Genomic DNA, 115,343 nt, shown 5'->3' with positions numbered 1-115,343 from the left:
CAGCTCGACAATTTTTTCTTCTGCCTCGGCATTTTTAATGGCTTCCATCGCTTGTTCATCCTGAAAAACATTCATCAGCCGCTGCAGCATGGCCAGCTGCTTTTTCGGATCAGAGATTGCCAGCATCAGTACAATATCGACACTAATTTGTGTGTCCGGGCTGCCCATCATATTGAATACAACCGGGTTTTGCAGGACACTGACCGCGATAGCCGGCTTTAACACATGCTCTGAGTCCGTGTGCGGAATGGCCACACCCATTTTTGAAAGCGGCAATCCGGTCGGGTAGATTTCCTCCCTCTTCAACACGGCTTCTAAAAAAGATTCCTTTACATACTGGTGTGTATGCAGTTTTTCAAACAAGTGCTCAATAACAGCTGAGCTTGAGCGGTGATTTGCTTGAAGTTCAATCAGCTGTTTCGTTAAGGTAATGTGACTGTCCATTTTGCTCACCCTTTTCTATACACATTTTAATTCTCCCGGCAGCGTCCGCTTTGCTTTTTGCTTTTGCTATTCGCTGAACTTCTTCGTGCTCAAGCGCCAGCTGTGAAAGCTGAAACAATGCTCGAATATGCTTTTCTTTGTCTTTTGCCGCGATCACGACCACTAAATGAATATGAAAATGGTCTGAAAATGGCACACCATCCTCGATGCACAGCAGGCCCATCGCTGTTTCGTGCACGCCTTTTTCCGGGCTCGCATGAGGGATAGCGACATGTTTTCCCAAAACCATATAAGGATTTTCGTAGTTGTGTTCTTTGATCATCGCTTCTGTGTATTCCGGCTCGATTTTCCCGGCTTGAACGAGCGGAGCTGCGGCCAGACGGATGGCTTCTTTCCAATCGGACACAGACGGGACAATGGTCAGCGTGCTTTCGTTGATAAAATGGGTCAAGTCCAGCCGCTCCTGTTTTTTCAGCGTTTGAATTCCTGCCCCTGCCTGCTTCGCCTCGAGCAGTGTCTGTAATTCTTTTTTTAGCTTTTTTTCGTCTTTGATCTGGCCATACTTGTGAATAATTGAAAAAATTTCTTCCACATTCAGGGCGGATGGCACATATCCATATAACTCCTGCATCACCCGTTTCCTAAGCTGCATTTTCTCTTCTTCCGTCGGCAGCTGCTTTACAATAAACAGGGGTTTATCCGTCAGCAGTACATGCGGGGCAAAAACCAATTCGTACTCGCGCGTATACTGCTGAAATTCTCTGATCGATAGAGAATCCCAAAATAAAAACTCCGGAAAAATGGTTTGAAGTGTTTGTCTCATCAGCTTTGAAACTGACAATCCGTTTGGACAAACCACGACCGCCCGTATTTTGCTGTCGATCCGGTCCCCCTGCCGTTCGAGCCATCCCCCTATAAACATCGTTAAGTAGACGATCTCACTTTCTGGAATGGGCTCTCCAATCAGTTCTTCTAACGGCGCGATAGACTGCTTAATTAAAAAATGAAGTTCTCCAAATTCTGCATCAATTTTTTCGGCGTACTGGTTAGAAGTGGTCAGATGATACTTGATCCGGTAATAAGCCGGCTTCATATGAATAAAAATAAGCCGGGTTAAGTTTTCTTTTTCCTTTAGCTCAATGCAGGCATTTTTTTCAAACAAGTGCAAGGTGGTTTCTACTGCTTTTACGAGTTCAGGAAGATCTGTATCTGTCAGGACCTCATAGGAAGAAACATTGGATGCCAGGAGGTTTAAGGCGATAAACAGCCGCTCTTCCCTTGGAATGGTTTTATCACCTTGCAAAAGCAGCTCGACCGCCTGATATTCTTTCGTATCTGACAGTTCCTCGTAATGAATACAAAATGCCGCATCAATTCGTTCAAATTGCTCAATTCTCTCCAGTGTAATCGCAAGGATGTAAGGAAGCTGCTTCATTTTTTCGTCGGTAAACGTTAAATTCAACTGCTGTTCTACTTGCTCAAGCCATTGCTGAATATCCGCTTTTCTTTGTTTATGAATTTCTTTGACACTTTCAAGAGCCCATTCCCCATGCTCTTTTTCAAGTATTCTTTGCACAAGATGAATCAGAAATTTTCTTTTTTGAATCTCACTTCCGATCATTTCGTACCCGCTCTGCCGGGAGTAACCTACTTCAAGACCGTGCGGCTGCAGCAGCGTTTGAGCCATTTTCAAATCATTTAAAATGGTATTCTTGCTTACACATAGAGCACTGGTAAAATGGATAAGCGACAATTCCTCCCTTTTGCTTAAAATCATAAGTAAGATGAGCTCTGACCGTTCATTCTCAGAAAAAATGTACGGCTGCCCGGCGGCCTCTGCTTGATGATCCATTTTAAAGTAAGAGCGGACTTCTGTTTGAATGATAAAAAATCCGTTTTTTGTCCTTTCAATAACAGGCAAATTATTTGAGGTCAGCCAGCTGTTAATTTTGTTAATACTGTAACCGACCTGGCGCCGGCTCAGCCCGTACTTTTCCTCTAAATCCTTGTTTTTAACATGAGGATTGAAAACGAGGTCTTTTAACAATAAGCTGCTTCTTTCGTCCAGATACATCAATATGACCTCCTTGCTTAATTACATGCTATCACGATTTTTTCTAAAAATGTATGCGTTTTCATCACAGTTTTTATCCTTCGCTTTGTACACAATTGTGCTGAAACAAAACAAATGAAAAAACTGCCAGAAACCTCCGGCAGCTTAAACGGCAATGATTTAGTTTAAAAGAGCTAATGCGGTTTGTTCATCGGTAATGAGCGTTTGTACGTAGCCGCCTTTCAGGGCTGCTTCGATGCTTTCCGCTTTGTAGGTTCCCTCGACAATGCCGATCACGTACGGAATGTTCTTTAAGTCTCTCAGCCGGAGACCGATAATCCGCTTGTTTAATTCATGTTCAATCGGGACACCATCCTGATCGAAAAAGCGGGAACCGATGTCTCCGATGGCTCCTGCTTTTTTCAAGCTTTGGATATCTGTTTCATGGATATAGCCGATGTCTTTCATCGTAGATCCCTTGTGCGGGTTCCCGATTCCAACAATCGCTACTTCTACATTTTTTCCTTCTTCGAGCACCTGGGCAATATCCTGCATTTGTACGAGCCGCTCAGTTAATTCGACTGATTCTACAATGGCAGGTGCGTACAAGTATGAGCAGGTGCCGTTCATTTTTTTCGCCAGCTCGTACGCCAGCTGGTTGGCATGAATCTCTACACTTTTTGTTCCCATGCCGCCGACAAGCGGCACAATATTCATATTCTCCCGCCGCTCAAATGGATATTCCTTTACAAATTCAGACAGTGTCGTCCCCCAGGAAATGCCGAGCCGCTCCACATCTGTTTTTAAATGACGTGACACATAATGAGCAGCAGCCTGCCCGACCGCACGGCGCACCATATCTGGTGTAAAACCGACCGATGGAACTACTACGGTATCTTGAAGACCGAACTTTTCTTCCAATCCTTTCTCCAGCTCTACCGTATGCACACTTTCGTCTTTTATGTACACTTCTACTATGCCGGCGTCCTTTGCCCGCTGCAGCATTTTAGAAATCACTGGACGGGACACCCCGACTTTTTTGGCAATCTGCTGCTGTGTCCAGCCTTCCGTATAATATAAATTCGCCACCTTCACAAGTTGACGGCGCTCTTCCCAGCTTAACATTGAAATCCCTCTTTTTGTTTATGTCATAAATAATGTGCAGGACGTAATACGTCTCTTTCTATTTTATTATAACAATTACACGCAAAAATGAGAGCGTTTTCTTTAAGAAAAGGAAGAAAAAGACACACCTTGTTTCAGATGTGTTCTTTTGTAAGCGCCTCAATCAATTGTTCAGAAGCGCCATGGCCAAGCCTTCATCAATGACTAATACATTGACGATTCCGCTTGCGAGAAGACCCTTCATGCTTCTTTGTTTATTCGTTCCATCTGCCACCGCCATGACGGATGGAATTTGTTTAAGCTGCTCAAGCGGAATGCCGACCACTCTGTTGTTAAAAGGGTGATCAATGGCGGAGCCGTGGTCATTAAAAAAACGAAATCCAACATCACCCGCTGCTCCTGCTTCTTTAAGAGATTCCGCTTCTTCTTTACGAAGGTAGCCTACTTTCTCAAGCGTCGAATCTTCGTGCGGATTGCCTACGCCGATAATCGCCATTTCCACACTGGCTCCTTCATGAAGTACACTTTTAATGTCAGCCATCTTCATAAAGTGATTTTTCATTTCTTCTGAATCCACAATCGCCGGTGCATATAAATACGAACAGGAGGCGCCGCTTTTTTTCGCCAGCTCATAAGCCAGGTGATTCGCGTGAATATCGATCGATGCCCTTCCCATCCCGCCTTCAAGCGGGACAATGTGCAAATCCGGACGCTTATCAAACGGAAAATGCTTCACGAGCTCCGCCACAGTGGTTCCCCAGGAAATACCGAGGCGGTTCACATTCCTGGTTTTTTTAGCGGCATAGTACGCACCGGCTGCTGCAACAGCACTTTTCATAGAATGGCCCTGCGCCCGGCTTTGAGGCACGACAACTGCTTCGTCAAGGCCGTATACTGCTTCAAGCCGCTGTTCCAAGGCAACTGTGTGAACCGTTTCATCCTTAATAAACACTTCGACAATTCCCGCATCCTTTGCCCGCTGAAGCAGCCGGGAGACAATGGGACGGGACATGCCGATTTGCTTGGAAATTTGCGCCTGTGTCCATTCATCGTGGTAGTAAAGCGAAGCAGTTTTCACCATCAGCTTTTGTTCGTCCCCTCCCATGTTCCTGCCTCCTTTTTTGGTTATGCTTGCTTCTTCAGCTTATTGACCGCGTGAACCGCTGCTTCAAAAAATGTTTCCGAGATCGTTGGGTGAGGATGAATCATTTTGGCTGCTTCATCCACTGTGCCTTCTAAATACATAAATGCAGAAGCCTCAGAGATCATTTCCGTTACGTGCGGGCCGGCCATCACCACACCGATGATTTCACCGTACTTCGCTTCGTACATGATCTTCGTAAATCCTTCCGGCTCGCCGGCTGCCAGCGCTTTTCCGCTTCCGGCAAAATCAAATTTCTCAACCCGTACGTCTATCCCCTGCGCTTTTGCTTCGTCTTCTGTTAAGCCAACCCCCGCAATTTCCGGCAATGTATAAATACAGCGCGGCATCACTTTGTAGTCGATCATATCTGGGACGCCGGCTGCATTGTTTGCCGCCACGACTCCTTCTGCACTTGCCGCGTGGGCCAGCTGCCAGCCGCCAATTACATCACCGACCGCGTAAACGTTCGGACTGCTCGTTTCCATTCGCTCGTTTACAGCGATAAACGGCCCATTCATGTTTAAGTTCAGCTCGCCGGTTGCAGATACATTCGGCCGTCTTCCTGTGCTGACAAGCAGTGTATCGGCTTCCACCTCAAACTCTTTTTCTTTCGCATCCACACAGGTGACGATTTTGATCCCGTTTTCTTCCCGTACCGACTGCACTTTCGCTTTTGTTTGAATCGCGACGCCTTTTTTCTTCAGCGCTTTTGCTAACAGCTTGGCAGCTTCCATGTCTTCTGTCGGTACAATTCGATCCGCTGCTTCAACGACCGTGACTTTTGACTTGAGAGAAGCGAAGATGCAGGCAAACTCTACACCGATCACCCCTCCGCCGATAATGACGACGGACTTTGGAATCTCTGGAATATCAAAAATCGTGTCACTCGTATCAAAGCGAACTGAGTCAAGGCCAGGAATCGGCGGTACAGCCGGTGTTGAACCGGTAGCGACGATCACTTTCGCCGCCTGAATCGTTTCTTCATCAGATTCCGTTTTGACCGCTACACGCCCGCCTTCTTTAACAGAGCCGAAGCCGTTATAGACATCGATTTTGCCCTGTTTCAGCAAAAACGCAATGCCGCCGCGCAGCCGTTCAATCACGTCATTTTTCCGCTTTTTCATTTTATCGAACGAAAGCGTCATTTCCCCGGTTTCAATGCCCCAGCTCTTCGCTTTTTCGATGGATTCTATGATTTCTGCATGCTTGAGCAGTGTTTTAGACGGAATGCAGCCGCGGTTTAAACACGTGCCGCCTAAAAAATCTGGTTCTACTAATGCTGTCCTTTTGCCAAGCTCTGCCGCGTGAAGCGCGGCGACATAGCCGCCTGGCCCGCCTCCTACAACGACGATATCGTATGATGTCATAAGTTACACTCCTTATACAAGCAGCTCATATGGATTTTCTAAAATGTCTTTAAGCTCCGTTAAAAAGGCGGCTGCCGGTGCCCCGTCAATCACACGGTGGTCAAATGACAAGCTGAGTGTCAGCATTGGCCGGATTTCAAGCGCTCCGTTTACCGCGACTGGCTTGTCCTGCATCCGTCCTACGCCCAAGATCGCGCTTTCTGGCTGATTAATGACCGGCGTAAACATATCAACGGCATACATCCCAACATTGCTGATCGTAAACGTAGACCCTTTCATTTGATCAGGGAGCAGCTTGTTTTCACGCGCCCGCTGGCTGATTTCTTTCGCATCCTGTGTCAGCTCCGCCAGCCCCTTAGCGAGCACATCTTTAATGACCGGCACCATTAAACCGTCCGCCACCGCTACGGCAAGGCCGAGGTGAACGTGGCCGTGCTGGACGATTTCATCGCCTTCAAGCGATACGTTGATTTCCGGATGCCTTGCCAGAGCAGCGGCTGTTGCTTTTATTAGAATTTCCGTGTATGACAAGCGGAAGCCCGTCTGCTTTTCCACAACTGGCAGAAGCGATGCACGCAGTTCTTTTACTTTTGTCATATCAATCTCGCTCGTCATCGTGACGTGAGGTGCTGTCTGCTTGCTTTGTACCATACGTTCAGCGATCACTTTGCGCATACCCGACATTTTTTTGCGCGTCGATGTATCCGCAGCAGGCGCTGTTGTGCGCTTGGCGGAAATCACATCTTGTTTCACGACTTTGCCATTGGCGCCGCTTCCCTGTACAGTGGACAAATCGACACCTTCTCCTGCTGCAACCTTGCGGGCAAGCGGTGTTGCTTTCGCCTCGACCGGACTGCCCTCTGCGTGAGCCGTTACATCTTTTTTATGCACGCGTCCATTTGGGCCGCTGCCCTGTACGTCACGAAGCTCGATTCCTTCTGTCCGGGCAAGATGCCGGGCGGCCGGTGTAGCCCGCGGCTTTTCGTCTGTGATCACTGCTTCTGCACTTCCCGCTGCAACAAGCTGCGGCTCTGGGTTTTCCGTTGGAGCGGCTTTTTCTGCTTCAGCACCCGATACACCTGGCGCTTCCTGTGGTACGTCTTCCCCTTCGGTTCCAATGTAGCCGATTACATGATTCACCGGCACCTGGTCGTCTTCTCCAAAGTATTTCTTTAATAAAACGCCTTCATCATATGACTCTACTTCAATATTGATTTTGTCGGTCATAATTTCAAAAAGCGGCTCGCCAATCTCGACGCTGTCTCCCTCTTCCTTAAACCATTGAAGGAGGGTTCCTGTTTCCATCGTGCTGCTCAGCTTTGGCATAAAGATTTCTTTCGCCATCGTTCTCCCTCCTTCTTACTTGTTTTTCACCGTTTCTTTTACTGCTGCCATAATATCCGGTACCTGAGGAATCGCTGCTTTTTCAAGTGTCGGATTGTACGGAATCGGCACTGCCAGTCCGCCCAGGCGCTTGATCGGCGCGTCTAAGTAGTCAAATGCTTCACTTTCCGCAATCATGCTGGCGATTTCTCCGCCGATGCCGCCGCGCTTCACCGCTTCATGTACCACAATGAGACGTCCCGTTTTCTTAACAGACTTAATAATGGTTTCTTCATCGAGCGGCACGATCGTACGCGGATCCACTACTTCTACACTAATGCCTTCTTTTTCGAGCTCCGCTGCTGCTTCAAGCGCTTTATGAACCATAATGGCTGTTGCGACAATCGTTACGTCTGTTCCTTCCCGCTTTACATCAGCTTTTCCGAGCGGAATAGAGTATTGTTCTTCTGGCACATGACCAGATGTTCTATATAGTAACTTATGTTCATAGAAAACAACCGGGTTGTCATCATCCATCGCTGCCTTTAAAAGTCCTTTTGCGTCGTAAGCCGTAGAAGGCTGAACCACTTTCAATCCTGGAATATGGGCCATCCACGCTTCTAAGCTTTGTGAATGCTGGGCAGCCGCGCCTGTTCCAGATCCGGCCGGTGTGCGAAGCACCATTGGCACTTTTCCTTTACCACCAAACATATAACGTGTTTTGGCGGCCTGGTTGACCATCTGATCCATGGCAATTGTAATAAAGTCCGAGAATTGCAGTTCTAAAATCGGGCGCATCCCTGTCAAAGCCGCCCCGACCGCTGCTCCAGAAATCGCTGCTTCTGAAATCGGTGTATTGCGCACACGCTCCGGACCGAACTCTTCAATCATGCCGCGCGTTACACCGAACGCACCTCCGTATACTCCTATGTCTTCCCCAAGAATAAATACATCGCTGTTTTGGCGCATTTCCTGGCTCATGGCTTCCCGAACGGCTTCTAGATACGTAATTTCTCTTCCTGTTGCTGGCGTGGCTGTTGTCATGGTCTCCATCCCTCCTGTTTTTACGCGTATACGTCTTCTTCTAAAGTATCAATAGACGGTTCTGGACTCGCTTCCGCAAATCGCACCGCTTCTTCAATTTCCTGATTGGCTTCTTCCTGCAAGGCTTTCGCTTCTTCTTCTGTTAAAACACCTGAGGCAATCAGTGCTTCCTTAAACCGCTTAATGCCGTCTTTCGCTCTCCACTCGTTTTCCTCCTCACGCGTACGGTATTTTTTCGCATCGCTTTTTGAGTGGCCTTTCCAGCGGTATGTTTTCATTTCAATTAACGTCGGCCCGCCGCCTTCACGCGCCCGGTGCACAGCGTTGTCTACGCTGTTCATAATGTCGATCATGTCACAGCCGTCTACAATCTCTCCCGGAATTCCATATGCTTTCGCGCGGTCTGCAATATGTTCAACGCGGGTCATGTCTTTGACCGGGCCTGACATGCCGTACTGGTTATTTTCGCAAATAAACACAACCGGCAAATCCCAAATAGCCGCAAGGTTGACCGATTCATGGAAACTTCCTTCATTGGACGCCCCGTCTCCAAAGAAGCAAAGCACTACATAGTCTTCATTTTTCATTTTGGAGGTCAGAGCTGCTCCAACTGCAAGCGGAATGCCGCCGCCTACGATCCCGTTTGCACCCAAGTTGCCTTTTTCTACGTCTGCAATGTGCATCGAGCCGCCTTTTCCTTTACAGTAACCGGTTTCACGACCGAACAGCTCAGCCATCATTTTATTAACATCGCCTTCTTTGGAAATACAGTGTCCGTGACCCCGGTGTGTAGAGACAATTTTGTCCCGAGGCTCGAGTACAGCGATCGAGCCGGCTGCTGATGCTTCCTGTCCGACACAAAGGTGCGTCGTTCCATGAATAAGCCCCTTCGCAAAAAACTGGTCTACTTTCTCGTCAAAATAACGGATCAGCCACATTTCTTTGTATAAGTCTCTTAGTTTTTCATCCGTGATTGAAGTGGGCAGGTTTAATTTAGTTACCATGATTGTTCCTCCCTTTACTTTTGTTCTCATGTGTTACATTTGTAAATAGCATATAACCTTCTCTTCTTTTCGTCAAGAGTTTAAGCAAAAATAAAGCGATTACTTTTCTGAAAATTAAAAGCGGTTACATAACGTTTCAATTGTTCGATTGACTTTCGTTTGCTAGTATATAAAGGGAAAATAAAACGCGAAGGGGATTTTTATGAGCCAAAAAATTATTTTTTTTGATATAGACGGCACATTATACGATCATGACAAAAAGCTGCCGGCTTCTACCCGGCAGGCTATCCGCGAGCTTCAAGAGCGCGGCCATGAAGTAGCGATTGCCACAGGGCGTGCGCCATTCATGTTCGAAGGTCTGCGCAAGGAGCTGGGTATTGAAACATTCGTCAGCTACAACGGTCAGTATGTTGTTTTCAAAGGAGAACCGCTCTATAAAAATCCGCTAAATAAAGAAGCTTTGCTCCGCTTAACAGATGTAGCCGTTGAACGAAAGCATCCTGTTGTGTTTATGGATCATGAAGATATGAAAGCCAACACTCCTGAACACGAGCATGTTACAACGGGTATTAACTCACTGAAAATCAATTACTTCCCTGAGCATGACCCGACCTACCATGAAGGGCGCGACCTGTATCAGTCTCTGTTGTTCTGCCAGGACCCGGAAGACAAAGAATATGAAAAAGCGTTTCCTGAGTTTGATTTTGTCCGCTGGCATCCTGTCTCTGTTGATATCGTGCCGGCTGGCGGATCAAAAGCAAAAGGAATTCAAAAAGTCATTGATAAACTTGGCATCTTACCAGAAGATATTTATGCATTTGGGGACGGCTTAAATGACGTAGAAATGCTGAAGATGGTGGTAAACAGTGTAGCGATGGGCGATGGACACGAAGAAGCGATCAATGCCGCCAAGCATGTGACGACCAATGTTGATGCAGACGGGATTTTAAACGGTTTAAAAATGGTTGGACTGCTTGATTAACATAAAAAACCACTCTCTTCATGAAGAGAGTGGTTTTTTATGTTATTTATCGGCCGGCACGGAGCTTCTCGACACATAAGCAATCCAATACACCATGGCAACAAAAACGAAACCGCCGACGGCATTTCCCAAGTATACCGGTACAAAGTTTCGCAGAAAGTCCATCCAGGTTAACTCTCCGGCAAAAATTGCTGCCGGAATCACAAACATGTTGGCGACAATATGCTGGAATCCGATCGCGACAAAGCCCATAATCGGAAACCAGATGGCCAGAATTTTCCCGCCAATATCGTCTGCGCCGTACGCGAGCCAGACAGCCAGCCCTACAAGCCAGTTGCAGCCGATGCCGGAAATGAAAGCCGGCCAAAAAGCTGTATCTACTTTTGCGTGGGCGGTTAAAACGGTTTTCTCCAAGTATGGACCGGTTTCTGTCAGTCCAACTACGTGGCCAAAAAAATATGCGACAAACAGGGCACCGATAAAGTTGCTGATCGTAATCCAAAACCAATTATGCAGCAATCTTGAAAGGGTCACTCTTTTAGCCAGAAATGCCATTGGAACGGCCATCATATTGCCGGTCAGCAGTTCTCCTCCGCCAATGATAATTAAAATAAGGCCAAGCGGAAAAACGGCTGCGCCTAAAAAAGAAGCAAACGATCCCCATTCATGCGGAACATCAGCTGATACCCGGATCGCTAACAAGTATCCAATTGAAATAAAAGCGCCTCCTAAAAATCCTAATACAAGCATTTGAGGAAGCGGGAGCTCTGTTTTTGTTTTACCTGCTTCTATGGCCACCTGGGCAATTTTCTTAGGGGGATAATAAGCCATCTGAAGCCCTCCTGGTCTGTAATAGAAAAGCAGTGCGTGCAACCCGTATTTTTAAACGCACTGCTTTTTCTTTTTACTGATGATGAACGACGTCGTACTCGGGAGATTCCGAATCTGTTTTATCCGACTGCTTTGATAAAAGAACGACGCTGGCAAGTGACAGGCCTGCGGCTAAAAGCCAGCTCTTTTTCCCTTTTTTCTTCTTTGGCACAGGCTGCGGCTTTGGCGCGCCTGCTCCCATTCCTTTAAGGAACGAAAGAAGAAATACGAGCGCTTCTTTTGTTTCCGGAGCGGCTAAGGTCCGGAGCATGGAACCGTAGCCGGCTTCTTTATTCTCTGAGCGGACAGCGTGATGTAAGCCGCCGTTGATTTTATCAATAAATGGATTCATGTCTTCAATGTTGATTTTTCCAAGCGAGCCAAGCAGAAGCAGGCTGTTTTTAATGATTTTCGCGACTTCAGGCTTGTCCGTTGCTTTAACCAGCACATCCAGTACCTCATCGCCTCTATCAAACAAGCCGGTCACCACATCCAGGCCGCTGCGGTCTTGAATTTTATTCAGCATATGCAGAAAATCTTTAATGACTTCTTTGTGTTCGATGAGCAATGTTCCCAATTCTTCAAGGTCTCGGCGGCGCTGTTCTTCTTCACTGATTTCTAAGCGGCGTATCGCCGTGATTGCTCTAGCCACGCTTCGACACTCCTTTCGTTACCAAGTCACCAGGGAACACATAATCCGGCCGCGCCCATTTTTTCTCGACTTGTACACCGATTTGCGGCTGCGGATTGCCGTTGCGGTGATTGATGCTTGGCAATGGGTTGTCTCCCTTGGCTGATAAGATTTCCATTTTCGCACTGATTTCTTTGTAAGCCGGCGTATCCGTATCTTTGTCAGCATAACTGCTCGTCAAATAGTTGATCGCGCCTTCTCCCTGGCTGTTCATCGGCAGGTACACTTCTTTGCCTTTCACTCGGTCTGTAACAAGACATGGAACTTTTACGCTTCCATACGGTGATGTCAGCCGGACAACGGTTCCGTCTTCAAGCCCCCGCTCGGCCGCAAGCTCCGGCGATACCTCCAGGAAGACGCTCGGTGTTTTCGAAGAAATACCAGCAGATTTATACGTCATGTTCCCTTCATGGAAGTGCTCCAGAAGCCGGCCATTGTTGACATGAAGATCATATTCTTCCTCGTATTGGAGCGGCTCGGTCCACTCGACCGGATAAAGCCGTGCTTTACCGTCCGGGAACGGGAACAGCGTTTTAAAGAGCAGCGGTGAATCGGTTCCGTCTTCCGCTACCGGCCATTGCAGACTGTTAAAGCCTTCAAGGCGGTCATATGTGACACCTGAATAAATCGGCATCAGGCTTGCTGCCTCAGCCATAATGTCGCCTGGGTGTGTGTATTCCCAGCCGGCGCCAAGACGGTTCGCTATTTCCATGATGATCTGCCAGTCTGGTTTTGAATCACCCATCGGCTCGAATACTTGATACAAGCGCTGAATACGGCGTTCCGTATTTGTAAATGTGCCCTCTTTTTCAAACGATGGGGAAGCTGGCAGAACGACGTCTGCAAACTGAGCGGTTTTAGATAAGAAAATATCCTGTACCACGAAGAAATCCAGTTTCTCAAAAGCAGAATGAACGTAGTTTAAATTTGAATCTACTAAGCCCATGTCTTCGCCTTTTAAGTACATAAGTTTCACGTTGCCTGCATGGATGCCGGACACCATTTCATGGTTGTTTAAGCCTGGCTCTGCCGGGATTTTTGTACCCCAGCTTTTTTCATATTTAGCGCGGACAGCGTCATCCTTCACGCTTTGGTAGCCCGGGAATCGGTCCGGCATACTTCCGAAATCACTTGCACCCTGCACGTTATTATGGCCGCGCAGCGGATAACTTCCGGCACCTGGTTTTCCGTAGTTGCCGGTAATGAGCAGCAGGTTCGAAATGGCTGTACTTGTGTCACTTCCGCCCACGTGCTGTGTAACACCCATTGCCCAAAGAATGCACGTTGATTTTGTGTTGTGAATCGTTTCGGCAATCGTAATCAGTTCCTGCTGTGAAATACCGGTTACTTGCTCGGCGTACTCGAGTGTATATGGCTGAATGCTGGCAATATATTCTTCAATGCCGTTGACCCGCTTTTGCAGGAATTCTTCATCAGCCCAGCCCTGGTCCACAATATATTTTGTGACTGCTGAGAGCCAGACAAGATCTGTACCGGCTTTTGGCTGAATAAACAAGTCAGCCCGGTCTGCCATTTCGTTTTTCCGAAGGTCTGCAACAATCAGCTTTTGGCCAAACAATTTATGGGACCGTTTAACCCGTGTAGCGAGTACAGGGTGAGACTCAGCACTGTTCGCACCGACAATCATCACAAGGCCGGCCTGTTCAATATCCGTGATAGAACCAGAGTCACCACCGTAGCCGACTGTCCGGAACAGCCCGACTGTTGCTGGTGTCTGGCAGTAGCGTGAGCAGTTATCGACGTTGTTTGTACCGATGACGCCGCGGGCAAGTTTTTGCATTAAGTATGATTCTTCATTTGTACATTTTGAAGAAGAAATGAAGGCCATTGATTCAGGGCCATATGTTTCTTTTATGTTTTTAAATTTCGATTCGATCAATGAAAGAGCTTCTTCCCATTCCGCTTCGCGGAATGTTTCGCCGTCTCGAATCAACGGTTTTGTCAGACGATCCTCGCTGTTGACAAAATCCCAGCCGAACTTTCCTTTTACACAGGTAGATACACCATTTGCCGGTGCTTCTACTGTCGGCTCCACTTTTAAAATATGCCGGTCTTTCGTCCATACTTCAAAGCTGCAGCCAACACCGCAATATGTGCAGACCGTTTTTGTTTTCTTAATGCGCGTCTGGCGCATCGCTGCTTCCACATCAGAAATTGGCATAATGGAACTAAAGCCCGTTTCTGCGTTTTTCGTCAGTTCAATCATGGATTTGAGCGTATCTTGTTTAATGCCTGTCAAAAAGCCGGCTTCCCCGACCATTCCTTTTTCCATCATGGCGTTACATGGGCAGACAGTAGAACAGTGTCCGCACGATACGCATGAAGATTCGTTAATCGGACGCCCATCATCCCACACAACACGCGGCCGTTCCAGGCTCCAGTCAATGGACAGCGTTTCAGTTACCTGCAAATCCTGACACGCTTCTACACAGCGGCCGCACAGGATGCACTGATCCGGATCATAACGGTAAAAAGGGTTTGTATTGTCAACTGCGTATGGCTTTTCTTCATAAGGTTCATTTTGATGCTCAATTTTCATTTGTTTAACGGTATTGTGCACTTCACAGCGTCCATTATTGTAATCACAGACCGTGCAATACAAGTCATGATTATGCAAAATCCGGTCCATCGCGATATTCTGAACCCGCTTTACTTCACCTGAAGCGGTGTCAATGACATCCCCATCTTCAATAGGAGTAGAACAAGAGCGGACAAATTCCCCATTCACTTCAATCAAACACGTGTCACACGTTTCGATGGCACCCAGCTGCGGATGATAACAAACATGCGGTACCTCTACCGCCTGCTCTTGAAGTGCCTGCAAAATAGATACGTCTCCTGGAATACTCATTTTCTGCCCATTAATCGTCACTTTCACGTAATCGGTCACAGCAAGAACTCCCCTCTTTTTCATGATCATTGTGCCTGCCCATTTTTAACGTTTTCTATCATTTCAAAAGACTTTGTAAAAATACCCTTTCGGGAATAGAAATAAACAAAAAAAGACAGCATGCTCCTGCGAGCATGCTGTCTGCTTCTTTCGTTTCCCGTCGAAAGAAATGCCATTACTATCATGATAAAAAAAACGAGGTGGCTCGTTTTCTATTTCCTTCATCACCGAAGGAAGCCTTTTCATGTAAGCGTTATCTATTATAGCAAAGGGCCCTTTTTAACGCAAGATGATTCGTTCAGGACCGGTATACACGTTCATAGAGCCGCCCCGGATAAAACCAACCGTAGTAATGCCTAGTTCTTCGGCTGCCTGCAGGGCCAATTCTGTTGGCGCTGATTTTGACAAAACCATTTCACAGCCGATCTTGGCTGCTTTAAGTAAGATCTCCGAGGAAATCCGGCCGCTGAACACAAGGATTTTCCCCCTCGTCGATACGCCATTACGCAGGCAATATCCATATAATTTATCGAGAGCGTTATGCCGGCCAATATCCATTCGATGCAGCAAAATACCCGATTCATCACAAAGCGCTGCGTTGTGAACACCGCCTGTTTCTTTAAACACATCCGCATTTTCCTGCATCTGCTTCATCAATGAAAAACAAAGATCCGGTGTTGCTTTCACATGAATATCATGCATTTTTTTCGCGGTAAGCGCGTCGTTGGCAAACACGAACCCCTGCCGGCTCATGCCGCAGCATGATGTGACATACCGCTTGTTTTGGAGCTGTTCAAAAAATGGATTGACACGCGCCAGCTCTATATGAACAAAGCCCGAATCGTCTATTCGCATTTGCTTCATATCCTCATAACGGCGAATAACGCCTTCTGACGCTAAATAACCAATAACCATATCTTCTATGTAAGACGGTGTACACACCATGGTAACAAACTCGTTCCCATTGATTTTGACCGTTACCGGCTGCTCGGTCACAATGCGGTCTTCCGTCTGCTCTGCCGTTCCTTTATGAAAACGGAGCACTACCCGTTTCGTTTGGACATCTTTCATTTTGTGCTCCTCCTTTTCTTATCTTTAGCATTTTACCACCTACAGTAAAATCTAAAACAACCGCCCGGTTTTTTTGATACAATAAAGAAGGAAGCAATTTTTGGAAGGAGTCGATTACATATGAGCAAAACGGTTGGATTTATCGGAACAGGTGTAATGGGAAAAAGCATGGCCGGACATTTAATGAAGGCAGGCTACCCGGTTGTCGTTTATAACCGGACAAAAGCACGGGCGCAGGAACTGCTCGACGCAGGCGCTGTCTGGAAAGATACACCGGCAGAAGTGGCGCAGACAGCGAATGTAATCATTACGATTGTCGGCTATCCGAGTGATGTAGAAGCCGTTTATCTTGGAGAGGATGGCATTTTATCAAACGCTAAACCAGGATCGTATGCCATTGATATGACGACTTCAAGCCCCCTTTTAGCTGAGAAACTGTATGAAGAAGGCAAAAAGAAAGACATTCACGTCTTGGATGCACCGGTATCGGGCGGGGATGTGGGCGCCAAAAACGGTACATTAACGATTATGGCCGGCGGGGATCAAGCTGATTTTGACGCAGTAAAACCCGTCCTCGAAGCAATGGGGCAAAATATTATTCTTCAAGGACCGGCCGGTGCAGGCCAGCATACGAAAATGTGCAACCAAATCGCCATTGCGTCGAATATGATGGGTGTCGCGGAAGCGATTGTGTATGCGGAAAAAGCAGGACTCGATCCAGAGCAGGTGCTTGGCAGCATCGGAAGCGGAGCCGCTGGCAGCTGGTCACTGGCAAATCTTGCACCGCGCATGATCAAAGGTGATTTTGAACCTGGCTTTTACATTAAGCACTTTATTAAAGATATGAACATTGCGATCGAATCAGCTGAGGCCATGGGCATGAATACACCAGGCCTTACACTCGCTAAATCGCTGTACGACAAACTGTCAGAGCAGGGCCATGACGATAAAGGGACGCAGGCTATTTATTTACTGCTGGCGGGCGAGCGAAAAACCCTGGTTTAAGCCGGAAACATAACAAATAGGCCGGATTTTAGCCGCTGATGGCCGGAAACTTCTTTTTCCGGCCATCGCAGATAGAAATCCGGCCTAAATTCTTTTTATCCGGCCTTACACAAGCACCAATTCACGAATTGCATGGGCCACGCCATGCTCGTTGTTGGATTTTGTTTGAAAATCAGCCGCTTCTTTTACCATCGGAATCGCATTTTCCATCGCTACGCCGCAGCCTGCAAACTGAATCATTGACAGGTCGTTTCCGTTGTCACCGATTGTCATGACTTCTTCCTGTTTAATGCCCAGCTTCTCAGACAAGCGTTTCACCGCATTTCCTTTGCTGACTTCGCGATGTAAAATCTCCAAATAAAACGGTGCACTTTTCACCATCATGTATTTATCATTGATTTCAGCAGGAATCGCCGCAATGGTCCGGTCTAGACGTTCCGGCTCATCAATATACATGACCTTTGGCATGGCAATGTCAGTCGGCACTTCTTCTACCGTTGTATGAAGAAATGGAATTTTCGTAATAAACGCTTCATGTACAGTATACGGGCTGATCAGTTTGTTCGTCGTGTATAAATACTCTGCATCAAAAAAGTGCATCGGCGTATCAAGCGTCAGGCTCAGATCATGCAGTGCGCGGAAATCTTCATAGCCAAGCGACTGCTTAAACACTACTTCATTTGTATGTGTGTTTTGCACGATAGCACCATTATAGGCAATCACATAATCCTCTTCATCCTCAAGACGAAGGTCCTTTAAGTAGCGGCGCACGCCGGCAAGCGGACGGCCTGTGCAAAGAACCACCTTCACACCGCGTTCCCGAGCTTCATCAAGGGCGCTGCGCACTTCATCGGTTACTTCATGGTGATCGTTTAAAAGCGTGCCATCCATATCAATCGCAATTAATTTGTACATTTCCCATACTCTCCTGTCTATGCAATCTACTTTTTATGATAAACGAGCGGCGGAACGGCGGCAAATCCATTTCTTTCTTTTTGGAAAAGATCGATCTCTCTTGAGAAAAGCCTACGCTCTTGGCCCAGGTTTTCTTTATGGCAAATTCACGCCGCGTGATGCGACATAAAGGGTATACCATTCATCCCGGCTCATTTCTACATCGACTGCTTTTGCCGAAGCCTGAATTCGTTTCGGGCTCGTTGTGCCGATCACCGGCTGAATCATGGCCGGATGCTTCATCAGCCAGGCAAGTACGATCGCTTCTGTAGTCGTGTTTTTTTCCTCCGCCATTCTCTTTACAAGTGCGGCTGTTTCCTGCACCGTCTCCGGTTTGTCTTCAAGTGGCGCCCCCGAGTACATTCCCTGTGCCAGCGGACCCCAGGCCTGGATTTGGATGTTTTCCATCCGGCAGTATTCAAGTGTGCCTTCTGGAAAAATTGTTTCACAAAATGCCGGCTGATTTACATGCACGCCGGATTCGAGCCAGCCGATTTTATGCAGACTCATTTCCAGCTGGTTCACAACAAGGCGGTCACTGATCGCACTTTGCAGCAGCTTAATTTGCCCGGCACTCATATTTGATACGCCAAAATAACGCACTTTTCCGGACGATTTCAGCTGATGAAACGCTTCTGCTACCTCTTCCGGCTCCATTAGCGCATCCGGCCGGTGCAGAAGCAGTGTGTCCAAGTACGTCGTATCCAGCCGCGAAAGGATACCATCGACACTGTTTAAAATGTATTCTTTTGAAAAGTTGTAGCGTGTCGGCAGCCCAGCTTCTTTATCCGGAAACGTAATTCCTGTTTTAGACTGAATTAAAATATCATCGCGCAGTGATGGACGCTCCTTTAAGACACGGCCAAATACTTCCTCCGCTTTTCCATATGCATAGATATCTGCATGGTCGAAGAAGTTAATACCGGACTCAAGTGCCGCATCCACTGCTTCATGTGCCTGCTTGACCTGCTCCTCAGTAATGGCATCACGGCTCCAGCCTCCGCCGAATCCCATACAGCCAAGTACAAGCCGGCTTGCGTTTACTCCGTGCTTTTGAATCGGTAACGTTTTCAAAAAACCATCTCCCTTATTCAGTATGTACACTCTCTTTCATTGAATCATAAAACTGCCCGGAATGCGATCCAGACCGTTTTTTTGGAAATACTATGTTCAAGCCGTGCATACGTTGTTTGAGTAAAGCATGAAAAGGTGATATAGAATGAGTAGAAGGCAAAACTTTGAAAAACGGGATGTGTTTGGAGAATGAACCAGGAAACAGAACAGCTGAAAGAACAGCAGCGTGTAAACGAAGTGATTGATCTGATCGACCGAAAGGAAGAAGACATCAAAGAAAAAACAGGCTCTTTGAAAGAAGGTATTATCGGTCTTCGCAAAAACTTTTGGGAAGATGTAACTGTCAATATGGACGAGCCAGATGATGTCATTGAAACACAAGCCGGCATTAAGCAGCAGGCCGAATTGCTTCAGGAAAGAGAAAGAAGCCACAGGCAGCTGTTTAACGAGCTGAAAAAGCTGGACCGGCTGCGTCGTTCCCCTTATTTTGGCCGCATTGATTTCCAGGAATCCGGCGAACCGAAGCCGGAACCTATTTACATTGGCATCGCTTCCTTAATGGATGAAGCACAGGAGAATTTTTTAATTTATGACTGGCGGGCCCCTATTTCAAGCATGTACTACGATTACACAACAGGGCCCGCTGCTTACGATACGATGGAAGGCCGGATTGAAGGAGAGATCTCTTTAAAACGGCAGTTTATCATTCAGCAGGGGGAGATTACCGGCCAATTCGATACAAGCTTAACGATCGGCGATCATATTTTGCAGGCGGTTTTGGGCGGAAAATCAAGCGCGCAAATGAAAAATATTGTGGCCACCATTCAAAGGGAGCAAAATCAAATTATCCGCAATCAAAAAAGCCAGACGCTGATCGTGCAGGGAGCAGCCGGCAGTGGAAAAACATCGGCCGCGCTGCAGCGCATTGCTTTTTTGCTGTACGCCAACCGCCGGACATTGCGGGCAGAAAATATGCTTTTATTTTCGCCCAACCCCCTTTTCAATAGCTATGTGTCTACGGTACTGCCTGAGCTCGGAGAGGAAAATATTCTCCAGACAACCTATAAAGAATATGTAGAGGACCGGATTGGTAATGCCTTCACCGTTCAAAGCCCGTTTGAACAGCTGGAACAGTTTTTGCTGGAGGGAACAGAGCAGGAGAATCCTGCTGAAGCAGCATCTGTTCAATTTAAAGCGAGTCTCGATTTTAAAAAGATTATTGATGATTATCTCACTTCTCTGTCGCAGAAAGGCCTCCTTTTTCACGACATTGTCTTTCGAGATAAAGTTCTCATTTCTTCGGAAGAAATAAGAGAGCACTTTTATACATTAGCCACTTCCATTTTGCTGCCGAACCGGTTAGAGCTTGTATCGGAATGGCTGCTGAAAAAGCTTCAAAAACTGGAGCGCCTTGAACAAAACGAAGAATGGGTGCGGGACGAAGTAGAGCTTTTAGATAAAGAAGATTTTTTAAACGCGTACCGCGCGCGCCAGAAAAAACAATCGAAGGAAGAAGATACCTTTAACGATGTAGACATGGAGTGGCGTATTTTAAGCAAAAGCGTCGTGCGCAAACAATTCCAGCCTTTAAGAAACAAGATAAAGCGGCTTGGCTTTGTGGATGAAAGAGCCAATTTCCGGCAGCTGTTCGAGACACGTACGCAGACGGCCCCGCCTATTTGGGCTTCTGTTTGTGCCAAGACACTCGAGACACTGGACCAGCACACCCTTGACTGGGAAGACGCAACCGCTTATTTGTATTTTCAAGACCAATTAAAAGGGAAAAAGTCTTTTTCCCATATCCGCCACGTTTTTATTGATGAAGCACAGGATTATTCACCCTTTCAGCTTGCGTATTTAAAAACACTGTTTCCATACAGCAAAATGACACTGCTGGGAGATGTAAACCAGTCCATCTTTGTGCAGGCCTTGAATGAATCATCCGTTTTAACAGACACACCGGACAACAAGGAATCGTATGAAAAAATTACACTAACGCGCAGTTACCGATCCACCCGGCCGATCGTCGAATTTACACAACAATTGATCGAAGGCGGCGAACAAATTGAAGCATTTAACCGGGAAGGGACAAAACCGACTTTAACATATGCGAATCATGAAGAAGACCTTCAGCAAAAGCTGTTAACGCGTATTCGCTCAATGCTTGAAGGAGACCAGCATCAGACGATCGCTGTGATCTGTAAAACGATGCAGGAGAGCCAGCGTGTACACGCGTGGCTGTCGTCTCACATTCCCGCTCAACTGCTCGACCAGGAAACGTACACGTTTGAGCAGGGGCTGGTCGTCATTCCTACTTATTTAGCGAAAGGAATCGAGTTTGATGCGGTTCTGCTTTTTAACATATCTGAAGATGTATACGGACGGGAATGGGAGAGAAACTTGTTTTATACTGCCTGCACCCGCGCCATGCATGAGCTTCACCTGTTTTCGTCAGGAAAAGAAACGCCGCTTATGCAGGCCGTCGAGCCCCAAACGTATACCATTATCGAAAATTAAAAAACGTGCTTCGGCCATTTTGGGCCGGAGCACGTTTTTTCTTATTGTTCACTATAGCTGATCTGCCAGTCAATGCCGAACGGATCGCGGACCTGCCCATACAGCTTGCTCCAGAACGTTTCCTGCAGCGGCATGGTCACCGTTCCGCCTACGGACAGTCCTTCAAAGTAAGAGCGAAGCTTGTCCATATCCGAGCCAACGAGTGCCAGGCTGATCGCGCTGCCCGGTGCATATGGCGTGCCCGGAAACGTATCGGAAAACATAAGCGTTGTACCCTCTACTTCTAAATTTGCATGCATAATGCGGCTTTTTGCTTCTTCCGGCAGCGGGTGATCTGGATGTGGCGGCGCTTCACCGAATGTCATTCGCTTTGCTTCTGTGCCGAATACATTTTCATAAAAAGAAAGAACACCCTCGCAGTTTCCATCAAACACTAAATATGGCTGAACCGCCATTCCAATCACTCCTGTTTCTCATATTGATTCTTCCAGCAATCGGTGGAAGGTAATGCTTCTATACATCATTCTTTTTCCACACAGACGTTCGAAAGTCCTTTATTTACAAGCCGTAAATTTTTTAAACTTTATAAGAGCCGGGATGCAAGAGGAAGAAGAATATGAACCATTGTCCCTTTTCCTTCCTCACTTTCAACCCGCATCATTCCTTTGTGCTCTTCGATGATTTTGTAACTGACCATTAGCCCTAGGCCCGTTCCTTTTTCTTTAGTAGAGTAAAAAGGTTCAAACAGATGCTTGATTCTTTCTGGTGAAATTCCTTCTCCCTGGTCTTGAAATTGGATATGAAGATGGGAATTCGTTTTTTTGCAGGTAATAGTCAATGTTCCTTTAGAAGCAGTGGCCTCAATCGCATTTTTTATCACATTAATAAACACCTGCTTCAGCTGATGTTTATCAGATTGAAATAAAGGAAGACTCTCTTCTATCACCGTAACAATCTCCACGTTATGCATAATCGCCTGGGCATTCATTAAATGAATGGTTTGCATAAGGATAAGTCCTATATCATTTCTTTGAAAGTTCAGCGCCTGCGGTTTAGCGAGGGCCAAGAATTCACTAATAATGCCTTCAATCCGCTCAAATTCTGATCTTATAATCGAGAAATATTCCGGTTCACGCTTGTCCGTTTCTTCCAATAATCGAATAAACCCTTGAATGCTCGTGAGTGGATTTCGAATTTCATGAGCCACTCCCGCTGCCAGTTGTCCGGCCATTTCTAATTTGGCTGATTTCAGCAAATATTCTTCTGCCATTTTCTTCTCTGAAATATCTCTAAAAGCAACAACGACTCCCCGAATTTCCCCGTTTTCCAAGATAGGGGAAGCGATATAGTCGACAGGGAAGCTGGTACCGTCTTTTCTAAAAAAGAGCTCATCTGTTACATGGCGATTCTTCCCATCAAGGAGTGTTTGATAGGACATACAACATTCAAGATCATATAGATGCTTGAATGTATCTTTTGGTGTTTTGCCTAACAGTTCCTGTATGTCATAACCAAGCATTTTTGCGCCCGCCGGGTTGATTAAAGTGATTTCCCAGTTTTCATTCATTGCGTAAATGCCGTCACCAATTGAATCCAATACCAGCTCCATTTGTTGTTTTAACGAAAGAATTTCCTGCTGCGCTTTCTTTTGTTCCGTTATGTCCTTTGCAATCCCGTAAACACCGACAATCTGACCGTCTACCATAATCGGCATATTCGTTGTATGAACCATTACTTCCTCGCCGTTTTGATGAACACCGACTGCCTCATAGCTTTGCGGCATTCCTTGTAATGCCCCCTCAAAATATTGCTTCGTTTCGTTGAGAGACTGTCCTCCTACAAACCGCTCCCAGCTCTTCCCTTTCACTTGCCCAGGCGTGTAGCCTAATGCTTGATGAAACGAAAGGTTTGTATTGAGCAGCGCACCATTCACATCCATACTGTAGACAAGATCTGGATTGTAGTAGAAGAGAGACTGGTAACGCTGCTTGTTTTCCTCCAGCTCTCGTTCTGTCCTTTTCTGCTCGCTAATGTCCCGGATGATGGCGGATGCCCCGGTTACCGTCCCATTTTTATCTTTAAGCGGAGATTGTGTTACACTGACCGGAATAACTCTTCCGTCTTTACTCAGCCGCTCCGTCTCAAACCGGCTTATCTTTTTTTCTAAAAAGGTAAGCTCGACAAGATGAGTGAATTCTTCCTTACAGTGGTCCGGCACATTCGAAATTTCTTTGCCCAGCAGCTCGTCTTCCCGCCAGCCAAACAAATCCACATATGCCTCATTCACATAGTTGATCTGGCCGTGATCGTTCACTGTCACGATTGCATCGGCTGTATTATTTACAAAAGACTCTAAAAGCTCCTTTGTCTCCCGCAGCTCTTCATGTGCTTTCTTCAGCTCGGTAATATCATTGCATGTAACAATGACTTCAACGACTTGTCCATCTTTAAAAACTGGATTCAACACCGCTCTATAGTGAATATCGTTGAACGCTACTTCATAGGCCGCTTTTTTTCCTTCCCAGCCCATTTGATAAAATGTCTCTTTTCGCGCGGCAAGCTCTGCCGGGAAAAAATCATACAGCGTTTTTCCAATTGCTTCTTCTATCTTTAAACCCATCCGCTTGAGCAGCTGCCCTTCCCCGAATGTATGGATAAACCGGTCATTTTCCCTTTTATATTTAAAAATAAGTCCAGAATGGTTTTTAAAAAGGTAGTCCATTTCTTGATGAGTTGTCATCAGTTCGTCTTCCAATTCCTTCTCGCGGGTAACATCACGGCCGATTCCGTATACACCTACAACCTCGCCATTCACCATAATCGGAACATTGGTCAAGCTTACAATTAACTGATTTCCTTTTCTATGTTCAACTCTACATTCATAATGCTGGACGATTCCTTTCTTTGCCTCATTAAAATGACCCCATACTCTTTCTCTATCTTGAGAGGCAATGAACGGAAGAAAGCTTTTCCCAAGCAGCTCCTCTTTTCTATAGCCGGATAGCGGCTCTGATTCTTGATTAAAATCTAGGAAATGACCTTCTAGTGAAAAAATATAAGCAGAGTCAGGATAGTAATCAAACAGCGATTTAAACCGCTGCTCACTTTCCTGCAGCTGCTTCTCCAGCTTGATCCGCCGGTCCCGCTCAATCGCAAGCCCTGCCAGGCTGGCACACGTTTCAAGCATTTCGATTTCATGCGCAGCAGGCGTGCAAACCTCTGAGTGGTAAACCGCAAATGTACCGACAACACGGTTTTCTACAAGAATCGGACTGGACCAGCAGGCTTTCAGTCCAAAACGGAGAGCATCCTCACAAAAATCTTCCCAAAGCGGATCATGCTCAATATCAGGAGAAATAACGGTTTCTTTCCGGCATACAGCAGCTCCACATGATCCGATTGTCGGACCTGCTTCAACAAGATGAATCGCCTGCTGATACTCCTCAGAGAGAGTTGGTGCATATTCAACAGTAAGTCTATTTTCTTCATTCACCATCAAAAGAGAACAGTGCGTTTTCCGTTGAAAATACTCCTCAAGCTTCGATGTCAGTGCTTGTATCGTTGTCTGCAGTGAATCGCCGCTGGCGAGTGTTTTAATCATCCATGTGTGTAAATTTATAATAGACGCCATTTCATCTGTCGAGACGTCGTTTGTACAACAGTTTTGATTAACAGGCTTCCCTTTGAATATCTCCATGATGCCCCTCCTGCTTCACATAATGGTCCTGTAAAGAAATGGATCCCTTATGTGCTTTTTTCTAAAAAAAAGATAACGCTTACACACTGATTTTTATGTTCCATATTAGGATGATTATAACATGATACAAGGCTGGAAATATGACTATTCAGACAGTTATTAAATGTAATAAATTAACATATACAATTATGAGAGAGACTTAGCTGTAGAAGGTGGAAATGGAAGAAAAACGGGGAAAGCTGTATAGGTAAACCAATTCAGCAACTTTTCTATTAAACTACCTTTTTTATCTTTTAATAAAGGCTACACAGACCTGGCCACAAATGTGGCATAGTCTGTGCTTTCTGTGTCGTACGGTTCCTTTATCTTATTCAACTTTATTTGCTCTTACCCTAACCGGTTCATTAGTTGAGTAATCGTAGGAATGTCGGCAGGGGCCCATTCTAAATCATTCAATCGATCACGTGAGACCCAGCGCAATTCCGCATGCTCCTCGGGAGTTGGAAGCCCGCTTAAAATACGAGAGCGATAGGTTAATAAATTCACGATCACTGCCTCATATTCATGCGTGACTTCTTCAATTTTCTCTCCCACTTCAATCTCGCAAGCTAACTCCTCTTGAATTTCACGCTTTAAGCTTTCTTCAGGTGTTTCGCCCGCTTCAATTTTCCCTCCCGGAAACTCCCATAAGTTTGGCAAGGCCATGTCTGGAGAACGTAATGCACATAAAATTTCACTTTTTTCATTTTCAATGACCGCTCCTACTACACGGACTGTTTTTTTCATTTTAACTAACTCCCTTACTATTAACATTTTCGGTTTATAAGGAAATATTACCCCTGAATAAGAATATACCTAAGCACTGTTAGGCCGGATTTTTTTATTTTGGGCCGGAATAGTGTTTGTTTAAGCCGGAAAAATCGTAATCCGGCCTTGAACAGGGATTTTCCGGCCCAAAAGTTGTTTTTCCGGCTCAGAGCAATCATTTTCCGGCCGAAAAATAAAAAAACAGCTCCCCGCCGCAGCAGGAAACTGGCTCTTTTGTTAAAGTCCATATTCTTTCATTTTGTTATAAAGCGTGCCTCTGGAAATACCGAGCAGGGTGGCGGCTGCGGACTTGTTGCCGTATGTTTTTTGCAGTGCCTGCTCGATGGCGGCCGCCTCATCTGTTTTAGCGGGGCGGGCCATATCCTCCGGCAGGTGCTTTTTGGTGAGTACCGGTCCGTCGCCAAGCAGGACGCAGCGCTCGATGACATTGCGGAGCTCGCGTACGTTGCCAGGCCAGTCATGCTCAGTGAACATAAGCGCCGCATCTGGACTGATCGTATCCATTGGTTTGTTGTATTTGGCGCTGAATTCTTTTAAGAAGGTTTCTACGAGCGGCAAAATATCTTCTTTCCGGTTTCGAAGCGGCGGAATGTCAATGGTGATCGCCATTGTTTGATCAAGTACAATGGGGCTGCTGGAGGCGGTAATGAGCCGGACGTGCTCTGTTGAAGCAAACAGCCGGTCCCGAAGCGGTGCTGGCAGCTTGTCGATGTCTCCAATGAACAATGTGCCGCCCCGCGCTTGATTCAGCTTACCCGTCTGGCTGTCGTTTCCGTAGCCGAACAGCTCCATTTCAAGCAATGATTCCGGCACCACACTGCAGTTCATCGCAACGAACGGCTCGGCCGCCTTGGAGCCGCTGAAATGAATCGCCTGAGCCATCATTTCTTTCCCGGAGCCTGGCTCGCCTGTTAAATGAACCGGCATGTTGGCGTGCGCTGCTTTTCGCGCAGCTTCCAAAGAAGCCGCAAGCTTTGGATCGCTGCCCGTAATAGAGGAAAAAGGATCTTTCGCCTGTATATGCATCGGCAGCGCTGAATCAAGCTCTTCATTCAGCTTCATCATATTGGTAATATCGTGCTCGGTCGAAATGCCGCCAGCTATATTCCCATCTACCACAACCGGAGAAGCGTTAATGAGCACGTGGTTGGTCTCATTCGGACGGTGGTATTCCCCGCGGACGATCTGGCCATGCTGCAGAACACTGTTAAGCACAAGCGACTCGGCCTGGAAATGGTCACCGATTTTTTGCCCGATAATTTTTTCCCGGGAAATGCCGAACGTTTCTTCAGCCGTTGTATTCCAGAAAAGAACGGTTCCTTCTCTGTCAACTGCCGTTACGGAATCATTAATGGTTTCCGCCAGTGTGTGAAAATAGCCCGTTAAAAGGCGGATCCGCATAGCCGGGGTGACAATCTGGTCAATGCCATTGTCCCGTACGTAAAGAACAGGCCGGCGCCAATCCCAATCGCCTTCTCCTTCGGCCTGAACCGCTGATGACGGAAGCCAGCCGCTTCTTTCCAGCCATTCACCAATAGTGCCCTCGCCTGAAAGCAGGCCCGCTTCGTGCTGTTCGATTGTATAATAATTCCCGCTTTTTTGAATGACGATACAATGGCAGTTTGCCAGCTGCTGCCCTGCATCGGCCGCTGCTGTGTCCGGATGAACCGTCTGAAAGGTGATGCGTTCCATAAAAAAACCCTTTCTTCCTTTTTATTTAACTTACCATAAAAGGAAGGGTCCTTTCTACCGGAGGTGCTGGCCCATAAACTGATTCATCTCCCAAATAGCAAGAAGAAGGCGGGCAGGCTGAGGGGGTTTCCCGTCTTTTATTTCGCTGCCATAGCTGAATGATTCGATCCAATCTGCCAGTTCTTCGTTCGATTCATGAAGCGGAACGACGTCTAGAAAGCGGCGCAGCGCAGCCAGCTTCTGCTCAGCCTGATCAAAATAAGCACAGAAGCTGTCATCCGAACGGCCAAAATGGTTTTCCTGCTCCCGAGCTGCCAATTTCTGCGCTTCTTTGATTAAATGGGCCGTATGGAAAAGATCCGCCTCTTTCCAGCAGGGGTTTCCGTCCCGCAGTGACAGAACAACGTCAATCAGCAGATGTTTAAAGCGTGCTTCAATTGTTTCTTTTTGAAGGGCGAGCTGGCGTTCAAGCCCCGGCATATACAAATTCACCAGAAGCGCCGCGCTAATACCAATCACCACGAGGCCGATTTCATTGAACACAACCGCTGCTGTCATATGGCCAAATGCGTAAATATGCAGAAGAATGACCGTACTCGTCACAATGCCTTCATTGATTTTCAGCATAACCGTCAATGGAATAAAAACCAGCAGCAGTGCGCCAATCACAGGCGGATGGTAGCCGAATCCTTCGAAAAAAACAAACGAAAACGGGATCGACAGCATGCAGGCAAAAAAGCGGTCACGGGCGCTTTGAAGCGACTTCTGACGTGAATGCTGCACACATAAGATCGTAATGATTGCGGACGACACATAAAACTCAAGCTGAAGAAATCCTGCGGCGGCAATCGCTGCCGACACAGCCACAGCTGTTTTCACCGTGCGAAAGCCTATTTTAAAAGACACCCCGTATCCCTTCCTTTCTCCTTTATCTATCTTTTTCAGTAGAAAAAAGGAGCACCCAAAGGGCGCTCCTTTATTAAACCCATCCACGGTACGTGCAAGCTTCAACCATTTTCTTCAGCCCCGCCATGTAAGCGGCAAGGCGCATATCTGTTTCGTGCTGCTGGGCTGTATTGTATACATTCGTAAAAGCAGCTGTTAAGATCGCTTCAAGCTTTTCATCTACTTCCTGTTCTGTCCAGTAGTAGCCTTGATTGTTCTGCACCCATTCAAAATAAGAGACGATCACGCCGCCGGCGCTTGCCAGTACATCCGGCACAAGAAGGATGCCTCGTTCGGTGAGGATTTTCGTTCCTTCCAGCGTCGTCGGACCATTGGCCGCCTCCACTACCACTTTTGCTTGAATGTGAGGCGCATTGGCTGCTGTCAGCTGATTTGAAATGGCTGCCGGCACAAGAATATCACATGGTTTTTGCAGCATCTCTTCATTTGTGATGCAGTTTTCTACTAAATTTGAAACCGTTCCAAACGAGTCGCGGCGGTCAAGCAAATACGGAATATCGAGTCCATCAGGGTCATAAAGAGCACCGTATGCATCGGATACACCGACGATAATCGCGCCTTCTTTATGAAGAAATTGAGCCAGATAACTGCCGGCATTTCCAAAGCCTTGAATGATCACCCGTGCTCCCTGCACAGAAAAACCAGCGAGACGAGCAGCTTCTTTCATTACGATGGTCACACCTTTAGCCGTTGAGGAATCCCGCCCAAGTGAACCGCCGAGCACAACCGGTTTACCGGTAATAAAGCCTGGTGAATCAAATTCGCGAATGTGGCTGTATTCATCCATCATCCAGGCCATAATTTGTGCATTGGTATACACATCTGGTGCCGGAATATCCTTTGTCGGCCCGACAATTTGGCTGATCGCCCGGACATATCCCCGGCTGAGGCGCTCGAGTTCACCCATCGACATGGCCCGCGGATCACATTGAATGCCGCCTTTTCCGCCTCCATATGGCAGGTTGGCCAAGCCGCATTTCATACTCATCCAGATCGACAACGCCTTCACTTCTTCTACGGTTACGTCCGGATGAAAACGAATGCCGCCTTTTGTTGGACCGACCGCATCATTGTGCTGGGCGCGCCAGCCGGTGAAAACAGTCGTAGTGCCGTCATCCATTCGAACTGGAATTCGGACCGTCAGTAAGCGCTGCGGTTCTTTTAACAATTCGTAGACGTCTTTTCCGTAGGACATTTTGTTCAGTGCCTGCTCCATCACAAGTTGTGTACGTTCAAGTACATTAAGCTGCTCTGTTTTTGCTGCCGCGATCATTGGATTCATCCTTTCTTTTATGCCGTTTCCTCGTATTTTTCATATGAGCGGGTTAGTTGTGCGCTTGGCGCAGGTGTCATCAGGCTGACTGCCCAGACAGCGACGGTGCTGACAAAGAAGCCTGGGATAATTTCATACAGCAGTCCTGCCAAAGACGGAATACTTGCCCAAACGATAACCGTTACAGCGCCGCCGATAATACCAGCCAGTGCTCCCCATTTGTTCATTCGTTTCCAATACAAACTCATTAAAATAACCGGGCCAAATGCAGCGCCGAACCCTGCCCATGCATAGCCGACAAGCGAAAGAATGGTACTGTTATTATTGAGTGCCAGGCCAACAGCCAGAACAGCAACCACCAACACAGCACCGCGGCTGATCAGCATCAATTCTTTGTCGGATGCAGACCTGCGGAAAAACGTTTTGTAAATGTCTTCTGTCAATGAGCTTGACGTCACAAGAAGCTGCGAAGAAATTGTACTCATGACAGCCGCCAGCAATGCCGCCAGCAAAAAGCCGCTTATAAATGGATGGAACAAAATTTCACTCAATGTAATAAAGACAGTTTCCGGATCGGCAAGCTCTCCCTGCTGCTGCGAGTAATAAGCGAGACCAAGGAACCCTGTCAGCATCGCGCCGCCGACTGAGAAAATCATCCAGCTCATGCCGATATTGCGTGCTTTTTTAATTTCTTTCACAGAGGTAATCGCCATAAAGCGGACGATAATATGGGGCTGCCCGAAATATCCCAGTCCCCATGCCATTAATGAAATGATGCCAAGAACGCTTGTCCCGGTAAAGATATTAAACAGATCTGGATTCATCGTATTCATTTCTGTGAAAACCGGGCCGATGCCGCCAATTTTCATAATGGTTACGACCGGCACCACAATGAGAGCGCTTACCATAATAAGTCCTTGAACAAAGTCCGTCCAGCTGACGGCTAAAAACCCACCAAATAATGTGTATGCGACGACAACACCGGCAATAATCCACAAACCGACTTTGTAATCGACCCCAAACGAGGTTTCAAACAGCACGCCGCCAGAAACAATGCCTGATGATACATAAAATGTAAAGAAGACGATAATGACAAGTCCGGATGTCAGCCGGAGCAAATTAGAGCGATCCCCAAATCTGTTTTCCAAAAAAGATGGAATGGTCATTGAATTGTTCGCAATCTCTGTGTACACACGTAAACGAGGTGCGACATACAGCCAGTTTAAAAAAGCGCCGATCGTCAAACCGATCGCAATCCAGGAAGCACTCAGCCCCTGTACATACATTGCCCCGGGAAGCCCCATTAACAGCCATCCGCTCATGTCAGAAGCGCCTGCACTAAGAGCTGTAACAGCCGGTCCAACCGAGCGGCCCCCAAGCATGTAATCTGATAAATTCGATGTTCGTTTGTACGCTGCGTATCCGATCAACAGCATCCCCACCATGTATATGCCAATTGGAATAAGTAATTGGATATCCATTTCTCCTTCTCCCCCTTTTAATAAAAGAAGAGCTGCCTTTCAAGACCTGAAAAGCCAGAAAGGCAGCTCGAGATTCACTCTTACAGCTTGCGTGCCAGCATTTTCCCTTGTGTGAAGAGAAGAAGGTAATCATACCCGCCCGCTTTTGAATCCGTGCCGGACATGTTAAATCCGCCAAACGGGTGCACGCCAACCAAAGCGCCTGTGCACTTTTTATTTAAATACAAGTTACCGCAATGCATGTTTTCAAGTGCATAGCTTAAACGATCTTCTTCTTTAGAGAAGAATCCGCCTGTTAAGCCGTATTCTGTGTCATTGTAAATTGCAATTGCTTCTTTCCAGTCCGCCGCTTTTGCTATTGCCAGTACAGGGCCGAAGATTTCTTCCTGCATAATACGGGCTTTTGGATCTACATCTGCGAAAATTGTTGGCTCGATATAATAGCCGTTTCCTTCCGCTTTTTGGCCTCCTGTTTTTAAAACGCCTTCTGATTTGCCGATTTCAATGTATCCCATAATTTTATCGAATGATTTTTGATCAATTACCGGTCCGATTGATGCATTTTCTTCCGGAAGGCCCACTTGAAGTTCTTTCGTAAGCGCGACTACTTTTTCAACCACTTCGTCATAAACAGATTCAACGATAATCGCACGGGAGCCCGCTGAGCACTTTTGACCCTGGAAGCCGTATGCTGAAGCAACAATCGCTGCTGCTGCCGCATCTAGATCAGCTGTTTCATCTACGACAACGCCGTCTTTTCCGCCCATTTCAGCTATGACACGCTTCAGCCATAGTTGGCCTGGCTGTACTTTTGAAGCACGCTCGTAAATACGGCAGCCAACAGCACGAGAGCCTGTGAAAGAAATGAATCTTGTTTTCGGATGCTCTACCAAGTATTCTCCTACTTCAATGCCATCGCCCGGTACAAAGTTCAACACGCCATCCGGCAGGCCGACTTCTTCCATCAGCTGAACGAATTTCGCCGCAACGATTGGAGCAGAATCTGCCGGCTTTAAGATCACTGTGTTGCCTGACACAATCGAAGCAACCGTTGTTCCAGCCATAATCGCCAGCGGGAAGTTAAATGGTGAAATCACGACACCAACACCAAGCGGAATATACGTTAACTCTGTTTTTTCCCCTTCTACTTGTGTTAGCGGCTGGTGCTTGCTCGTTTCGCTTAAACGGATCATTTCACGTGCGTAAAATTCCATGAAATCAATCGCTTCTGCTGTATCTGCATCTGCTTCTGCCCAGTTTTTCCCTACTTCGTATACAAGCGCTGCAGAGAATTCATGCTTGCGCTGGCGCATTAAGTCTGCCGCTTTGAACAAATACTCAGCGCGCTCTGCCGGTGCTGTGTGCTTCCACGATTCAAATGCTGCTAGTGCCGCCTGCATCGCTGCTTCCGCATGTTCTGATGTTCCTTTTGATGCGTAGCCAACAATTTCATCTGTGTTCCCTGGATTAATAGATGTTAGTACTTCTTCTGTTTCCACTCGTTTTCCGCCAATAACAAGCGGGAATGTGCCGCCAAGTTCACTTTTTACTTTTGCCAGTGCATCCTGCATTGCTTTTTTGTTTGCTTCATCCGCGAAGTTTGTGAATGGCTCGTTTTTAAATGGTGTGCGCTCGATTGTAGTTGTCATCTTTACCGTCTCCTTTTAATTAAAATAAGTTTTTTAGTACAAACCAGACGTTTGCCGGTCGTTCTGCCAGCCGTCTTGTAAAATATCCAAACCAGTCATTTCCGTATGGTACATATACACGGACTTTGTAGCCTTCTTCTACCAGCTTGTTTTGCAGATCCTCACAAATTCCGTACAGCATTTGAAATTCAAATTGCTCTTTCGGAATGTTATGTGTGCGGACAAGTTCTTTCGTGTAAGCGACAGCGTCCTCATCATGTGTCGCCACAGCCGCATAGTTTCCATTCAGCAGATGCTGCTTGATGATTTTTTTGAAATTGTCGTCTACATCTTTTTTCTCTGGAAACGCAACCTCCGGCGACTCTTTGTAAGCTCCTTTTACGAGGCGAAGATTGGCTCTTTGCTCGTTTAAGTCGGCAATGTCTTGCTCTGTACGATATAAATACGCTTGAATGACAATTCCAACGTTATCGTAATCAAGGCGAAGCTCTCTATAAATATCAAGAGAGATTTGGGCGTGTGCGTAATCTTCCATATCGATTCGGACAAAATTATTATGAAGTACGGCACGGTCTAAAATTTTTCGCATATTCCGCATGCACAGCTCTTTACTGATATCAAGACCAAGCGATGTCATCTTCAATGATAGATTCGATGTAACACCCGCTTCAGCAATGGCATCAAGTGTCTGGATACACATAGCGGTTGATTCGGCTGCTTCTTCTTCTGTAAAAACAAATTCACCTAAATGGTCCAGCGTGACCACTTTGCTCTCTGCATTTAATTTTCTTACCGCCTGAATGGCCGTGCTGATCGTTTCCCCGGCAACAAACCGGCCGGCACCGAAACGCAGTCCATATTTCTTTGCTAATTTATTAGCCGATTGATTCTGTCCAATGAATTGAAATACGTTACGCATCATTAGTTCCATTCTATGTACCTCCTTTTCTATTTATACATTGTTGTTCATTTATTATTTTTTGAACAACTTTGTTTATTTGTTGAATTTAATATACCATAAACTCTGCCTTAATGTTGCGAATTGTCAGATTTTCTAACAAAAATTTTAAAAAATATGAAAAAAGCAGGTATTGGGCAGTGTAAAACACTCCTAAATACCTGCTTTTCTCTTATCTTTTTTTAGATAAAGAACTTTTCTTCTCAGAAGATGCTGCTTTTCTTTTCGCCCGTCCGCTCTCTTCTCTCTTTTCACTCGATTTTTTTCCAGGACGGAAGTTAGGATCTTTTTTGCAACCGCATCGACGACAGCCGCATTTTTTCATCTGCTGCCACTCCTTTCGTTTACTCACACGGTATGAAAGAAAGAAGCGAACGACACGGCGGACGGCTTACATTGATTATGAGAATGACATTCATTTATAATAAAGAAAAAAAGGGGGCGGCCGGCGTGGACCGTGCTATGTTTGCGTTTGGAAATGAAGGCGAAGCAATGGGAACCGTAACAGAATGGACAGGTAATGTACAGCTGCTGATGGCTTCGGCGGAGCAGAACTTAAAAGTAACGTCTCTTCCAGCAGCGGCATCGATGTTTATGCGGCGGTATGGGCTGTTTCTTGCCGGCCACCTGGCCGTTTTTTCAAAAGAGCGGCGCATATGGGACGGTGATCCTGATGAAGTGGAGATCGTCATGGGAGGCGGAGACGGATGGCCTCTTTTATTTCGGCTGAAGCATGAAAACTGGATTTCCTGCGGCGACGAAGGAGCGGACTTTTTACTGAACCGGCTGGCCGAGCCGGTGATCCAAAAGATTGCGAAAGAAGCGAAGCTGCCGGCAGTTATTTCCCGGGAAAATATTTTCGGTTATGCGCTTTGGATGTATGTGCATATTTTAAAGGATACCCGCGACCTTGCGCTTCTGCCGCAATATGAACGATTTTTACGCAAGCAGCAACCGGAGGAGGCAATGGCAAACTTTAGCCGGCTGACGTGCTGCTTGTACAAGGAAGTGCCGGGGTGCGAGAAATGTCCGTACTGTCCGCTTTTGAAAAAGAAAAACTGTGAAACCGCGCAAACACTTTAAAAAAAGCCCGGCTTCCGCTTTAAAAACGGAAGCCGGGCTTTTTTGTTTATCTTACAGCGCGCCTGCGCCTGCGAATCATTTCTTCTAGTGCGCCTGATCCCATTAACACACCCGGCACAATCAGCAGCAGCCCGAGCCAGTGATAATAGTAAATCGGTTCACCCAGAATTACCGCAGATCCGACGATTGAGAAAAAAGTATTTAAGTTTAAAAAAATCGCCGCTTCGGCCGGGCCGATTTTTGTAATCGTGTTGTTGTACACTAAATGGCCGACCGCTGTCGCCCCGACTGCAGAGACAAGGAACACAATGACGGTTTGGAAATGGACGTTTTGAAGCGATGCGAGGCCATTCGGCTCTAAAAGAAAGCTTGTTACAAACAGCCCTAATGAACCGAACAGCTGCATATAACCGGTCAATAAAAGCGGATCGATATCACGCGCAGCGCGGCTCACTAAAATAAAGCTGAAGGCCTGGGCTGTAATCGAGAAGAAAATAAACAAATCGCCAAGCACAAATCCTCCTAATCCAGCTCCTCCGCCCAGTACTGTCACCAGCACACCGGCTGTTCCCGTTAAAAAGCCAAGCACCCGCAACGCGGACAATCCCCGCTGAAAAAAAAGAACGGACATGAAGGCCGTTAAAATCGGGCCCAGTCCCAATATAATGCCTGTATGAACAGAGCTTGTTCCAGCTGCACCAAGCCCTAAAAACAAGTGATGAAAAAAAACGTTAAACAAGCCGCCGCCTAAAATGTACTTCCAATGATAAATAGCGGGCCAATGAACTTTTCCCATTCTGGTCAAAATAATAAATACAACAAGTGATGCCGTGAAAATACGAAATGCGGTGATCGTTACCGGCTGGACTGTGCTGACTAATATTTTTATAAGCGGCACGTTAAATCCCCAAATCATCATCACTAAAATGAGCAGTAAATATGGTTTTATTTTTTGCAAAGTGCCCCTTCTTTCTATGCCTGCTTTTTTTCGGCAGGCGCTTTTTTCCTCAAAATCAGCTGGTAAAATACATCGGATAAGATCAGTCCGAGTGCAATAGAACCCGAAATCATAAATGCCTTTGCCGCCAGATTAATGCCGGCATTGTAATCGTTTTGTACAAACGAACGCATCGCCCGATACGCCGTGCCTCCAGGAACAAGCGGAATAATCCCGGCAATCGTAAAAATGATAACCGGCGTTTTGTACACCCTCGCGTATACATGGCCGATCAATGCGATGGTAAAGGAAGCAGCAATCGTTGCGGGCAGCGAATCAATGCTGTGCTCGGATAAAAAATAATACACCATCCAGCCGGCCATACCGACGGTGCCGCACTTGAACAGCAGGCTTTTCGGTACATTAAACATAATTCCGAAGCTTGCGGCTGCCACAAAACTAAAAAACATATTTGTTAAAACGGTCATGCCCGCATCCTCCTTAAATAAACGTCATGACAACAGCGATTCCTGTTCCAATGGCAAGAGCGGTTAACAGCGCTTCTGCTCCTTTGGCCAGTCCGGAAAGAAAGTGGCCAGCCATTAAGTCACGGACCGCATTTGTAATTAACAAGCCGGGAACAAGCGGAATCAGTGTACCGACAATAATTCGATCAAGATCACTGCCCAGCCCGAGCCGGAATAACACGTACGCAGCCGCGCCGCCGGCAAGAGCCGCAATAAATTCGGAGAAAAACATCGTCGGGACGATATCGGCTACTTTTAATAGAAGAAAATAAGCAAGTGCTCCAGACAGCATCGCCGGAATCATATTGTCCCATGATCCTTTCAATAAAATCACAAAACAGCCGCTCGTTGAAGCCGCCGCTGCAATCTGTACCAAAAAAGAAAAAAACATGGGCGCTCTCTGAATGCCTTTCAACTCCTTGTATGCTTCGGAAACGGTCAGCTCCCCCGCACTGATCCGCCGGGAAATAGCATTCACCGCGCTTACTTTATATAAATCCGTCGTTCGTTTTGAAATCCGTATTAATTTTGTTTTTGTCGGTTCGTCTGTTTCAATCGAAAACATGATGCCTGTCGGCGTTACAAAGCTGTGCGATTCTTCAATACCATATGACAGGGCAATCCGCATCATTGTATCCTCTACCCGGTACGTCTCGGCGCCGTTTTCCAGCATAATTTTTCCCGCCAGCAGGCTGACGTCCATGATGTCATATTGTTTCTCAAGCAAGGCGTCCAACCGAATCACCCCAATCGTGTTCAATGCCCCCATTATAGCCCTTTCACTTCATAAAAAAAAGCCCGCCGGCCAAATCGCCGACGGAACATCCTTTACCCTTTTTTAATGATGCCAAACGGCTTGCCAACCGGAAGAAACTCGCGTCCGAAATGCGTGTTCAGCACAGCTGCTCCTGCTCCGTAGAACGAGAACAGTGAAATAAGCAGCTCTGAGTAGGCAGCGAGCTGATGCGATGCATGCTCCATAATGCCAAATGAGCTAAGGGACAGCCCAATAAATAAGAAATCAATTAAAAAGAAAATGATAAACAGCACTTTATTTGTTTCCAGTGCGCCAATCGTCATAAAGACCGTAAAAATAAGATAACCGATAAATGCAAAACCAAGCTGGTGCATATCCGCATTTTCCTGCAGGACCTGGCCAAATACACCGAGATTCATCAGCCATGATAAGCTGACTCCCATCCAAAACAGGCCGTATGCTGCAAAAGCAGAGGCACCAAATGTGTTATTGTGTTTTGTGTCTAAAATAGATGCGTAAAACTGCGCAATACCGCCTAGAAAAATGGCCCACGGAATCACTAGAGACAATCCATCTGTCCAGCCCAGTTTTTGGGATGAAGCGACAAGGGTGACAATGGCCAATCCGAACAAGCCGATTGCTGACGGATCAGCTGTTACAATTTTTACTTGTTTTGTTTCGTTCATACTTTCCTCCAACATATATTTTAACCGACTAGTCGGTTTTTTCAGATAATTTCTCTCTACTTCTGAAAAACAACATCTTGTATTGTACACGAATCAGCTCCGCTCGCCTATAGCAAGGAATGGAAATTCGCCTGTTTTCGACAAAAAATTTTGGTATGATAAAGAAAGAGTTGAAATGGGACGGAGATGACCTCGTTTTGGAATTATTTATGATTGTACTGCCAGCATTCCTGATTTTTTTAACTGGATATCTGGGACAAAAATGGATCGGATTTGAAATCCGCTCAATTTCAATGGCTGCACTGTATTTAATGTCGCCTTTTCTTGCCTTTCGAACCTTTTATGCCAATAAATTAACGATGGACTACGTGTACATTACGGTTTTCTGCCTCGTTTTATCGCTTGTCCTCATTGTCGTTGTACTCATTACCGGCTTTTTTATGAAAGCCGGCCGCCAAAAAATGGCGGCGATGGTATTGGGCGGTGTTTTTATGAACAGCGGCAATTACGGAGCACCCGTTGTGCTGTTTGCTTTTGGCGCTGTAGGCTTTGAATACGCGGTTATTATTATGGTCTTTCAATCATTTCTAATGAATACAATCGGCTTGTTTGCGGCGTCTCTTGGCGGCGAAGAAGAAACGACCTTAAAGCAGTCGCTTCAGCGGGTGGTGCGGATGCCTGTTTTGTACGGAGCCTTTCTCGGCGTCTTGCTTCAGCTGCTGCATGTTTCGATTCCGCCATCGTTTATGGATGCGATCAGCTTAGTGGCAGATGCTTCGATTCCAACCGTGATGATTGTGCTGGGCATGCAGCTGGCAGTGATTGCGACAAAGCGGGTCGAATACAAATACGTAAACGCGGTCTCTGTGATCCGTATGGTTGTATCACCGCTTCTCGCTGCCGCCATCGTCTCTTTTATACCGGCCAACGATTTATTAAAGGACGTGATGATTCTTCTGGCAGCCATGCCGGCTGCGGCGAATACGACCATGTTTGCGATTCAATTCGGCACAGAACCCGACCTCGTTTCCTTTACAACATTGATCACAACGCTGTTGAGCATTCTCACTATTCCGATCATCCTGTTTTTTCTTGGCGGTTAACTGAAAGAACCCTCTTTCTATAGAAAGAGGGTTCTTTCCAGTTCAATCGTTTTTTGGAATGAACTCTGTTCTTCAGATGGATTGACCGATTCCCCTTTTTATGTGTTTAATAGAAGTCGGCTGTTCTTTACCCCCTGCAAAATTTTGCAGCCAAACGCAAAAAAGATTGTCTTTCAATCAATCGAATGGCACACACATTAGCATTCTTTGTCTTTTAACGGTTTTCGGAAAAATAGATGTAGTACTAAATTTGCACACAGCCATAAGAAGAACTACTTGGAAACGTTTCCAATTAAAGATGTAAGGAGGAGATCGTATGCAGCACCCTGGCAGCCAGGAGCTTCAGCGCACGATGAAAACACGGCATTTATTTATGATTTCGCTCGGGGGTGTGATTGGAACCGGCCTTTTTCTTGGATCAGGCTATACAATCAGCCAGGCTGGAGCCGGCGGAGCCATTTTATCTTTTTTAGTCGGCGGCTTTGTGATGTATTTAACGATGGCCTGCCTCGGGGAATTGGCGGTGGCTATGCCCGTATCAGGTTCTTTTCAAACGTATACCACTAAATTTATCGGACCGGCAACCGGCTTTACACTCGGATGGATTTACTGGCTCGGATGGGCTGTTACAGTGGCGCTGGAATTTCTATCAGCCGGTCAGCTGATGGGCAGGTGGTTCCCGGATGTGCCCACATGGATATGGTCTGCCGTATTTGCCGGTATACTTTTTATTTTAAACGCCTTGTCTGCAAAAGCGTTCGGAGAAGCAGAATTTTGGTTTTCGAGCATTAAAATTATGGCGATCGTGTTATTCATTATTTTAGGCGGCGCCGCCATGTTTGGCTTGATCGATATGAAAGGCGGTCAGGAGGCACCGTATTTCTCTCATTATATCGAGGACGGCCTGCTGCCGAATGGTCTTTCTGCTCTTATCATTACGATGATTGCGGTGAATTTCTCGTTTCAAGGCACCGAGCTGATCGGGATTGCGGCAGGGGAAAGTGAACATCCGGAAAAAACGATTCCCCGTTCAATTAAGCAGTCTGTCTGGCGTACGCTTCTGTTTTTTGTTTTATCGATTTTTGTTTTGGCCGGCATGATTCCGTCTGATCAGGCGGGCGTGCTTGAAAGCCCATTTGTTGTTGTGTTTGACCACATCGGCATTCCCTATGCAGCTGATATTATGAACTTTGTTATTTTAACTGCTCTGCTGTCCGTTGGAAATTCGGGATTATACGCGGCGTCCCGGATGCTGTACGCTCTTTCAAAAGAAGGAATGGCCACACCGGCACTTGCGAAAGTAAACAAAAAAGGCGTCCCGATGAATTCATTGCTTTTAACGCTCGGGATCGCCCTGCTGTCGCTTTTATCCGGCTTTTTCGCGGAAGAAACCGTGTTTGTATGGCTGCTTTCGATCGCAGGACTCGGGGCGCAGGTCGGCTGGATTGCCATTAGCGCGTCACAGCTTGCTTTCCGGAGAAAATATCTTCGTGAAGGCGGAAAAGTAGAGGATTTAAAATTCAAGGCGCCGCTTTATCCGTTTCTGCCGGTGCTTGGCCTCCTCCTGAACTGTACCGTTTTAATCAGTATGGCGTTTAACGCCGAGCAGCGTATGGCTCTTTATTGCGGCATTCCTTTTATACTGCTGTGTTACGCCGTTTATCATTTAAAAATCAAGAAAACAAAGCAGATGGAGCTGGAAAAACAGGAAATACAGCTGAATTTAAATAAAAAAATGCTGCTTTAAACAAAAACACGACAAGCCTATTGTCGTGTTTTTTATTTACAAAGCTTTCATAAAGGTAACGGTCCGCGCCGTCGAATCGTACAGCACCCATTCACGCGACTGCCAGACGGCGCCGGCGTTAATGCCATACCGCTTTTTCTTTAAAAGGATGGGCTTTCCATATTCGATCGGCAAGGATTTTCCTTTCCTGAACAGTCCGGCTGTGTGGCTGTGCCCGAAAAAAACGAGCGGTGGATTGGTTTTGGGCAGGACGGGCAGCCAGCCTTTTGTCCACTTCCACTGATGGCCATGCATTAACACGGCGCCGTCAATCGTTAATTTCTCCGGCAAATGAGCAAAATCGTGACAGCCGGTCACAAGCGTAATCCGCTCTTCCTGATTTCCCCGCACAGATGGAAAAGTGAGAAGCGGTTCAAACTTTTTCGGCATCTGCGCCGCTTTTTTCATTGAAATACCTCTTGTTGTCGCTGCTTTTCGCTTGCCGATGTTGCATTCATACAAATCACCAAGCCCCATAATTTCTGCATCTGGTGCACAGCATTCAATCTGCTTCAGCACTGCTTTTGTATCCTTTACGCTTGAGTGCAGGTCGCCCAGGATCGCATATCTCATGTTCTGTCTTCCTTTCCGAACGAGTTTAACATTGCAAGATTTCTTTTCTTTCTTCACACTAAAGAAAAGAGGTGATTTTGTGCATACACTTATTATCGGCGGCGGTATCGGCGGATTAACAGCAGCAGCCATTTTAGCCCGAACCGGGCATGATGTAACGGTGCTCGAAGCTTCCTCTGAATGGGGTGGATGCGCCGGAAAATTCCAGCGGCAGCATGCTCTTTTCCCAGTGGGCGCAACACTTGGCATGGGTTTTGAAAGGGGAGGTCTTCACGAGCGGGTGCTGCGCCTGCTTGGCAAACAAGTTTCCGTCCGCCTGCTTGATACGGTCATGATGCTTCATTTCCCGAATCAGTCCATTCCTTATTACCGGGACCGTATACAGTATCTTGAAGCTATTTGTGCCCAATTTCCACATGCGGCCAGCCAAATCTGCTCTTTTTACAAAGAATTATGGGAAACAGCGGCGTCCATCCGCCAGCTCATGAAACCCCTTCCTGCTCTTCCGCCTCAAACAGCCGGCGAATGGGCGTATTTGCTTTCGTCTCTCCGTCCCTGGCATGCAAAGCTTGCGCCATTTGCGCGCGCCACGCTTGAAAACCGGCTGCACAAGCATGGCCTCGGCGAAGAAGGTGCATTTGTTCATTTACTTGACGGCCAGTTAATCGACAGTATGCAGACAACCTCGAAATATGTTTCCTATTTAATGGCAGCGACGGCACTTGATATTTATCATGAAGGCGCGTACTACGTGGAAGGCGGCTTGTACCGTGTCGCTGAAACATTGGCAGAGGCGATTCGTGAAAACGGAGGTGCCCTGAAGAAAAACCGACGGATTGTATCCATGAAAAAAAACAGCGGATGGACCGCTGTTGACGAGCGCGGCAACGAATACCACGCCAAGCATATTGTCTTTAACGGCGCCATCCAGCAGCTGCCCTCCCTCGTAAGCGGTCTTTCGGGCCGGCACCGAAAGCTTGCCGGCAGGCGAACCTGGGTTACGCATACCCTCTATTTACTACTGGACGAGGCGCTGATCCCGGATTCCTTTCCGCTGTTTGGGCAAATTTCCTCGGATTCAATGAGTGAAGGCAGCCACCTGTTTATGTCTCTTTCTGCTAAAGACGACCGCCTGCGGGCACCGGAAGGCAAACGAACGATGACCGTTTCCACTCATTCCTCCCCAGATCATTGGCAGACGAAGCAGGATTATGATGCGTACAAAGAAAAGCTGACCGAGAAAATGCTGTCAATGATCGAATCCGTGTACCCGAATTTCCACAAAATGATCGTCCATATGGAAGCTGGTGCGCCAAAAGCATGGGAACGGTATACGAAGCGGCCAAACGGGTATGTAGGCGGCTTTCCGCAAACCACTGAGCACGCGCTGTTTGGCTCGCTGTCTCACCGCTCCGGTCTGCCGAATCTATGGCTGTGCGGCGATTCGATTTTTCCAGGCGGCGGCACAATCGGCGCCACCGCGAGCGGTATTCATTGCGCTCGCTCCATTGCGCCCGGCTTGTTTGAGATTTAAGCCTGCCGCTATCCTATAAAGGGCCAAAGCCGTTAGCGGCTTTGGCCTCTCCCTTCGTCTCACAAATGGCTGAGCGACGCTTTCTTATTCTCTTCCGTTATAGAAGTCTATTTTTCAGGCATTCAATCCTGGCTGCTTTCCCCATCTGTGCAGTCATCATCCTGGCACCATTCGGTTTTGCCTGCTGTTACTTCTTCATCAGCCGCTACCTGGTCAAGCACCTGCTTAAACGCCTCAACAGACTGCGCGCCGGAAACAGCATATTTATCATTGAAAATAAAAAATGGAACGCCTTCGATACCAATGTCGCGCGCTTCTTCTTGATCAGCGCGGACACGGTCGCTATATTTGCCGCTTTGCAGTACTTCTTTTGCTTCAGCTCGGTCCAGACCTGCCTCTTCTGCCCATCCAGCTAGCAAGTCTGCATCTGCGATATGTTCAGATTCAGTAAAGTAAGCCCTTAATACCCGCTCTGTAAATTCATTCATTTTTCCTTTTTCTTTGGCAAAATGGGACAGGCGGTGTGCATCATGCGTGTTTGCTAAAACGATAGTATCCATATTATAAACAAGGCCGGCTTCCTTTGCCTGCTCAGTCATTCTGTCATTCATTGCTTTGGCACTTTCCGCTGTCATACCGTACTTTTTCGCCAATGCGCTGTGCACACTTTCCTCTGACTTAACCGGTGCATGCGGGTCAAGTTCATAGCTGCGAAACTCTATCTCTATGTTGCCGTCAAATTGTGCCGCCGCTTCCTCAAACCGACGTTTGCCGATATAGCAAAACGGGCAGGCGAAATCAGACCAAATTTCTACTTTCATCTTTCTCCACTCCTTTTCTTTAGAGTAGGAGGAAAAAGAAGAAGCCGCAACTATTCTGCCTGCAATAGAGGGGTGGAGTGGGTATTCACCTTTCATATTCCATGCGGTACAGTTTATCGTCGCCAGCTGCCGGGTTTCCGCGCCCATCTGTATTGTTCGTCACAAAATAAAGATAATCCCCGTCAGAAAACACATCTCGAATACGGCCGTAGCCTTCAATCTCTTTTGACACCTTTCCTGTTTTGGGATCGATTTTCAGCACCGCTTCACCACGGAGTGAAGCCGCATAAAGCACTCCTTTATGCCAGGCCATCCCTGAAGGAGCCCATGTTTCATCCGTACCGGACACAGCAAGAGGCACTTGGAGTCCCTCGGCTTCTTCTGTTCCTTCAATGTCCGGCCAGCCGTAATTTCTTCCTCTTTGGATGAGGTTTATCTCATCGTTTGCAGACTGTCCGTGTTCCGAGGCATACATCGTCCCGCCTTCATCCCAGGCAAGGCCCTGCGGATTACGGTGGCCCATGCTGTATATCTCTGCCTCGCCTGATTCGTCAATCCGAATAATTTTTCCGTTCCATGAATCAGGATTTTGAGCGGTTTCTGGATTGGATGCATCTCCAATTGTTGCGTAAAGAGCACCATCCGGTCCGATTTCAAGCCGGCCGCCATGATGAAAGCTGCCGGACGGAATGCCGTCTAGGAGCGTATCCGCTTCGCTCCAGCGGGAATCATGCTGTTTAACGATCACAATCCGGTTATAGGGCTTTCCTTCCTTGTCATACGTGTAATAAGCATAGGCTTCTTTTGACTCGGCGAAATCCGGCGCCAGCACAAAACCGAGCAAACCGGCTTCCGCTGCGTCCGAAAGCGGTGCCTCCAGCTCGACCGGCTGATGCTCTACATCACCATCTTCCACTTTGGCAATGGTGCCGTTCCGCTCAGAAATATAAAACACGCCTTCGCTTTCGGTAATCGACCACGGAACATCCAGATGTTCCGCTTCGATCTCCAGTTCTTTACGTTCCGGGCCATCTGCCGGCTCCGTCTGCTCTGGTTCCTGTATGCCGCAGCCTGCTGCTAACAACACGCCTGCCAGCCATTTTTTCGTCATCGAATCAGTCCTTTCGCTTGTAGTGAATCGATACGATGTCTCCCAGCTTTTCTACACCAGCAAGTGAAAACGCAGCTTCTGTGCCGGGTGGAAACAGCGGAATGCCGCCGCCCAGCACTTTTGGTATCACAGCGATAAACAGCTCATCAAGCAAATCATGAGCCAGGCATTCCTTCACAACTTGTCCACCGCCAACCACCCAAACGGTCCCTTCTTCCCGTGCCAGCACGTCCGGCAGCGGCTCGTCTGTAAAAACTACATAATCTGTTTTTCCTTTCATCGTTCGTGACAGTACGCAGCATTTCTTGCCCGCATATGGAAAATCATCCGTCAGCTGGAGCACTTTCTCGTACGTGCCGCGCCCCATGAGAAGCGTATCAACGGTTTTATAAAAAGCCAGGTATCCGTTGTCTCCTCCGTCTCCCTTTACGTCATCAAGCCAATCCACTGACCCGCCCTCTCTTGCAATAAAGCCATCAAGACTTACGGCAATGTACAACACACTTCTGCCCATTTCTCCATCTCTCCTTTATAATAAAAATCAAAAAGGGGATTTTACATTGACGGTGACCTCTCTTTACGAACGCGAACTGCTGGCGGTTTTAAATGGCTTTTCTGATTATGTCGAGAAGCATGCGGACCCCGAACAGCTTGAACGGCTGTATCATACATGGATTCCGCTTCTCAGCACATACGTCACGCACGATGCCGTTGAATCTACCCTTGATGAATGGTACGCCATGATCGAGAACGATTTCTTATGGCTTCATTATATCGAAGAAAAGCAGGTTCTTACAGAAAAACCCATTATTCAGCACATATTGGAAATATGGAAGAAGCCATTTGCGTTTGCAGGCTCCCGGCTTCCAAATGGCAGATACGAGCACTGGGCAGACGGAATAAAATGGAACATAAGAACTGAATGTGCGGAGTATATCATCGGCATCGCGCTGCCGCTCGGAGAAAGCGAGGCACTGCTTGTTCATTGGTTTGAAACAGACGAGGCATTTCAAGAGCTGCTGGAGGACGGTTTTTCTGAAACAAAGGATTTAACCCGGCAGCAATACTTGAACGGCCATTATTTAACCTGTTTGTCTTTTCAAAGCGACAACACATAAAAAAGGAGCTCTGCCCAAAGAACTCCTTTCAGACTGTAGACAAATTATACGGATGACCGTGCACATGACTGGGATGGACCGGCGGCGTCCAGGCAGCTCCGCTTTCCATGGGGCAGGCGCTGAGCCCGACTTCGCCTGGCGGCTTCACCGGTCTCCGCTGCCCTCCCGCCGCCAAGTGGCTTGGGACAAGATTCCATAAAGCTAATAAGATAAGGTCGTATCTTTCTGTTTAAAAAAGAGAAAATGTCTAGTCAGTCCTTGCTTATGGATCTTCAATACCACTTAGTGAAGCCTGTCGGACGAAGACTCCTGCGGGAAGTACAGTGAGTCGGGAGACCCCACAGGCGCAGCCGAGGAGGCTCCCGCACTGCCCTAAGGGGCGCGAAGTCCGGCCGGCTTCACTTATCGGCTCTTTTTTAAAAACGAAAGACTTTGTGTACGCACTGAAAGGAGCTCTGTCCAAAGAGCTCCTTTTTATTGTTGTTCTTTTTCCGCATTAAAAAGACCGCCAAGCAAAATCACAACGGCCGTTAAATAAAACCAGAGGACAAGCACAATAATTCCCGACAGCTGCCCGTACAAGCGCGTATAGCTGACCGCCGCTGCATAGCTTTCAAACAGAAAAGACACGATCTGCCAGCCGAGTGCCGCGAACAGCGCGCCCGGCAGAACATATAAAACAGGTACTTGATCATTTGGGATAATTTTATAAAAAGCGATAAAAAACACTACCAAAAACAGGGTTCCAATCCCCCATTGGGCTGCCGGCCATATATCCAAAAGCATTGACAGCTGCTCAAGCGTGCCCGATTGCGATACAAGCCAGTGCAGCACTCTCTCCAGCAAAGGAATTACAAGCGACAGCGGCACGATGATCATAAAAATCAATGTAACACCAAAATCGCGCAGAAGTCCTTTCCAGAAAGGAAGGTCCCGTTCAATTTTGTAGGCGTCATTTAGTGAGCGGCCCAATGACTGGACCGCCATCGAAGACAGCCAAAACGTAGAAACTAGGCTGAGTGACAGCACCTGCCCTTGTTCAGCAGAGAGTACAGCTGCGACGTTTTCTTCAATTAAGGTGAACGATTCCCCTGGCGCATACGGACGGACAAAATCGAGAATCGCCTGCTGGTCTACTGGAAAAAAGCGAATTAATGAAAGCATAAAAATGATAAATGGAATCGCAGACAACAGCAGGTAGTAGGCCGTTTGCGCCGCCTGGTCGTAAAAGCGCTCAGCAAAAAAGCGGCTCAAGATCCTCTGAGCAGTATTCATCTATCCACCTCCTTTTTTTATTTTTCCCGTTTCCGTGCAGAAGTAAGCCCGCTCGAGCGTACCCGCCCCATTGTATTGGAAAATCAGTATGAACTTTTACCTTCCCTTTTATAACAATTTGATAACAAACTGGGACATACCCCTTATTTTTCTTTTCATTTCCGTAACAACTCTTTTATCCTTTCTTTCTCTCACTATAATAAGAACAGCAATTGTCGAGAGGGAGCTGTTCTATGGATCTATTGGTTTTCACGTTGTTTTGTCTCAGCATTTTGTTTCCCGTTTTACATGTATTCTGCAGCACGCCGTCCCAGCGCAGGCTGCCCGGTCAAAAGCCTCCTGCCCCGAAAGGCATCAGCGTGTTAATTCCTTGTTTTAATGAAGCGGCAATTATTCAAACGTCGATTGATCACATACAATCTCTTTCTTATCCGTCCTACGAGGTCATTTATATTAATGACGGTTCGAGCGATGAAACCTTTGCTCTTTTGAAGGAAAAGCTGAGTCTCGTTGAGTGTCAAAAACAAGCGCTCGGCCAGCTGGCCCATCAACCGATCCACGGTGTGTATCAATCCGGCTTCCTGCCGCATGTATTTGTCATCAACAAAGAAAATGGCGGCAAAGCTGATTCGCTCAATGCCGGTATTGAATATGCTTCTTATGATATTGTGGTGACGCTTGATGCAGACAGCATTTTAAGTGATGATGCCCTTCCTTTGGCAAACGAAGCGTTTCAAGAGCCTGATGTGGTTGCGGCCGGCGGCATGGTGCATGTGCTGCAAACAAAAGCGGGCGGCCATGTTGAGCGCTTGTCTTTAAAAAGTGCCAACTGGCTGATTCGGGCGCAAATGTTCGATTTAATGAAAGGCTTTTACATTACAAAAGTGTCTTTAGCCCGGTTCCGTGCTCTGTCGATTATTTCAGGGGCGTTCGGTATTTTCGATAAGCGGGTTCTGCTCGAAGTCGGCGGCTACCGCGCCACGCTGGGAGAAGATATTGATATTACCCTGCGGATCCAGCGGTACATTTCAGATCATCCGGCCAAACGCATTGTGTTTCTGCCGGAGGCTGTCTGCTATACCGAGCTGCCGGAAAACAACCTGGATGTTTTTAAGCAGCGGGTCCGCTGGCAAAAAGCGTTCGTTGACTGCATCATTCATTTTGCCCCTTTTTTCACTCGCACTCTTTTGCGAAAGCCTGTTTCGTTTTTTTGTGTGTTCGAAACGTTTATCGGCGGCACCGTTACCGCGTATGTTATGACGGCGATGCTGATTCAGCAGCTTACGCTCGGCTCAATGTCTATGATAGAGCACCTTGCTCTTTATGCTGCTGTAACCATGATGTTCGGCTCGTTTTGTGATATAGTCGCCATTACCCGCTCTCATCATTATGGCGTCTGCTTTAACAAAGGTGAAAGAGGGCGCCTCTTTACAGGCATCCTCTTTGACGTGACGATTTTTCGTTTTTTAAATTTGTTTTATGTGATGTACGGCACTATCGCTTACTTCTTTAACCGGACCGGCTGGAACAAAGTAGCCCGGACGGGACGGCGTTACAAAACGGCACCACCGGTACATAAAAGAGCAGTGTAAGAGCTGCCCGAACAAAAAAAGGTTTGATCCCGAAGAGGATCAAACCTTTTTTATGTAAACTTACGCCCAAATGTCGCCTGTAGCGCCTTGAGAGATAAAACCAGCATTCGCTTCATCTGTATCGATATGCATTTCAAGCGCATAGCTTTCAGATACGCGAATCACGACATTGCGGAACGCGATTGGACGGTCGCCGCCGACTTCTACAGTCACGATCTGGCCGTTTTCTACATTGTATTTTTCTGCATCTGCTGGTGTCATATGAACGTGCGCCTGGGCAATGATTAAGCCTTCTTCAAGCTCCACTGTACCTGCAGGACCCGTGATTGTCACAGCTTCAGATCCTTTAATATCGCCTGACTCACGAAGCGGCGGACGTACGCCAAGCTTCATGGCATCTGTCCAGCTTACTTCCACTTGTGTAGCAGGACGGCATGGGCCAAGAACACGAACGCGTGCAATTTCACTCTTTTTACCGGCAATGGTTACCGTTTCTTCTGCCGCGAATTGACCTGGCTGCGATAAGTCCGCGCGCTTTGTGAGCTCGTGGCCTTTTCCGAATAAAATTTCAAGGTGCTCCTGTGATAAGTGGATGTGGCGGGCAGAAACCGCTACAGGAATCGTTCCATGGTTTGTTAATGACATCTATCTTCCAGCCTTTCTGATCTTAAAAATTTTATACAGCACTTATTCTACACTATTTTCTTGTGAAAATACGAGCAATAAATGTTTACTGATGTTTTTTTTCCAGCAGCACCAGTTCCACACCCGGCTCTGGCAGCAGCGTATCCAGCTCTTCAAATCCAAATTTCTTATATAAATTGCAGGCAGGCTCATTTTTTGCGCCGGTTGTAACAAGAACCGTCCGCCCTGCTGATTCTTCCTGCAGAAAATATGTCAGGAGCTTTGAAGCAACCCCTTCATGAAAGTGTCCCGGATGAACAACCAGCCGTTGAATAAAGGCCGATCCATCTTCGTCTTTATAAGAAAGAAAACCGCACAGCTCCCCTTCTGTTAAAAATCCGATAAAAATTTCATCACTGTTTTTAATCATCTCTACCGTTTCATTTAAATGTGGAATGCCATCATACCCAATTAATGACGCTTCCACTTTATAAGCAGGTATTTGCAATGCCAGAATTTCCGCTGCTGTTGCTTCTTCCCCATGATGCAGCCGTTCAATCATCCCCGTAAACCCCTTTCATCGTTCTTTTATCCCTGATTATACACGCTTTTCCCTTTCATTTCAGAATTTACTCTTTTTTAACAGTTGAAAAAATGATTTGTGAAAAATGTCACAAATCATTCAAATTCTCCGCTGAAATCCTATATCTTTTGGAGGCAAAAGAGAGTAAATTATAAAGCAGATAGAGAATGTGAACTAATTCACAATATAATATATTATTACTGTGTAAATAGGAGAAAGGGGATTTACGGGATGGATGAACTATTTTTAGCCCGGCTTCAGTTCGGGTCCACCACCATTTTTCACTTTTTGTTTGTGCCGCTTTCAATCGGCCTTGTGTTTTTAGTCGCATTGTTTGAAACACATTATGTTTTAAAAGGCGACGAACGCTACAAAAAACTGGCTAAGTTCTGGGGACATTTGTTTTTAATTAACTTTGCAGTCGGTGTTGTCACGGGAATTATTCAGGAATTTCAATTTGGGATGAACTGGTCAGAGTATTCCCGGTTTGTCGGAGACGTGTTTGGTGCTCCGCTTGCTATTGAAGCACTGCTTGCCTTTTTTATGGAATCTACTTTTATTGGTTTGTGGATTTTTGGCTGGGACCGCCTGTCCAAAAAAGTACACCTTGCCTGCATTTGGCTCGTATCGCTGGGAACGATGATGTCCGCGCTTTGGATTTTAGCAGCCAACTCGTTTATGCAGGAGCCGGTCGGCTTTGCTATCAAAAACGGCCGGGCAGAAATGAATGACTTCTTTGCTCTGTTAACCAATCCGCAGCTCGCGGTAGAATTTCCGCACGTGATTTTCGGTGCGCTTGCTACAGGTGCTTTTTTCATTGGAGGCATCAGTGCTTATAAAATTATTAAAGGCTATGAAGTAGACTTGTTTAAACGGTCCTTTAACCTTGCTATGACCGTCGCCTTGATCTCTGGGCTTGCCATTGCGTTTACCGGCCACGCTCAGGCGAAGCACTTAATGGAATCACAGCCTATGAAAATGGCGGCCAGTGAAGCGCTTTGGGAAGACAGCGGTGATCCGGCTTCATGGACAGCATTTGCATTCATTGACTCTAAAAATCAAGAAAACTCATTTGAAATTAACATTCCGTTTGCGCTCAGCTACCTGGCATATGAAAAATTCCAGGGGGACGTGCCGGGGATGAAAACCCTGCAGGCAGAATATGAAGCAAAATACGGAGAAGGCAACTACATTCCGCCGGTCAAAACAACATTCTGGAGCTTCCGGATTATGGTGGGTGCCGGTATGGTTATGATTCTTGCATCAGTGCTGGGCCTTTATTTTAGCTATCGGGAAACACTTGTCCAGAAAAAATGGTTCCTGCGCGGCATGGTGGCGCTTATCTCGTTCCCATTCATCGCAAACTCTGCCGGCTGGATTATGACGGAAATTGGACGTCAGCCGTGGACAGTGTTTGGCCTGATGACAACGTCTGCATCTGTTTCACCAAACGTCAGCGCCCAGAGCCTGCTTCTGTCACTTATTGCTTTTTCTCTTGCTTATACGATTTTAGCGATTGTTCTCGTTTACTTGTTTGTCCGCGAAATTAAAAAAGGCGTTGAGCATCACGAGGCGGTGCCAGAAACGCAAACGATTGATCCGTTTGATCAGGAGGTGTACATGTAATGGGCTTGAATGAGTTATGGTTTTTATTGATCGCGGTCCTCTTTATTGGCTTTTTCTTTCTTGAAGGATTCGATTTCGGCGTGGGCATGTCGACGCGCTTTCTGGCGAAAAACGACTTGGAGCGCCGTATTATGATCAACACAATCGGTCCGTTCTGGGATGCGAATGAAGTGTGGCTTTTAACAGGGGGCGGTGCTATTTTCGCCGCTTTCCCTCACTGGTATGCGACGATGTTCAGCGGCTACTATGTTCCGTTCGTCTTCGTTCTGCTTGCGTTGATCGGCCGCGGCGTGGCGTTTGAATTCCGCGGTAAAGTCCACAGTGAAAAGTGGACCAAAACATGGGATTACGTTGTGTTTTTCGGCAGCATCCTGCCGCCATTTCTGTTCGGTGTCTTGTTCACAAGCATCCTTCGTGGTATGCCGATTGACGCGGACATGAACATGTATGCAGGCTTTAGCGATTTCGTGAACATCTACTCTGTAACAGGCGGGGTTACTGTCACAATTCTTTGCTTCCTGCATGGCTTATCCTTTTTAACACTGAAAACGGTCGGTGACCTGCAAAACCGTGCCCGCTCACTTGCGAAACGAGTGGTCTGGCTGGCGGTCGCCGCGCTCGCCCTGTTTGTTGGATTGTCTTATATCTACACAGATGTTTTTACGGTTCGGGCAGCTGTAACGATCCCGATGATCGGTGCGATTGTACTGGCTTACGTGCTGGCAGCCGTATTCCTCATGAAAAAACGGGACGGCCTTGCTTTTGTTTCAAGCGGCGCCGGTATTGTTTTAACCGTTGCGCTCATTTTTGCTTCGCTGTTCCCGCGGGTGATGATCAGCTCTATGTCTGCCGCTTATAACTTGACGGTATACAACGCAGCATCCGGCCCTTACTCGCTTAAAGTCATGACGATCGTGGCGGTGTCACTGCTTCCATTTGTAATCGGCTATCAAGTGTGGAGCTATTACGTGTTCCGGAAACGAGTCGACGGTAAGGATTTGACATACTGATGGGAAGGGATCTATTTCGCTATAAAGGTGTAGTTCCGGTGCTTGCCGGACTCACCTTTTTCACTATTATCCAGGCAGTGCTGATCATTCTTCAGGCAAAATGGCTTGCAGGCGCCCTTACCCGGCTTTTCAACGGTGAAACACCCAATGCGGTGTTTCCAATGATGATGCTGTTTTTCGGTGCCCTGGCCGGCCGCTACTTTATTGGCTTTTTAAAACAAAAAGTCGTTGAGCACTATTCAGAAAAAACGAGTACGGCACTCCGCCGTGATGTGCTGTCAAAACTGTTTGCACTCGGCCCCCGCTATTCAAAACAGGAAGGAACCGGGCGGCTTGTCACATTGATTATAGAAGGAACAAACCAGTTCCGTACGTATTTAGATTTGTTTTTACCGAAAATGATTAATATGATGATTCTTCCATTAGCGATTTGGCTGTTTGTTCTGTGGACCGATCGGACATCCGGCATCGTCTTGGCCATCACACTCCCTGTTTTACTCGTTTTCATGGTGCTATTAGGACTTGCAGCCCGGAAAAAAGCAGACAGCCAGTGGGAGGGCTACCAGCGGCTCGCCGGCCACTTCACAGACTCGCTTCGAGGGCTGGAAACATTGACGTTTTTAGGGCGCGCGCGCTCACACCGCAAACAGATCGAGCATGTAAGCGAACAGTACCGAAAATCAACGATGAGCACTTTAAAAGTTGCGTTTCTTTCTTCTTTTGCGCTCGACTTTTTCGCGATGCTGTCTGTCGCAACCGTTGCGGTGTTTCTCGGTCTTGGGCTTGTAGATGGAAAAATGACACTTCTGCCGGCGCTCACGGTGCTTATTTTGGCGCCTGAATACTTTCTTCCGGTTCGGGAGCTCGGCACCGACTATCACGCCACTTTAAATGGACAAGAAGCCGGCCGCGCCATGCAGGACATTTTGGATGCGCCTGCTTACACAGAGGCCGATGATTTTTCCCTTTCATCGTGGTCAGATCATGATGAACTGACGCTGTCAGGCGTGAATGCCGCTTCCCTGCAAAACATCTCTCTTTCTATTAAAGGGCGGGCAAAAGTTGGCATTATCGGAGCAAGCGGCGCGGGTAAATCTACTTTAATCGACGTACTGGGCGGTTTTTTAGGGGCTGATGCTGGAACCATTTCGGTGAACGGCCAGACTGTTTCCCATCTTCAGCAGCCGGCCTGGCAGAACCAGCTGACTTATATTCCGCAGCATCCGTATATTTTCAGCGGAACACTGGCAGATAATATCCGCTTTTACGAACCGGATGCATCAGACGAAGAAGTGATCGAAGCAGCCAAAAAAGCGGGTCTGTCTTCGCTTGAGGAGCTGCTGCATACAACGATCGGCGAAGGCGGACGCCGCCTGAGCGGCGGGCAGATGCAGCGTGTAGCAGCGGCCCGGGCTTATCTCAGCAATCGGCCGGTTGTACTGCTTGATGAACCGACTGCGCATCTGGATATCGAAACCGAAGCGGCTTTAAAAGAAACCATGCTTCCTCTTTTCGATCAAAAGCTTGTACTGCTGGCCACGCACCGGCTTCATTGGATGCGGGAAATGGACTGGATTATCGTGATGGAACGAGGACAAATTGCCGAAACAGGAACACATGATGAATTAATGAAGAAAAACGGCATGTACGCCTCCCTCGTACAAGCCGCACGAGGTGATACACATGGGGTGGCTGATTCCTTATATGAAAGAACATAAACGATTGCTCATCCTGGTTGTTCTGCTTGGCGGACTGACCATTTTTGCAGCCAGTGCGCTGCTGTTTGTATCCGGCTATCTGATTTCAAAAGCCGCTTCACGCCCCGAAAACCTGCTGATGATTTACGTACCGATCGTATTGGTACGCACCTTCGGCATTATGCGGTCCGTTTCTCGTTATGTAGAGCGGCTGGTGAGCCATAGCTTTATTTTAAAAATCGTCTCCCGCATGCGCGTCCGCCTGTATGAAGCACTCCGCCCGCAAATGGCACGTTTTAAAACCGGTGACGCGCTCAGCTTGTTTGCCGATGATATCGAGCATTTGCAGGATGTATATATTAAATTGATTTTTCCATGGCTGAGCGCCCTGCTTTTATATGTCGCTGCTGTGGTGGCGCTTGGCTTTTTCTCCATTCCGTTTGCTCTTGTGATGGCGCTGTACTTTTTCATTTTTACTGTGCTTGTTCCGCTTGTTTCGCTGCTGGTTATGAAAGCAAAGCAAGCGAAGCAAAAAAAACAGCGTGCTGCGCAGTATGGCCGGTTAACCGATGCGGTAATGGGCATGGGCGACTGGCTGTTCAGCGGACGCCAGCAAGCGTTTGTGGATGACTTTGAGCGTGCTGAACAAAAATGGACGGAGCTTGAATCGGCTAAACGGGCTTTTGCCCGCAGCCGCGACTTCGGTCTGCAGCTGCTTGTCGGAGCGGCGGTTGTCACTATGATGTCATGGGCAGGCGGCCAAAGCGTTAACGGTGAAATGGCGCCGATCTTAATTGCTGCTTTTACACTGGTGCTGTTTCCGATTACGGAAGCTTTCCTTCCCCTCTCTTCAGCAGCACAGGAGTGGACCGGCTACGCCCAGTCTCTCGGTCGTCTTGAAAAAGTCGAAGAAGGAAAAACGGAACCGAACATTATTCAGCCGGTTTTCGTAAAAGGAGTTCCGGCACTTTCTTTTGAAGATGTATCTTTTTCTTACAGCGAAACAGAACCGGTATTGAAGCATTTCCAATTCTCTGTGCCGGCAGGGGAAAAAGTGGCCATTCTCGGTCCGAGCGGCGCAGGGAAATCAACGATTATGCAGCTGGCAGAAGGATTCATTTCTCCGCAGTCAGGCACAGTATTGGTAAACGGAAATGAACCGGATGAATACATTTCCTGGGAAATAGCCGTGCTGAACCAGCAGCCGTACTTGTTTAACACAACAGTCATGAATAATATTCGGCTCGGCAGCCCGCAGGCAACAGACGAAGAAGTCATCGAAGCGGCCAAACGGGTGCATATGCATGACTATATTGAATCTCTTCCAAACGGATATGGAACGGTGATGCAGGAAACCGGGGCCCGCTTTTCCGGCGGAGAGCGTCAGCGGATTGCCCTGGCCCGCATTCTGCTGCAGCAGACCCCTATCGTTATATTGGATGAACCGACGATTGGACTTGATCCTGTGACGGAACGGCAGCTGATTGATACCGTACTTGAAGTGCTGGATGGAAAAACCGTTATCTGGATTACCCATCACTTGGCGGGTATGGAAAAAATGGACCGGATTGTCTTTTTAGATAACGGACAGATTCAAATGAACGGCACACACGAAGAGCTGTTCCAGCAGGAAAAGCGCTACAGACAGCTTTACGAGCTGGATATGGGAGTAGTATAAGAACAGCCTGGGCGGCTGTTCTTTTTTTTGGGAGAAAAATTAATTAACTTAAAAAATCAAAAATACGAATGGAATACATTCGTAAAAATTAGTCAATTTGCCGGCAAAACATCCGCTGTTTGGGTGCTTTTGTTTGCAGCATTCGCCTTTTCTCTTTTCGTGCAGTGCACATGGATTGTACCCTAAGGAAAACTCTTTAACCTGCCTTACGAAGACAAAAAAGCCATGGCTATTGAAGCCGGCATGCAAAATGCCGGACTCGGCGCTGCTCTTGCAGCCGCTCATTTCAGTCCTCTTGCTGCTGTGCCAAGTGCCATTTTTTGCTTCTGGCACAATATTTCCGGACCGCTCTTAGCCACCTGCCGGGCACGAAAAGCAGACCGGAAAGCGGAACGAAAAGCAATATAGAAATCGTATTTTTTATTAGATGAATGCTTTGCCCGACAAATAAAACAAGTCTCCCATATAAGAGAGACTTGTTTTATTTGGTCCATTTGGATAAGCAATGAAGCATCCCTGGTTAACACCTCATGTAAAAAACGCTTTGCAATAGTACTGGCAGGGGTCCAGTCTTTGCAAAGCGCTTTTTAGTTTAGGTGTTCAATTACGTATAAAAATCTTACCATGAACTTTTTAAAAAATCTTTTTCACTGTTATATTATCTTACAAAAAATTTCTGTCTAACAAATACACGTTTTTCTCTTTTTACCGACTGCATTTCGTTCTTCTATTTTTTGAATGTACGCTGTGGCAAGCGGAACTTTGCAGGCCGTATCCCCAACATCAACGTGCACGCTCCCTATACGTGCTGCCACTTCCTTCGCCCGCTCTGAAAGCGGCTTATAATAAGCACCCACGCAAATCACAAACTGATTCATCACGTACCGAACTCGGTTTTGCTCTGTATGAATGTTTTTTTCCACTCTGTTCAACAGTTTATGGATTTCTTCCCTGTCTACCTCGTCATCTGGGGCAATCGACAGGTAGTTGCTGTAGGTGCTCCATCCGGCAGTCATAATCATTTCTTCATCCGACTGCATCCACTCTCGCGCAAGCTCAAGTGCAAAAAGAGATTCCGCTGTAACTTGTGCGACTGTATATTCACTGATCATATACCAGTAAGCGCCCCGTACCCATTCGTTCAGTCTTTCTTTCGTCATTTCTTTCGGCTTCACTGTCAAACCCGCTAAATACATAGCATCGCTATTGCCGGATGCGTACAAGTCGTAGACGAGCTGTTGATCTTTTTTTACTTCCTTGACAAAATGTTTTTTTAAATCGCCGACTTTGACACCAAAAAACGGCTCTTTGGCTCCGTGACGGGCAAGTGTTTTTTTCGTTTGATCTGAACCGAACTGCTCAAGCTTTTCCATTACTTCTTCATACGTCATGTTCAAGCCCCCTTTTCTTTATTATAAAGAAAAGCCATTCTCAAAAAGAGAATGACTTGGATTATTTCACAATTAATACAGGGCAGTTTACACGCTTCGCCACTTTATGGCTGACGCTGCCAAGCACCATTTCCTGCAGACTGTTCAAGCCGCGGCTCCCGAGCACTACATAGGAAACAGCTTCCTTGTTCGCGTATTCTACAATCGCCGGTCCCGGCACGCCGTGAAGCAGTTGAATCGAATATGAGACGCCTGCTTCTCTTATTTTCTGTTCTGTGCTTTGAAGCTGTTTTCTTCGCTTTTGTTCCAGATCAATAGCGCCCGCACTGTGCAAGACGTCCCTTTTGGATTGATCAAAATCAACGACAAATACAATCACAATCTCTTTGTTCAGCACTTTGGCCAGCTTAATCGCTTCCTCCGCTGCCCGAAGCGCGTGGCTTGATCCGTCTGATGCCAGTAAAATATGACCGTTCATCAACATCCCCCTTTGTTAAAAAAAAGCGCACTGCTTTTACACAATGCGCTCATTTACATGTTAATGTCCAGACAGCTTTGCGTCCTGCTTATCGTGAACAGCCATCCGTTTCACCATGGATGAACTTGCTTCATTTAAGCCTGTAAGGATGGCTTTAATGCCATTATCACGGTATTTCAATACAATTTTATCCACCGCCGCCACGCCAGAATCATCCCAAATGTGCGCCTCAGAAAAATCAATATGCACATTCTTAATTCCTTCCGGCTGATAGTCGAATTCATTCACAAAATCCGTAACGGATGCGAAAAAGATTTGTCCTGCTGCTTTGTAGTGAAGCGTATCCCCCTTGTGGAAAGACGATACAGTCACCTTTGAAATTTTCGCTGTAAAGAAAATCGCACTGAGCAAAATGCCGGCGAACACTCCTTTTGAGAGGTCATGTGTGAGCACGACAGTTATGACCGTCACGACCATGACGATGCTGTCGGTAATCGGAATTTTCGTGACGGCTTTAAGAGACGACCAGTCAAATGTGCCAATTGAGACCATAATCATGACACCAACCAATGCCGCCATCGGAATTTTTACCACTACATCGCCGAGCACCATAATTAAAAACAGCAGAAACGCTCCTGCCACAAAGGTAGACAACCGTCCGCGGCCGCCGGATTTCACATTAATAACCGATTGGCCAATCATGGCACAGCCCGCCATGCCGCCAAAAAAGCCGGTTACAATGTTTGCGATTCCCTGTCCGCGTGCTTCCCGGTTTTTATCGCTTGTCGTATCTGTCATATCATCCACAATGGATGCGGTAAGCAGTGACTCTAAAAGGCCGACCATCGAAAGTGCTAAAGCCGTCGGGAAAATAATCGATAACGTCTCCATATTCAACGGTACATCTGGAATCAGAAATGATGGCAAAGACTGAGTAATGTTTCCAAGATCACCGACTGTCCGTAAATCGAAGCCGCCCACTAATGCAATGATTGTCATGACAACGATCGCAACAAGCGGAGAAGGAACGGATTTAACGAAGCGCGGAAGGATGTAAATAATAGCAAGCGTTGCCGCCACAAACACATACATAACCACTGAACTGCCTGCGAATTGGGGCAGCTGGGCAGTGAAAATTAAAATAGCGAGCGCATTGACGAATCCAACCATCACTGAACGCGGAACAAATTTCATCAAGCGCGCAATTTTCAGCCAGCCAAAAATCAGCTGCAGCACCCCGGTTAAAATGGTAGCCGCAAACAAGTACTGAAGCCCATGGTCTTTCACAAGTGTTACCATCACAAGCGCCATCGCTCCGGTCGCAGCAGAAATCATCGCCGGGCGTCCTCCCATAAAAGCAATCACAACCGCCATCGAAAATGATGCGTACAGACCCACCATCGGATCTACTCCCGCAATAATCGAAAAAGCGATCGCTTCCGGAATAAGCGCAAGCGCTACAACAATACCCGACAAAATATCCCCGCGGACATTGCCGAACCATTCTTTTTTCAGTTGTGTAAACATAAAAAAACACGTCACCTCTAGTCATTTATTTTTTTGACCCCCAACTCTCATGGAAGTCACTGTCCGTTTGAAGTTCTTTTATCATATCATGAAATCAGCTCGCTTGAAAACGTACGCTCGTTTTTCCCAGACTGGCAGTTCGGGCAGGAAAACGACAAAAAAGAAGCTGATGGAATCAGCTTCTTGTTAAATCCCTTTTTCCCGCATCGATTCGTATTGCTTCATAACTTCAGCAAAAAGCGGGTCTGACTCATCCAGCTGCGTAAACTTTTTCAGCGTGGATTCAATCCCCCTATGTTCAATTTCCCCTTGCATTTCTACCGCTTCTGGATCCTGTGCATAGTCATATAAAAGCGCCGCTGCAATACTTTTGGCCAAGTAAACCGGCGTTTCACCAAGCAGCTGCTCGTACTGCTTGGCCGGACTGAGGAGACGGTCATTTCCCCCGAGCTTACGAATCGGCGCACGGCCCACTCGAGTAATATGGTCGCGAATATGCGGGTTAGCAAACCGGCCAATGATTTTTTGGATATATTGGTCATGTTCAGACTGATCAAATCCATATTTCGTCACTAAAAGACGCCCGGTTTCGTTCAAGACTGCCTGGAGCGCATTTGTAACGTGCTTCATTCCGAGTGCTTCATCAATCGTTTGGGCACCGGTCTGCCAGCCAAAATAAGCTGCAGCTGCATGACCGGTATTAACCGTAAACAGCTTCCGTTCAATGTACGGCTTTAAGTCCGGCACCCAGGTGATGCCTTCCACTGCCGGCTTATCGCCAATCAGTTTGAGTTCTTCCACTACCCACTCGTAAAATGGTTCAACGACCACCGTCAATTTATCTTCATTTGACTGGTTAGGCACAATCCGGTCAACGGCCGCGTCCGGAAATCCAGTCCGTGATAAAATAGCATCGCGCTCTTCTTCTGGTATTTTCTCCAGTACCTTCTCTTTTAAGAGCGTGCTCCCTCCGATCATGTTTTCACACGCAATTATATTAACAGGTGATGTCCGCTTCCGAAGGCCTTCTGCTACAAGCCGCGAAATGTGCGGCAAAATCGCCGGGCCAACCGCGGCTGTAATCAGGTCTGCCTTAGCAACAGCTTGTATCACACGGTCTGCTTCCTCAGCACTGTTAATGGCCCGGACGTTTCTCACCATATGCTCCTCACGTGATTCATCCGCCATTACAACCCGATATTCCTTTTTTTCGTTCAGCAGGTCGACCACTTCACGATTTACATCTATAAAGCACAATTCATATCCTGATTGGTATAAAAGGCTTCCGATAAAGCCGCGGCCAATATTTCCTGCACCAAAATGAACAGCTTGCATATTCATTCACCTCTTCAACTATTCTCGTCATTTTTCTTGTAAGCAGCTCATTCTTCGGGCTGCTTACCAAGTGATGATGAAGCTTTTCTTCATTTATTTTATTTCTGGCTAAAAGCTTACCGATCTGATACTATCCCTTTTACATTATCTCCTTCTGCTTCAATCGTAAACCTGTTTACGACCTGCTCCTCGAACGAGAAGAACGGCTTCTTTTTAAGTTGTTTGTTTCTTCCCTTCTACTTGCAGCTGTTCGTCTCCCATAAAGTAAACCGCCATAAACGCAAGCGCAATCGGGATGAGTGACCATAAGAATGTTGCCGTAATCGAATGAGACATCGCATTGGTGATCACATTCAAAATATCCGCTGGAATTTGAGCACGCTGCTCGGACTGAAATATAGTCTGAAGGTTATCAATGCCGAATGTTCCTGTACCGCCTCCACCTAATTTATCCTCCAGCTCATTTGTTAACAGCTTCGTCTGGATAGAGCCGAAAACGGTAATACCCAGCGCCAGCCCAAGTGATCGGAAAAAGGAGTTGGTGGAGTTCGCCGAGCCGCGGTGCCGGTAATCCATTTTGTGTACACTCGCAGATGGCAGCAGCGAAAACGAAAAACCGACGCCAAGTCCAACTGTCACCATATAAACCGTCAGCAGCACACGGCTTGTCTCCGGAGAAATAGTTGCCATAAGAGCCATGCCAACCGCGTAAACAATCACAGAAATCCACATAATACGGCGGTAGGGCATTTTGGCCTGCGCGATCCCTGCAAAAGCACTTCCGGCAACGGATCCAAGCAGCATCGGCATTAAAATAATTCCGGCATTGGTTGCCGATCCCCCGTACACCGCCTGGACAAAAATCGGGATAAAAATCGTCAGCCCGACAAACGTAGCCCCGTACAAGAAAGCGAGTACCTGGGAGGATGCAAACAGCCGGCTGCGAAACATCCAAAACGAAATAATCGGCTCTTCCGCTTTTGTTTCGATCCATAAAAACAGCCCAATAAATACAGTAAACAAGCCAAACAGCAACATGCTCTGCCATGAAGTCCAGGCAAACTCTTTTCCGCCAAGCTCCAGCGCAAACATTAAGCTGACAATGGCTGTTACCAGTGTAACCGCGCCAGCCCAGTCAATTTTCTGCTTTGTATGCACCGGCGTTTCCTTGTAAAAGCGCCCAATCAGCAGCAGGGCTACCATACCGATCGGTACATTTACATAAAATACCCAGTGCCAGCTGATGGCGTCCGTAATAAACGCACCGAGCAGCGGGCCAATCACGCTCGAAGCGCCAAACACGGCACCAAGCATGCCGGTCATTTTTCCGCGCTGTTCGGCTGGAAACACATCAAATACAATCGTAAACGCAATCGGCATTAGTGCGCCGCCGCCAATTCCTTGAATGGCCCGGTACACGGCCAGCTGCGGAATCGACTGGGCAACGCCGCACAGGGCAGAACCGATTAAGAATACAAGCAGTCCAAATACAAAAAAACGTTTCCTTCCATACATATCCGACAGCTTTCCGAAAATCGGCATGCCGGCCAGCACCGCTACTGCATATGCGGAGGTAATCCATACATAGCTGTCTACGCCGCCTAAATCAGCCAGAATGGAGCCGAGCGCTGTTGCCACAATCGTGTTGTCCATCGCAGCCATTAAAATGGCCAGCAGCAGCCCCGCCAGGACAAGCCGTAAATTTGTTTGTTCCGTCGTCATTCCACTCTTCCTCTCTTTTTTTACCTGATTACTAGTATAGCAACGAACGACAGAGCCGAACATTAAAAAGCGGTTTTGGGCAAAGAAAGCGGAACTCTTTCAGCGGGCAAAATTCTTTGTCAGATAATCTAACCGGCTTGTTGTTCCGCTGCGCTCCCTTCTTTATACTGAGGGTGTCATCTTTACAGAAATATTGCCTCTAGGCAGAAAAAAAGCAGCCGGCTTACCGGCTGCTTTTTTATCCTGCGATCAGTCCTGAGCCTGTCTCTATAATGTAATAAAGACCGTACAAAACACTGATTAATGACGTGATCCGCATTAAAAAAAGCGGAATCGTTTTATGTGATGTAACTAAAAACGGAAGGCCCAGCAGAGTTGTAAAAAGCAGCATACCGACAACTGTTCCCGCTCCGAAAATCAAAATAAACTGAAAGGCTTCTGAGCTGCTGTCAGCTTGTGTCGCTGTTAACAGTACCATGGCCGCACTCCCGGCAAGTCCGTGGATCACGCCAATCGTAAATGATTTTTTGTGGGTATGCTCATAATCTGCTTCGCTCGCCTTCCAGCTTCCACGCATTCCGTTTACACCCAAATAAACGAGCATGACTCCGACAAAACATTCGAGCAGAGCTGCAAGATTCTCAGGAATCTGCCGGCCCAGTGCGATCGCGGTGACACCGATGATCAGCAGCGTTGCCGTATGCCCAAGCCCCCAAAACACACCCGTTAATGACGAGCGGTACAGCTTTTTTGTCCGGCTTGCAATAGTCGAAACTGCAATAATATGATCCGGTTCTGTTGCATGCTTAATCCCTAATGTAAATCCAAGCAATAAAATCGATAAAAGTCCGCCTTGAATCATAAATAGTTCCCTCTTTCAATACTTTCTAAGCTGCAGCGGCTCCTGGCCCAGTTTCCGGCGCAGCCAGTTGGTGCACTGCAGAATGATTTCTTCGATGACATGAGAGGCGCGGGCCAGGATCCGTACGGTGCAGCCCCCATTTTTCAGCGTAGAAAACCCAATTCGCGCTCCATCGTTATACGGAGCCAGAAGCGGCTCCAGTTCTTCCTGCCAGCCGGGCTCAAGCAGCGGCGAAACGATAAAAAGAGAGCCGACATGTGTATAATCCTCCATTTGCATAAGGGAAAATAAAGGCTGCTGGTCCGGTTTTAAAAAAAGGTGGTCATACACCTGCAGCTGGTCATTTTCATATATTTTGAGCTTCGACCGAATCCACTCATAGCGAAACGGCCGGCCGCTCTCAGACCAGCCCGGCGTTATGCTGTCGCTGTAAAGCAGCGTTGCCCCTTTTTCCATATGGATCGTGGTTGTCTGCTCAAAGCGTGCCTGCTCATATGCAATGAGCGGGTCCGGCATATACATAAACACACTGCCCGCCGCGAGAGATACGTTCATCGACTGAAAAACCGGATCATGCGGTGTTTTATACACTTTTGCGGCAGACTGCGTCGTCAATATCATTCTCGCATCCGGTTCGAGAATCACCTCTGTGTAATAGCGGTCGCCTCCTACGTATCCGCCGCCGACATGAAGGCTGTACACCGTTGGCTCGCTTTCATTAAAATAGATCGGGCGCGCTACTTTAAACGCGCCGTCAAAATACGTATCAGCTATCACCGTTTTATCGCCCCGGCAGACTGCTTTCATCCGCAGCGTGCCGGTCATGCTCATGCTTCCAGCCCCATCAAAAGCGCATTTTCTTTAATCCATCTCACCACGTCTTGAAGTCCCGTTTCCTCTTTTAAGTTCGTAAAGAAAAACGGCTTGTCTGCTCCACGTGATTTTTTCGTATCTTCCGCCATCACATCCAAATCGGCTCCTACATAGGGGGCGAGATCCGTTTTATTGATAATAAACAAATCTGATTTAATCATGCCCTGGCCGCCCTTACGCGGAATTTTCTCACCCTGCGCCACATCGATAATGTAAATCGAAAAATCCACAAGCTCCGGGCTGAATGTGGCCGCCAGGTTGTCCCCTCCGCTTTCTACAAAAATAATATCCAAATCCGGATGTGCCTCTTTTAATTCATCAATTGCTGCAAAGTTCATGGAGGCATCTTCCCGAATCGCTGTGTGTGGACAGCCTCCGGTTTCCACTCCAATAATGCGGTTTTCCGGCAGAACCCCGTTTTTAATAAGAAATTGGGCATCTTCTTTCGTATAAATGTCGTTCGTCACAACGGCCATGCTGAATTCATCGTTCATCGCACGTGTGAGCTTTTCTACAAGCATTGTTTTGCCGGCACCAACGGGTCCTCCAACACCGATGCGTACTGGTTCCATTCTGCACCACTCCTTTTGTTTTTCACGACATAAAAAGCCGAACAGGCAGCTGTTCATGGCGCATTTGTGCGATTTCAAGCCCCGGCATATTCATACCGAGCTCTTCTTCCGTCATCCCTTCTGTTTGGTCTGCAATCTCTCTCATCAACGGCTGCAGCGCCAGCAGGATCCGCTGGCCGTCTGTCTGCCCGAGCGGAATCGCCCGGACAGCATTTTGAATCAAAGACTGAACACCTGAAAAAAGGTGTGCAGCGATGGCATCTTTTTTGCCAGCCTGAAGATAATGGGCCGCCAGGGCAAACACAATAGACGGATGGCCGACCGCTTTCTTTTGGCGGATTTGTTTGTAGTACATATTGATCAACGGACTTTCATATAAGTCCACACATAGCTTGGCCATTCGTTCACCAATCCTCCGCGTGCCTTCCCGTGTTTCTTTTGGCAGTGCCAGCGCGGAAAGCATGTGGTCAAGCTCCGTTAAATGATCAAAGCGGCCGGCTGCCACATCCTCATAAGCAAGCCGGCAGGCGAGAGCATCCGTATAAGCCATTTGATTGGCTATATAGATTCGCATGGCGGATTCGAATGTTTCAGCATTATGAATGCTGCCTTCGTAAATGTATGTTTCCAGTCCAAACGAGTGTGAAAACGCACCTGAAGGAAAATTGGAATCACACAGCTGCATAAAGGACAGCATTGGATTAATCATGGCTGTGGCCGATATGGCGGAATGCTTTTTTCACCCGGCGCTCTTCGCGGCGAAAAGGAATGCCGAGCTGCTCGAGAAGCTGTTCGACTAAATAGTCATACTGCACAATCATTTCATCGCCTTCAAACTGAGCCGGCAGATGCCGGTTGCCAAGCTGATGGGCAATGTCTCCCATTTGGCCGATTGACTCTGGCATAATGGTTAGAACATCATCTGCCAGCACCTGGATGACAATCATGTTTTTATCATCGCAGTATAAAATATCACCGTTCTGCAAGTCTTTCGGCTCCCGCAGCCGAATACCGAGCTCGCGTCCATGATCTGTTTTTACACGCTGAATGCGTTTAACAAGCTCGTCACTCGACAGGAAAACCCGTTCTGTGTGTGGTGCACGAATATCATCTGTTTCCACATTTCCAATTACTTTTTCAACAATCACTTCGATCCCACCTTAAAATAAGAAATAGCGCTGCGCCATTGGCACGGTTTCTGCCGGTTCACACGTTATCAGATCACCGTTTACTTTTACTTCATATGTCTGCGGGTCCACTTCGATCTTGGGTGTTTCACCGTTGTATTTCATATCGCTTTTTTGCAAAGTGCGGATGCCGCCGACAGGACGGATCATTTTCTCTAAACCGAGTTTTTGCGGAACACCGCGCTCGATCGCCGCTTTAGACATAAAGGTTATCGATGTTTTGAAAAGGGCCCTGCCAAAGCTTGCAAACATTGGACGATACAAAGCCGGCTGCGGTGTTGGGATGGACGCGTTTGGATCGCCCATGACACTGTGGGCAATCAAGCCGCCTTTTAAGACAAGCTCTGGTTTTACGCCAAAAAAAGCGGGCTCCCATAGGACGAGATCTGCAAGCTTGCCTGTTTCAATAGAACCAACGTAGTCGGAAATACCATGTGTTAAAGCAGGATTGATCGTATATTTCGCGACGTACCTTTTCGCCCGGAAATTATCGCCTTCTCCTGTTTCTTCACTCATTTTCCCTCGCTGCTTTTTCATTTTGTCTGCCGTCTGCCACGTACGCAGAATCACCTCGCCAATCCGTCCCATCGCCTGAGAATCAGAGCTGATCATACTGAACACACCTAAATCATGCAAAATATCTTCTGCCGCAATCGTTTCTTTCCGAATGCGCGAGTCGGCAAACGCAATATCTTCTGGAACCGATGGATCAAGGTGGTGGCAGACCATCAGCATATCCAAATGCTCGTCCAATGTATTGACCGTGTAAGGACGGGTTGGGTTTGTAGAAGAAGGAAGAACATTTGGATAGCCGGCAGCTTTGATAATATCCGGCGCATGCCCGCCTCCTGCTCCTTCTGTATGGTATGTATGAATCACCCGTCCATCGATCGCCGCAATTGTATCTTCCACAAAGCCGCCTTCATTTAATGTATCGGTATGAATAGCAACCTGAATATCGTACTTGTCCGCTGTTCTTAACGCCGTATCAATTGTGGCAGCCGTTGTGCCCCAGTCTTCATGCAGCTTTAAACCAATGACGCCTGCTTGAATTTGTTCTTCAAGCGGCTCAACTCCAGACGCATTTCCTTTGCCAAGAAAGCCAATATTCATTGGAAACGCTTCGGCCGCTTCAAGCATACGGAAGATATTCCACTCACCCGGGGTGCATGTGGTCGCATTTGTTCCGGTAGCCGGTCCTGTTCCACCGCCAATCATCGTTGTGACACCGGAGGCAAGTGCTGTTTCAATTTGCTGCGGGCAAATAAAATGAATGTGCGCATCGATGCCGCCGGCTGTGACAATTTTTCCTTCTGCGGCAATCACTTCGGTAGAAGCGCCGATTACAATGTCTACTTTGTCCATCAAAAGGGGATTGCCCGCTTTGCCGATGGCAGCAATCATTCCGTCCTTTACACCAATATCCGCTTTATAAATACCTGTGTAATCAAGGATAATGGCATTGGTCAGCACAAGGTCAACAGCTTCTGCGCGAGTAGCAAGGGGGTGCTGACCCATCCCGTCACGGATCACTTTCCCCCCGCCGAATTTCACTTCATCCCCATACACCGTGTAATCTTTTTCAATTTCGATAAAGAGATCTGTATCTGCCAGACGGATACAGTCACCGGTTGTGGGCCCGAACATATCCGCATACTGTCGGCGTGACATTTGAAAACTCATGCCTCTTCCTCCCCATCAAGCGCACCATTCACGCGATTGTTTAACCCGTATACGCGCCGCTCGCCGGAAAACGGAACGAGCGCAACCGGCTTGCCGTCTCCCGGTTCAAAACGGACTGCCGTGCCTGCGGGAATGTTCAGCCGTTTACCAAGCGCTTTCTCGCGTTCAAATTCGAGTGCCTGATTCACTTCTGCAAAATGAAAGTGGGAACCCACCTGCACGGGCCGGTCCCCCCGGTTTGTCACAAAAACCTTCGTTTCTTCTTTTCCTTCATTGCATACAATCGCGGTACTTTGAAGCTTATATTCACCAGGAATCATGTGCGCTCCTCCTTAACGTATCGGGTCGTGGACAGTGACTAGTTTCGTGCCGTCCGGAAAGGTTGCTTCCACTTGAATATCATGAATCATCTCCGGAACACCTTCCATTACATCATCTCTTGATAAAATCGTTGTGCCAAACTGCATCAGCTCCGGCACGGATTTTCCATCGCGTGCCCCTTCCATTACTTCATACGTAATAAGCGCAATCGATTCCGGATAATTCAGCTTTAACCCTCTGTCTTTGCGGCGGCGTGCCAAATCAGCTGCCACAACAATCATTAACTTTTCCTGCTCGCGTGCCGTCAGTTTCACGAAAGCCCCTTCTTTCCAAGAAATAGATTTTAATTTCCTGCCATCTCTTATGTAACTTTTTGTAACATCATATATTTTCATTATATATTGAATTTTCATTAAAATAAATCTTTCTTTTCCAAAAGTATGTAAAACAAAAAAGAAGCAGCTTCTGCTGCTTCTTATGCCCGCTCTAATTTTAAATTGTAACGGTAGGTTTCTTCGGCTGATGTCAGCTTGTAACCCATCGCCGGGTTAAAGTCGAGTGCAATATGGTCATGGAGATTTTCCTGGCTTTCTTTTGAAACAAGAAACGGAATGCCTGAGACGGTAAACAAATCATCGCCTTCTTTTTTACGATCGATTCGTAGATGATATTCGGATGCAATCGAACAGCTGCCGATAAAAATCGATTCAATCCGGACTCCTTCGTTTTCTCCAAACTCATACTTTTTCAGTTCTGCTACAGCGGCCGGCTTTACATTAATATTCATATCCATCACCTCCCTTTTCTTTTCCCCAGAACGCAAAAAAAAAATCATCGATGGCGGGGCAAGAGCCGATTATTATTCCCAGTGAATGATAAAGCGCCCGCCCGGCCCTACAAACGAAAGCAGCGGCAGGTCTTCCGCCACGATTCTGCCAATCACGTTTACTTTTTCATCGGCCGGCAGGTCATTCAGCGTAATTTGCATTTCCCCGGCATAGCGTAAATACCGTTTGTTGTCGACGGTAATCGTTCCTTTCGGCCGCTCAACCGTTTGAAAAGGCTCTACTGTTTTGTCGCCGGTTTGGGCAAATCCCCTTGATTCAACGGAACGAATACAATCTCTTGCCGGGTCCGGTCGGTTCGTTTGAACGTCCGCATAAAGAGTGACATCCGCAAATGGTTTTGCCCGCAGCGGAATACATTCGTCCTCCTCGAAGCACTTAAACTGCCGGAAGGCTTCATCTGACAAGTCCGGATCACCAATCAATACTTTTTGCGTATGCAGCTGACGGATCAGCTCAAGCGCCGCCCCAAAAGGCGCCCGGTTCCGGTGCTTCTCTAATGTAGGCAGTCCCTGAAACAGCGGGCCCCGCTTATGGCGGTCCCCCGGAACAAACGCCATGGTACTCAAACCGAGCGAAAGGAGCCATTTATTTTTTTCTTCTATGTAGGCTTCTCCAAGTCCTGTTTCCGAACGCGGATAAAAATTATGCCACGCTTCGATGCGGCTGATATCCGCTCCAGCCGAAAGAATGTCTTCGTATTCACGCCGGGTCAGCGTACTGGCATTGAGTACTATGTTCATCCTTTTAGAAAGATCCGCAATCGTCTTTCCGGCCATACCGTAATCTACGCGCAGCCCGGTAACACCCCACTCAAGCAGCTCTTCGGCCCGGTCCATAGACAAGCCAATTTTCTCAAGCGATGCGGGAGAAACATCCGCAAAAAGCGCCATCCCTGTTTCCCGGGCGAGCCTGGCAAGCTGGCGGAACCGGCCGTGAAGCTGTGAGGCATCATCTTCAGGAATATGCAGCGATGTAAATACCCACTGAAAGCCATGCTGCTTTGCTTTCTTCACATATTGCTCTTGCTTTTCTCCTATGTCTTCATTTAAATAAACCGAAATTCCAAACATACGCATCCTCCTTATGTAAAAAGCGCAGAAGAGACTCTCTGCGCTTTGCTTTCTTCATTCATCAAACTCTTTGGCCATTTCATCTTTAAAGCCGAACAAATACGTAAATGCAAAACCGGCCGCATACGCAATAATAAGTCCGGCTAAATACAATAAAATTTGATGCGGAAGAACAATAAACGAAAGCGGCAGGCCGGAAACCCCAATCGCACTTGTGGCGACGTTGAAGTATGCTTGAAACGCGCCGCCAATACCTGCACCGAGGCAGGCGGTCAAAAACGGCCTTCCGAGCGGCAGCGTTACGCCGAAAATAAGCGGCTCGCCGATGCCGAGCATACCGGAAGGAAGAGATCCCCCTATTGCCCGCTTTAATCGTTTTTTCTTTGTTTTCATATAAATCGCAAAGGCAGCGCCCACCTGGCCGGCTCCACCCATGGCCAAAATAGGAAGAAGCGGATCATCGCCGATGGAATTGAGCAGTTCCAGGTGAATCGGTGTCAGGCCTTGATGAAGGCCGGTTACCACGAGCGGCAGAAATGTTGCGCCAAGTACAAAGCCAGCGACAATTCCGCCTATATCTAAAACAGCCAGCAGACCGTTTGTAATCGCGTCAGAAATAAAACCGCCGATCGGCATAAAAATCACATACGTGACAATACCAGTAATTAGCAGCGCAACCGTTGGCGTCACGATAATATCGAGCGACTGCGGCACCCCTTTACGAATCCAGCGCTCTACATAAGCGATGAAAATAGCCGCAAACAAAATTCCAATCAAGCCGCCGCGCCCCGGTACCAATGCTTCTCCAAACAATGTAACGCCTTCAATCGCCGGATTGATGACCAAAATGCCGGCCAGCGCACCAAGGGCAGGTGATCCGCCAAACTCTTTTGCTGCATTTAAGCCGACTAAAATGCCAAGGTAAGCAAACAAGCCGCTGCCAATCGCTGTTAAAAGAAGGGCGGTTTGTGAATCAGCCGCCAGCCAGCCTGCTTGAATAATTGCTTTCGATATACCTGTAATCAATCCGGATGCCACGAGTGCCGGAATGAGCGGAATAAAGATACTCGATATTTTACGCAAAAACAGCTTAAACGGCGTGGCGTTTTTTTCTTTTAATTCTGCTTTTACGGCCGCTGCACGGTCTCTCAGCATCTTTCCATCTGACGCATCCATGATCTTGCTAAACTCTTCTGCGACTTTATTGACTTTTCCCGGTCCTAGAATCACTTGAATCGTTTCTTCTTCGACCACTCCGAAAACCCCGTCAATTTTTTTAATCGCCTCTGTATTTACACGCTCATGATCTACTGGTGTTACTCTCAGCCGTGTCATGCAGTGGGTAAAAGATTCGACATTATCCGGCCCGCCTAAACAGTCGGAAATTTGCTGTGCAATCATTTTATTTTCGTTTGTCATCCCCGCTCACCCTTTCCCCGTATTTCAACCCTTTGTTTCCCCTTTTTTATTTTGATTCTTTTAAAAAGCTGATCGCTTCTCTTGAACGATCAATATACTGTACTGTTTGATCAAATTCTTTTGTTGCCACACCCATAAATAACACATCAATCACAAACAATTGAGCAAAGCGTGAAGCGGTTGCAGCGCTTCTAAGCGGTGCTTCGCTTGATGCAGATGTAAATAAGTTGATATCTGCCAGAGACGCAGCGGCAGACGATCCGTACTTGGTTAAGCTGATCGTTTTGACTCCCCGCTTTTGGGCGAGAGACAGGAGACGTGCGACTTCCTGCGTTTCTCCTGAAAACGAAATGCCCAAAAGCACATCATCCGCTTCCGCATTGGCAATCAGGGACGCCACTAAATGTGTATCGGTAAAAGCCGTTGCGTTTTTGTGAATACGCAGCAGTTTTTGCTGGGCATCCATCGCAATTAAGCTCGAAGCGCCGATGCCAAAACAGTGAACCGTTTTCGCACCCGCCAGCGCCTCGACTGCCGCCTCCATTTGCCCGTAATCCATCAATTCGGCTGTATCCGTTAAGCTTTGAATTCCATTGCTCAATGTTTTCTGTGTAATACCAGCAAGCGTTTCGCCGCTTTCAATGTCCCGGTACCCTGTTTCCGGTACTTTCACTAAATCACCGGCGACCCGGACTTTTAACTCCTGAAACCCTTTAACCCCCATTGATTTGCATAAGCGAATCACTGCCGCGCTGCTTGAGCCAGCCATTTGGCTGATTTCGCTTGCTGTAGCATGGAGTAGTTTTTCTGGCTGCTCCAAAATAAACTGGGCGACTTTTTTTTCTGAAGGAGGCAGCTGGGGCAAAATGCTCCGCAGCCTGTTTAATCCCCCGGTAGTCATTGGCTGCTTCCTCCGCGTGCGCCCCCCATTTTAACGGCTCGGCGCACATATCCTTCCGCTTTTGTTAACAGCTCTTTAGCTTCTTTGAACGGCACGCCGCATTCGAGCATCACAATCGCTGTTTTCACTTCGTTTCCGGCTTCATCGAGTGTTTCTTCTGCCCGCTTTCTTGAAACGCCTGTTACCCGGACAATTGTGTGAACCGCTCTTTGTCTCAGCTTTACATTACTCACGCGCACATCAACCATTAAATTTTCAAACGCTTTGCCCATTTGCAGCATGGAAGCCGTCGAAATCATATTTAAAATCATTTTTTGTGCTGTGGCTGCTTTTAAGCGTGTAGATCCCGTTAACACTTCCGGTCCGACCACGACTTCGATTGGCTGATCAGCATACGCGCTGATTTGGGCGTTTTTATTGCAGGAAATGGCAGCCGTTTTGGCACCGATTTCCCGGGCATACGCGAGTCCGCCCTTTACGTAAGGGGTCCTGCCGCTTGCCGCTAATCCAACGACTGTATCCCTTTCTGTTAATCCGCGGCTTTTGAGGTCCTGCCGGCCGGCGGCTTCATCATCTTCTGCTCCTTCAACCGCTTTTACAAAGGCGTGCTCACCTCCCGCGATAAGGCCCTGTACCATTTCAGGCGGTGTGCTGAACGTTGGCGGGCACTCAACCGCATCGAGCACACCGAGACGGCCGCTCGTTCCAGCGCCCATATAAAAAAGACGGCCTCCTTTTTGAAACGAGTGAAGCACAAAGCCAACGACCTGCTCGATGGCGGGAAGCACTTCCTTGACAGCTTCTGCCACGCCATAGTCTTCCTCGTTCATCATCGTTAAGATTGTTTTTGTATCTGCAGTGTCTATCTGCATGGTACGGCTGTTTCTTGACTCGGTCGTCAGCTGCATCAGCTTTTCTTCCAACCAAATCCCTCCTCTTAAATAATGCCATCATTGTAACCGCTTTGATTTTAAATTTCAATATTTTTTAATAACTATGAAATAATATTTTAAAAAAGACATAAAACCTTTGAGAATATCCACAAAGGTTTTATGTCTTTTTGATGAAAGCTTTCGCTGGTGAAGATAGGCAGGCGGATTCAGCGTCTGTCCTATAGAAAAGTCCGCCGGCTCATCGGCTGTCCAGCTTGAGCCTTTACTGCATTAAAAAATCGATCGCTTCTCCAATGCCGTTTTCATCATTTGAAGCGGTTACGTGCTGTGCTGCAGCCCTAACGGCTGCCGGCGCGTTGCCCATGGCAATACCGATCCCGGCACATTGAAACATCGAAATGTCATTGAAGTTATCACCGATGGCGGCTGTTTGGGAAAGCGGCACGCCAAGCCGCAGAGCAAGCTCCTTTAAAGCACTGCCTTTCGTTGCACCGCGGGGCGAAATTTCTAAATTCACATAATTGGAGCTGCTGGCTGCTTCCACATCCGGCAGACTCGTTTTGATTTTTTGTTCAATCTCCCGAAAATCGCCCGTTTCACTGAAAATGGCCATTTTCGATATATCCGGATGGTTCTCAAGCCACTGGCCGATGTCCGGTGTCACCCGTACCCGGCATTCCTCTAAATATGCATTTCGCCGTTCCTGCAAGCCGCCTGTTTGAACGAGCGGAAGAACATTTTGATCTATCCATTTCTCATTCCAGCGGTTCTTCTCTGGTACAATCAAGTCGTTTCCTTCATATAAATGAACGCATATGTTTTCCTTTTCGCAAAATGAAACAAATTGCTTTAAACCTGCATAAGAGAAGGTTTTTTGATTGAGCAATTCGCCCCTTTCATCGTGAAGCACTGCACCATTCAATGAAATAATAGGTGTTTTCAGACCGAGCGTCTCACCAATCCAGCGCGTGGCCAGCGGCGTCCGTCCGCTGCAAATGACGACCTGGCCGCCCCGCTCTTCAAAGGAACGAATCGCCTGGATTGACCGCTGATCAATTTCTTTTTCTTCATTTAAAAGTGTCCCATCCAAATCAATCGCAATCAGTGAGTAAGCCATTTCATTTCCTCCACATTTCGATTTTTATGTATGAAAAAACGGAAAGAAGGGACTCTTCTTTCCGTTTTAAGAGAAGACTTGGGCAAAAATTATTCGCCAAGACCTTGAGTTTTAATTGTTTCGCCTACAGCTTCGATTGCTTGATCTTCGTCAGCACCAGCAGCTGTTACTGTGATTGACGCGCCTTTTGGAATACCAAGGGACATAACGCCCATGATTGATTTTAGGTTTACTGTTTTGCCGTTGTACTCAAGGTTTACATCTGAGCTGAATTTTGAAGCTGTTTGAACAAGTACTGTAGCCGGACGAGCGTGGATACCTGTTTCATCTGTAATTGTAAATGTTTTTTGTGCCATGTTAAGAAAACTCCTTTGTCGTTAAAATTGTACGCTGTTCCTATTATAAAATAAACTGCACACAAATACCACTAAAGTGCTGTCGCATTTTAGCGTAAAACAAAAATCCCTGCTTTTTCTTGTCTCATTGAAAAAAACAGAGAATTAAAAGGAAATTTCTTTTAACTCGTATTCGAGAATATAAGTTGACGCTGCCTGTGACACAAGACGGATAAACAGGCTTTGCAGCCATACCCGCCCGAAGGCGATTGAATGTTGATCCAAATCCAGCTTTATATTGATATTGGCCGGCATTTTCTCCTCTGGTTCTTGACCAATCAGAATACTTGCTGTCATCGCACCGCTTTTCCGTGCGTATCTTAAGCTGCTCTCCGTATAAGAGGGTGCCTCGGCCGCAAAGCAAATGACCATATCACGAGGCCCCACCTGAAGCTCGTTTAAATCCATTCGTGCTAAAAGCTCATTTCCGCCCGATTTTGGGCAGTATTTTTTTCCAACAATATAGTTTTGCAGTCTCAATGGTCCGTTTAAATCGGTTATATGAATACGCTCGCTTGCCCGAGGCGTCAGATAAATTAATCGTCCGTTTTTTTGAATCGTTTGAATGGCCGCGATCACCAATTTTTGAATCGAACCCATTTCTTCTTTTATGCTTTTGAACATGGTGGAATCGTTTATTTGACCTGAGTGTAACAGTTCGTTGATGTGACGGAAACAGTCAAATGTGTCTTCATCTGCCACTTGCTTAACATCTTGTACGGTTTGCATTTTATCACTCATTTCTCTTGAAGCGTCCCAACTTCTATTATACGCCTGAGAAATAAAAATACAATTTTTTCAGCACATTTTATGAAATTTTATTTTTTATTATTTTTTTAGTTTTGAAACAGCCTCAGATGCTTTTGCATAGGGCTCCTCTACATAAGAACCAATTTGATGAAAAACCGCTACGTAAAGAGCATCAATCATATTCATCTGAACGGTTCTAGAAGCAATGCTCCCAATCCGCTTTTCATGCTCCACCATTGGTGTTCCAAGAATAATATCGGCTTCTTTGTACAAAACCGATTTGCCGACAGTCGTAATGGCGATGACGGTGGCGCCTCTTGATTGGGCAAAACGGGCGAGCTCAATAACGTCTTTTGTTTTGCCTGATGTGCTGATTGCGATCAACACATCTCCCTTCTGCATATGGGCAGCCATCGAAAGTGAAAAATGAAAATCTGGCGTCATGACCGCATGGAAGCCAAGCTTCGCAAATTTATAGTGTCCGTCAACGGCCGCAGCAGCAGAACCGCCTACTCCATAAAATAGGATCATTTTCGATTGAAGCAGTGCCTGGACAGCTTTAAGCAGCTCCCGCTTATCCAACGCTGAAAGGGCAGCGTCAAGCGCACCCCGGTTCACGTGGGTGACTTTGTTAAACAGCTCATAGGGCGAATCTTTAGACTGCAGCAATGAAAAGTCATTAACACTCATGGATGTATTCGACAATTCTTTGACGAGTGTTAATTTAAACGTTTTGTAGCTTCCAACCCCAATCGTTTTGCAAAACCGGATGACCGTTGCTTCACTGACTTCTGCCCTTTTCGATAACTCCCCTGTTGTCATGTTCGGTACAAGGTGGGCATTGTTTAAAATAAAGGACGCTACTTTTTGTTCTGCCGCGCTCATTTCACTGCTTTGAATTTTTATTTTTTCCAGCATCGATGTTCCGCTCATTCGGCCCCTCCTGAATGTGTTGTTCTTATCTTATCGGACAGGCTTAAAAAGCGTCAATTGGTGCTGGCACAATTGGTTCTATTTTCAGAAAAAAAACAGGACTGTCTGGATAACAGCCCTGCTTTTTCACTATGCGTTTACGTGGCTCATATGAAGAGGCGGCACGACAAGCCAGCCTTTTTCTTTTAAAAGCCTTAAGTTGGTCTGGCCAAGTTTCGCTTTTGCTGTGTGAAACTCTCCGAACATCATCGCAATGTCTTCACGAATACACTGTGCCATTGCCTGGCTGTGCGCTGTTAAGCCCATGCCGATATCCTTTCCGATCATCGACGCAATTTCCGGGTCTTGAATACGCGCCCCCGGCGGAATGCTTTCAAGATCCGCATGCGGACGTTCAGGAGGCTCCGGCGGGATCGCTACGCCATTTTCTCTTAAGATTTCATCCAAGCCTGCCATTTCCGCGCGTGCCAACATTAAACCTTCCTCGATCACTCTTTTTAAATCGCCATCACCGGCATGGTTTAACATCGTGCTGTAAAAAGCGGCTGCGCTTTTAGCGGCCAGGGAGCCTGCCCAGACAGCAGCTACTTCACCGTAATGCAGCGGCTCATCTTTTGGATTTCCACTTAAAATACCCATCGTATCCCTCCATCAAAGTAAGTAGTGTGTGCTTGTCTGCACACGACTAGTATTTTGAAGTGGAAGCCATCCTATTCAGAAAGTTCAGGTCTGTTCCTTACAGCGTTACGCCTGTTTTAAAAATAGCGAGCTCGCGGAAATTATTCCTTTCATTATTCACCCATTCACCGCTTGCTACCCGGATAATATATTGAATAAAATCCTCAAGGACCAGGTCTGCTAATACGTCTTCAATCAGCGCTCCGGCATTGTAGTCAATCCAATGACGCTTTTTCTCGTAAAGCGGCGTGTTTGTAGCGATTTTTACCGTCGGCACAAATGAGCCAAATGGGGTACCGCGCCCTGTTGTAAAAAGAACCATCTGACAGCCGGATGCCGCTAAAGCGGAAGACGCCACCAAGTCATTTCCAGGAGCGCTTAATAAATTCAGCCCCTGCTTTTTCAAGCGGCCTCCATACGGAAGCACATCCACGATTGTCGATGTGCCGGCTTTTTGCGTGCAGCCGAGTGACTTATCTTCAAGCGTTGTGATGCCGCCTGCTTTATTGCCCGGCGATGGATTTTCATATACCGGCTGGTTGTGATCAATAAAATACTGCTTAAAATCGTTGATCAGCCCGACAATCTTCTTGAACACTTTCTCATTTTCGGCACGCTCCATCAGAATGGTTTCAGCTCCGAACATTTCTGGCACTTCTGTTAGTACGGTCGTGCCGCCCTGGGCAGTGAGAAAGTCAGAAAACCGGCCCAGGAGCGGGTTGGCGGTAATACCGGAAAACCCGTCTGACCCTCCGCACTTTAAGCCAATTTTAAGCTCAGAAAGCGGTACTTCCTCCCGGTGATCATGGGTTGCGGCTTTCCAGATAGCGTGCAGGCATTTCACCCCTGCCTCCACTTCATTTTCTACGTCCTGTGAAAGCAGAAATTGAACACGGCTTCCATCATATTCACCGAGTGAATCACGCAGCTCATTAATATTGTTGTTTTCGCAGCCAAGCCCAAGCACCAGCACTCCGCCTGCATTTGGATGAACAATGGCATCCGCTAATATTTGTTTTGTCTGGGCATGGTCATCCCCAAGCTGAGAACACCCGTAATTATGTTTTAAAACGAGCACATTTTCAAAAGGCGTAATATCTCCGTCTCGTTCCTGCTTAAACTGCTCAATGATCAGGTCGGCAATACCGTTTACACAGCCAACCGTCGGGACAATCCAGAGCTCGTTACGAATACCAACACTTCCATTGGCACGCTTGTAGCCTTTAAAAACCGCTGTTGATCGTTTAAATGGATTATCGTTTAATTTTTGCGTAAAGATATAGGTCTGAATATCGTTTAAATTGGTTTTCACGTTATGCGTATGAACAATGCTTCCCCTTTTAATGGGCTTTGTGGCATGCCCAATTGGAAACCCGTATTTAACAACGTTGTTATTTTCTTCGATATCCTGCAGCGCAATTTTATGCCCTCGGGCTGCATCCTCTGAGAGCTCTACATCCGATTCGATGCGTGTTCCTTTCGGCAAATCCCGAAGCGCTACAGCGACATTATCACGACCGTTGATGATCAGCGTATCTTTCACCGTGTGCACCTGCTTTCTTTAACGTATCGATGATGCCGTTGCGTTCAATGTGAATCGCAAAACGGGCTGTCTGGTCTGTCAGGCCGGAGATACGGTTTAAATCCTGGCCCCACAGCGCTTCATATCCGAGTACATTTCGCACAAGCTCTTCAATGGCTTCATCTGTACCATTACATGCACGCCATTGATCACGGAAAAAATCGACGATATATGCTTCATCCGTTTCGCTTTTTTTGTATACATGAATCCAGGCAGCAAGGGCAAGCACCATCCGCTGAGGCACTTCGCCAAATGCTTCTGCATACTTGATCAGTACCGGCACATTCCTCGTTTTAAATTTCGGTATCGCATTCAAGGCAATGCTTTTCACATAATGTTGAACAAACGGATTGGCAAACCGGCTTAATACTTCATGTGCAAAAGCGGTCGTTTCTTTCTCTGGCAGCCCAATCGCCGGGATAATCTCCTCGAAAATAAGCTCTTCAACAAAAGCATTTGTATCGCTGTTCGTCACGGTTTCTTTTACCGTTTCGATCCCTGAAAGCAGCGCAATCGGCGTTAACGCAGTGTGTGCCCCGTTCAAGATAAACACTTTGCTTAACCGGTACGGAGCCAGTTCCTCTACCACTTTCACATTCAATCCGGCCGTATGAGCCGGAAACTCTTCAGCCAGCCAGCCAGGTCCTTCGATCGCCCATAAATGATAATGCTCACCGACAGTCATCAACTGGTCTGCAAAGCCAAGCTCCCTTTCCAGCTCTTCTCCATCCTCTTTCGGATAGCCCGGTACAATCCGGTCGACCAAGCTGTTGCAAAATGTATTCGCTGTCTCCACCCATTCCGCGAAGATCTCGCCGAGCTGCCATGCTTTTGCGTAACGCAGCACCATTTCTTTTAACACTACACCATTTCGGTCAATCAGTTCACACGGAATGATAACAAGCCCTTTACCCGAGTCTCCATTAAAATGGGTAAACCGTTTCCATAACAACGCTGTTAATTTACCTGGAAAACTGTTTTGCGGGCGGCTCTCCAGCTCGTCTTCCTCGTCAAACGCGATGCCGGCTTCGGTTGTGTTAGAGACGATAAACCGGAGATCCGGGCTCGCTGCCAGCGCCATATACTCGTCGTATTGGTCGTATACATTCAGCGCCCGGCTGATCGATTCGATTATTTCATGCCGGCGCACGGCTTTGCCGTCCATCATCCCCTGAAGAAAAAGGCTGTACAGCCCGTCCTGCTCATTGATCACATCAGCGGCACCGCGTTTAGTGGATTGGACAACTACCACACTGCCGTTAAAATCTGTTTCTTTATTCATCCGGTGAATTATCCAGTCGGTAAATGCTCTTAAAAAATTGCCTGTGCCAAATTGAAGCACTCGTTCCGGATATTCTGTTTTACCGTGCGCTGTTTTGGTTAGACGCTGCAAGAAGTCCGCCCCCTTTTTCATCTAAGCCGAAGTTAAAATAAGCGGCCGCGTTTTCAAAGCAAATCCCTTTGACAATTCCGCCAAGAAGGTCCATATCATTCGGGACTTCTCCCTGCTCGACCCACGTGCCGATTAAATCGCAGACAAGACGGCGGAAGTATTCGTGGCGTGTGTAGGACAAAAAGCTGCGCGAATCCGTCAGCATGCCGATAAACTGGCTGAACAAGCCCAGATTGGCCAGTGCTTTCATTTGATCAAGCATTCCGTCCTTCTGGTCATTAAACCACCAGGCCGTCCCAAACTGAATTTTGCCCGGTACGCCGCCTCCCTGGAAGCTGCCTGTTACACTGGCAATTGTGTAGTTGTCTTTCGGATTTAAAGAATACAGTACCGTTTTTGGCAGGCTGCCCTTCCTCTCAAGAGCGTCCAGCAGCCCGACAAGCGGCTTTGCAAGCGGCTCATCATTCATGCTGTCATAGCCCGTATCAGGACCGAGGCGCCCGAACATACGCTCATTGTTATTGCGGTGGGCATGCATATGATACTGCATCACCCAGCTCCGTTTGGCGTACTGCTCACCGAGGAATGTCAGCGTGTATGTTTTGTACTTTGCTTCTTCTTCAACGGATACCTTTTCGCCATTTAACGCTTTTTTGAAAATGGCACCGGCTTCTTCCTGTGTAGTCTCAGCGAACATCACCTGGTCGAGTGCGTGGTCGGATACTCGTCCGCCCGTTTGGTGGAAAAAGTCAATTCTGGCTTCGAGCGCTTTTAAAAATGCGTCGTAGCTGTCGATGTGTATACCTGCTGATTCTGAAAGTGCCGCCGTCCAATCCTTAAAACTGTCACGGTTAAGTTCAAGGCCTTTATCCGGACGGAATCCCGGCACGACCTTTACCTCAAAATCACCTTCTTCTAACAGCTTTTGATGGTACTCGAGTGAATCAGCTGGATCATCTGTTGTACAAACGACTTTTACGTTGGAATTCCGGATCAAGTCACGCGCACCCATGCGCCCGCTTGCCAGCTGCTCGTTTACCTTTTCCCAAATGGCCGGTGCGCTTTTTTCATTTAACAGCTCGTGAATGCCAAAGAACCGCTGCAGTTCAAGATGTGTCCAGTTGTAAAGCGGGTTGCCGATTGTCATGGGAACCGTCTTTGCCCAGGCAAGAAACTTATTGTAGTCATCAGCGTCTCCCGTGATATGCGACTCCTCTACCCCATTTGCCCGCATAAGCCGCCATTTGTAATGGTCCCCATACAGCCACGCTTCCGTTATATTGGCAAACTGCTTGTTTTCATAAATTTCTTTCGGGCTTAAATGGCAGTGATAATCGATAATCGGCATTGCTTTAGCCCAATCTTCGTATAATGTAACCGCTATCTTGTTGGTCAACAAAAATTGATCATCCATAAATGCTTTCACATTTCCCATCTCCCTTTTTCTTAATAACAACGTTGTTATTATCATACTGCATTGTTTTATTTCATGCAATCCTTTATTGATAACAACGTTTTTTTAGAGTAACATGAAGAAAAAACAACTCAGGTGATCGATATGGCCATTACAATAAAAGATATTGCAAAAGCGGCTGGTGTCAGCTATTCAACGGTCTCGAAAGCATTAAATGACAGCCCGCTCGTTCAGCCGAAAACAAAAGAAAAGATTCATCAGGTAGCACGCGAAATGGGGTATGAGCCTAATTTTGCGGCAAAGCAGCTGGTCACCAAGCAGTCCAAAACCATTGGCTTGATTTGGCCGACGCTGGATCGTGCAGCTCATTCCACTCTTGTGACCGAGCTGAACGCCGAAATTCAAAGAAGGGGATTTTCGATGATTTTATCCGTTAATCCTGTCCAGGCTTCTCTTGATTTGTTTAAACGGTTTCATGTAGATGGGGTGCTGATTTTTGATGAAGAAAACAATCTTTCTTCTGATGTTACCGCTCCGTTTCCCGTTGTTTCGTACGGAGCCGGGCCGCAAAATTCTTTTTCCTTTGTGGACCTTCATTATCAAGAAGCGATGTTTCAGGCAGTCGAATATTTGAAAGAGCTCGGCCACCGGGATATTTCTTTTATTGGCGATTTTTCTCCCCTTAATTTGCGCCAGCAGGAAAAGTACCGCGGCTTCGAACGGGCGATGCAGCATTTTAACCTGCCGGTTCATAAACAGTCGTTTATTAATTCAGCCGGCCTTGAATGGTATGACGGCTATCAGGCAACCAAAAGAATGCTGCGATCTTCTTTTCTTCCTTCTGCTGTGATTGGTGCAAGCTATGATATTAGCGCGGGCATTGTGCGGGCTATCCGCGAAACGAGTCTCGTGATTCCAAAAGATATGTCGATTATCGGCTATGACAACATTCCTCAGATGGCTACACTTGAAGTGCCGCTGACCAGTGTCGGTGTTCCCGTTCAAGCTGTTGCCGAGCAAATGACGTCGCTTCTTTTTGAACAGCTGGAAACCGGGTCAACGGAGCAGCTCACCCGCACGATGAACTCCGTTTTAATCGAGCGGCATTCCTGCGCCCGCGTAAACGGACGGTAACCTTCTTCTTTGGGCCGGAAAAAGAAAAATCGAGCCGGTTTTTCCCGCTGCCGGGCCGGAATAGAATAAAATCCGGCCGAACAGCTTTAGAATCCGGCCCGAATTTACCAATTCCGGCCCAGCCAATAAAAAAGAGGCGCGTAAAGCGCCTCTTTTACAATTTTACATATAAATATTCAACTAAGCATAAAATCGCCATCGACTGGCCGTACGGCATGGCTGTGACGGGAATCTGCTTGTAAAAATCAAGTGTTTCTCCCATGGCCGTCCCGGCAGATACGTGCTTTAGTTCGCCTGTTTCATCAATGTTTTCGATTACTGCTTCTACTGCTTTCAAGCCCATTTCTTTGTACTTTTTTCCAACGTAGCGCTTGCGCACAGCTTTTAATGTACCAAAGCCAAAGCCTGCCGTACAGGAGGCTTCCACGTAAGAAGACGGGTCTAAAAGCAGCGTATGCCAAAGACCATTTTCATTCTGGCACGCCTGCAGCGCTTCAAGCTGGCGTTCGAGCGTATCGATCAGCACCTGGCGGACTGGGTCGCCTGCCGGTAGTTCCACCAGGTCCAAAAATTCCGGAATCGCAATTGTAATCCAGGAGTTGCCGCGTCCCCACAATGCTTCCGCAAAGTTATGGTTACCCTCAAATGTCCAGCCGTGGAACCAAAGGCCGGTTTTTTTATCAAATAAATACTTAATGTGTACAAGGAATTGTTTTTTGGCTTCTTCTACATATTCCGGCTTACCTAAAAGCAGGCCGATTTTCGCCAGCGGCAGCACGCTCATCATCAGCGTGTCATCCCAAAGCTGATGATGATTCTCTGAGCCGAACACAACGTGCTGGATGCCGCCGTCTTTCGTACGCGGCATATCGTGATACAGCCAGTCTCCCCATGACTCCAGGTATGGCAAATACGTTGGGTTGCCTGTTTCTTCGTACAAATAAGCCATCGTTAACATTTGCACCATCGTATTAACGTTTTTCTCAACAGGCTGCTCTTTAAACTGGTCTTCAAACCATTTCACAATAATATCGAGAACGGCCTGCTTTTTCGTCAGCTTGTAATATTTCATCATGCCGTACAAGCCGACGCCTGCTGTCCATTCCCAATAATTAAAGCTTTTATTGTCGATCTTCCGTCCGTCCGCAAGCGGAATCGCATACGTTCCGTCCGGGTCGTTTAAGTTCACAAGGTTATCAATCAATAAATCAATGGTTTGTTCAATATCATGACGATGCATACGCGTTGCGATCACGAACAAAACCTCCTCCAACATGTGATTTTGTGTTTTGAATCATTTCATCAAATAGTGCTTCGGCCTGCCCAAAACCGAGTGGCGCTACAAGCGGGTCGTTGATAAACGCGTTAAGCGCAAGCTCTCTGTTTTCAGTTAACGCTGCCTGCAGTACCGCTTCTTGATTGGCGGCATGCCGTCCAATAATGCCAAGCAAATCAGCCGGCAGGCTTCCGGCTAAAACCGGCTGCACGCTGTCACGGCGTAAAACGGCGTTTGTTTCTACAACAGCTCCTTGCGGCAGGTTAGCAATCTGGCCCCCGTTCGGCATATTCACGTTTGTCACAAGCTCATCGAGTCCAAGAAGGGCAGCAATGATGGCTACTCCTTCTTCTCCAGACGGTGCGAGTTCAAAATCTGCTTCGCCGGCGGCCACTTTTTGATTTTGCTCTATTTTGCTTTTGTGGTCTTTTTTCCGGAAATCAACCGGTGTTAAGTGAAACTTCCATTTCGCCACTGTTTCCGGGCTCTCCAGATAAACCGGCGGCATAAATTCTGCTAAATGGCGGTCGCCTGCTGCGGCGATGAGACCGTACCGGCGAAACAGGTCAAACTTCACCCGGTTCGCAGATGAAAAAACGCTTTTCTCCCAGTCTCCCGGATTTTTCTCGTAGCCTGATTTGGCATGCTTCTCGACAAACTCCTTGTACATCGGCAGCAGGTCCATCTGTTGGCAGCTTGCCCGGTCAATCCACGTAAAATGGTTAATGCCGATTACATTAACCTGTATATCCTGGTGCTGCTTCACTGCTGTGCCGGTCATTTCTTCCACCATATCGGCCAGTAGATGCTGCACTTCAAACACTTCATGGCAGCAGCCGAACGCTTTTACTTCTGGAAATACTTCATACAGCGTGCGCGTGCAAAGAGTCATCGGGTTTGTGTAATTAATGACCCATGCATCCGGTGCGTACGCTTTAATATTCTCCGCAATTTCTTTGTAGATCGGAATGGTCCGCAGGCTGCGAATGATACCGCCCGGCCCGACTGTATCGCCAACAGATTGATAAATCCCGTATTTCTCCGGCGTATGGACGTCAGACGCCATTTCATCAAACGATCCCGGCAGGATAGAAATAATCACAAAATCAGCATCCGTCAGGGCTTCCTTTATATCTCCGGCTGCTTCGTATACCCACTTGCCGACTGCTTCCTCGCGCGCAGACACACTGTTGCCAATGACAGCATTTTGCCGGGCGGCTTCCGGATAAATATCATAAAGCGAAACGGTCCCGCTGATTCTTGGCTCAAGCGCAAGGTCGTTCATCAGCCGTTTGGCCCAGCCTTGAGATCCGCCGCCAATGTAAGCAATTTTCACATTTTCTACTTTCCGATTCATAAAGAAGCACCTTCTTTTCTAAATTCGATAATTCTATATTCGTATGGCTGTATCGTAAGTTTTCCTGCTTCTACCGGCTCCGCCTTCAACTCGTCCTGCCCGCCTGCTGGCAGGGTTACCATGCCGCCGTGACCATCCATATTGACAATCACCCACATCGCACGCCCATCCTCCGTTTCGCGCGGCACGACAATCGTACCTGGCGTCACATCTGTTTGTACTGCTGCGCCGGCTTCTTTTGCATAATGCTGAAAGATTTCTGCGATCAGTTTCTTTCCTGCCGCTCCAGATGGCATAGAGCCAAGCATGACAACTTTTCCTTTGCCAACATGATGCTCGGTTAAAAACGCTTTGTCCGGTGTAACTCCTTTTGTAACGGTTCCAACCACACGGGCACCGGCCGGTTCAAATACAGCACTCCATAGTCCAAGCGGCGCTTCACAACCAAATGCTTCTCCGGCTGAGGTGTGCTCATCCATCGGGAAGGTAAAAAGGGTTCTGACGCCTGCCCATTCCTCCAGCCGGCCTAATGCCCGGTCTGTATGAATGGTGTGATTTTTTGTCCGGCCGCCTGTCATCGGTCCGGCAATCCAAATGCCGCCCGCTTCCACAAAAGCCTTCGCTCGTTCCAAATACTCATCAGATACGTATGGAAGCAGCGGTGTAAACAGCAGTTTATACCCTGTAAGATCGCCTCCTTCAGGCAATACATCGCGGTGAAACCCTTCTTGCAAAATGATGTTGTATAAGTCGGTCATGAGATCTTTGTAATGAATGCCGTTGTGCGGTTCCGTAAGGTGAAACATGCGCGCCCGGTCTGAATACGTCATCGCAATATCCGCTTGAACCGGTTTGGCCGCAAGCATGGCCGATTCGATTTTTTTGCGTGCTTCTTCAACCTGGAGCACATTTTCATACCCGACAGATGGCTCACCCCACGCACTGATCACAGCGCTGTGCGGCAGTTCAGAGCCGGTGCGCTGCTGGCGCCAGAGCCAGTAGCAAAAGCCCTGGCCGCCGAGCGCATAAGCGGCAACGGCCTCTGATCTTAAATAACCGTTTTGGTGCGGATTTGCATAGCTTTCAAGCGATGCAGCATAGGAGATACTCGTTTCCATTACCCAAAAAGGCGTGTTTTTCTTTAACCCTCTCCATACGTCGCAGTTCAACAAGTAAGACCCCATTTTTTCCTGAGGGGCATACGTATCAAAGGAAGCAAAATCAAGATGTTTAAACAGACGTTCATTATCAACCGAAAAAAAGAGTGTGCTGTTATGGGTAATGGGTGCTTCGGAATACCGGCGGATAATAGACGCCTGTTCATCCGCAAACTCGGCAATTTTTTCTGATTCAAACAGCCGGTACATCGTCTGCAGCGATGAATGATGAAGAAACGGGGTAGCGGCCGGCTGGGGAATTTGCTCGAATGACTGGTAATATTCACTCCAAATGTGAGTGCCCCAATCCTCATTCAACTGCTCAATTGTGCCGTATCGTGCTTCGAGCCATTGGTGCCACTGACTTTTACACGAAGCGCACATACACTCGGCGACGTGGCACTTAAATTCATTATCAAGCTGCCAGGCAATTACCCCCGGCAGCCGGCCAGCTTCTTTAGCGAGTGCTTCTGTAATGATGGCCGCTTTCTTGCGGAAGTGCGTGTTGTTCGTACAAGCGTGCTGTCTGGACCCATGAGTCATCGTGCGGCCGGCCTGATCCACATGCATCCGTTCCGGGTGCCCGTGTGAAAACCAGATCGGCGGCGTTGGGGTCGGTGTACAAAGAACCGTATCAATGCCGTTTTCGTACAGACGATTAATGATATTTGTAAAAAAGCTTACATCAATCTTTCCTTCTTCCGGCTCCATTTTCGACCAGGCGAACTCTCCGATACGCACAACGTTAATGCCAGTTCGTTTCATTTGTTCAATGTCTTTGGCGATTGTTTTGTCATCCCACAGCTCCGGGTAAAAACAAGCGCCGTGGTAAAGCTTTTCAGCCATTGCGAATGGCCTCCTTTATATACGCCTTGAGCGGCAGATTTAATTCCTGAATGCCTTCTGCAACGAGCGCGGCAACTTTGCGGGCGCCGGTTTCGCAAAAATGGGTATTATCCTGGATGCCTTCGGGGTAATTGTTGTTTTCTCCAGGGGCAAACCAGGTAAACAGCTCTGTGGAGCGATCCGGCCCGTATGACTCGTAAAGCCGTTTTGTTTTTGCCCACATATCAATAAGCGGCACATCTTTTTTATCTGCCAGCTCTCTCATAGAAGCCGGGTAGTCACCAAGCGAGTTTTGGATCGTGCCATCTTCTCCAAATGTACGGCGCTGAACCGAAGTGAGGAGAACAGGCAGGGCTCCCCGTTCCCTGGCTCCATCAATGTACTGGCTTAAATACTGAGGGTATGTGGTCCACGGCTTTGTGCCAAAATCTTTTTGATCGTTGTGGCCGAACTGAATAAACAAGTAATCACCCGGCGAAATGCTGTCCCATATGCCATCCAGCAGTCCTTCCTCAATGAAGCTGTTTGAGCTTCGCCCGCCTTTAGCGGCGTTTACGACTTTTACCTTATCGGTGAAACACTCAGCGGCTACCTGTCCCCATCCCATCATGGGAGCTTCATGAGGGGGACAGTTCGCTGCAGTAGAATCACCGGCAATAAACAAACACAGTTTCTTTCCCATAGAGCCGCTCCTTTTCGTTTCTTATTTCAGTCCGCTTGTGCTGATTCCTTCTACGATATATCTCTGGAATAAGAAGAAAATTAAGACAACCGGCAGAAGTGAAACAACCGACATGGCGAACATCGCTCCCCAGTTAGAAGCCGTCTCAGAATCAAGGAACAGCTTCAATGCCAGTGAAACCGGATATTTTTCCGGGCTGTTTAAGTACAGCACCGGGTTGATTAAGTCCTCCCACTTCCAGTAAAACGAGAAGATCGCGGCCGTTGCCATAGCTGGCACGATCAGCGGCAAAATCACTTTGTAGAAAATGCCGAAACGGCCGCAGCCATCAATTCGCGCTGCTTCATCAAGCTCAATTGGAATGTTGCGGATAAATTGCACCATCAGGAAAATGAAAAACGCATGGCCGAAAAACTGCGGGACAATAATCGGCAAAAACGAGTTCAGCCAGCCGATTTTTGCGAAAATGATGTACTGTGGAATCATTACGACTTCGTGTGGAAGCATCATCGATACCATCATGCAGCCAAACCAGAATGCTTTCCCTTTAAAGGAAATGCGGGCAAATCCATAAGCAATCAGTGAAGAAGAAATAACGGCGCCAATTGTGGAAAATCCAACAATAATCAGCGAGTTTTTAATAAAGGTGCCGAACGACTGGCCGGCGATGCCTTCCCATCCCTGCGCATAGTTGCTGATAATGAATGGGTCCGGAATCAGGGAGTGCGCCGTAACAAACACTTGCGAACTTTCTTTAAAGGAACTCATTAACAGCCAAATAATCGGATAAAGCATTAACAGGGCAAATGCGCCTGTGACAAGATGATAGACCCATTTTTTCCAATTAAATTTCGGTTTATCGATACGCAGCTGGCGCGGTTCTGCCTGCGGTGTTTCTTGTAGTGCTTTCATTCCTTATCCCTCCTTCGATTCGTAATGCACCCAGTACTTGGATGTTTTAAATAAAATGAATGTTAAAAGTCCGACGATCAACAACATCACCCACGCCATCGCGGATGCATAGCCCATCTGGAAGAAGTTGAATGCTTTTTGGAATAAATAAAGCGAGTAAAGAAGTGTTCCATCAAGCGGCCCGCCTTCTCCTTTGGAAATGATGTAAGCCGGCGTAAACGTCATAAATGCGGAAATCGTCTGCATGACTAGGTTAAAGAAAATAATAGGACTGAGGAGCGGCAGTGTAATTTTGAAAAACTTCTGGAACGGGTTCGCACCGTCTACGCTTGCAGCTTCGTAATATTCCGGCGAAATATTTTTCAAGCCGGCCAGGAAAATGAGCATTGAAGAGCCGAACTGCCATACAGACAGCATGATTAATGTCCAAAGAGCCGACGTTGGATCCTGGTACCAGTAAATTTTTTGATCAATTCCCATAAAGAACAGCAGCTGGTTAATGGTCCCTTCATTCCCGAAAATGTTGCGCCACATAATCGCTACCGCAACACTTCCGCCAATGATGGACGGCAGGTAAAATAGTGTCCGGTATATTCCTACCATGCGGGAAGCTCGGTTTAACAGCATCGCGACAATCAGAGCAAAGGTTAAGCGAAGCGGTACTCCAGCGAGAACATATGTGAAGGTTACTTTAATCGTTGTCCAGTACTTTTCATCTCCGGTAAACATTTCAATGTAGTTGGCAAGCCCAACCCACTTTGGAGTTGAAAATAGGTCATAGTTTGTGAAAGACAAGTAAAGTGAAATAACCATCGGGATAATGGTGAAGGCAAGAAATCCAATAATGAATGGAGAGATAAAAGCATAGCCTGCGAGATTATCTCCTGCCGGGCGTAGTTTCATTTGGGGTCACGTCCTTTCTTATTTTAGAAAAGCAGGAATATGATCTGCCTGTCATACTCCTGCTCTGTCATTAGGCATTTCTGCTTAAAATTTCATCTGCCTGCTCACGGAATTTCTTCGCCCCTTCTTCAGGTGAGATTTTCTCAAACAGGATTTGGTCGGAAATGTCTTTTAAGGCTTTCATTACTTCAGCGCTGCCAAGTGGATCTGGCGGGTCAGCAGGGCTGGCTGTTTCAGAGGCGCTTTCAACATATTCAAAGATTTTCAATTCATCTTCTGTCAATTCAGGCTTTAAGGCATCGATGATTTCGGATGAAACCGGTACGCCGCGGTCGCCTTTGATCAATTTGTTGGCTTCAACGTCATTTGTAAAGAAATCGATAAATTTCGCTGCTTCTTCTTTGTGCTGAGAGCTTTTCGGCACGGAGAAGAACATACTTGGACGAAGGAACAGTGCTTTGTTTTCAGCTTGCTCCGGCGGCAGGTTAAGTGTTAACGGCGCATCTGTCAGCTGCGCGAAACCAAGATATTGGTTGGAGTAGTTCCATGTCATGGCGGCGTTGCCTTTTACGATAAAGTCATCCTCAAGTCCTTTAACCTGAGCAGAAACATCTGGCGTTGGGAACGCTTCCGCTTTAATTAAACGAACCTGGCGTTCAAAGAAATCGACGAACAGCTGGTCATCCTTGTAGGCAAGGCCTGTACCATCTTCCTTATAAAAGCGTTCGCCTTGTGTGCGCAGGTAGTACGGGAAAAAGACATCCGGTGGATTCATCGGGTTTGTGCCGTATTTGCCGGTTGCTTTTTGTACGTCAATGGCCGCTTTTTCGAAATCATCCCATGTCCAATTTTCACTATTTAATTCAACGCCTGCCTGCTTCAGCATGTCATCGTTTGTAATGACTGACAGTACGTTTGAACCCATATTAAATCCGTACATTTTGTCTCCAATATTGCCGCCCTTTAAAGTTGTTTCATCAATATTTTCAACGTTGATCGTGCCGTCTTTTGTATATGGTGTTAAATCTTCTAATTGGCCTTTTTCACCGTATTGTGATAAGTAAGCTGTATCCATTTGAATAATGTCAGGAAGCTGGTTGGCTGCTGCCATCGGCGCTAGCTTTTTCCAGTAGTCATCCCAGTTCGCAAACTCCGCTTCGATGTTTACGTTTGGATGTTCTTTTTCATACATTTCGATAACTTTCATTGTATAATCATGACGCGGCTGGCCGCCCCACCATGCAACACGAAGTGTAATCTCTTCATTTGAACTGCCTTCTTTTGTTTCACCGCTCGTCCCGCTGCTGCTGTCATTGCCACACCCGGCAAGTCCGGCAGCCAGCATGAGGCTGCTTAGCGACAATACTACTTTCTTCATCCCAGTCCCCCGCTTTCGTTTCTTTTTTTGAAAGTGCTTACAATCCTTATTTTATGGATTTTCTGAATTATTTAAATGGAAAAACCCGACAACAATGTTTAAAAAACAGTGATCGATGAAAAGTCAAAAAAAAAGACCCCGACTTCGGTCAGGACCCATCTGTTCATATGGCTTTACGGTATTCCGTCGGCGTAACACCTGTGTACTTTTTAAATACCTGGCTGAAATACTGGGGATTGTCCCCAAAGCCGGTCCGCTCCGCCAAGTCGGCGACTCGCACATCCTCTGTCTGTCCAATTTGCTTGATCGCTTCTTCAATACGGACTTTCGTTAAGTAAACGGAAAAGCGCTCATTTGTTTCCTGCTTAAACAGCTTCCCGAGATAGTCAGCATTCATGTAAAGCATTTGACCGGCTACCCATTTTAAGGACAAATGCTTGTCGCTGAAATGAGTGTAAATAATGTCGACTACTTCGTTAATCACCGGCGAATAATCCCGGCACGGCTGCCATGTTTCGGCTGCCGGCTGCTTCGGCTGCATTTCTTCAAACTGCTGCCGCTGCTGTTCCTTCTGCTTAATGTTTTTCACCGCGTCCGTGACCGTTTCAATAATATCAGCTTCATTGCACGGCTTGAGCAAATAGTTTTTTACCCCGTGCTGCATGGCGCACCGGGCATATTCAAACTCACTGAAGCCAGACAGAACAATAAATTGAATATCAGGAAAATCAGCCCGCACTTTGCCGGCAAGCTCAAGGCCATCCATACCCGGCATTTTAATATCGCTGATCACAATGTGCGGATGATGCTCGGCAATTTTTTCGTAGGCTTCAATTCCATTTCGTGCGGTTGCAACCAGTTCCGTATCAAGCGACTGCCAGTCAATCACGTTTGAAATCCCTTCCAAAATGATGCGTTCATCATCCGCCAGCAACACTTTGTACATGATTTTCATCCCCCGTTTCAAAAGGTAAAAAAACCGTCACAGCCGTTCCTCTTCCAGATGCACTGTGAATGGTGATTCCGTATTTCTCCCCAAAAAACAGCTTCGTCCGTTCATCAATATTTTTCAGGCCAATGCCTGTCCCCCGTGTTTTGACCTCCCCTTTGTACAGCTTTTCCAGAAACTGTGCATCCATGCCAGGTCCATTATCTTCGACTATCACAAAAACAGCATCGCGCTTTTTGTGCGCCCTGATCGTGATCGTACACGGTTCAATCATTTTCTCAAGCGCATAATGAATCGCGTTTTCAATCAGCGGCTGAATGGTCAGCTTTGGAATACGGCATTCCAGTACTTCCGGCTCTACTTCAAGGTGAAAATCAAGCCGGTCTTCAAAGCGATATTTTTGAATGGTCACATAATGGCTGACTAAATCAACTTCCTGCTCAATCGTAACGATATCTTCTTTTAAGTTAACGGAGTTCCGCAGCAAATAAGCAAGGGACTCTACCATTTTAGAAATCTGCGTCTGCTTGTTTGCCTTCGCCAGCCAGTTGACGGATTCAAGCGTGTTATACAAAAAGTGCGGATTCATCTGTGCTTGCAGCGCTTTAAATTCCGTTTCCTTTAAGAGCAGCTGTTTTTCATAGTTTTCTTTGATAAGTTCATTAATGCGCTGAACCATAAATGTAAAATCGCGGTGGAGCATCCCAATCTCATCCTGATGACGAGGAGGCGGCGGCATCGTTTCCGCGATTGCAAAATCCCCTTTCTGTATGTGGTGCATCGTTTGGACCAGTTCTTCAATCGGTGTAGTAATTTTTCGTGTGAAATGAACCACTGTCATAATGACAATAAGCAGTAAAACAATAAAAGCGGCAATAATCGAATACTTCACTTTGGTGATGTTTGAAAATACCGCGTCAAACGGAATAAAGTGCCAATACGTCCAGTCTGCAAATGATGTTTTTACGTAGGTGACAAAATAACGGTTGCCATTGATTTCCTTAATCGTGTACCCTTGCGCTGTCTGTTCGGAAAAATCAAAAGAGCGAAACGGACGTATATCTTCCTCCGAAAAAAACACGTGATCCCCATTTGAAATCATCGTGTTGCCCTGAGTGTCTTCCCATTCTTCAGGCAGTGACGCGACGATTTTGGCTAAATCCACACGAATAACAATCGTGCCCAGATTCTCCATACTTAAATTCTCGTAGGAACGGATCTGACGGGCAGCGGTTAGGAACCGGTTCATGCCATCTGCCGTTACCCATACATTCGATCCGTGCGCCTGCTCTGCCCGTTCAATCAGCATCGCTTTTTCTTCTTCCGCTGCCGGGGCGAGCGAATTGCCTGCTGAATACATTTTGCCATTTGTATCAATCAAGTAAATGGAATGAATATATTTTTCAGAGCTGATATAGTCGCTTAACCGGTTGCTGATGGCTGTTTGAATGCCATACTGCTCATATCGGTTTGCCGCTTTCTTTGTATGGGCTGTCTGCTGAATAAGAGAAGGGTCGGTGACAATTTCAAATGAAATATCCTGAATACGCTGCAGCTCATTTTCCACACTGTCAGATGACATGCTGAGCACCTGAGAGGATTTTCGATAGATTTGCTGATCGTACGTTGTAAAGGCATACTGCAGGCCGGCAATGGTAAAAAGTAAAAACACACACATAATGGCGGAAACAAACACAATAAACTTATACTTAATTTTTAAATTTTCAAATGTGATAACAAGGTATTTCCATAACGCCTTCAATCACACGCATCCTCCTCCGGCGCATTTTTTACGTTTGCTGCAGAGAGGCTTCTTCCTGCTTTTCCGCTATCTTGTGAAATGCCTTCATCGCAAACCACATAAGCACAAACCCGAAAGCGCTTCCACTAAAGAATAACATAAACGTAATATGCTGCATCATAACATATGCCATTCCAATCAGACTCGCAATCATCAGCACGGTATGAACAGGGCGCAGCAGCCCGATCAAAAGTGAATACTTGACCGTTTGTTTGAGCGGAACGTTATAGTGAACATACACCGGAAAAACAAATAATGCAACCACACTATACAATAAGAAAAAGCTTGTTAACAGAAACGGCATAAATGGAAGCGGCGCTCCATACTGCTCAAAGATCATGAAGTTCGCACCAAATAAAACAGCGGGCAGCGCCAGCGTAAGGCCAAGCCGGTTGGACCGCCAAAATAATTCCTTATACGTACGCCAAAATGTCCGGAAAACAGGTATATCCGTTTCTCCCATGGCCCATTTGCGTGTGACTGCAAACAGGGCAGCCGTCGCAGGAAAAAAGCCAAGAACGAGCAGACCCGCCAGTGAAAACGCTATCCATAAAACGTTTAAATAAGCAAGGCGGGTCACCCATTCACAAAACCGGTACACACCATTCGTCATCATTTGTACCATTATACCATCCCCTTTTTATCCAGTTTATCGAAATCAGGAAAAATTTCGATATCACTTTTCCGGGGAGTTTGTTTAAAAATCAGTGATATTGAGCAGCAAGAAATTGACGGCTTTCTTCAATAAACGGGTCACGCACATCTTCCAGCAAAACCGGGATCGATCGGCCTGTTTCTCTGATCAGCCGAAAAACAGTTTCGTAATCAATTAAGCCTTTCCCTACCGGCACGGCTTGAAGTAAACCGTTTTTCAGCTCGACGTCTTTGGCATGCAGCACGGCAATTTTATCACCAAACAGATGAAACGCCTCTTGGAATATAGCTGCTTGATTCTCCCACGTTTCGGCCGTCAGTAAATTAACTGGATCGAAAATAACACGCACATGATCGGACTGGACAAGGTCAAGCAGCCGCTTCATCGTTTCCGGTGAGTAGATCGGATGGTTCACACCGGCCTCTACTCCAATGATCGCATTCTGCACTTCTGCTTCAGCAGCCAGTTCTTTCATGCTTTCTACAACGGCTAGAAACGGCTCTTCCTTGAAATTGTCCGTTGTGTACGCGATTTCTGCATGAACATTTCCAGTCTCTGTCCCGACCAGCAGGCAGCCAAAATCATTTGCAGCAGCCAGGTGCTCTTTGAAACGATCCAGCTCACGCCGGCGGATAGCGGTGTCCGGATGAATCATTTGAATATAGCAGCCGAGCACCGCAATTTGCACATCATGCCGGCGGAACGTCTCGCCAATTTCCCGGGAAATCTCTTTCGTTAAGCTGCCGGGCTCCGTATAAAAATCAAATGATTTTCCGACCGCCAGCTGCACCACATCGAATCCTTTATCAGAAATGGTCCGTGCCAGCTCTTCTGCCGGCATTTTTCCCAGGTCATGTCCACGAATGCCTAGTTTCATATTTGCTTCCCTCCTGTTTTTCTGCAGGCCGAAAAAAACGCAAGGGAGCCGGAATTAGTGAGCCTATGGCCGGAATGATAAAGAATCCGGCTATAGGCAGAAAATTCCGGCCTGTTTTCCTCGTATTTCGGCCATACGGCGTTTTACCCTGCAACTTTATGGATCGTTACAGCTTGAATCCACTTTTCCGTTTCTTTCTTTAACCCTTCCCAGTCATTAGAAGCAATCAAGTCTTTTTTCAACAAAGCGCTGCCTGTTCCGACTGCCGCGGCTCCTGCTTTAATGTAGTCAGCGGCTGTTTGGAGCGTAATGCCTCCGGTCGTCATAATGGGAATATGGCTGAGCGGCCCTTTTACATCTTTGATAAAAGCAGGACCGAGCACGGATGCCGGAAATAGCTTAATCGCTTCTGCCCCCAGCTTCATTGCCCGCATCATCTCTGCCGGCGTAAATACACCTGGAATGATCGGAACGTTTTGCTCGACTGCATATGCCGTCACTTCTTCATCCAATGCCGGCGTCACAATAAATTGGGCACCGGCTTCAATGGCCCGGCGGCAGTCCTCAATATTCAGCACCGTTCCGGCACCCACCAGCACACGATTGCCGTGCGTCTGAATGGCTTCCGCTATGATCTCCTCGGCCCGGTCACTTTCCATGGTTACTTCAATTGAGGTTACACCGCCGTCAACAAGCGCTTTTACAATAGCAGCGCTTTTGTCATACGGCACTTTTCGTAAAATGGGCACAAGAGGCGCCTCGATTAACTGTTCAATTACCATGCTGTTTCCCTACCTTTCTATCGTTTCACGCTGACCTAAAAACCCTTCCACCTCTTCCAAGTACGGAAGGCCTTCGTTATCGCCGTTCACCTGTACAACCATCGCGCCAATGGCATTTGCAAATTCAAGTGACCGTTCCACCGGCCAGCCCTGCAGCAAACCGTATAGAAAACCGGCATCAAACCCATCGCCGGCTCCAACTGTGTCTACTACTTTCGCAACCGGAAAGCCAGCCACATGCTGCCACGAGCCATTTTGAAGAACAGCCGCTCCTTTTTCGCCGTCTTTCATAATCACCTGCTCAAATGAAAATCCGCCGAGTGCGCGGCGCAGAAAGCTGTCATCCGTTGAATCAAAGATGATTTCCAGCTCTTCGCGGCCCGTCAATAAATAATCGACATATGGCAAATAGGATAAAATCGTTTCACGCGCTTCTGTCTTTGACCAAAGACGAAGCCGGATATTTGGATCAAAGGACACTTTCACACCATTTTCTTTCGCAATTTGAAGCGCCCGCAGAATCACCTGGCGGTTTTGCGGCTGAATCGCCGGAAATACGCCGGTAACATGAAGAATTTTGGCTCCTTTGATGTATTCCTCCGGCAATGCCTCCGGTGTCAGTGTTTCAGTCGGTGAAGGCAGGCGGTAATAAAAGGTCCGTCCCGCACCGGATTCCTGTACTTCTTTGAAATTCAGCGACGTCGCGTATCCTTCCTCCAGCTTTACCTCGGAAACATCCACTCCTTCTCCGCGGACGGTGTTTATAATATGCCGGCCAAATTCATCCTTGCCAAGGCGGCTGATCCAGCCCGAGCGAAGACCAAGGCGGGCACAGCCCAGCATCACGTTTAATTCAGCCCCGCCAATTTTCCGCTGGAATTGATTGACGAAGCGAAGCGGCCCTTTTGAAGCGGGGTCAAAGGTGATCATGCCATCGCCGATTGTTATCACATCCATCTCTTTCGCCTCCTTATCTTCCCATCCAGCCGCCATCGACAACAAGTACGTGGCCGTTCACGTAATCCGCTGCTTTGGAAGCAAGAAACACAGCTGCACCGGCAATATCATCCGCCTCTCCCCATCTTCCAGCAGGGATCCGGTCCAAAATAGATTTGCTCCGGTCTGGATCGTTACGAAGTGCTTCTGTATTGTTCGTTTCAATGTAGCCAGGTGCAATGGCGTTCACCTGGACGCCTTTAGCGGCCCATTCATTCGCAAGCGCTTTCGTTAAACCGGCTACCGCATGCTTGCTTGCCGTGTAAGCAGGAACGAAGACGCCGCCCTGGAAAGAAAGAAGCGAAGCAATATTAATGATTTTTCCAGAGCCCCGCTCAATCATGAACCGCCCTGCTTCCTGCGATAAAATAAACACGGCATTTATATTTACATCCATGACACGGTTCCATTCTGATTCATCAAATTCGGCTGCCGGCTCGCGGTAAATGACGCCGGCATTGTTGACTAAAATGTCAATTTGATGCTTTTGGAGCACCGGCTTAATCTGCTCCCGAATGCTGCCGGTTTGACTTAAATCAATCAATACCGTTTCACATGTTCCACCTGCTTCGGCAATCTGCGCTTTTGTTTCTTCTAAATTATCGCGGTGCCCAAGCAATAAAACATGTGCACCAGACGCGGCAAGACCAACAGAAATTGCCTGCCCTATTCCTGTTCTTGCTCCTGTGACGAGCGCTGTTTTCCCTTTTAGTGAAAAGAACTCCTGTTGAAAAGCCATCCTGTTCCGCCTCCTTAGCGCAAGTCCTTCATATCGACAAACTGCATATCATCAAAGTCAATGTTCTCGCCGCACATGCCCCAAATAAACGTATAGTTGTTCGTGCCGGCACCTGCATGAATCGACCAGCTTGGCGACAGCACCGCCTGCTCATTCGCCATGACAATATGACGTGTTTCCTGCGGCTGTCCCATCATATGAAACACGCGTGTGTCCTCTTCCATGTCAAAGTAAAAATAAACTTCCATACGGCGCTCATGTGTATGGCACGGCATCGTGTTCCAGCCGCTTCCTTTTTCAAGCATGGTCATCCCCATGCTCAGCTGGCACGACTCTAATACATCTGGATGGATAAACTGGTAAATCGTCCGCTTATTCATTGATTCGTCTGCTCCCATCGGACGCGCAATGGCATTATCAAGACCGACTTTAACCGTTGGATAGGAGTGATGGGCTGGACATGAATTGATATAAAACTTAGCCGGGTTCCCTGCATCTTTTGATTCGAACACGATATCCTTCGTTCCTTTGCCAATATAAAGGCCGTCACGGCTATTGATCTCATATTCTTTGCCATCGAGTGTGACTTTCCCGTCACCGCCGACGTTGATGACGCCCATTTCGCGGCGCTCAAGAAAATATTCTGCGGCTAATTCCTTTCCCGCTTCCATTGTGAGCGCTTTCCCAACTGGCATGGCACCGCCATAAATAATCCGGTCGACGTGGCTGTACGTTAACTGAATGCTGTCTTCGATAAACACCTTTTCCATTAAAAACTGTTCACGCAGCTTGTCAGTCGTGTAGTTTTTTACATCATCCGGATGATGAGCATAGATCGTTTTCATATATCCAACACTCCTTTTATCTTGTTCCGTATTGTGGAACGTTGTTTCATTATTTATACTTTTATTATAAAGGCGTTTTCACCGTTTGCAAGTAATTTTCTGAAAAAAGAAAAAAAACAGGCTCGTATAAGTTAAATTAAACTTTTTACATCCGCCGTTTATTATCATGTAAGAATTCCTTTTAGAAAAGCGGCGTAATGGGCTGCGGGCTGGCGGCTGCGCTTTCCTGCGGAGCGAACGCTGAACCAGCCGCCGCTTCGCGCTGCCTGTTTCAGCCTGTCCGCTCGTCCCGCGGGAGTCTTCGCCGCCATCCCTCCGCCCGTTGCTTTTTAGGAAAGAAGCGATCACCAATGAATAGACACCGCAAGCATGTTTAACACTTGCTGTTTTTCCTCCCCACAAAGGCGGCAGGCGCGGGGCGGAGACTCCTATGGGACTAGCGGGCAGATAAGATCGACGGAGCCGCAGAGCGGTGAAGGTGAGCTTATCGCCTGCCCCATGGAACGCGCAGCCCTGCGAATGCCGCTGTTCCATTGCCTGGGCTAAGCGCTGTTCTCATACGTCTTTTCTGAAAAATAGTATGTAAAATCATTTGTTCTATTTATATATTTACAAAAAAACAACGATTCCCTATGATAAATGGAACAGCTCTTTGAAGGAGGACACTTTTATGTCCAATGTTCAGTCACTTGAACGCGCACTGACGCTTCTTAATATCATGTCGGACTATCCAGACGGCATTCAAATCAGCCGGCTTGCTGAGAAAGCTGGCTTATCCAAAAGTACGATTCACCGCCTGCTCGGCACACTGCTGAATATGAAGTATGTGACGCAGGATCCGAAAACGGAAAGGTACCGGCTCGGCTATCAAGTTTTGTACTTGTCACGCAATATGACGGCTAACAACGGTCTTATTTCCGCTGCCCGGCCCTTTCTTGAAGCTTTATGCGAGGATATTAACGAAACGATTCATTTGTGTGTTGAGGATAACGCAGAAGTGGTGTATATCGATAAAATTGAAAGCAGCCAGACGATCCGCATGTATTCCCGAATTGGCAGCCGTAATCCGATGTACTGCACCGGAGTAGGAAAAATCCTGCTGTCCGGGATGGATGAAGCCGAATTTGAACAGGCAACAGCGCCAATCGATTTTGTGAAAAGAACAGCCAAAACGATTGATTCACTTGAGGAACTCAAGAAAGAAATTAATCTCGTCAAACAGCAGAACTATGCATTGGATAATATTGAAAATGAAGAAGGCATTCGCTGTATCGCCGCGCCGATTCGTGATTTCAGCGGCCGTATCGTTGCCAGTTTCAGTGTATCCGGCCCTGTTCACCGCATTACGATGGAACGTATTCACGATGAACTGATCCGTAAAATGCGCGAAACATCCAAAAATATTTCACGGCAGCTTGGCTGTCAAATATAAAAAGCACTTTCCGGGCCGTCTTCGGTTCAGAAAGTGCTTTTTTTCTTAATTAAAACAGTAAAGTATAAAATATTAATAAATAGGCGTTTTTAGTGTTTGTCCTATAACGCCGGCAACCACGTTTTCGGCCGCAAGCATCGCCATTTTTTTACGTGTTTCTTCGGTTGCCGAGCCGATATGCGGCAGCGTAACAACGTTGTCCATTTGTAAAAGCGGGTTGTCGGAGCGGACCGGCTCCTGCTCGAATACATCGAGTCCTGCAGCCCGGATTTGCTTGGACTGTAAGGCATGGATCAGTGCTTTTTCATCTACGACTGGGCCGCGTGATGCATTGATAAAAACAGCTGTTTCCTTCATTTTCTCAAACGCTTCCCGGCCGATCATTCCCCTCGTTTGTTCGGTCAGCGGTGTCATCACACAAACAAAATCCGACTGTTCAAGCAGCTCATCCATCGTACAATAAACAGCGTCGTATGTATGCTCTTCTTCTTCCTGGCGTGAGCGGTTATGATAGAGAATGTTCATATCAAAGCCAAAATGTGCCCGCTTGGCAACGGTCCGCCCGATCCCCCCCATGCCGATAATACCAAGTGTTTTATGGTGCACATCCACACCGAATTGGTCCTCATGAAATCCCTTTTCAGCCCAGTCGCCTGTTTTAACGAACCGGTCCAATTCGGTTACCCGCCGTGCAGCGGCCAGCACGAGCGCCATAATGGTATCTGCGACTGTGTCGTCTAAAACACCCGGCGTATTCGCTGCTTGTATGCCACGCTTTTTTAAAAGCCCAATATCGAGATTATCGTAGCCTACTGATTTGTTGGCGATTACTTTTAGATTTGGCGCTTTATCCAAGAGTGCCTCATCCACTTTTAAACCTGAACCGATCAAGCCGTCCGCACGGCCGAGCGCTTCCACGAAAGCTGGATCGGTTCGTTCATATCCCGGGAAATATTCAACCTGGCATAGGGACTGAATATACTGGAGCGCTTCCTCATACAAAGGCTTGTACACCACAACAACTGGCTTCAATTAAATCATCCTTTCTTTACATTTTCTTCTAGTGTAGCATGAAACGATCGGAAAGCCTTCTTCTATCCTGTATTGAAACATGTTTACGGCGCTTCACAGCTGTACTATACTAAAAAGTAATTTAAACAAAGGAAAGAGTGTTTCGATTGAACCATTTACAGATACCGGCAAGACAGAAATCCATTGTATTGATCGGTTTTATGGGCGTCGGCAAAACGACGATCGGCGAACTGGTTGCAAAAAAACTCTACCGAACATTTATTGACGTAGATCAGGAAATTGAAAAAGATTTTGGCATGACCATTCCCCAAATTTTTGCCGAGCAAGGCGAGCCGTTTTTTCGGGAATATGAACAGAAGAAAACATGCTCTCTTGCCCAGGAAAAGCTAAAAGTTCTGTCTATCGGCGGTGGTGCTTTTTTAAACCCTGAAATCCGAAAAGCATGCCTGGATCATTGCATCGTTTTTTATCTGGATGTAGATTGGGAAGAATGGAAAGAACGCCTTGATCTTTTGGTCGATACCCGTCCTGTTCTTCAAAGCAAAAGCATAGATGAAATTAAAGAGCTGTTTTACAAACGGCAGAGCGCGTACGCCATTCACCATTCTACACTGCCGGTTCGTCATCGTTCCGCAGAAGAAGTAGCCGACTTTATTGTTGATTCTCTTAAATACACATGGGAATTATACGAACCGAATCATAAGTAAAAAAGCTGCACGATAAGAAGCAAGACTCCTTATCGTGCAGCTTTTATTTCATGGAGTGAGGATCCGGATCCCCCATTACATACTGGTTCTTTCCGGCACCCATACCGGCGATAAAAAGGCCGATCACAGCCGCTATTAATAGCAGAAGAGGCACCGTCCATCCATTTAATATATCATGAATCGCACCAAACAAGGCTGGCCCCAATGCAGCAAACAAATAGCCGGCTGATTGCGCCATTCCCGACAGGTCAGCCGCTTCCAGCGATGTTCTCGTCCGGAGTGTAAAAAACATCATGGCAAGGCTAAAAGAAATCCCTCCAGCAATCCCAATCAAGATAACCCAAAGAACGATCCATTCTGTCCAGGCGAATAAAATACCACTCAAGCCGGCGGCCATAAAGAAGGCGGCCGCGATCACAAGCGGCTGCTGATTCTGCACTCGATCGGCGATGATCGGAACAATGAACGTAAACGGCAGCTGTGTGAATTGAATGGCGGACAGCATCCACCCTGCTGATTCCACACTCAGCCCCTGTTCATGCAGAATGTCAGGCAGCCAGGCTACAAGTGAATAAAACAGAAGAGACTGAATGCCCATAAAAGCGGTGATTTTCCAGGCCAGTACCGAGCGCTTAAGGGATGTTTTTTGGCCTGTGCGCCGTCCTGCTTTTAACGGATGCCGAATGTAGCGCCACTGCGTCATCCAAACAAGGATAGCCGCACCTGCCGGTATGATCCAAACCCCTAATGAAGCCCGCCAGCCAAAAGAACTGAATGCCGCCATTGGAATACTGAATCCAGACGCAAAGGCTCCTGATAAATTCATAGACATTGCATAAAAGCCTGTCATAACACCGATTTTATGAGGAAAATTCAGCTTTACAACAGCCGGTGTAAGCACATTGCAAAGAGCAATCGCCAGCCCGATCAGCATCGTACCGGAAAACAATCCCGTTACACTTCCCGCCGGCCTCAGCATCAAGCCGATTGTTAAAAGCAGCAATGCGCTAAACAGCACTCGCTCTATGCCAAATGCACGCGCTAACGTTGACGCAAACGGTGATAATACGGCAAAAGCGAGCAGCGGAATCGTTGTCAGCGCCCCTGCTGCGGCACTTGATAGCTGCAGGTCATTTTGAATCATTGTTGTGAGCGGTCCGACCGAGGTGATCGGTGACCGCATATTTAACGCCAGCAGGATAATACTGAACAGCAACAAAAGCTGTCCGGTCCTTGACCGCTGTTGTTCTATCTCATTTCTTAGACTGCTCATTTTCTGTTTCCTTTCTCCTTTTCTTATCTCCATAAAGAAAACCCTGCCGCTAATTGACAGGGTTTCTTCGAAAAATATGAACAACGAATGTTCCTACAAACGCCATCGCTAAAACCACAAAGAAAATGGTATGGCTTATTTCTATATATGCAATACTCAGCATCATTTTAATGGAGATGATCCCAATTAAAATATAAGCAGTCGTCTCAAGCTCCGGCACCCGGTCAATCAGCTTCATAAACAGGCCTGCTACTGTCCGCATCATCAGAACACCGAACATACCGCCCAAAAGCAGGATCCATACTTCTTTGCTGATCCCAAACGCCGCCAGAACGCTGTCGACAGAAAAAGCAATATCCATCAGTTCTACCGCTGCAACCGTTCCCCAAAACGGGCCAAACATCCGAATCAGTACGCCGGTTTTCGTCGTTTCAACAGGCTGTTCTTCTTTATTGGGCTCTTTTAAATGATCCCAAACGAGCCATGCTAAATAAATAGCGCCCAGAATTTTGACCCATCGAATTTCCATCAGCCAGACACCAAGCCCAATCGCCACAAACCGAAATGTATATGCGCCTAAAAGTCCGTAAAACAGTGCTTTTTTCCGCTTATTTTCAGGCAGGTGACGAACCATTACGGCCAGCACCAAGGCGTTATCCGCTGAAAGAAGCCCTTCCATCACGACAAGTGTCCCAATCAATCCCCAGCTGACTGGGTCTGTCAGGACATGAACCCACATGTCCCAGTCAAAAAAGGAGGCGTACGTCTGAACGATACGTTCGATTGCATTCAAATAGAAGGCCTTCTTTCAATTAGTTTCCTTTTAAAAAGGTCACACAGACTCCTTCGGGTACAGTCACTTCTGAATGTGCGGGCGTCAGCCGGCCGGTTTTCGCTTCACGCTTAAACAGGACTACATTATGTGTTTTCTCGTGTGCTACGATTAAAAACATTTCAGTTGGGTCTAAATCAAAATCACGAGGCCAATCGCCTTTTGTGGACACGATCTCTACCAGCTGAAGACGGCGTCCATTTTCAGTTGTTTCAAATACCGCGATACTGTTGTGGCCGCGGTTGCCTGCATAAACAAAACGGCCGTCTGATGAAATACGGATGGCACTGCCCTGGCTGTTTGCTGTAAAATCAGCCGGGATTGTTTTGTGGGCGTACAATTGTTCAAACGTCCCATCCTGCTCGTTAAGTTCCAGAACAAGTACTTCGTTGCTCAGCTCTGTCATCACATAAGCTACGCACTCCGTCGGGTGAAACACGATATGGCGCGGACCTGCTCCCGGCTCTGTTTTGAAAACCGCTTTTTTCAATAGGTCTTCTCCAGCCACTTCATAGGTGATAATTTCATCCGTTCCAAGATCCACCGCCACAACAAAACGCTCATCTTTTGTCGTACCGAAAAAGTGAGTATGCGCTTTTTCCTGGCGATCTGGATTCGGGCCTGTCCCTTCATGAGTCGCCACATCAAGCAAATCAATTAATTCGCCTGTTTCTGCATTGATGCTGTACATTTCCGCTGTCCCCGTATGGTACTGAGCTGTGAAAGCACGCGTGCCATTTTTATTCAGGGATACGTGACAAGGCACGCCTTCGCTGTCGAGTACGTCATTCAGTTTGTGAAGCTTTCCATTCTGAATTGAAAAAGCTGCAAGGCCGCCGCCTTTTCCGCCTTTCTCTACCGCGTATAAAAATTGTTCGTTTTCACTAATCGTGATGTATGTTGAATTGTTTACTTCTGCTGCCACCGCAGCATGTAAGAGTTCGGCTTTTTCTGTATCAAGCTCGAACGTATGAATTCCTTTTCCGTCCTGCTTTGTGTACGTTCCTACAAACCCTGTATAGATCGTCATGAAAGTGCCTCCGTTTCGTAAGTCGCTCCTCTTGTCTATGTATACGACACTTCTATTATATACTATGAACCGTAAATAAGTCTTCATGCTAATTTGTCCAAAAAATCTAAAAACGATGGATAACAAAAAAGCACCTCCAGCTGTGGAGGTGCTTTTGTTTATACATCGGCTGTTTGCTTAGCCAGGTCTTCGTTAAATATCCCTTTGTCCAGCTCTCCTGTTACGCGTGCAGTTGTGACACCTGCTGTAATCGCGCCGTTTACGTTAAGAGCTGTCCGTCCCATATCGATAAGCGGTTCAACTGAAATGAGCACACCAGCAAGCGCGACAGGAAGGTTCATCGCAGATAGAACCAAAATAGCCGCAAATGTGGCACCGCCGCCTACACCTGCTACACCGAATGAGCTGATCACGACAACCGCGATTAACGTCACGATAAAACCAGGATCAAGCGGGTTAATGCCTGCTGAAGGAGCAATCATTACGGCAAGCATTGCTGGGTAAATACCAGCGCAGCCATTTTGTCCAATGGACAAACCAAATGAGCCGGCAAAATTGGCTACTCCTTCCGGCACGCCAAGGCGCGTCGTTTGCGTGTTTAATGTCATTGGCAGTGTTCCTGCACTTGAACGTGACGTAAAAGCAAAGCTGAGTGTTTCCCCTACTTTTTTCACGTAAGTAGCCGGGCTCAAGCCGGATAAAGTCAAAATCAACAAGTGAATAATAAACATCACAATCAGCGCTACATAAGAAGCGATGACGAACTTGCCAAGATTATAAATAGCCCCAAAGTCAGACAATGCAACCGTACGGGCCATAATAGCCAAAATGCCATATGGCGTCAAACGGAGCACGATCTTCACCACATTGATCACGAGCGAATAAAGAGCATCAATGCCTCGTTTTAGTAAAGCGGCATGCTCAGGCTCTTTCCGGGCTACCGTTAAGTATGCAAAGCCCAAAAAGGCAGCGAAAATGACAACGGCAATCGTCGAAGTCGGACGCGCGCCTGTAAAATCCAAAAATGGATTTTGCGGAAGCAGGTCTACAATTTGAGACGGCAGCGGTTTATCTGCCACTTCAGTCGATTGATCCGCAATAGACTGGCCGCGTTCTGTTTCTGCCGTTCCCTGGACAATTTGAGATGCATCCAGGTTAAAGCCGATAGCAGATGCAATTCCAACCGCTGCTGCTACAGCCGTTGTGCCAAGAAGAATACCAAGAATAAGCGTCGCCATCTTGGCAAAGTTCTTTCCGATCGTAATTTTTGTGAACGCTCCTAAAATTGAAATAAATACGAGCGGCATCACGATCATCTGAAGCAAACGTACATAGCCTGTTCCAATTAAATCAAACCAGGCTGTAGAACTTGCCAGCGTTTCTGATTCTGTTCCATATGCAAAGTGCAAAATAAGTCCATACACGATACCGAGACCAAGTCCGGTAAATACCCGTTTCGAAAACGAAACGTGGCGGCGCTGCATGAAAAACAAAAGAGCAACGAGAATCAGAAGGCCGATGATATTTAAAAGGATAAACCCGTTTTCCATAAAAAAGCCCCCTAATAACTAAAATGTAGATTCTTACTTTAACTCCTTAATTCCGATAAGTCAAGTCGGGAATATTGTCAGAATTTTTAAATCAAATAGCTGTACATATTTTCTTTTTGAATGGACAGAAGAAATAAAGGGCAGTCTACGGACTGTACTGCTCGAGACTTCAAAGGAGGAATATACATGACACGCAACAACCGTCCAAAACCAGATAACCGTTCCGACAACGTTCAAAAGCTTCAGGAAATGGTGCAAAACACAATTGGAAACATCGAGGCAGCGGAAGAAACAATGGTTTTTGCAAACGGGAAAGAGCGGGCGGCCATCAAAGCGAAAAATGAACGCCGCGAAGAAAGCATTGAAGGAATGCGCGAAGAAATCCAAGACGAAGCGGCTGCACGCAGAAAAGACTAAACAGAATAGGTTAAAAAGAGGAGCGGTCTTGTGCAAGACCGCTCCTCTTTTTAATCGGGTTGTTTTTATCTTCCTTAAAACCTTAATCGGGTCTGGTGAATCATTTTCAACAAGTTCTTATGGCAGCAGCTGCCTTGCTGTTTCATCCGTAAATCCGGCAGAATATTTCAACATTCATTTTCTTCGCCGATAAAAAACAATCCGGCTGTTGACCAGCCAGATCGTTTTTTTTATATAAATGAAATGGTGTAGTTGGCTTCGAATCGGCCGCCTGGTTCAAGCTCGTTTATGCCCAGCTTTTCATCCAGCTTGCCGCTGGCATCAACTGTATCAGCGATGCCGTACCATGGTTCGATACACACAAACGGTGCCATCGTGCCGTTTTTTTTGTTGTAGCTGGACCAAATGCCGACGAAGGGAAATCCAGCCAGGTCCACTTCTACCCCGTGGCCGGTCCGGTTTGAGCGAAGTGAAACGCGGTCAATATGGCTGTATATAAAGGCGTCCTGTTCAAACAAGGAGGACTGAATGGGGATCGGCTCGATGGTTTGAACCGTCTTTTTTTCCTTTGCCATTGAATTTACCAGCTCATATTGCGTTACCTGTCTGCCTGCGGCCGGTGTAAAATTCAAAGTATAGTCTTCCGCTTTTTCTTCCGCTTGAAGCGGTACGTTAAAAGCTGGGTGGGCCCCGATCGAGAAATACATCTTTTCTTGATGCTCGTTTTTAATTTCCCAGCGGACATTTAAAGAGTCCTCTTTTAACGTGTAATAAATCACCACTTGAAATCGAAACGGGTAAATATCTAAAAATGAATCAAGCGGGTCAAAACAAAAAGCCGCATACTCTTTTTCCTGATCCTGCACGGTAAACTCCACATCCCGCAGAAAACCATGCTGCGGCATTCTGTAAGATCTGCTATCAAGCGCATACCGGTCTCGTTTCAGACGGCCGACAATTGGAAACAGAACCGGTGACACACGTCCCCAATACTGGCTGTCTCCGCTCCACATATAATCCAGACCTGTTTTTTTGTGAAACACCTTCCGCACTTCCGCTCCAGATGGAGAAATGTGCACGGTCAGCAGTTCATTTTCGAGAACAATCATTTCAAGGCTCCTTTCCTTATTGCGGCTGCCCATCCGCTTCCCATTGAGCGATTTCTTCACGTACAACCGGCGCCACTTCTCTGCCAAGCAGTTCGATCGCATTCATTACTAAATCATGCGGCATTGTGCCAACCGGAACATGCAGCATAAAGCGGGTAATTCCGACTTTTTTGCGAAGATGAATGATTTTTTGGGCGACTGTTTTCGGATCTCCTACATACAAAGCACCCTCAAAGCTGCGGGCGGCATCAAAGCTTGCCCGATTGTATGGCCCCCATCCGCGCTCCCTGCCCAGTTTATTCATCGCTGCCTGTGTAGACGGGAAAAATAAATCAGCCGCCTCCTTTGTGCTTTGGGCTAAAAAGCCGTGCGAATGCGACGCTACTGGCAGAACAGCCGGATCATGCCCGGCATGCACCGCCGCCTTTTTATACAGCTCTACAAGCGGAGCAAATTGAACCGGGCTGCCGCCGATAATGGCGAGCACAAGCGGCAGGCCGAGAAGCCCGGCGCGAACGACCGATTCAGAATTGCCGCCGCTGCCGATCCAGACTGGAAGCGGGTTTTGCACCGGGCGCGGGTATATGCCGAGATTTTGAATCGCCGGCCGGTGTTTTCCCTGCCACGTTACTTTTTCAGCACTCCGAATGTTCAGCAGCAGATCCAGCTTTTCATCAAATAGTTCGTTGTAATCCTTTAAATCATATCCAAACAAAGGAAAAGACTCAATAAATGACCCCCGCCCGGCCATAATTTCTGCCCGTCCGTTTGACAGGGCGTCAAGCGTAGCAAAGTCCTGAAATACGCGTACCGGATCGGCCGAAGACAACACCGTCACCGCACTCGTCAGCCGGATTTTTTGGGTCTGGGGTGCCGCTGCAGCCAGGACCACAGCCGGAGAAGACGCCGCGTAATCTTCACGATGATGTTCCCCTACACCAAACACATCAAGACCGACCTGATCGGCTAACACAATTTCCTCTACTACCTGGCGCAGCCGCTCAGCGTGACTGATGACACTGCCTGTCTCCACATCCGGTGTGGTTTCAACAAATGTGCTGATTCCAATTTCCATAAAAAACCTTCCTTCCGCTGCATCTAGCTCTCTCCTTTTAAAGTACCATGATCGGTTTGAGCAAGGAAATGATATGGTCTTTTTACATTAAAAAAACCGGGCAGACAGCCAGATTCTCCTTTTCCTGCTGTCTGCCCGGTTTTTTTAACCGCTGCATTGTATTTATGAATAAAAGCCATGCCGGCAAGTTTCTTCTAAAATTTCCCGTTGAATTACTGGAATCAAAGCGTAACCGCCGCCAAATGTAATGGGTGACAGCTTAAAAAAGGTTAGAAAAATATCGAATAACTGCTTCACCTTATCACCCCTGTTCTATTTTACCACTGCTTTATTCCAAATTACCGGTTTTCTTCCGCCGTGTTAGGGAAAAGAAAAACCAGATCTTATGGAGAAAGGACTGTTTGGATGAGTGAGACCATTTACGGAAATACGCCTTGTTTTTTAGGGTCACAAAATTTAACAGCTAAAAACCTTTTGGGTGAAGTTGACGCTGTTGTGTACGGCGTGCCGTGGGAAGGCGCTGTAACATGGGGCGATTACACGGGGTGTGAACTTGGGCCAAAAGTAATGCGGTTAAGTTCGGGCCGCTATAGCGGCTATTTGCCTGAACTTGATCATATAGATGTGTTTGAACATGTGAAGCTCGGAGATATAGGAGATGTAGATGTTGTACCAGCCGATGTAGAAGAAACGATGAACCGGATCACGCAGTTTACCGATCCGCTATGGAAAAGCGGCAAGTTTTTAATCGGGCTTGGCGGTGATCATGGCGTCACATTTCCAATTGTACGGTCCCTGACGAATCAAGGAAAAAAAGTAGGCATTATTCATTTAGACGCCCATTATGATAACCTGCCGTCTCATGAAGGCGATCCATATGCACGGTGCAGTCCGTTTATGCGGCTGTATGAACAGGAAGGTGTACGAAACGAAAGCATCATTCATACCGGTATTCACGGTCCCCGCAACAAGCCTGAAAGCGGCCGGAATGCCCGCGATGCAGGGGCCCTCACCATTACGATTAACGATATTCGGGAGCATCCAGACTTAAGGGCACTGGCACGCCGTCTGCATGAGCTTGCATCTAGAGAAGTGGACTGTGTTTATTTGAGCATTTGCAGCGATGTTCTGGATTATGCGTTTAATCCAGGCGGTCCGGTTGATGGAAACGGGCTGACATCCTATGAATTGTTAACGCTTGTTCATGAAATTGCCAAACAGGGCATTGCCGGCATGGATTTTGTAGAAGTATACCCACAGCAAGACCCTTCACAGCTTTCTGCTCATTTGTCTTCAACTATTGTGTTATATGCGCTCGCCGGCCACATTTTAAACAAGCAGCAATCTGAGGGAGATGGCGCTGTTGGCGAAAACGCTCAAGGCCAGGCTTAAATAAATCAGTTTGGGCTCGGAGGCAGACGCTTTCTTTGGCTGTCTGCACAGCAATGATGCTTTTACGCTCCTTTGTCCGTGCAAAATCCATTTTTAGCGATACCACTCACTTTACTTAAAATATGCGTTTATGTTATTCGTCATTCTTTCTACAATGATCGGTGTCTCTGCGCCCATTGTTAATGGTTTTCTTCGTGCTTTGATCTTCATTTCTGCTTTAGCCATTGTTTATTTTATTATGCTGGCCGCACTCATTTTTAAAGGCACTGGCTTGCTCATGACGCGGTCTGCTCCTTTTAAATGCTTAGACTGCATGCATGCAAAAAGGAAGCCCCATATACAAGGGCTTCCTTTTTATTTTATCTTGACCGTCATCACAGGCGTTTCGCCGGCGACGGCTTTTACATGTTCATGCTTTTCCATTTGCTTTACAAGATCTCCATTGGAGATGATCAGCGGGGTGATGGTGCTCGCTGCTTTTTCACGAACGAGTTCCAGGCTGTATGTAAGCAGCACATCCCCCTTCTTTACTTGGTCTCCTTCCGACACTTTTACATCGAACCCTTCACCTTTCATGTTAACCGTATCAAGCCCAACATGAATAAGAAGCTCGAGGCCTCCTGCTGTTTCCAGGCCAATTGCATGCTTTGTCGGAAACACATTCAGTACTTTTGCGTCAGCCGGCGCCACTACTTTTCCTTCCGATGGATTCACCGCTATGCCGTCACCCATCATTTTTTGTGAGAATACCGGGTCTGGTACTTCTTCCAAACTGATCACATCCCCGCTCATCGGAGAGACAAGAATGATTTCACCCGTATTTTGTGCTGTATTGCCTTCTTCTTTACCGCCAAAAAGCTTGCTTAAAAAACCCATACAGAACCCTCCTTTTTTGTTTGTATTCCCTAAAACACCGTCTTTAAAAACGCTTTTATTTCTTTACTAGATGGCATAGACACAGCAGTGCCTGCTTTCGTAACAGAAAGAGCCGCAGCAGCCTGTCCAAATTGAACGGCTTCTTCGATATTCATACCGCTGGTGATGGCATGCGCAAATCCGCCGTTAAAAGCGTCGCCTGCGCCAGTTGTATCGACCGCTTTAACCGAAAACCCTTCCATTTGCCGGCCTTTACCCGTTCCCTGCGATAAAAACACCCCTTTTTTGCCCATGGTAATCATGACCACGCTGGCGCCTTTTTCATGCAGGATATCGGCTGCGCGCTGGGCGGATGCTTCATCTTCTACAGCAATTCCCGTTAAACCGCGGGCTTCTGTTTCATTTGGTGTTACGTATGTAACATGCTGAAGCCACTCCATTGGAAAAGCCGTATAGGGAGCAGGATTTAATAGAATGGGCACACCGCAGCGGGCGGCTTTTTGAATGGCCGCCCCAATCGCCTCAAAATGAATTTCAAGCTGAAGCACCAAAAGATCCGCCCGTTCGATTGCTTCTTCTGCCCTTTCTACATCTGCACCGCTCATCGCTCCACATGCGCCCGGTGCGATGACAATATTATTTTCCCCTGCGTCATCAACGGAAATAAGAGCCGTTCCTGTTGCTTCTTTTTCGCTTCTCTGGATAAACCGAATATCAAGCCCTTCCCGCTCGAAGTGCTGGACCGCTTCCTGTCCAAAGATGTCTGTGCCAATTTTGGTTACAAACATCACATTTGACCCGCTTCTCGCCGCTGCTGTTGCTTGATTGCCCCCCTTGCCGCCAGGACCGATTTGAAAAGGACCTCCCAGAACGGTTTCCCCCGGTGCCGGCAGATGCGGCGTCCGGATCATGACATCTGTTACGTAACTGCCTACTACGGTTACTCGCCCCATTTTATTCACCTCTATGTAAGCATAAAAGAAAGCGGCCTCAAATGCCACAAGGAGGCAGACGAGACCACTTGTTTAAGCTGGAAGCTCTTTATGGAACGCTTTCATTTTTTGAAGAAAAAAGTTCTCCTGTTCCCTTCTTTTCCCCTCTAAAAATGTATCCCGGCTAATTTCTTTCACAGACGCAACCCCATTATGCTTCACACCCGGCATATGAGCAGCCTGATCCATAACCAGCACCGGTGTATAGTGAGCTTCTGTTAATAAATATCGTGCTACACTAACCTCATTTCGCTTGCCTACATGACCATAGCGTAAAACCACCTTCCAATATTTCCATCTCATGTAAATCCCTCCGATTTTATATATTATGTGCTCTATACCCATTTCAGTCCAAAAAATAAAGATTTCACTGATAAAAACAAGATTAAGATCAAAGAGGGACCGACAAGATCATTAAAAAAAATGGAACTGATAGGTACAATAGACCTACAAAAAGTAGCGAGTGAAAGGATTGGAGTCCATTGTTAAACCATTTGCATGATTTTTCGTCAATCGTCCGGGCTCTAGACCAGCACTTTTCCATTTCCGTTACCGGTCGAGACAGCATTATTTTGTATGTGAATGACCGTTTTTGCACGCTTTGTAAATACGAGCAGGAAGAAATTATTGGCCAAAAGCATTCCTTATTTGACTCAGGTCTGCATCCGGACGATTATTTTGATGAGATGTGGCATATGTTAGAGCGGGGACAAGTTTGGCAGAGTGAATTGCATAACCGTGCAAAGGATGAGTCTATTTACAGCATTCATGCAACGGTTGTACCGATCTAGGATGAAAATGGACGCCTTGCAAACTTTCTTTCGATTGATGTGGATATTACCGATAAAATTCAAGCAGAAGCCGCTTTAAAACAAGCATTAAAAAACGAATTTCAAATGACAGCCAGACATTTGCAAAATGCTGTATTCAAGTATAGAAAAAATGAAGACGGGCAGATTGTGTTGACGATGCTTGAAGGAAAGCTGTTAGAGAAAATGGGGCTTGCAGCTGATCGGGCCGACAAAAGCCAGCTTAAAGATATCGTTTCAAAACAAGCATCTACATACATATCCGGTTATGTGGAGCGCGCTTTTACCGGTGAACAAGTTAATTTCGAGGTAAATATACTTCATTTCTCTCTTCTCGTTCATCTTTCTCCTCTTTTTGAAGGTGAAGAAGTCACAGAAGTAATCGGCACGGCCACCGATATTACCGAGCGGAAAGAAACAGAAAGACAAGTACAAAAAATGGCTCATTATGATGATTTAACGGGGCTTGCCAACCGGCGTCAGTTTCAAAAAAAACTGGATGAAGCTCTTTCCTCTTCGTCCCGATATAATCAGTCTTTCGCCCTCATGTTTCTTGATTTGGACCGATTTAAAAATGTAAACGATACTTTAGGCCACAATACGGGAGATCTTTTACTCAGCAAAGTAGCTGCCCGGCTTGGCGGTGATGAATATGCGATTTTGCTTCCAGCGATTTCACGTGAATCGGCCCAGCGCATTGCCGAACGAATACAAGAAGAGCTAAGTCACTGTTTTCTGATTGAAAATCTGGATATTTTCATCAGCACAAGCATCGGTATCAGCATGTTTCCTGAGGATGGGCTGGACGCAGAAACACTGATTCGCACTGCGGATGCTGCCATGTATTTCGCCAAAGAAAGCGGCAAAAACACCTACAGGTTTTTTACAAACGATCTGCATCGCGATATGAGCAACAAAATGATGCTTGAGCGGGAAATGCATCGGGCCCTTGAAGAAAAACTTTTTCATGTGCATTACCAGCCCCAGATCGACATAAGAACCAATCAAATCAACGGTGTTGAAGCGCTGATTCGCTGGAATCATCCTAAAATTGGGCCAGTTTCTCCAGCAGAATTTATTCCACTCGCAGAAGAAACAGGCTTAATTCTTCCGATCGGCACATGGGTGATGGAAACCGCCTGCGCCCAAAACAAAGCATGGCAGGAAGCAGGCCTCCCGCCTATTTGTGTGAGTGTGAACGTGTCGCTTCGGCAGTTTATGCAGTTAGATTTTGCTGAACAAGTTGAGCGGATTTTTAGAGCAAACCGGCCTTTCACCCGAGTGGCTGACAATTGAAATTACGGAGAGCATGACGGCTGATGTAGCTCACGCCCTGCAGATTTTAGACCGGCTGCGCAGCATCGGCATTCAGGTGAGTATTGATGATTTTGGCACCGGCTACAGTTCACTCAGCTATTTAAGCCGCTTTCCTATTACAAAGCTGAAAATTGACCAGTCTTTCGTCCGGGATTTAACCGAGAATCGCCAGGCGATCGTAAAAGCCATCATCGATCTGGCGCAAAATTTAAATTTAAAAGTGATTGCGGAAGGCGTAGAATCAAATGAGCAGGCGGAGCTGCTGCTGGCACTTAATTGTACCGAGGCACAGGGCTATTTGTATGCAAAGCCGCTTTCTCCTGAAGAAATAGAAAAACGGCTGCCCCATTGTTAAAGGACAGCCGTTTTTTAATTAGCCTGCGCCATACGGTCGATCGCGTTATTGACCGTATACCATTTGTCGTCTGCACTGTATCCGTTTGTCTGTCCCGCCACCTGGTCACGTGAAAAGTAATAAAGCGGGTATCCTTTGTACGTGGACTGCTTTTTCCCTGTATCCTCACGTGTAATCTCGCCAAAATCACTCGAACTGAACCCTTCCGGCACTTTACTTGATCCAAGATAAAAAGGCGGCCATTCTTCCAGACAATGATTCGTGCAAG

General features: G+C 47.0%; 109 protein-coding genes and 1 pseudogene (2 of these 110 only partly in view). 22 read left to right on the top strand and 88 right to left on the bottom strand.

The window, feature by feature from the left end; all coding sequences use genetic code 11:
• The 8 genes from RRU94_RS09410 to pdhA all read right to left on the bottom strand — a co-directional run.
• Nucleotides 1–444, bottom strand: partial view of a PTS sugar transporter subunit IIA gene (locus RRU94_RS09410; RefSeq protein WP_315693932.1) — the 5' portion only. The gene continues 36 nt to the left of window position 1, outside the view; only the first 444 of its 480 coding nucleotides appear in the window; it begins with the start codon at nucleotides 442–444; its stop codon lies off the left edge, out of view.
• Complete coding sequence (locus RRU94_RS09405; RefSeq protein WP_315693931.1) at nucleotides 407–2,518, bottom strand: BglG family transcription antiterminator; 2,112 nt, start codon at nucleotides 2,516–2,518, stop codon at nucleotides 407–409. Before RRU94_RS09405 ends, RRU94_RS09410 begins: the two co-directional genes overlap by 38 nt.
• Before the next feature lie 159 nt (nucleotides 2,519–2,677).
• Nucleotides 2,678–3,622 carry a sugar-binding transcriptional regulator gene (locus RRU94_RS09400; RefSeq protein WP_315693930.1) on the bottom strand — a complete coding sequence of 315 codons (945 nt, stop codon included), beginning with the start codon at nucleotides 3,620–3,622 and terminating at the stop codon, nucleotides 2,678–2,680.
• A gap of 163 nt (nucleotides 3,623–3,785) precedes the next feature.
• Nucleotides 3,786–4,727 carry a sugar-binding transcriptional regulator gene (locus RRU94_RS09395; RefSeq protein ID WP_315693928.1) on the bottom strand — a complete coding sequence of 314 codons (942 nt, stop codon included), beginning with the start codon at nucleotides 4,725–4,727 and terminating at the stop codon, nucleotides 3,786–3,788.
• Nucleotides 4,728–4,747: 20 nt separating this feature from the next.
• On the bottom strand, nucleotides 4,748–6,133 hold the full coding sequence (gene lpdA / locus RRU94_RS09390) for a dihydrolipoyl dehydrogenase (protein ID WP_315693927.1): 1,386 nt from the start codon (nucleotides 6,131–6,133) through the stop codon (nucleotides 4,748–4,750).
• Between the two features lie 12 nt (nucleotides 6,134–6,145).
• Nucleotides 6,146–7,477, bottom strand: coding sequence for a dihydrolipoamide acetyltransferase family protein (locus RRU94_RS09385; protein ID WP_315693925.1), 1,332 nt, complete (start codon nucleotides 7,475–7,477; stop codon nucleotides 6,146–6,148).
• A gap of 15 nt (nucleotides 7,478–7,492) precedes the next feature.
• Nucleotides 7,493–8,500: an alpha-ketoacid dehydrogenase subunit beta gene (locus RRU94_RS09380; RefSeq protein ID WP_315693923.1), complete on the bottom strand. Its 1,008-nt coding sequence runs from the start codon at nucleotides 8,498–8,500 to the stop codon at nucleotides 7,493–7,495.
• A gap of 20 nt (nucleotides 8,501–8,520) precedes the next feature.
• The gene (gene pdhA, locus RRU94_RS09375) at nucleotides 8,521–9,504 is read right to left on the bottom strand and encodes a pyruvate dehydrogenase (acetyl-transferring) E1 component subunit alpha (protein WP_315693921.1); all 984 of its coding nucleotides are present in this window, start codon (nucleotides 9,502–9,504) and stop codon (nucleotides 8,521–8,523) included.
• Between the two features lie 202 nt (nucleotides 9,505–9,706).
• Between pdhA and RRU94_RS09370 the strand changes: the two genes are divergently transcribed.
• Nucleotides 9,707–10,486, top strand: coding sequence for a Cof-type HAD-IIB family hydrolase (locus RRU94_RS09370; RefSeq protein WP_315693919.1), 780 nt, complete (start codon nucleotides 9,707–9,709; stop codon nucleotides 10,484–10,486).
• A 42-nt stretch (nucleotides 10,487–10,528) separates the two neighbouring features.
• Here RRU94_RS09370 and RRU94_RS09365 read toward each other — a convergent pair whose 3' ends face one another.
• The 4 genes from RRU94_RS09365 to fdhD form a co-directional block, all read right to left on the bottom strand.
• On the bottom strand, nucleotides 10,529–11,317 hold the full coding sequence (locus RRU94_RS09365) for a formate/nitrite transporter family protein (protein ID WP_315693916.1): 789 nt from the start codon (nucleotides 11,315–11,317) through the stop codon (nucleotides 10,529–10,531).
• Nucleotides 11,318–11,390: 73 nt separating this feature from the next.
• Nucleotides 11,391–12,008, bottom strand: a complete 618-nt coding sequence (locus RRU94_RS09360) for a helical membrane plugin domain-containing protein (RefSeq protein ID WP_315693914.1) — start codon at nucleotides 12,006–12,008, stop codon at nucleotides 11,391–11,393.
• On the bottom strand, nucleotides 12,001–14,982 hold the full coding sequence (gene fdhF, locus RRU94_RS09355; protein WP_315693912.1) for a formate dehydrogenase subunit alpha: 2,982 nt from the start codon (nucleotides 14,980–14,982) through the stop codon (nucleotides 12,001–12,003). The genes RRU94_RS09360 and fdhF overlap by 8 nt, the downstream gene beginning before the upstream one ends.
• Nucleotides 14,983–15,237: 255 nt before the next feature.
• Nucleotides 15,238–16,029 (bottom strand): formate dehydrogenase accessory sulfurtransferase FdhD, encoded by a 792-nt coding sequence (gene fdhD / locus RRU94_RS09350; protein ID WP_315693910.1) that lies wholly within the window; start codon nucleotides 16,027–16,029, stop codon nucleotides 15,238–15,240.
• Nucleotides 16,030–16,149: 120 nt separating this feature from the next.
• On the opposite strand from fdhD, the gene RRU94_RS09345 reads away from it, so the two are divergent.
• Nucleotides 16,150–17,034 (top strand): NAD(P)-dependent oxidoreductase, encoded by an 885-nt coding sequence (locus RRU94_RS09345; RefSeq protein WP_315693908.1) that lies wholly within the window; start codon nucleotides 16,150–16,152, stop codon nucleotides 17,032–17,034.
• A 105-nt stretch (nucleotides 17,035–17,139) separates the two neighbouring features.
• Here RRU94_RS09345 and yidA read toward each other — a convergent pair whose 3' ends face one another.
• Both yidA and RRU94_RS09335 read right to left on the bottom strand, forming a co-directional pair.
• The gene (gene yidA / locus RRU94_RS09340; RefSeq protein WP_251271419.1) at nucleotides 17,140–17,949 is read right to left on the bottom strand and encodes a sugar-phosphatase; all 810 of its coding nucleotides are present in this window, start codon (nucleotides 17,947–17,949) and stop codon (nucleotides 17,140–17,142) included.
• Between the two features lie 135 nt (nucleotides 17,950–18,084).
• Entirely contained in the window at nucleotides 18,085–19,062 is a 978-nt protein-coding gene (locus RRU94_RS09335; RefSeq protein ID WP_315693907.1) for an aldo/keto reductase, read from the bottom strand.
• Between the two features lie 189 nt (nucleotides 19,063–19,251).
• On the opposite strand from RRU94_RS09335, the gene helD reads away from it, so the two are divergent.
• The gene (gene helD, locus RRU94_RS09330) at nucleotides 19,252–21,579 is read left to right on the top strand and encodes an RNA polymerase recycling motor HelD (protein ID WP_315693906.1); all 2,328 of its coding nucleotides are present in this window, start codon (nucleotides 19,252–19,254) and stop codon (nucleotides 21,577–21,579) included.
• Nucleotides 21,580–21,620: 41 nt separating this feature from the next.
• On the opposite strand, the gene RRU94_RS09325 is transcribed toward helD, so the two are convergent.
• The 10 genes from RRU94_RS09325 to RRU94_RS09280 form a co-directional block, all read right to left on the bottom strand.
• Nucleotides 21,621–22,034, bottom strand: coding sequence for a VOC family protein (locus tag RRU94_RS09325; RefSeq protein ID WP_315693904.1), 414 nt, complete (start codon nucleotides 22,032–22,034; stop codon nucleotides 21,621–21,623).
• Nucleotides 22,035–22,162: 128 nt separating this feature from the next.
• Nucleotides 22,163–25,276 (bottom strand): PAS domain S-box protein, encoded by a 3,114-nt coding sequence (locus RRU94_RS09320; protein ID WP_315693902.1) that lies wholly within the window; start codon nucleotides 25,274–25,276, stop codon nucleotides 22,163–22,165.
• 387 nt (nucleotides 25,277–25,663) lie between these two features.
• Nucleotides 25,664–26,062 (bottom strand): (deoxy)nucleoside triphosphate pyrophosphohydrolase, encoded by a 399-nt coding sequence (locus RRU94_RS09315; protein ID WP_315693901.1) that lies wholly within the window; start codon nucleotides 26,060–26,062, stop codon nucleotides 25,664–25,666.
• Between the two features lie 258 nt (nucleotides 26,063–26,320).
• On the bottom strand, nucleotides 26,321–27,796 hold the full coding sequence (locus tag RRU94_RS09310) for a sigma-54 interaction domain-containing protein (protein ID WP_315693899.1): 1,476 nt from the start codon (nucleotides 27,794–27,796) through the stop codon (nucleotides 26,321–26,323).
• Nucleotides 27,797–27,850: 54 nt separating this feature from the next.
• Entirely contained in the window at nucleotides 27,851–28,702 is an 852-nt protein-coding gene (locus RRU94_RS09305) for an aromatic acid exporter family protein (RefSeq protein ID WP_315693898.1), read from the bottom strand.
• A gap of 73 nt (nucleotides 28,703–28,775) precedes the next feature.
• Complete coding sequence (locus tag RRU94_RS09300; RefSeq protein ID WP_315693896.1) at nucleotides 28,776–30,035, bottom strand: Glu/Leu/Phe/Val family dehydrogenase; 1,260 nt, start codon at nucleotides 30,033–30,035, stop codon at nucleotides 28,776–28,778.
• A 17-nt stretch (nucleotides 30,036–30,052) separates the two neighbouring features.
• Nucleotides 30,053–31,516, bottom strand: a complete 1,464-nt coding sequence (gene putP, locus RRU94_RS09295) for a sodium/proline symporter PutP (RefSeq protein ID WP_315693894.1) — start codon at nucleotides 31,514–31,516, stop codon at nucleotides 30,053–30,055.
• A gap of 80 nt (nucleotides 31,517–31,596) precedes the next feature.
• Nucleotides 31,597–33,165 carry an L-glutamate gamma-semialdehyde dehydrogenase gene (gene pruA / locus RRU94_RS09290; RefSeq protein ID WP_251271401.1) on the bottom strand — a complete coding sequence of 523 codons (1,569 nt, stop codon included), beginning with the start codon at nucleotides 33,163–33,165 and terminating at the stop codon, nucleotides 31,597–31,599.
• A gap of 19 nt (nucleotides 33,166–33,184) precedes the next feature.
• Nucleotides 33,185–34,096 (bottom strand): proline dehydrogenase, encoded by a 912-nt coding sequence (locus RRU94_RS09285; protein WP_315693893.1) that lies wholly within the window; start codon nucleotides 34,094–34,096, stop codon nucleotides 33,185–33,187.
• A gap of 199 nt (nucleotides 34,097–34,295) precedes the next feature.
• Entirely contained in the window at nucleotides 34,296–34,448 is a 153-nt protein-coding gene (locus RRU94_RS09280; RefSeq protein WP_315693892.1) for a hypothetical protein, read from the bottom strand.
• Between the two features lie 125 nt (nucleotides 34,449–34,573).
• Here RRU94_RS09280 and RRU94_RS09275 point away from each other — a divergent pair, with 125 nt between their 5' ends.
• Nucleotides 34,574–35,206 carry a hypothetical protein gene (locus tag RRU94_RS09275; RefSeq protein ID WP_315693890.1) on the top strand — a complete coding sequence of 211 codons (633 nt, stop codon included), beginning with the start codon at nucleotides 34,574–34,576 and terminating at the stop codon, nucleotides 35,204–35,206.
• A gap of 46 nt (nucleotides 35,207–35,252) precedes the next feature.
• On the opposite strand, the gene RRU94_RS09270 is transcribed toward RRU94_RS09275, so the two are convergent.
• The 4 genes from RRU94_RS09270 to RRU94_RS09255 are packed head-to-tail and all read right to left on the bottom strand — an operon-like array spanning nucleotide 35,253 to nucleotide 38,113.
• Nucleotides 35,253–36,164: a DMT family transporter gene (locus tag RRU94_RS09270; RefSeq protein WP_315693888.1), complete on the bottom strand. Its 912-nt coding sequence runs from the start codon at nucleotides 36,162–36,164 to the stop codon at nucleotides 35,253–35,255.
• A 14-nt stretch (nucleotides 36,165–36,178) separates the two neighbouring features.
• Nucleotides 36,179–36,631 (bottom strand): threonine/serine exporter family protein, encoded by a 453-nt coding sequence (locus RRU94_RS09265; protein WP_242232636.1) that lies wholly within the window; start codon nucleotides 36,629–36,631, stop codon nucleotides 36,179–36,181.
• A gap of 13 nt (nucleotides 36,632–36,644) precedes the next feature.
• Entirely contained in the window at nucleotides 36,645–37,439 is a 795-nt protein-coding gene (locus tag RRU94_RS09260; protein WP_315693885.1) for a threonine/serine exporter family protein, read from the bottom strand.
• 59 nt (nucleotides 37,440–37,498) lie between these two features.
• Nucleotides 37,499–38,113 (bottom strand): acetate uptake transporter, encoded by a 615-nt coding sequence (locus RRU94_RS09255; protein ID WP_315693883.1) that lies wholly within the window; start codon nucleotides 38,111–38,113, stop codon nucleotides 37,499–37,501.
• A 197-nt stretch (nucleotides 38,114–38,310) separates the two neighbouring features.
• Between RRU94_RS09255 and RRU94_RS09250 the strand changes: the two genes are divergently transcribed.
• Complete coding sequence (locus RRU94_RS09250) at nucleotides 38,311–39,216, top strand: AEC family transporter (RefSeq protein WP_315695893.1); 906 nt, start codon at nucleotides 38,311–38,313, stop codon at nucleotides 39,214–39,216.
• A gap of 316 nt (nucleotides 39,217–39,532) precedes the next feature.
• Complete coding sequence (locus RRU94_RS09245; RefSeq protein WP_315693881.1) at nucleotides 39,533–40,963, top strand: amino acid permease; 1,431 nt, start codon at nucleotides 39,533–39,535, stop codon at nucleotides 40,961–40,963.
• Between the two features lie 36 nt (nucleotides 40,964–40,999).
• Here the strand turns inward: RRU94_RS09245 and RRU94_RS09240 are convergent, their stop codons facing one another.
• Complete coding sequence (locus RRU94_RS09240) at nucleotides 41,000–41,575, bottom strand: metallophosphoesterase family protein (protein WP_315693880.1); 576 nt, start codon at nucleotides 41,573–41,575, stop codon at nucleotides 41,000–41,002.
• A 79-nt stretch (nucleotides 41,576–41,654) separates the two neighbouring features.
• Between RRU94_RS09240 and RRU94_RS09235 the strand changes: the two genes are divergently transcribed.
• A complete protein-coding gene (locus tag RRU94_RS09235; protein WP_315693879.1) occupies nucleotides 41,655–43,109 on the top strand; it encodes a phytoene desaturase family protein in 1,455 nt (484 codons plus the stop codon).
• 122 nt (nucleotides 43,110–43,231) lie between these two features.
• Here the strand turns inward: RRU94_RS09235 and RRU94_RS09230 are convergent, their stop codons facing one another.
• The 3 genes from RRU94_RS09230 to RRU94_RS09220 form a co-directional block, all read right to left on the bottom strand.
• Complete coding sequence (locus tag RRU94_RS09230; protein ID WP_315693878.1) at nucleotides 43,232–43,930, bottom strand: DsbA family oxidoreductase; 699 nt, start codon at nucleotides 43,928–43,930, stop codon at nucleotides 43,232–43,234.
• A gap of 85 nt (nucleotides 43,931–44,015) precedes the next feature.
• Nucleotides 44,016–45,041 (bottom strand): PQQ-dependent sugar dehydrogenase, encoded by a 1,026-nt coding sequence (locus RRU94_RS09225; protein WP_315693876.1) that lies wholly within the window; start codon nucleotides 45,039–45,041, stop codon nucleotides 44,016–44,018.
• 4 nt (nucleotides 45,042–45,045) lie between these two features.
• The gene (locus RRU94_RS09220; protein ID WP_315693874.1) at nucleotides 45,046–45,555 is read right to left on the bottom strand and encodes a dihydrofolate reductase family protein; all 510 of its coding nucleotides are present in this window, start codon (nucleotides 45,553–45,555) and stop codon (nucleotides 45,046–45,048) included.
• A gap of 46 nt (nucleotides 45,556–45,601) precedes the next feature.
• Between RRU94_RS09220 and RRU94_RS09215 the strand changes: the two genes are divergently transcribed.
• Nucleotides 45,602–46,159, top strand: a complete 558-nt coding sequence (locus RRU94_RS09215) for a hypothetical protein (RefSeq protein ID WP_315693872.1) — start codon at nucleotides 45,602–45,604, stop codon at nucleotides 46,157–46,159.
• 474 nt (nucleotides 46,160–46,633) lie between these two features.
• On the opposite strand, the gene RRU94_RS09210 is transcribed toward RRU94_RS09215, so the two are convergent.
• A complete protein-coding gene (locus RRU94_RS09210) occupies nucleotides 46,634–47,434 on the bottom strand; it encodes a YihY/virulence factor BrkB family protein (RefSeq protein ID WP_315693870.1) in 801 nt (266 codons plus the stop codon).
• A 233-nt stretch (nucleotides 47,435–47,667) separates the two neighbouring features.
• Between RRU94_RS09210 and RRU94_RS09205 the strand changes: the two genes are divergently transcribed.
• A complete protein-coding gene (locus RRU94_RS09205) occupies nucleotides 47,668–49,026 on the top strand; it encodes a glycosyltransferase family 2 protein (protein ID WP_315693868.1) in 1,359 nt (452 codons plus the stop codon).
• A 60-nt stretch (nucleotides 49,027–49,086) separates the two neighbouring features.
• On the opposite strand, the gene pduL is transcribed toward RRU94_RS09205, so the two are convergent.
• Together pduL and RRU94_RS09195 are read right to left on the bottom strand one after the other, a co-directional pair.
• A complete protein-coding gene (gene pduL / locus RRU94_RS09200) occupies nucleotides 49,087–49,671 on the bottom strand; it encodes a phosphate propanoyltransferase (protein WP_315693866.1) in 585 nt (194 codons plus the stop codon).
• Nucleotides 49,672–49,756: 85 nt separating this feature from the next.
• Nucleotides 49,757–50,212, bottom strand: a complete 456-nt coding sequence (locus RRU94_RS09195) for a GNAT family N-acetyltransferase (RefSeq protein WP_315693864.1) — start codon at nucleotides 50,210–50,212, stop codon at nucleotides 49,757–49,759.
• 252 nt (nucleotides 50,213–50,464) lie between these two features.
• Between RRU94_RS09195 and RRU94_RS09190 the strand changes: the two genes are divergently transcribed.
• From RRU94_RS09190 to RRU94_RS09170, 5 genes and pseudogenes are all read left to right on the top strand, one after another.
• The gene (locus tag RRU94_RS09190; RefSeq protein ID WP_315693862.1) at nucleotides 50,465–51,859 is read left to right on the top strand and encodes a cytochrome ubiquinol oxidase subunit I; all 1,395 of its coding nucleotides are present in this window, start codon (nucleotides 50,465–50,467) and stop codon (nucleotides 51,857–51,859) included.
• Nucleotides 51,859–52,869, top strand: a complete 1,011-nt coding sequence (gene cydB / locus RRU94_RS09185) for a cytochrome d ubiquinol oxidase subunit II (protein ID WP_251271365.1) — start codon at nucleotides 51,859–51,861, stop codon at nucleotides 52,867–52,869. Before RRU94_RS09190 ends, cydB begins: the two co-directional genes overlap by 1 nt.
• Nucleotides 52,869–54,587 (top strand): thiol reductant ABC exporter subunit CydD, encoded by a 1,719-nt coding sequence (gene cydD / locus RRU94_RS09180; RefSeq protein ID WP_315693859.1) that lies wholly within the window; start codon nucleotides 52,869–52,871, stop codon nucleotides 54,585–54,587. Before cydB ends, cydD begins: the two co-directional genes overlap by 1 nt.
• A complete protein-coding gene (gene cydC, locus RRU94_RS09175; protein WP_315693857.1) occupies nucleotides 54,553–56,244 on the top strand; it encodes a thiol reductant ABC exporter subunit CydC in 1,692 nt (563 codons plus the stop codon). The genes cydD and cydC overlap by 35 nt, the downstream gene beginning before the upstream one ends.
• A 189-nt stretch (nucleotides 56,245–56,433) precedes the next feature.
• Nucleotides 56,434–56,652, top strand: a pseudogene (locus RRU94_RS09170) (bile acid:sodium symporter family protein); the annotation flags it as partial.
• 272 nt (nucleotides 56,653–56,924) lie between these two features.
• On the opposite strand, the gene RRU94_RS09165 reads toward RRU94_RS09170, so the two are convergent.
• The 26 genes from RRU94_RS09165 to uxaC form a co-directional block, all read right to left on the bottom strand.
• Complete coding sequence (locus RRU94_RS09165) at nucleotides 56,925–57,635, bottom strand: DNA alkylation repair protein (protein WP_315693855.1); 711 nt, start codon at nucleotides 57,633–57,635, stop codon at nucleotides 56,925–56,927.
• Nucleotides 57,636–57,696: 61 nt separating this feature from the next.
• Nucleotides 57,697–58,113 carry a universal stress protein gene (locus RRU94_RS09160; protein ID WP_315693853.1) on the bottom strand — a complete coding sequence of 139 codons (417 nt, stop codon included), beginning with the start codon at nucleotides 58,111–58,113 and terminating at the stop codon, nucleotides 57,697–57,699.
• A 60-nt stretch (nucleotides 58,114–58,173) separates the two neighbouring features.
• On the bottom strand, nucleotides 58,174–59,640 hold the full coding sequence (locus RRU94_RS09155; RefSeq protein ID WP_315693851.1) for a SulP family inorganic anion transporter: 1,467 nt from the start codon (nucleotides 59,638–59,640) through the stop codon (nucleotides 58,174–58,176).
• A gap of 186 nt (nucleotides 59,641–59,826) precedes the next feature.
• Complete coding sequence (locus tag RRU94_RS09150) at nucleotides 59,827–60,975, bottom strand: mannitol-1-phosphate 5-dehydrogenase (RefSeq protein ID WP_315693849.1); 1,149 nt, start codon at nucleotides 60,973–60,975, stop codon at nucleotides 59,827–59,829.
• Between the two features lie 213 nt (nucleotides 60,976–61,188).
• Nucleotides 61,189–62,697, bottom strand: coding sequence for an MDR family MFS transporter (locus RRU94_RS09145; protein ID WP_315693847.1), 1,509 nt, complete (start codon nucleotides 62,695–62,697; stop codon nucleotides 61,189–61,191).
• Between the two features lie 238 nt (nucleotides 62,698–62,935).
• Nucleotides 62,936–63,559 (bottom strand): HoxN/HupN/NixA family nickel/cobalt transporter, encoded by a 624-nt coding sequence (locus tag RRU94_RS09140; protein ID WP_315693845.1) that lies wholly within the window; start codon nucleotides 63,557–63,559, stop codon nucleotides 62,936–62,938.
• 15 nt (nucleotides 63,560–63,574) lie between these two features.
• Nucleotides 63,575–64,390, bottom strand: coding sequence for an urease accessory protein UreD (locus RRU94_RS09135; RefSeq protein WP_315693843.1), 816 nt, complete (start codon nucleotides 64,388–64,390; stop codon nucleotides 63,575–63,577).
• Nucleotides 64,387–65,004 carry an urease accessory protein UreG gene (ureG, locus tag RRU94_RS09130; RefSeq protein ID WP_315693840.1) on the bottom strand — a complete coding sequence of 206 codons (618 nt, stop codon included), beginning with the start codon at nucleotides 65,002–65,004 and terminating at the stop codon, nucleotides 64,387–64,389. Before ureG ends, RRU94_RS09135 begins: the two co-directional genes overlap by 4 nt.
• A gap of 22 nt (nucleotides 65,005–65,026) precedes the next feature.
• Entirely contained in the window at nucleotides 65,027–65,713 is a 687-nt protein-coding gene (locus RRU94_RS09125) for an urease accessory protein UreF (protein WP_315693837.1), read from the bottom strand.
• A complete protein-coding gene (gene ureE / locus RRU94_RS09120) occupies nucleotides 65,706–66,152 on the bottom strand; it encodes an urease accessory protein UreE (protein WP_315693835.1) in 447 nt (148 codons plus the stop codon). Before ureE ends, RRU94_RS09125 begins: the two co-directional genes overlap by 8 nt.
• 12 nt (nucleotides 66,153–66,164) lie before the next feature.
• Entirely contained in the window at nucleotides 66,165–67,874 is a 1,710-nt protein-coding gene (gene ureC, locus RRU94_RS09115; protein WP_315693832.1) for an urease subunit alpha, read from the bottom strand.
• The gene (locus tag RRU94_RS09110; protein WP_315693830.1) at nucleotides 67,871–68,194 is read right to left on the bottom strand and encodes an urease subunit beta; all 324 of its coding nucleotides are present in this window, start codon (nucleotides 68,192–68,194) and stop codon (nucleotides 67,871–67,873) included. Before RRU94_RS09110 ends, ureC begins: the two co-directional genes overlap by 4 nt.
• A gap of 12 nt (nucleotides 68,195–68,206) precedes the next feature.
• Complete coding sequence (locus tag RRU94_RS09105) at nucleotides 68,207–68,509, bottom strand: urease subunit gamma (protein ID WP_315693828.1); 303 nt, start codon at nucleotides 68,507–68,509, stop codon at nucleotides 68,207–68,209.
• Nucleotides 68,510–68,670: 161 nt separating this feature from the next.
• A complete protein-coding gene (locus tag RRU94_RS09100) occupies nucleotides 68,671–68,982 on the bottom strand; it encodes an iron-sulfur cluster biosynthesis family protein (protein WP_251271332.1) in 312 nt (103 codons plus the stop codon).
• A 72-nt stretch (nucleotides 68,983–69,054) separates the two neighbouring features.
• Nucleotides 69,055–70,113, bottom strand: coding sequence for a DUF871 domain-containing protein (locus tag RRU94_RS09095; protein ID WP_315693827.1), 1,059 nt, complete (start codon nucleotides 70,111–70,113; stop codon nucleotides 69,055–69,057).
• A 54-nt stretch (nucleotides 70,114–70,167) separates the two neighbouring features.
• Nucleotides 70,168–71,532: a PTS transporter subunit EIIC gene (locus tag RRU94_RS09090; RefSeq protein WP_315693826.1), complete on the bottom strand. Its 1,365-nt coding sequence runs from the start codon at nucleotides 71,530–71,532 to the stop codon at nucleotides 70,168–70,170.
• A 46-nt stretch (nucleotides 71,533–71,578) separates the two neighbouring features.
• Nucleotides 71,579–72,433: a MurR/RpiR family transcriptional regulator gene (locus tag RRU94_RS09085; protein ID WP_315693825.1), complete on the bottom strand. Its 855-nt coding sequence runs from the start codon at nucleotides 72,431–72,433 to the stop codon at nucleotides 71,579–71,581.
• Nucleotides 72,430–73,341 (bottom strand): N-acetylmuramic acid 6-phosphate etherase, encoded by a 912-nt coding sequence (murQ, locus tag RRU94_RS09080; protein ID WP_410493039.1) that lies wholly within the window; start codon nucleotides 73,339–73,341, stop codon nucleotides 72,430–72,432. Before murQ ends, RRU94_RS09085 begins: the two co-directional genes overlap by 4 nt.
• Nucleotides 73,342–73,588: 247 nt before the next feature.
• Nucleotides 73,589–74,443 carry an HAD family hydrolase gene (locus RRU94_RS09075; RefSeq protein WP_315693822.1) on the bottom strand — a complete coding sequence of 285 codons (855 nt, stop codon included), beginning with the start codon at nucleotides 74,441–74,443 and terminating at the stop codon, nucleotides 73,589–73,591.
• Nucleotides 74,444–74,532: 89 nt separating this feature from the next.
• The gene (locus tag RRU94_RS09070; RefSeq protein WP_251271324.1) at nucleotides 74,533–74,799 is read right to left on the bottom strand and encodes a phosphocarrier protein HPr; all 267 of its coding nucleotides are present in this window, start codon (nucleotides 74,797–74,799) and stop codon (nucleotides 74,533–74,535) included.
• A gap of 144 nt (nucleotides 74,800–74,943) precedes the next feature.
• Nucleotides 74,944–75,579 (bottom strand): phosphoheptose isomerase family protein, encoded by a 636-nt coding sequence (locus RRU94_RS09065; protein ID WP_315693817.1) that lies wholly within the window; start codon nucleotides 75,577–75,579, stop codon nucleotides 74,944–74,946.
• Between the two features lie 87 nt (nucleotides 75,580–75,666).
• Nucleotides 75,667–76,521 (bottom strand): MurR/RpiR family transcriptional regulator, encoded by an 855-nt coding sequence (locus RRU94_RS09060; RefSeq protein WP_315693815.1) that lies wholly within the window; start codon nucleotides 76,519–76,521, stop codon nucleotides 75,667–75,669.
• Between the two features lie 129 nt (nucleotides 76,522–76,650).
• Complete coding sequence (locus RRU94_RS09055; protein ID WP_315693813.1) at nucleotides 76,651–77,160, bottom strand: DUF3231 family protein; 510 nt, start codon at nucleotides 77,158–77,160, stop codon at nucleotides 76,651–76,653.
• Nucleotides 77,161–77,257: 97 nt separating this feature from the next.
• On the bottom strand, nucleotides 77,258–78,742 hold the full coding sequence (locus RRU94_RS09050; RefSeq protein ID WP_315693811.1) for a UxaA family hydrolase: 1,485 nt from the start codon (nucleotides 78,740–78,742) through the stop codon (nucleotides 77,258–77,260).
• On the bottom strand, nucleotides 78,711–80,174 hold the full coding sequence (locus RRU94_RS09045) for a tagaturonate reductase (RefSeq protein WP_315693809.1): 1,464 nt from the start codon (nucleotides 80,172–80,174) through the stop codon (nucleotides 78,711–78,713). Before RRU94_RS09045 ends, RRU94_RS09050 begins: the two co-directional genes overlap by 32 nt.
• Nucleotides 80,143–81,588 (bottom strand): glucuronate isomerase, encoded by a 1,446-nt coding sequence (gene uxaC, locus RRU94_RS09040; protein WP_315695890.1) that lies wholly within the window; start codon nucleotides 81,586–81,588, stop codon nucleotides 80,143–80,145. The genes RRU94_RS09045 and uxaC overlap by 32 nt, the downstream gene beginning before the upstream one ends.
• A gap of 144 nt (nucleotides 81,589–81,732) precedes the next feature.
• On the opposite strand from uxaC, the gene RRU94_RS09035 reads away from it, so the two are divergent.
• On the top strand, nucleotides 81,733–82,722 hold the full coding sequence (locus tag RRU94_RS09035; protein ID WP_315693808.1) for a LacI family DNA-binding transcriptional regulator: 990 nt from the start codon (nucleotides 81,733–81,735) through the stop codon (nucleotides 82,720–82,722).
• 154 nt (nucleotides 82,723–82,876) lie between these two features.
• Here RRU94_RS09035 and RRU94_RS09030 read toward each other — a convergent pair whose 3' ends face one another.
• From RRU94_RS09030 to kduI, 15 genes are all read right to left on the bottom strand, one after another.
• Nucleotides 82,877–83,977 (bottom strand): beta-galactosidase BglB, encoded by a 1,101-nt coding sequence (locus tag RRU94_RS09030; RefSeq protein WP_315693806.1) that lies wholly within the window; start codon nucleotides 83,975–83,977, stop codon nucleotides 82,877–82,879.
• A complete protein-coding gene (locus RRU94_RS09025) occupies nucleotides 83,949–85,355 on the bottom strand; it encodes a family 4 glycosyl hydrolase (RefSeq protein ID WP_315693804.1) in 1,407 nt (468 codons plus the stop codon). The genes RRU94_RS09030 and RRU94_RS09025 overlap by 29 nt, the downstream gene beginning before the upstream one ends.
• On the bottom strand, nucleotides 85,352–87,358 hold the full coding sequence (locus RRU94_RS09020; RefSeq protein WP_315693802.1) for a beta-galactosidase: 2,007 nt from the start codon (nucleotides 87,356–87,358) through the stop codon (nucleotides 85,352–85,354). The genes RRU94_RS09025 and RRU94_RS09020 overlap by 4 nt, the downstream gene beginning before the upstream one ends.
• Nucleotides 87,351–88,040 carry a rhamnogalacturonan acetylesterase gene (locus RRU94_RS09015; protein ID WP_315693800.1) on the bottom strand — a complete coding sequence of 230 codons (690 nt, stop codon included), beginning with the start codon at nucleotides 88,038–88,040 and terminating at the stop codon, nucleotides 87,351–87,353. Before RRU94_RS09015 ends, RRU94_RS09020 begins: the two co-directional genes overlap by 8 nt.
• Nucleotides 88,041–88,061: 21 nt before the next feature.
• A complete protein-coding gene (locus RRU94_RS09010) occupies nucleotides 88,062–88,952 on the bottom strand; it encodes a carbohydrate ABC transporter permease (RefSeq protein ID WP_315693798.1) in 891 nt (296 codons plus the stop codon).
• Between the two features lie 3 nt (nucleotides 88,953–88,955).
• Nucleotides 88,956–89,855 (bottom strand): carbohydrate ABC transporter permease, encoded by a 900-nt coding sequence (locus tag RRU94_RS09005; RefSeq protein WP_315693796.1) that lies wholly within the window; start codon nucleotides 89,853–89,855, stop codon nucleotides 88,956–88,958.
• Between the two features lie 70 nt (nucleotides 89,856–89,925).
• Nucleotides 89,926–91,233: an ABC transporter substrate-binding protein gene (locus RRU94_RS09000; RefSeq protein WP_315693794.1), complete on the bottom strand. Its 1,308-nt coding sequence runs from the start codon at nucleotides 91,231–91,233 to the stop codon at nucleotides 89,926–89,928.
• 163 nt (nucleotides 91,234–91,396) lie between these two features.
• On the bottom strand, nucleotides 91,397–92,179 hold the full coding sequence (locus RRU94_RS08995) for a response regulator transcription factor (RefSeq protein ID WP_315693793.1): 783 nt from the start codon (nucleotides 92,177–92,179) through the stop codon (nucleotides 91,397–91,399).
• The gene (locus tag RRU94_RS08990) at nucleotides 92,154–93,944 is read right to left on the bottom strand and encodes a cache domain-containing sensor histidine kinase (protein ID WP_315693792.1); all 1,791 of its coding nucleotides are present in this window, start codon (nucleotides 93,942–93,944) and stop codon (nucleotides 92,154–92,156) included. Before RRU94_RS08990 ends, RRU94_RS08995 begins: the two co-directional genes overlap by 26 nt.
• A gap of 28 nt (nucleotides 93,945–93,972) precedes the next feature.
• A complete protein-coding gene (locus tag RRU94_RS08985; RefSeq protein ID WP_315693791.1) occupies nucleotides 93,973–94,608 on the bottom strand; it encodes a YesL family protein in 636 nt (211 codons plus the stop codon).
• A 79-nt stretch (nucleotides 94,609–94,687) separates the two neighbouring features.
• Nucleotides 94,688–95,515, bottom strand: coding sequence for a sugar phosphate isomerase/epimerase family protein (locus tag RRU94_RS08980; protein WP_315693790.1), 828 nt, complete (start codon nucleotides 95,513–95,515; stop codon nucleotides 94,688–94,690).
• Nucleotides 95,516–95,658: 143 nt separating this feature from the next.
• Complete coding sequence (locus RRU94_RS08975) at nucleotides 95,659–96,297, bottom strand: bifunctional 4-hydroxy-2-oxoglutarate aldolase/2-dehydro-3-deoxy-phosphogluconate aldolase (protein WP_315693789.1); 639 nt, start codon at nucleotides 96,295–96,297, stop codon at nucleotides 95,659–95,661.
• Nucleotides 96,298–96,306: 9 nt separating this feature from the next.
• A complete protein-coding gene (locus RRU94_RS08970) occupies nucleotides 96,307–97,254 on the bottom strand; it encodes a sugar kinase (protein WP_315693788.1) in 948 nt (315 codons plus the stop codon).
• Between the two features lie 13 nt (nucleotides 97,255–97,267).
• A complete protein-coding gene (gene kduD, locus RRU94_RS08965) occupies nucleotides 97,268–98,032 on the bottom strand; it encodes a 2-dehydro-3-deoxy-D-gluconate 5-dehydrogenase KduD (protein ID WP_315693787.1) in 765 nt (254 codons plus the stop codon).
• A 14-nt stretch (nucleotides 98,033–98,046) separates the two neighbouring features.
• Entirely contained in the window at nucleotides 98,047–98,877 is an 831-nt protein-coding gene (kduI, locus tag RRU94_RS08960; RefSeq protein WP_309090397.1) for a 5-dehydro-4-deoxy-D-glucuronate isomerase, read from the bottom strand.
• A 670-nt stretch (nucleotides 98,878–99,547) separates the two neighbouring features.
• On the opposite strand from kduI, the gene RRU94_RS08955 reads away from it, so the two are divergent.
• A complete protein-coding gene (locus RRU94_RS08955; protein ID WP_315693786.1) occupies nucleotides 99,548–100,309 on the top strand; it encodes an IclR family transcriptional regulator in 762 nt (253 codons plus the stop codon).
• 72 nt (nucleotides 100,310–100,381) lie between these two features.
• On the opposite strand, the gene RRU94_RS08950 is transcribed toward RRU94_RS08955, so the two are convergent.
• Nucleotides 100,382–101,341: a 2-hydroxyacid dehydrogenase gene (locus RRU94_RS08950; RefSeq protein ID WP_315693785.1), complete on the bottom strand. Its 960-nt coding sequence runs from the start codon at nucleotides 101,339–101,341 to the stop codon at nucleotides 100,382–100,384.
• A gap of 200 nt (nucleotides 101,342–101,541) precedes the next feature.
• On the opposite strand from RRU94_RS08950, the gene RRU94_RS08945 reads away from it, so the two are divergent.
• Nucleotides 101,542–102,048: a shikimate kinase gene (locus RRU94_RS08945; RefSeq protein ID WP_315695887.1), complete on the top strand. Its 507-nt coding sequence runs from the start codon at nucleotides 101,542–101,544 to the stop codon at nucleotides 102,046–102,048.
• Nucleotides 102,049–102,091: 43 nt separating this feature from the next.
• Here RRU94_RS08945 and RRU94_RS08940 read toward each other — a convergent pair whose 3' ends face one another.
• From RRU94_RS08940 to RRU94_RS08925, 4 genes are all read right to left on the bottom strand, one after another.
• Nucleotides 102,092–103,321: a CynX/NimT family MFS transporter gene (locus RRU94_RS08940; protein ID WP_315693784.1), complete on the bottom strand. Its 1,230-nt coding sequence runs from the start codon at nucleotides 103,319–103,321 to the stop codon at nucleotides 102,092–102,094.
• Nucleotides 103,322–103,370: 49 nt separating this feature from the next.
• Nucleotides 103,371–104,060, bottom strand: a complete 690-nt coding sequence (locus tag RRU94_RS08935) for a TerC family protein (RefSeq protein WP_410493038.1) — start codon at nucleotides 104,058–104,060, stop codon at nucleotides 103,371–103,373.
• A 73-nt stretch (nucleotides 104,061–104,133) separates the two neighbouring features.
• The gene (locus RRU94_RS08930) at nucleotides 104,134–105,183 is read right to left on the bottom strand and encodes a lactonase family protein (protein WP_315693782.1); all 1,050 of its coding nucleotides are present in this window, start codon (nucleotides 105,181–105,183) and stop codon (nucleotides 104,134–104,136) included.
• A gap of 158 nt (nucleotides 105,184–105,341) precedes the next feature.
• A complete protein-coding gene (locus RRU94_RS08925) occupies nucleotides 105,342–106,733 on the bottom strand; it encodes an L-cystine transporter (RefSeq protein ID WP_242232567.1) in 1,392 nt (463 codons plus the stop codon).
• Nucleotides 106,734–106,919: 186 nt separating this feature from the next.
• Between RRU94_RS08925 and tlp the strand changes: the two genes are divergently transcribed.
• Nucleotides 106,920–107,150: a small acid-soluble spore protein Tlp gene (tlp, locus tag RRU94_RS08920; RefSeq protein ID WP_315693780.1), complete on the top strand. Its 231-nt coding sequence runs from the start codon at nucleotides 106,920–106,922 to the stop codon at nucleotides 107,148–107,150.
• Between the two features lie 230 nt (nucleotides 107,151–107,380).
• Here tlp and RRU94_RS08915 read toward each other — a convergent pair whose 3' ends face one another.
• The 3 genes from RRU94_RS08915 to RRU94_RS08905 all read right to left on the bottom strand — a co-directional run bounded on the left by RRU94_RS08915 (nucleotide 107,381) and on the right by RRU94_RS08905 (nucleotide 109,631).
• A complete protein-coding gene (locus tag RRU94_RS08915) occupies nucleotides 107,381–108,259 on the bottom strand; it encodes an aldose 1-epimerase family protein (protein WP_315693779.1) in 879 nt (292 codons plus the stop codon).
• A gap of 16 nt (nucleotides 108,260–108,275) precedes the next feature.
• Entirely contained in the window at nucleotides 108,276–109,334 is a 1,059-nt protein-coding gene (locus RRU94_RS08910) for an LLM class flavin-dependent oxidoreductase (RefSeq protein WP_315693778.1), read from the bottom strand.
• Nucleotides 109,335–109,496: 162 nt separating this feature from the next.
• Nucleotides 109,497–109,631 carry a chromate transporter gene (locus tag RRU94_RS08905; protein ID WP_315693777.1) on the bottom strand — a complete coding sequence of 45 codons (135 nt, stop codon included), beginning with the start codon at nucleotides 109,629–109,631 and terminating at the stop codon, nucleotides 109,497–109,499.
• Nucleotides 109,632–109,739: 108 nt separating this feature from the next.
• On the opposite strand from RRU94_RS08905, the gene RRU94_RS08900 reads away from it, so the two are divergent.
• On the top strand, nucleotides 109,740–110,726 hold the full coding sequence (locus RRU94_RS08900; protein ID WP_315693776.1) for an agmatinase family protein: 987 nt from the start codon (nucleotides 109,740–109,742) through the stop codon (nucleotides 110,724–110,726).
• A gap of 354 nt (nucleotides 110,727–111,080) precedes the next feature.
• Here the strand turns inward: RRU94_RS08900 and RRU94_RS08895 are convergent, their stop codons facing one another.
• From RRU94_RS08895 to RRU94_RS08885, 3 genes are all read right to left on the bottom strand, one after another.
• On the bottom strand, nucleotides 111,081–111,602 hold the full coding sequence (locus RRU94_RS08895) for a PTS sugar transporter subunit IIA (RefSeq protein WP_315693775.1): 522 nt from the start codon (nucleotides 111,600–111,602) through the stop codon (nucleotides 111,081–111,083).
• 29 nt (nucleotides 111,603–111,631) lie between these two features.
• Nucleotides 111,632–112,555 carry a ribokinase gene (gene rbsK / locus RRU94_RS08890; protein ID WP_315693774.1) on the bottom strand — a complete coding sequence of 308 codons (924 nt, stop codon included), beginning with the start codon at nucleotides 112,553–112,555 and terminating at the stop codon, nucleotides 111,632–111,634.
• A gap of 72 nt (nucleotides 112,556–112,627) precedes the next feature.
• Nucleotides 112,628–112,897, bottom strand: a complete 270-nt coding sequence (locus tag RRU94_RS08885; protein WP_315693772.1) for a hypothetical protein — start codon at nucleotides 112,895–112,897, stop codon at nucleotides 112,628–112,630.
• Between the two features lie 179 nt (nucleotides 112,898–113,076).
• On the opposite strand from RRU94_RS08885, the gene RRU94_RS08880 reads away from it, so the two are divergent.
• The 3 genes from RRU94_RS08880 to RRU94_RS08870 are packed head-to-tail and all read left to right on the top strand — an operon-like array spanning nucleotide 113,077 to nucleotide 115,075.
• Nucleotides 113,077–113,385 carry a PAS domain-containing protein gene (locus tag RRU94_RS08880; protein WP_315693770.1) on the top strand — a complete coding sequence of 103 codons (309 nt, stop codon included), beginning with the start codon at nucleotides 113,077–113,079 and terminating at the stop codon, nucleotides 113,383–113,385.
• Nucleotides 113,386–113,424: 39 nt separating this feature from the next.
• Entirely contained in the window at nucleotides 113,425–114,699 is a 1,275-nt protein-coding gene (locus RRU94_RS08875; RefSeq protein WP_315693768.1) for a sensor domain-containing protein, read from the top strand.
• Nucleotides 114,635–115,075 (top strand): EAL domain-containing protein, encoded by a 441-nt coding sequence (locus tag RRU94_RS08870; protein ID WP_315693766.1) that lies wholly within the window; start codon nucleotides 114,635–114,637, stop codon nucleotides 115,073–115,075. Before RRU94_RS08875 ends, RRU94_RS08870 begins: the two co-directional genes overlap by 65 nt.
• A gap of 14 nt (nucleotides 115,076–115,089) precedes the next feature.
• Here the strand turns inward: RRU94_RS08870 and RRU94_RS08865 are convergent, their stop codons facing one another.
• Nucleotides 115,090–115,343: the 3' portion of a COG4315 family predicted lipoprotein gene (locus RRU94_RS08865; RefSeq protein WP_315693764.1), read on the bottom strand. 217 nt of this gene lie beyond the right edge of the window; 254 of the gene's 471 nt are visible here — the last part of the coding sequence; its start codon lies off the right edge, out of view — the gene reads right to left on this strand; its stop codon occupies nucleotides 115,090–115,092.

Source organism: Domibacillus sp. DTU_2020_1001157_1_SI_ALB_TIR_016 (genome assembly GCF_032341995.1).
GTDB classification, from domain to species: Bacteria; Bacillota; Bacilli; order Bacillales; family Domibacillaceae; genus Domibacillus; species Domibacillus indicus_A.
Note: the sequence above shows the minus strand (reverse complement) of the source record. Positions and strands in the feature narration are given on the sequence as shown.

Excerpts from the sequence above, each read along its gene's own strand:
- RRU94_RS09405 (WP_315693931.1), bottom strand. The coding sequence starts at position 2,518 with ATGTATCTGGACGAAAGAAGCAGCTTATTGTTAAAAGACCTCGTTTTC.
- RRU94_RS09400 (WP_315693930.1), bottom strand. The coding sequence starts at position 3,622 with ATGTTAAGCTGGGAAGAGCGCCGTCAACTTGTGAAGGTGGCGAATTTA.
- RRU94_RS09395 (WP_315693928.1), bottom strand. The coding sequence starts at position 4,727 with ATGGGAGGGGACGAACAAAAGCTGATGGTGAAAACTGCTTCGCTTTAC.
- lpdA (WP_315693927.1), bottom strand. The coding sequence starts at position 6,133 with ATGACATCATACGATATCGTCGTTGTAGGAGGCGGGCCAGGCGGCTAT.
- RRU94_RS09385 (WP_315693925.1), bottom strand. The coding sequence starts at position 7,477 with ATGGCGAAAGAAATCTTTATGCCAAAGCTGAGCAGCACGATGGAAACA.
- RRU94_RS09380 (WP_315693923.1), bottom strand. The coding sequence starts at position 8,500 with ATGACAACAGCCACGCCAGCAACAGGAAGAGAAATTACGTATCTAGAA.
- pdhA (WP_315693921.1), bottom strand. The coding sequence starts at position 9,504 with ATGGTAACTAAATTAAACCTGCCCACTTCAATCACGGATGAAAAACTA.
- RRU94_RS09370 (WP_315693919.1), top strand. The coding sequence starts at position 9,707 with ATGAGCCAAAAAATTATTTTTTTTGATATAGACGGCACATTATACGAT.
- RRU94_RS09365 (WP_315693916.1), bottom strand. The coding sequence starts at position 11,317 with ATGGCTTATTATCCCCCTAAGAAAATTGCCCAGGTGGCCATAGAAGCA.
- fdhF (WP_315693912.1), bottom strand. The coding sequence starts at position 14,982 with ATGAAAAAGAGGGGAGTTCTTGCTGTGACCGATTACGTGAAAGTGACG.
- fdhD (WP_315693910.1), bottom strand. The coding sequence starts at position 16,029 with ATGAAAGATGTCCAAACGAAACGGGTAGTGCTCCGTTTTCATAAAGGA.
- RRU94_RS09345 (WP_315693908.1), top strand. The coding sequence starts at position 16,150 with ATGAGCAAAACGGTTGGATTTATCGGAACAGGTGTAATGGGAAAAAGC.
- yidA (WP_251271419.1), bottom strand. The coding sequence starts at position 17,949 with ATGTACAAATTAATTGCGATTGATATGGATGGCACGCTTTTAAACGAT.
- helD (WP_315693906.1), top strand. The coding sequence starts at position 19,252 with ATGAACCAGGAAACAGAACAGCTGAAAGAACAGCAGCGTGTAAACGAA.
- RRU94_RS09325 (WP_315693904.1), bottom strand. The coding sequence starts at position 22,034 with ATGGCGGTTCAGCCATATTTAGTGTTTGATGGAAACTGCGAGGGTGTT.
- RRU94_RS09320 (WP_315693902.1), bottom strand. The coding sequence starts at position 25,276 with ATGGAGATATTCAAAGGGAAGCCTGTTAATCAAAACTGTTGTACAAAC.
- RRU94_RS09315 (WP_315693901.1), bottom strand. The coding sequence starts at position 26,062 with ATGAAAAAAACAGTCCGTGTAGTAGGAGCGGTCATTGAAAATGAAAAA.
- RRU94_RS09310 (WP_315693899.1), bottom strand. The coding sequence starts at position 27,796 with ATGGAACGCATCACCTTTCAGACGGTTCATCCGGACACAGCAGCGGCC.
- RRU94_RS09300 (WP_315693896.1), bottom strand. The coding sequence starts at position 30,035 with ATGATCGCGGCAGCAAAAACAGAGCAGCTTAATGTACTTGAACGTACA.
- putP (WP_315693894.1), bottom strand. The coding sequence starts at position 31,516 with ATGGATATCCAATTACTTATTCCAATTGGCATATACATGGTGGGGATG.
- pruA (WP_251271401.1), bottom strand. The coding sequence starts at position 33,165 with ATGACAACTACAATCGAGCGCACACCATTTAAAAACGAGCCATTCACA.
- RRU94_RS09285 (WP_315693893.1), bottom strand. The coding sequence starts at position 34,096 with ATGGAACTAATGATGCGTAACGTATTTCAATTCATTGGACAGAATCAA.
- RRU94_RS09280 (WP_315693892.1), bottom strand. The coding sequence starts at position 34,448 with ATGAAAAAATGCGGCTGTCGTCGATGCGGTTGCAAAAAAGATCCTAAC.
- RRU94_RS09265 (WP_242232636.1), bottom strand. The coding sequence starts at position 36,631 with ATGACCGTTTTAACAAATATGTTTTTTAGTTTTGTGGCAGCCGCAAGC.
- RRU94_RS09260 (WP_315693885.1), bottom strand. The coding sequence starts at position 37,439 with ATGGGGGCATTGAACACGATTGGGGTGATTCGGTTGGACGCCTTGCTT.
- RRU94_RS09255 (WP_315693883.1), bottom strand. The coding sequence starts at position 38,113 with ATGAACGAAACAAAACAAGTAAAAATTGTAACAGCTGATCCGTCAGCA.
- RRU94_RS09245 (WP_315693881.1), top strand. The coding sequence starts at position 39,533 with ATGCAGCACCCTGGCAGCCAGGAGCTTCAGCGCACGATGAAAACACGG.
- RRU94_RS09240 (WP_315693880.1), bottom strand. The coding sequence starts at position 41,575 with ATGAGATATGCGATCCTGGGCGACCTGCACTCAAGCGTAAAGGATACA.
- RRU94_RS09230 (WP_315693878.1), bottom strand. The coding sequence starts at position 43,930 with ATGAAAGTAGAAATTTGGTCTGATTTCGCCTGCCCGTTTTGCTATATC.
- RRU94_RS09225 (WP_315693876.1), bottom strand. The coding sequence starts at position 45,041 with ATGACGAAAAAATGGCTGGCAGGCGTGTTGTTAGCAGCAGGCTGCGGC.
- RRU94_RS09220 (WP_315693874.1), bottom strand. The coding sequence starts at position 45,555 with ATGGGCAGAAGTGTGTTGTACATTGCCGTAAGTCTTGATGGCTTTATT.
- RRU94_RS09210 (WP_315693870.1), bottom strand. The coding sequence starts at position 47,434 with ATGAATACTGCTCAGAGGATCTTGAGCCGCTTTTTTGCTGAGCGCTTT.
- RRU94_RS09205 (WP_315693868.1), top strand. The coding sequence starts at position 47,668 with ATGGATCTATTGGTTTTCACGTTGTTTTGTCTCAGCATTTTGTTTCCC.
- pduL (WP_315693866.1), bottom strand. The coding sequence starts at position 49,671 with ATGTCATTAACAAACCATGGAACGATTCCTGTAGCGGTTTCTGCCCGC.
- RRU94_RS09195 (WP_315693864.1), bottom strand. The coding sequence starts at position 50,212 with ATGATTGAACGGCTGCATCATGGGGAAGAAGCAACAGCAGCGGAAATT.
- RRU94_RS09190 (WP_315693862.1), top strand. The coding sequence starts at position 50,465 with ATGGATGAACTATTTTTAGCCCGGCTTCAGTTCGGGTCCACCACCATT.
- cydB (WP_251271365.1), top strand. The coding sequence starts at position 51,859 with ATGGGCTTGAATGAGTTATGGTTTTTATTGATCGCGGTCCTCTTTATT.
- cydD (WP_315693859.1), top strand. The coding sequence starts at position 52,869 with ATGGGAAGGGATCTATTTCGCTATAAAGGTGTAGTTCCGGTGCTTGCC.
- cydC (WP_315693857.1), top strand. The coding sequence starts at position 54,553 with ATGGGGTGGCTGATTCCTTATATGAAAGAACATAAACGATTGCTCATC.
- RRU94_RS09165 (WP_315693855.1), bottom strand. The coding sequence starts at position 57,635 with ATGACGTATGAAGAAGTAATGGAAAAGCTTGAGCAGTTCGGTTCAGAT.
- RRU94_RS09160 (WP_315693853.1), bottom strand. The coding sequence starts at position 58,113 with ATGAACGGTCATATTTTACTGGCATCAGACGGATCAAGCCACGCGCTT.
- RRU94_RS09155 (WP_315693851.1), bottom strand. The coding sequence starts at position 59,640 with ATGTTTACACAACTGAAAAAAGAATGGTTCGGCAATGTCCGCGGGGAT.
- RRU94_RS09150 (WP_315693849.1), bottom strand. The coding sequence starts at position 60,975 with ATGCAAGCTGTTCATTTTGGTGCAGGAAATATTGGCCGCGGCTTTATC.
- RRU94_RS09145 (WP_315693847.1), bottom strand. The coding sequence starts at position 62,697 with ATGACGACGGAACAAACAAATTTACGGCTTGTCCTGGCGGGGCTGCTG.
- RRU94_RS09140 (WP_315693845.1), bottom strand. The coding sequence starts at position 63,559 with ATGATTCAAGGCGGACTTTTATCGATTTTATTGCTTGGATTTACATTA.
- RRU94_RS09135 (WP_315693843.1), bottom strand. The coding sequence starts at position 64,390 with ATGAGCATGACCGGCACGCTGCGGATGAAAGCAGTCTGCCGGGGCGAT.
- ureG (WP_315693840.1), bottom strand. The coding sequence starts at position 65,004 with ATGGAACCAGTACGCATCGGTGTTGGAGGACCCGTTGGTGCCGGCAAA.
- RRU94_RS09125 (WP_315693837.1), bottom strand. The coding sequence starts at position 65,713 with ATGATTAATCCAATGCTGTCCTTTATGCAGCTGTGTGATTCCAATTTT.
- ureC (WP_315693832.1), bottom strand. The coding sequence starts at position 67,874 with ATGAGTTTTCAAATGTCACGCCGACAGTATGCGGATATGTTCGGGCCC.
- RRU94_RS09110 (WP_315693830.1), bottom strand. The coding sequence starts at position 68,194 with ATGATTCCTGGTGAATATAAGCTTCAAAGTACCGCGATTGTATGCAAT.
- RRU94_RS09100 (WP_251271332.1), bottom strand. The coding sequence starts at position 68,982 with ATGAATATTAATGTAAAGCCGGCCGCTGTAGCAGAACTGAAAAAGTAT.
- RRU94_RS09095 (WP_315693827.1), bottom strand. The coding sequence starts at position 70,113 with ATGTTTGGAATTTCGGTTTATTTAAATGAAGACATAGGAGAAAAGCAA.
- RRU94_RS09090 (WP_315693826.1), bottom strand. The coding sequence starts at position 71,532 with ATGACAAACGAAAATAAAATGATTGCACAGCAAATTTCCGACTGTTTA.
- RRU94_RS09085 (WP_315693825.1), bottom strand. The coding sequence starts at position 72,433 with ATGACTACCGGGGGATTAAACAGGCTGCGGAGCATTTTGCCCCAGCTG.
- murQ (WP_410493039.1), bottom strand. The coding sequence starts at position 73,341 with ATGCAGCTGACGACCGAGTCAAGAAACAGCCGTACCATGCAGATAGAC.
- RRU94_RS09075 (WP_315693822.1), bottom strand. The coding sequence starts at position 74,443 with ATGGCTTACTCACTGATTGCGATTGATTTGGATGGGACACTTTTAAAT.
- RRU94_RS09070 (WP_251271324.1), bottom strand. The coding sequence starts at position 74,799 with ATGGCACAAAAAACATTTACAATTACAGATGAAACAGGTATCCACGCT.
- RRU94_RS09065 (WP_315693817.1), bottom strand. The coding sequence starts at position 75,579 with ATGAGTGATAAAATGCAAACCGTACAAGATGTTAAGCAAGTGGCAGAT.
- RRU94_RS09060 (WP_315693815.1), bottom strand. The coding sequence starts at position 76,521 with ATGAGCGGAACATCGATGCTGGAAAAAATAAAAATTCAAAGCAGTGAA.
- RRU94_RS09055 (WP_315693813.1), bottom strand. The coding sequence starts at position 77,160 with ATGGGTATTTTAAGTGGAAATCCAAAAGATGAGCCGCTGCATTACGGT.
- uxaC (WP_315695890.1), bottom strand. The coding sequence starts at position 81,588 with ATGGATGATCAATTTTTGTTGACCAACAAGATAGCGGTTACATTATAC.
- RRU94_RS09035 (WP_315693808.1), top strand. The coding sequence starts at position 81,733 with ATGGCCATTACAATAAAAGATATTGCAAAAGCGGCTGGTGTCAGCTAT.
- RRU94_RS09025 (WP_315693804.1), bottom strand. The coding sequence starts at position 85,355 with ATGAATCGGAAAGTAGAAAATGTGAAAATTGCTTACATTGGCGGCGGA.
- RRU94_RS09020 (WP_315693802.1), bottom strand. The coding sequence starts at position 87,358 with ATGGCTGAAAAGCTTTACCACGGCGCTTGTTTTTACCCGGAGCTGTGG.
- RRU94_RS09015 (WP_315693800.1), bottom strand. The coding sequence starts at position 88,040 with ATGGGAAAGAAACTGTGTTTGTTTATTGCCGGTGATTCTACTGCAGCG.
- RRU94_RS09010 (WP_315693798.1), bottom strand. The coding sequence starts at position 88,952 with ATGAAAGCACTACAAGAAACACCGCAGGCAGAACCGCGCCAGCTGCGT.
- RRU94_RS09005 (WP_315693796.1), bottom strand. The coding sequence starts at position 89,855 with ATGAAACTACGCCCGGCAGGAGATAATCTCGCAGGCTATGCTTTTATC.
- RRU94_RS09000 (WP_315693794.1), bottom strand. The coding sequence starts at position 91,233 with ATGAAGAAAGTAGTATTGTCGCTAAGCAGCCTCATGCTGGCTGCCGGA.
- RRU94_RS08995 (WP_315693793.1), bottom strand. The coding sequence starts at position 92,179 with ATGTACAAAGTGTTGCTGGCGGATGATGAACGCATCATTTTGGAAGGG.
- RRU94_RS08985 (WP_315693791.1), bottom strand. The coding sequence starts at position 94,608 with ATGGTACAAATGATGACGAATGGTGTGTACCGGTTTTGTGAATGGGTG.
- RRU94_RS08980 (WP_315693790.1), bottom strand. The coding sequence starts at position 95,515 with ATGAAACTAGGCATTCGTGGACATGACCTGGGAAAAATGCCGGCAGAA.
- RRU94_RS08975 (WP_315693789.1), bottom strand. The coding sequence starts at position 96,297 with ATGGTAATTGAACAGTTAATCGAGGCGCCTCTTGTGCCCATTTTACGA.
- RRU94_RS08970 (WP_315693788.1), bottom strand. The coding sequence starts at position 97,254 with ATGGATGTGATAACAATCGGCGATGGCATGATCACCTTTGACCCCGCT.
- kduD (WP_315693787.1), bottom strand. The coding sequence starts at position 98,032 with ATGGCTTTTCAACAGGAGTTCTTTTCACTAAAAGGGAAAACAGCGCTC.
- kduI (WP_309090397.1), bottom strand. The coding sequence starts at position 98,877 with ATGAAAACGATCTATGCTCATCATCCGGATGATGTAAAAAACTACACG.
- RRU94_RS08955 (WP_315693786.1), top strand. The coding sequence starts at position 99,548 with ATGTCCAATGTTCAGTCACTTGAACGCGCACTGACGCTTCTTAATATC.
- RRU94_RS08945 (WP_315695887.1), top strand. The coding sequence starts at position 101,542 with ATGGGCGTCGGCAAAACGACGATCGGCGAACTGGTTGCAAAAAAACTC.
- RRU94_RS08940 (WP_315693784.1), bottom strand. The coding sequence starts at position 103,321 with ATGAGCAGTCTAAGAAATGAGATAGAACAACAGCGGTCAAGGACCGGA.
- RRU94_RS08935 (WP_410493038.1), bottom strand. The coding sequence starts at position 104,060 with ATGTGGGTTCATGTCCTGACAGACCCAGTCAGCTGGGGATTGATTGGG.
- RRU94_RS08930 (WP_315693782.1), bottom strand. The coding sequence starts at position 105,183 with ATGACGATCTATACAGGGTTTGTAGGAACGTACACAAAGCAGGACGGA.
- RRU94_RS08925 (WP_242232567.1), bottom strand. The coding sequence starts at position 106,733 with ATGGAAAACGGGTTTATCCTTTTAAATATCATCGGCCTTCTGATTCTC.
- tlp (WP_315693780.1), top strand. The coding sequence starts at position 106,920 with ATGACACGCAACAACCGTCCAAAACCAGATAACCGTTCCGACAACGTT.
- RRU94_RS08915 (WP_315693779.1), bottom strand. The coding sequence starts at position 108,259 with ATGATTGTTCTCGAAAATGAACTGCTGACCGTGCACATTTCTCCATCT.
- RRU94_RS08910 (WP_315693778.1), bottom strand. The coding sequence starts at position 109,334 with ATGGAAATTGGAATCAGCACATTTGTTGAAACCACACCGGATGTGGAG.
- RRU94_RS08900 (WP_315693776.1), top strand. The coding sequence starts at position 109,740 with ATGAGTGAGACCATTTACGGAAATACGCCTTGTTTTTTAGGGTCACAA.
- RRU94_RS08895 (WP_315693775.1), bottom strand. The coding sequence starts at position 111,602 with ATGGGTTTTTTAAGCAAGCTTTTTGGCGGTAAAGAAGAAGGCAATACA.
- rbsK (WP_315693774.1), bottom strand. The coding sequence starts at position 112,555 with ATGGGGCGAGTAACCGTAGTAGGCAGTTACGTAACAGATGTCATGATC.
- RRU94_RS08885 (WP_315693772.1), bottom strand. The coding sequence starts at position 112,897 with ATGAGATGGAAATATTGGAAGGTGGTTTTACGCTATGGTCATGTAGGC.